Below are 115,343 nucleotides of genomic sequence, written 5' to 3'. Positions count from 1 at the left end.
GCTGGCAATGGTGGCCACGGCGTGCACGCCTCCGGAGCCGGAGCAACGGTCTCAGGGGAAGTACCCCTGGCACACGAACATTGTGGCCACCACCTTCTGGGTGGGAGAAGTCTTTGACCCCAACGCCGCGGACGGCAGCCAGGTCTTCTCCACCTATGACTCGAAGTGGATGGACAGTTACGGCGGTTGTGACGGCCGGCTCACGTCTGACGGCTGTGAGACCGAGCCACGGTCAGGTTCCAACGGCTATGCGCCGGCCAACATGAAGCCGAAAGAGAACCCTTTCTACCTCGACCTGCCGTATGACGACATCAACAATGCTGCCGCCTTCCGGGAGCGGGCAACAGTCATCCCCTGGGCCAACGACGAAGGCTACAAAGGCCAGGCGACAAACCGCTCCTTCAGCTATATGAAGAACCGCTGGGTCAAGATCCGCAAGGACGGCAAGGAGTGCTACGGCCAGATCCAGGATGCCGGCCCGGGGGAGTACCAGGACAAGGAGTACGTCTTTGGTGCCAACGATGCGCGGCCGGCCAACAAGAAGTTCAACGGCGCCGGAATGGATGTTTCGCCTGCACTCAACGGCTGCCTCGGTTTCAGCACCCTCAACGGGGAAGCGGACAAAGTGGATTGGCAATTCGTGGATCAGAAGGACGTTCCGCCGGGCCCGTGGCTGGACGTGGTCACAACCAGCCAGGTGAAGTAGGGGCCCTTGCTCAATCCATCCGGCCAGGGAGTCCGGATCCCAGGAGATCGGAGAACCTGCTGGTTCCCTGGTCCACGCCGCTGCAGGTAAAGCTGGCGTTTTCCCCCTGCTCACTGGTGGGGCAGGTCGCGTCGCGGTTCAGCGACCACATCGACAGGCGCTGGATCTCCAAGCCCACGGCGTAGTCCTTCAAGTCGCGGGCGGCGTCCAGCCCGAAGATCTCGCCTGGCAGGTCGTTGCGGCCGATCATGGGGGTCAGCCCGATCTTCTTCCAAAGCTGTTCGCGGCTGAGGTTGATCCCGGCCCGCTGGTACACGATGCTCAGCTGGTCATGCGTGGCCTCCGCCGCAGCCTTGGCGGCGTCGAGCATGCCTTGCGAACTGCTCCGGCTGGCGCCGTAGTTCATGGTCATGATGTTGACGCCTGCCACTTGTACGCCGGCCTGGAGCATCTGTTCGACGGCGGCTATGCCGGCGTCGGTGAGTCCCCGCGGCGACGCCGGGAGAGTCAGCCAGACAGGGAGCTCCTTGCCGGACGAATTGCGGTCCCCCTGCAGCGCGGCCACCGCACGGGCCCTGCGTTCGCCGCCGGCCTGGTCCAGCAGGTCCGCGCCTTCCAGGTCGAAGTCGATGAAGGCAGGCTCGTAGCGCTCGATGACGTCCCGGTATGCGGTGCGGAGTTTTCCTTCGTCCCGGCATGTCGTGGCCAGTTCACTGTTCCGGGCCCCGCCAAAGGACACGGCCGCCGATCCGCCTCGGGAGCGAAGATCGGAAATCCGCTTCTCCAGGCCCAGGGCGGTGTTTGCCTCTTCGAGGCCGTAGGCGGGGCCCCAGCTGGCCACGCAAAGGTCCTGTGGGGAAGCGACCAGAAACGCCAGCACAACGTCCCTGGTGCCCGGCGTGGCACCCTCCTCGAAGGCGTAGGGCGGCGAGACCGTGACGTCGACGTACCCCGCGAACCAGGTGGGTTGCGCGGCGCCTGTGGCGAGGCCGGAACGCCAGGCCCAAAAAAAGATGACGCTGGCGAGGATGGTGGCTATGGCCAGTCCTGCCATAAGCGGTGACGAGGGCTGACGCAGCTGCAACCGCGGGCGGGCGCGGGATCCACCGGCAAGCGGCGTCTCAACCGGCTGCGGCGCCGGCTCCTTTTCGGCCTTGGCGGCCGGACCCGAGCCTCGGCTGATGGCTGACATCCGGTTCCCACGCCCCCCTCTGGTTTACTTAGTCACCATTTCACCACGCCACCCCTGCCGGTGGCTCCTATGCGCCTGCAGCTTCGGGTGTCTTCGGGTACGCAACGAGTACCGCACCGGGTAGAGGGCGAGTGGCGCCGGGCCCACCCGGCCCCTGACAAAGGTAAAGACGGGTAGGCACCACTCGTGCCGCAGGCCTCGCGGCTTAATAGGCTTTGGGTGTCGGATAGATACAGAGTTCCGGGGGAGAATCGGGTCTCAAAATGGGAATGGACGCACCTTTGCGGGCGAACGCACGCAACCATACCCCTGAACGGCAGTCCGTGACGGGCATGGGGGCACGAATGCCCGGGCCAGCGGAAACCGCCGGTGAAACCTCTCCCAATTCTGCCGACGCAGCTGCCGCGAGGCAGCCAGCCCTGGCGCGCAGGCCCGGGGCCCATGAACGGGGGTCGGTGGCGAACAAGCCTTTGAGACCAAGGCTTCCCCCCAGTCGTCACCGACCCCTTCAAGGTGTCAATTCATGAAACATTGCGGCCTGGGGGGATCCTCTTGCGGCCGGGCGATACGGATGTAAAAGGGGATATCTGTCATGAGCGAAAGATATGAACTGCCGGGGGAGCAGGGCGGTCCGCCCGGTTCCGGATTGACCAGGCAGCGGAAACGGACAACGCTCTGGGCAGTGTCGTGGCTGGCCGGGCTGGCACTGCTGACCGGGTCCGCCGCCCTGGCGCCAAAGGGCGGTCCGGTACCGGCCAAGGACGCGCAGGGGCCCCTGAAGAATTTTGCGGCGCCGGTGGATTCCAGCCTGGCGCTGACCACGGTCACACTGACGTTCGACGGCGGCAGGGCCAGCCAGTTGGCCGCCGCCCGGACCCTTCGAAGCCAGGGATTGCGGGGGACATTCTTCGTCAACTCCGGGTTCATGGGGGCGAAGGACTACATGACAGTGGAGGACCTGCACGCACTGGCCGCCGATGGAAACGAGATCGGGGGCCACACCGCAACCCTCGCCGACTTGACGGCGCTTGAACCTGATGAAGCCACCCGACAGGTCTGCAACGACCGCTCCAACCTCACTGACTGGGGCTTCAAGGTCACCTCCTTTTCCTACCCGTTTGCCGCGAAGTCGCCGGAGGCGAAGGCGATGGTTGCCGGCTGCGGGTACAACAGCGCACGCAGCCAGGGCGACCTCCGCAGCCGGCTGGGGTGCGCCGACTGCGCCGTGTCTGAAACGGTGAGGCCGGCCGACCCGTTCAGCACGAGATCGACGCCGGAGGTCGGTTCCGCGTGGACAATTGCGGATCTGCAGCAGTCGGTGATGGACGCTGAGACCACGGGAGGGTGGCTGCAGCTGGCCTTCTACGACATCGACGACAGCGGCAGCCCGCGGTCCGTCAGCCCGGCCCTCTTCAATGACTTCGTCTCGTGGCTGGTGACCCGCACGGACGAGGGCACCACGGCCATCCGCACGGTGCACGACGTCATTGGGGGAGGGGCCAAGCCCGCTGTTCCGGGACCTTCTGCTCCGCCTGCGCCGCCCGGCACCAACGCGCTGCGCAACCCGGGGCTGGAAACAGCCGGAAAGTACGGACTGCCGGAGTGCTGGCAGGTCTCCTCCTACGGCGAGAATTCACACGTGCTGAGCGTGATGGCTCCCGGCCGCACCGGCAGTATCGCGCGGCGGCTGGACGTTACCGGATACACGTCCGGGGACGCAAAGCTACTGCCTGTCATGGACCTGGGGGCATGCGCGCCAAGCGTCATCCCCGGCCACAGCTACACGCTGCGGGCCTGGTACAGCTCCACGGCATCCACGCAGTTCGAATTGTACTACCGCAACAAGGTTGGCACCTGGACCTATTGGACAGCCAGCCCTTGGTTTCCCGCCAGCGCCGCCTACCGGCAGGCTGAGTGGACTGCACCACCGGTGCCGGCAGACGCCGTCGGCATCAGTTTTGGCCTGAATCTGTTCAGCGACGGGGAGCTGGCTACAGATGACTACGAGATGTACGACACGGGGGCGCCGGCCGCCCCCTAGGCCCCGCCCGTTGCCAGTGCTGAGGCTCCACGGGCTCGAAAACAAGAATCGAGTCGATTCCCATGAGGTTCAATACTCCGGGGCAAATGCCAAGGAAGGTTGACGTGGGCCCTGCACCCCGCAGGATTGGAAAGTTGGCACAGGCCGCCGTGACGGTCCTGGGCATCGTGGCCCTTGCAGTTTCCGGTGTGGCTGCGCTGGCCTTTCCCGCCCAGGCCGCCGGCCCCACCGTGGTGTCATTGACGTTCGACGACGGCAATGCGGACCAGATGGCCGCTGCCCAGATCCTGAACAATTATGGGCTGGACGGGACGTTCTACATCACCTCGGGAGTCATCGGCACCCCCAACTACCTGACCGTTGCCAACCTCCAGAGCCTGGCTGCCAACGGCCACGAAATCGCCGGGCACACGGTGACGCACCCGGACCTCGTCACACTCCCCGCGGACGAGGCGACCCGGCAGGTCTGCAACGACAGGGTGAACCTGACCAACTGGGGCTTCGCCGTCACAAGTTTTGCCTATCCGTTCGCATCCTCCAACGCAACGACGGAAGGCATCGTGAGAAATTGCGGCTACAACAGCGCGCGCGGCCTGGGTGATATCCAGACCAGGTTCAGCTGTGCCGGCTGCGCCCTGGCCGAAACCATTCCACCGGCCAATGCCTACAACACCGCCGCGCCGGACCAGGTGGACAACAACTGGTCACTCGCCGATCTGCAGCGCTCGGTCACCCAGGCAGAATCGGTGGGCGGCTGGATCCAGCTGACGTTCCATCACATCGCAGCCTCCAGCGCGGATCCCCTGAACGTCACCCCGACCGTCTTCCAACAGTTTGCGGCCTGGCTGAAGGCCCGGCCCGCCACCACCACCGTGAAGACGGTCAATCAGGTCATCGGCGGAACAGTCAAGCCCGCCGTATCCGGCCCGGCCGTTCCCCCGCAGCCCACGACCGGCAACCTGGTCAAGAACCCAAGCCTCGAAACCCTGGTGGGCGGTGTGCCCCAATGCTGGCAGGAAGGCGGCTACGGCACTAATTCGCGAACGTTCACCACGGTGAGCCCCGGACGGACCGGGTCAAGGGCCGAGCGGTTGGTCGTGACCGGCTACGTCAACGGCGATGCCAAGTTCCTGCCGTCCCTGGACCTCGGCGGGTGCTCTCCGACGGCCACGCCCGGGCACACGTACACCCTGGGCGCCTGGTACAAGTCCACGGCAAACACCCAGTTTGCGCTCTATTACCGGACCGGCATCGGGTCCTGGGTGTACTGGACCTCAAGCCCGTGGTTCGCGCCCGCCACTACCTTCCAAAAGGCCAGCTGGACAACGCCGGCCCTGCCTTCGGGAGCCAGCGGCATCAGTTTCGGGCTCAACCTCTTCAGCAACGGCACATTGACCACAGACGACTACGAAATGATCGACACAGCGTCCTCGCCTCCGCCTCCGCCGCCACCGCCTGCGGGTACCAACCTGGTTCAGAATGCCAGCCTTGAAACAGCGGGCGCGGGTTCGACGCCGCAGTGCTGGCAAACTGCGGGATTCGGTACCAACACCGCAACCTTCAGCACCGTCTCGACCGCCAGGACCGGGACCAAGGCAGAGCGCCTCGTGGTGAGCAACTATTCCAGCGGTGATGCCAAGCTCCTGCAAACGCTCGACGCCGGATCGTGCGCACCGGCCGCCGTCGCCGGCCGCACCTACTCACTTCGCGCCTGGTACACCTCGACGACGGTGACGCAGTTCGCCGTGTATTACCGGAACTCGGCAGGCACCTGGGTTTACTGGACGTCCAGTCCCTGGTTCGCTGCGGCAGGTTCCTACACGCAGGCCGCCTTCACCACGCCCGCGTTGCCCGCCGGCGCAACCGCAATCAGCTTCGGGCTGAACCTCTTCAGGAATGGCACGCTCGTCACGGATGACTATGCCATGTACGACACGATTGGAGCACCGTCGCTGTGATAGCCGTATATATAGTCCTCGTTCTTGGAATCAGCACCATCTTCTGGTCGCTCGTGGGCTTGCTGCGCCTGGCCAATGAGCAGTACGTCCGGCATGTGGCGCTGGGCCCTCCGCTGGGCGGACGCATCCTACGGCTCCTGCAGCGCTGGCCGCTGGCCAACCGGCTGGGCTCCGGTGTCCACGGCGTCCACACGTTGCCAGCACCGCGGGCACACCGCGGGCAGATCCAGCGGGAGCATGGCCGGCACCGTGCCAGGGACCCAAGGATCCTGCCGGCAAATGTTGCAGTGCTCATTGCTGCGCATAACGAGGCGCTGGTCATTCGGGAAACCATCCGGGCCGCGGCGGCCCTGGTGCCGCTCCGGAACATCCACGTGATCTCGGACATGTCCACGGACGACACGTCAGCGATCGCCCGCTCCGCCGGTGTCAAAGTACTGGATCTGGAACCGAACAGGGGGAAGGCCGGGGCGCTTGCCGCCGGAATTGCCTATTTCGAGCTGTGCCGGAGATTCAAAGTGGTGATGTTGCTGGACGCGGACACCCGCCCGACCCCCGACTACCTGGACACCGGCCTGCCGCTTTTCCTTGATCCCTCCGTGGTTGCCGTGGCCGGCCGTGCCAGGTCCATCATGACGCCGCCGGCGCCCACGGTGCTGGGACGCTTCCTGGTGGCCTACCGGGAGCGGCTGTACATTGTGGTGCAGCTGCTCCTGAAATACGGTCAGGCGGCCAGGGGCGCCAACGTCGTCTCAATCGTGCCGGGCTTTGCCAGCATGTACCGGACCAGCGCCCTTGCCAAAATAAAGGTGCTGGCACCGGGCCTGGTCATCGAGGACTTCAACATGACCTTTGAGATCCACGCCAAGAAACTGGGACGGATCGCCTTCCACCCGTCGGCCGCCGTTGCCTACACCCAGGATCCGGACAATCTGCAGGACTACACCAGGCAGGTGCGGCGCTGGATCCTCGGCTTCTGGCAGACAGTCCGGCGGCACCGGCTGCAGGCCGGAAAATTCTGGTTCGTGCTGGTGTTCTACTGCATCGAACTGGTCATCAGCTGCATCTTCTTCGTCTTATTGATTCCGGTCTTCCTGCTCTCGCTGGTGGCATCGATGCAACTGCAGGCGTTCGGGGACAACGGCGAATCGTTCCTGTACCTGTCCGGCCTCATGCGTCCGCAGGACGTCCTGCTGGGTGTCCTGATACCGGACCTCACACTCACCGTCATCGCGGCCATTGCCCTCCGCCGACCGGCCATCCTGCTGATGGCGCCGTTCTTTCCGTTCATGCGGATCCTGGACTCGGTGATCTGCCTTATGGTCCTGCCACGGGCCTATACAGCTGCCTCATCGGGCGTGTGGGTCAGCCCGATGCGGCGTGTCCAGGGTGAAGTACTCGAGCTGGAAGAGGCCACTGCGGGCGCCGGCGTCACGCGTTAGGCGCCACCTATTAGCCGTCACGCGCTAACGAAAAGCGGCGCCCCTCCCGCGGGACATTGTGTCCAGGGGAGGGGCGCCGCTGCGTTCAGCCACGTGCTGCTGTTACCAGCTCACACCGGAGGTGGTGACGACATTCAGCCACGGGCCGGCGGGGACGTCTGCGCGGTCAACGAACCGCCACGAAACGTGATCACCGCTGCCGTCCAGTTCGGCGAAGCCGAGGCAGCCGTTCAGTGCAGGGGAAACATCCATTCCCGCGCCCTGCGTGCCATCGGCGGAGAAATCGGTGTTTGCCGGACGTGCGTCTGCGGCACCGAAGACGTAGTTTGCATCATGGTATTCGGAACCGCTTGAAGGACCGGCGTCCTCGATTTGGCCGTAGCAGACGTTGCCGTTCGGTCCCGTCATCTGCACCCAGCGGTTCTTCATGTAGGAGTAGCTGCCGTCCGCGCAGTGGTCAACACCGGTGGCGGCGTTGTCCGCGGCTGCCCAGGGGATGACCTGGCACCGCTGCTGGAAGACGACGCTGTCATTGATGTCGTCGTAGGGCAGGTCGAGGTAGAACGGGTTCTCCAGCGGGGCGGGCTGGTTCTTGGGGAAGTAGCCGTTGGAGGCGTCGCGTGCTTCGGTAGCGCAGGTGAACGATGCGCCGGTACCGGAGCTCACGCCGTCGCAGCCGCCGTAGATGCTGCCGGGGCAGCCTGAGGCTGAGGCGGGGGTGGTGCCGGCGTTGATGCCGGTGTGCTGGAAAGCCCACTGCCCGTTATACGTGGAGCAGACCTGGGATCCGTCGGCAAGGCTGGCGTTGAAGATTTCGCCGACCCAGAAAGTGGTGCTTACGACGTTGGTGTGCAAGGGGTACTTGCTGGTTGCCGGAGCGGCCGCGGGCACTGCTGCGGCCACTGCTACCGGCGCGGGAGCCGCGGCAGCAGGTTCGGGAGCGGAAACCGCAGCCGGTGCAGGTTCCTCGACGGGGGCCGCGGCCGGCGTCGTACTGGGTGAGGGTGATGCCTTCGGCTTTGCCGGCAACGCTTGTGCGCTGGCTGACGAAGGACTGGCGGAGGCCGACGGGCTGGGCGCCGATTGGGCGGCACAGCCGGCGGTCAATACTCCGATGAGGAGGATCAACACAGCCATGATTGGGGTGGTCATGTGTTTCATTTTTTTGGGATACATATTCTGTTGGGGACATTAACAGGGATGGCAGGGGCCCCATGAGGGCACGCCAAGTACGGGTCATGACCGCCAGATTGGCGCAGCGATGGCCGCGCCCAGAATCAATGCTGATAGTGAAACCAGCTAAGCCGCATACTCCCCAGAAGCAGCTAGCGGGACCGTCAAGAGACCCGAAGAGACCGTTAACACCCGCTCCACTTTACACGGATGCCTGTGAGTAGCCTGAGCGGGGCTGAGAGCGAGGGGCGGTCATATTCGAGTAGTCACCACTCACGCCAGCGCAGGCAGTGGATAGGTAGCGTGGAAGTTGCTAATGCCGGCAGGTGGGTTGGGGGCGGTCCGGATCTTCGCGCTCCACGGCTAAGGAATCGGCGCAACCATGGACGTTAGGGCAGGAAATCCCCCTTTCCCCCCGGTCATTCGGGTGGCTGAACTGCGGGCCGCAGTCACTGCCCTCACAGGATCCGAAATTTCAGGCGTCATCGTTACCGGTGCAGCCGGATCGGGCCGGAGCCGGCTCCTTGCCGCTGCGGCCGAGGCACTCTCAGGCCGGCTGACGGTCATTGTGCACAGCATTCCCGAGTCCTGCCGCCGGATGAAGTTCGGCATCGGCAGTGTATTGGCACCTTCGTTGCCTGCGGGTGCCAAAGTGTCGCCGCTGAACATTGTCCGCGCTTGCCGTAATGCGCTCCGGAGCCAGGACCCGGGGGCCAACGGAATCCTGGTGGTCCTGGACAACGTGGACCACCTCGACGGGACATCCCTGTGGGTCCTCAACCAGCTCCTCGCAGAACCGGACATCAGAATGCTGGCAAGCCACCGTTCCGACCGGCAGCTGCCGATGGAGCTGATGGAATCGGTGGTGGCCCGGCAACTGTCCATCGTGGCACTGGATGACCTCACGCTGGACCAGCTCCGGACGTTGCTCGAGTCCCGGCTCCCGGCCCCGCCCGTGCCCACCCTGGTGCGCGACATCCTTGCGGCATCGGGGGCCAATGCGCTAACGGCCAGCTGGCTCGTCGAGGAAGCCCTGGCGGGCGGCCGGATTGTGGAGCGCGGGGGCAGCTGCGCCATCGTCCATCCGCTGGACCCGTCGGAGTCACGCCAATTCGACCTGGCGCGTCGGCGGATCGAGGCACTTCCGCCGGAGCAGCGCCAGGTGGTCGACTTCCTGGCATCCGGTGATCCGGCGCCTCTGTCCAGCCTGGCCAGGGCGGTGCCGCCGGACGCCCTGGCCGCCCTGGAACGAGGCCATGTCATCCGGCTCCAGATCAGGAGCGACGGCGGGGCCGACGTCACCCTGAACCATGAAGCCGAGGCCAGTGCAGCCCGGCTCTTTCCGGGTGGGGCGGGGCCATTGGACCTGCGCAGCGAAACGGACCTGCAGGGCAGAGGTCACCGCTTTTCCGGCCGGCCGGGGGAGGAGCCGCTGTGGGATCTCTTTCGCCGGGTGGAAGCGGCGCTGGACGCCGGGGCAGCTGTTGCGGACCTGGACCTGCTGGCCGCGGCCACCGCAGCAAACAATCTCTACGACAGCGGCCGTGCCTTGAAAGCAGCAGAATCCGTCAAAGCACCCGAGCTCCGGTTGATGGCACAGACGGAGGCCGCCCGGGCCCTGTTCCACGCCCACAGGTACGGCCAGAGTGCCGACGTTCTCCGCAGCCTCGTGGAAACCACTCCCGCAGTGCTGAGCATGGAGTTTGCCCGGGCTGTCGCCCTGCTCCTGCAGGCACTGCTGCCGATGAATCCCGGCCGCGACGCCCTCCAATCCGTACTGGACAGTGCGAGGCGGCGGCTGACACTGGCGGCGGCTGCGTCCATTGGGGATATGGCCGCCGACACCTACCAAAACGCCGTCCAGGACGAGCTGGACGTCCTGCAGCTCTACCTGGAGTCGAGGGAGGGCAACTGGCCCAGCACGGAAGGGGAGCTGTTCCACCGGCTTTGCCCGGCCGGGTTCTGCGACGGCGGCAGTCCCGGTACGAGCGAGGCGCCGGGCACCCACGCCGGGATCCTGCTTCTGGCGCTGGCCTCGCAGGGGCTGTCCGCGCGGGGCAAGTCCGCTGACGCCGTCGAGCTTTCCACCCGGGCGCTCAACGCGGTGGAGCGCCTGCCGCGGTGCAGCGTCGACTTCCACTCCATGGTGCTTACGATCCATGCGTCCAACCTGGCCAGGTTCGGGCAGGGGGCCGACGCAGGGAGCGCCGAAAAGCGTGCCGGCCGCAACAGATGGATGAGCTACCCGGGCGGACCCCTGCAGCTTTTCCGGGCCATGATGTTTTGCCGGCATGCCGCCGCCGGCCGCACGCCCGTGCGTGTATCAGGTGCTGACGGCGGAACGTCCGGCGAACCGGACGACCTGCTGGCGCTCACCCTGGGCGCGCAGGCCACTGCGGAGTGGCTGACGTGGGACCTGGCGCAGCTGCCGGGGGTTGGACTGACTGGTGCACCCGCGCCGGCCGACGTCCGGGCAGAAGACGATCGGGCGGGGGAAGCCCTGGCAGTGGGAGTCCGGGCCGGGGACGACCGGTCTGCTGACGGCGACGTCGCGGCCAGGCTGGCTGACACGTACGCGGCGGTGGCCCGTCCGGCCGTTACCGGAACCGCCGGACCGCCCCAGAGGACGCTCCGGAAGCCGGCCAAGGCGTCCGGCGGCGCCAGGGGCCGCCGGGCACGGGAGCTGTTGAATCTCGGTGTCGCTGGACGGCCTGAAGGTACGGCGTTTGACCCCGCCGACGGGCTGCCGGATTGGCGGTGGTCGAGCGACGGGAACAGCGGTCCGGTGCCTGGCGAGTCCCTTGACCTGCTGAACGTTCCCGGCAGCCGGGGGCCAGCCGAAATGAAGCGGCCGGCCGCGGACCCCGCCAAGCTCTCGCAACGGGAACGGGAAGTGGCAGTGCTTGTCGTCACCGGGATGGGCAGTGCACGCGTGGCGGAAGAACTCGGGATCGCAGTGAACACAGTGAACGCGCATCTGCAGAGGATCTACGGCAAGCTGGGTGTTTCCCGCCGCCAGGAGCTCGCCGAACTCTGGCACAGCCTGGACGGCACACGGCAGTGACGCCGCGCGCATAAACGGCCCCGGGCCAATAGTGGGACAATTGAGGAGTAGCACCGCGGACGCAAGCGGTGTGCCTGCCCGTGGCGGCGAGCCGTCGGCAGGTCTTGCCTATCAAGGAGCTCCAGTTTGGTCATGGTATCCACTTCCGCCACCGCAGCCACCCAGGTCGCGCTGAGTGATGTCGAGGTCCTGCGAATTCGCAACGACTTCCCCGTCCTGGACCAGGAAGTCAATGGCCGGCCCCTTGTGTACCTGGATTCCGGCGCCACGTCACAGAACCCCCGAAGCGTGCTCGAAGCCGAGCAGGAGTTCTATGAACTGCGGAACGCGGCCGTGCACCGGGGTGCCCACCACCTTGCTGTCCAGGCCACCGACGCGTTCGAAGACGCCCGGGCCACCGTGGCCGGCTTTGTGGGTGCGGCAGAGGACGAACTGGTCTGGACCGCGAACGCCACCGCGGGGCTGAACCTCCTGGCGTATTCCTTCTCAAATGCCAGCGTCGGCACTGTCCGCGGCGACGCGGCCCGTTTCGCCCTCGGCCCGGGGGACGAGGTTGTGGTGACGGAGATGGAACACCACGCGAACCTGATTCCGTGGCAGGAACTCTGCCGGCGCACCGGTGCCACCTTGAAGTTCATCCCCATCGACGACGACGGCGCGTTGCGGCTTGAGGAGGCAGCGCGGCTTATCACGGAGCGAACCAGGATCCTGGCGTTCACGCACGCCTCAAACGTCCTGGGAACCATCAACCCGGTTGCCGAGCTTGTGGCGCTGGCCCGAGCGGCGGGCGCCCTCGTAGTACTGGACGCCTGCCAGTCGGTGCCGCATCTGCCGCTGGACTTCAAAGCCCTGGACGTCGATTTTGCCGTTTTCTCCGGCCACAAAATGCTGGCGCCCACGGGCATCGGCGGAGTCTACGGGCGGCGGGAACTGCTGAACGCCATGCCGCCGTTCCTCACCGGGGGCTCCATGATCACGACCGTCACGATGGAGAAAGCCGAATACCTTCCTGCGCCCCAGCGCTTCGAAGCCGGCACCCAGCCCATCTCGCAGGCCGTGGCGCTCGCCGCCGCCGCCAATTACCTCCACGAAACCGGCATGGAACGCGTCGCCGGCTGGGAGGCCTCCCTGGGCCAGCGCCTGGTCACCGGGCTGAGCGCCATTGACGGAATCCGCGTCGTGGGGCCGGCGGCAGGTGTGGAACGGCTCGGACTGGCGGCTTTCGACGTCGCCGGAGTGCACGCCCACGACGTCGGGCAGTACCTGGACAGTGTGGGGATCGCCGTCCGCGTCGGTCACCACTGCGCGCAGCCGCTGCACCGGCGGCTGGGTCTGACGGCCACCACCCGGGCGAGCACCTACCTGTACAACACCACCGAAGAAGTGGACCTCCTGCTGGAGGCTGTGGCCCAGGTCCGGCCCTACTTCGGCGTAGCTGGCTCGGGGGCCTCCAAATGAGCGCACTTGATGCCATGTACCAGCAGTTGATCCTCGAGCACGCGAAGTCGCGCAGCGGGGCCGACCTGACGGCTGACGAGGCCACGTCCATGCCTGACCAGCCGGGCGTGGGACAGTGCCATCAGCTGAACCCGGTCTGTGGTGACGAAATTACGCTTCGCCTGGAGCTGGAAGCGGCAGGAAGCCAGTCAACGGTGAAAGGCATCCACTGGCATGGCGACGGTTGCGCCATCTCAATGGCCTCGGCCTCCATCTTGAGCGAATTGTCCGAAGGTGCGTCGCCGGATGAACTGGGGGAGATGATCGGCCATTTCAGGGAGCTCATGCGCTCTCGCGGCCGGCTGGAGCCGGACGACGAGATTCTGGGAGATGCGGCTGCCCTGGCGGGAGTGGCGAAGTATCCGGCCAGGGTCAAATGCGCCATGCTGGCGTGGGTGGCTGCCGAGGACGCGCTGCGGCAGGCCGTAGCCACCGGCCGCTAGGTCTTGCCGGCTTCCGGGTGCTCGTCATCCGCAAGCGTTGAGTGGTGCTGCACATAGTCTTCGATCGCGTGCTCCGGGACCCTGTAGGACCGGCCGAAACGGACGGCCGGGAGGTCGTGCGCTTTGACGAGCCGGTACACGGTCATCCGGGACAGCCGCATGACTTCTGCGACCTCGGAAACTGTGAGGAAACGGGTATTTGAAAATCCTTCAGCGGCCACTGTTCTCAGCTCTCCTGGGACGTAGTTCAATCCTGAGGACGTACTTCAATCCTGAGACAAACGTCGCTGAGCCGATCGCCGATCTTACTGCCACTTTATGGCATGGTGAGCTTGATGTGAAGAGCGCACGGCAATGGGGATAAAGACGAGTAGTGACTACTCTAGTGGCGTGCCGGAGGGGCCAGTAGCCTCTAAATATGGTTGATAGCCAGGACGACATTGAAGTGCGGCAAACGCAGCACAGGATTCACAGGGCAGAAATTGTCTGCGTGTTGGCCCTCGTGGTGCTCACGGTGCTGACCATCATGGCCGGTTTCTCCGATTTTGTCCGGTAAATCCGCTCCGGTGATCATGCGGCGCGGCAAGATCAACCGGCTTAAAGTAAAGCTCCGGTAGGTGGGGACCCGCCGGAGCTTCGATTGAAGTGTCGAAAATTGAAGATTAGTGGGGAAATACAACAATTACCCACGAGATAAGCCCCAATAGGGTCAGTGCGAAATACAACGACCAATTTCTGCGGTCGATTTTACGGTGGCTACCGTGCCAAACCCGTTCCATATCTTGCGCGTCCATAGCAGAAATTTACGGCTTATCACGTTCAGATAACAGCGTGTTGTCCACTTCATCTACGCCCCCTCCTACTCCATTTGCCGGCCCGAGTACTCGGGTGGCCTGTTGCTGCCCGGTTGTGTCCGGATGAGACCACTTTCCGGCGGGCGGTTCCGCAAAAGACGGTAGTCTGGTTGCGCGCCAACGGCCCCGCGACGGGTCCGTCTCCGGCTGCGTTATGAGACAAGTAGTGGAAGAGGACCGTCAAGTGAAGTTCGTGGTGCAGGGCGATCTGGGCCAAGGTGCGTATCACGTCGGCGATGAGGCCATGGCGCTGGCCGCAGTGGACGAACTCCTGCAGCGGACCGGGGCAGCAGTTGTGCTGTTGTCCCGTGACCCGGCGCAGACGGCAGCGCTTTACGGCACCCGTTCCATAGCAACCATTGAATTTCCGTGGCCGCCCGAGGAACGGAGCGTTTACCTGGAGCGCGTCCGCCGGGCCGCGACGGGCGACCGCGGCGCGCTCCCGCCCGCCGACCCGGTGTGGGGCGTCATCGAGGAAGTGTCGACGTCCGACGGAGTGTTGATCGCAGGCGGCGGCAATATGAACTCCCTCTACGGCTGGCTGCTTTACGAACGGGCCGCCGTCGGCCTTATCGCCAGGGAACTTGGCAAGCCGCTGGTGGTGAGCGGACAGACGTTCGGTCCCACCCTGCTGCCCCAGGACCGGAAGGTGCTGCACGAGCTCCTCGACAGCGCGGCGCTGATCGGTGCCCGCGAACCTGCTTCCTACGCACTAGGTGTTGAATTGGGCCTCGGCTCGGAAAAGCTTGTCCGCGTCCTTGATGACGGCAGCTTCCTGCAGACCCGGCAGGACAGCCAATCGCAGAACGGCGAACCGCAGGACGGCGGACCGCAGGCTGCGGACGGCGGGCTTCTGGAGGGTGACCTTCCGGACCTTCCGGACCTTCCGGCGGACGGCTACATTGCTGCCACAGTGGGCCCGGATGCGTGGCGCGAAGGAACCCGCACTCTGGCGGCGTTCGCGGCAGTGCTGGACCGTGCGGCACAGCTCACGGGCCTTCCGGTGTACCTGCTGCCGCACATGGGGACGCTGGGGTCTTTGGATGCCGGGGCAGACCACGAATCCCACCGTACGGTGCTGGCGCACTCGCGCTCGGGACGGCTGGCAATGATGCCAGTGCTGCCGGTCCGCGAGGCCGCAGCGGTGACCGCGGCCGCCGCCCTGGTGATCACGAACCGCTACCACCCGGCCGTCTTCGGCCTGGCGGCCGGCGTGCCGGTGGTCGCCCTGGCCAACGACGCCTACTCCGATATCCGCCTCGCCGGTGCACTCGGGAACTGGGGGCTGGGCGACTGGGCACTCCCGCAGCCAAGCCTTACCCCTGGCGGCGTGGACGAAGCGGTGCTGGAGGCCTGGAACCGCCGCGACGAGATCCGCCGCCACCTGGACGGGCTCAGGCCCGGATTCGAGCGCTCCCAGGGGACATGGTGGGATGCCGTGGCAGCTGTACTGCGTGGCGGCGTGGGCAGCTACGCCGGGCTTGAAGACGCGCCAGCCCTTCGCGCGGTGGAATCCTGGTCCCGCCAGGCCGCGGAACAAAGGGAATTGTTCCGCACCCTGAGCCTGGGGATCGGACGGCAATGGACGGAGTGGGACGATGTACGGTCCCAACGCGATGTGCTCATCCACGAACGGGATGAAGCAATACGGGAAAGGGACAGAATCCTGCAGTCACGGACTTTCAAAGCAGCGAAATTGTTGGGCCGCGGCGCGGACGTTGCGCGCCGGCTGACCGGAAGGAAGCACTGATGGCCAGCGGCCGAGTGACGGTGGTGGTCCGGACCAAGAACCGGCCCATCCTGCTGAACCGTGCCCTGGAGAACATCCTGGGGCAGTCGTACCAGGATTTCTCCATCGTGGTGGTTAACGACGGCGGGGACCCGGCGCCGGTTGACGCGCTGGCGGACGGGTACCGCCACCTTCCCGCGGGGAAACTGAACGTCATCCACCACCCGCAGAGCAAAGGCATGGAAGCAGCCAGCAACGCGGGCATTGCGGCCGCAACGTCTGAGTACATCGCCGTGCATGACGACGACGACCGGTGGCATCCGGATTTCCTGCTCAAGACCGTGCGGCTGCTGGACGGAAAAGCCGCCGCGCAGGGTGTCGCCGTCAGGACGAATGTGGTGTACGAGGAAGTCCGTGACGGTGCGATCGTGGAGACGGGCTCCTTCGCGTACTGGCCGGATCTTCAGGCCATCACGCTGACAGACATGCTGCGGATCAACCGGATCGTCCCCATTTCCTTCCTGTACCGCCGCTCCGTCCATGACCACATCGGGTTCTACAACGAGGAACTCGACGTTGTGGGGGACTGGGAGTTCTACCTGCGGTTCCTCCAGGCGTACCCGATGGAACTGCTCGACGACGAGCCGCTGGCCTTCTGGTGCCAGCGCCCCGAAGCCAGCGGAGACATGGGGAACAGCGTCATTGCCGCCGCCGCCGAACACGCGAAGTTCGACAGCCTGGTGCGGGATGCCTTCCTGCGGCGCGAAGCCGGGAAGACGGGGGTGGGGTACCTGCTGTACCTGGCCCAGCTGAGCGGGCAGCAGGAGGAAGCCGCAGCCGAAGCACGGGTTCTGGCTGACCGGGTGGTCTCCACCCTGGAGGACCTCAACCGGCGTATTACGGCACTGGAAGAGACGCTGGTCCGCCGGACCAGCGTTTTCGAGTTCGTCGGCCGGCCGGTGCGCGTCGCAGCGCGGCTTTGGAAGTCGCGCAGGCAGGTTTAGGCCGTTCCTTCCGGCCGGCAGGGCGCCGGCCGGAAGGAACGAAACTGACGTTTCGCTAGCTGACGAGGCCGGCGATGCCGATCGCCGCTGTGGCTGCGCCCAGCACCATCGAAACGGACACCAGGACCACGTGCACCGTGAGGAACCTGGTCGCCTTGCCGGCTGCGTCACGGGCCCGCGGATCCTTCATTACCCTCTTGAGGAACTGGGGCCAGACCACCAGTGACCAGACGCCGGCAACAATCAGGACCCAGGCGAGGGCAACGGGAAGCTGCACGGGATTAGTGGCTTTCCAGCCAGGCCTGCGCCTGCTGGGACTGGATGTTCAGGGCCTTGCCCACCATGGGCTCGGCTGCATCTGCAATCTTGCTGCCCAGGAACGGAACAGAAGACGTCACGTTGCCTTCGAGCTCGACGCGGGTGCTGCCGCCGTCGGCGACAAGCCGCTGCACGGCGCTAACGTCCAGGGGGGCACCGGCGATCTTCAGGCTGATGCTGCTCTGCCGGGAGCCGCCGGCGGCGGGGGCTTCCCACGTCTCCAGCTGGGTTACCTTCAGGCTGTCGCCCACGAACTTGCGGGCAATCTCCGGCAGGCGGGTGGTGGGCAGGGTGCGCACCGAGGTGGTGCTGAACGCGCCGGCAAGATCGCCGTCGACCTTGAACGATTCAAGGGTTCCGCCCACCAGTTCACTGGTGTGGCGCTGGAAGTCTTCGTTGGCGAACACAGCGGTCACGCGGTCGACGCTGTGGGGCAGGGTGGTGGAAGCACTCAGTGCCATTGTTCCTCCATTGGGTTGGGGGTATGGGGCATCGGTTTTTTGCCTCCCACATCCTATGTGCTGGACGCCGCGGACTCCGATTCGGCCTCTGCCAGTTTTTGCGCAGCGGCCGTGATGTTGTGCGACATGGCGGGAAAAATGACGCTGTGGAACGGCAGGACGGCCAGCCAGTACAGCTTGCCGCTGAGGCCCTTCGGGAAGAAGATGGCGCGCTGCCGGTAGCGGCTGCCCGTCCCGTCAGGCTCCACCGATAGCTCCAGCCACGCACGGCCGGGGGCGCGCATCTCCGCCCGCAGCCGCAGCAGCCGGCCGCGCTCGATCCGCTCGGCCCGCCACCAGTCCACCACTTCGCCCTCGGCGAGCAGGTGCGGGTGGCGGCGGCCCCGGAGCAGTCCTGCCCCTCCGGTGAGCTTGTCCAGCCAGCCGCGGACCCGCCACGCCAGCGGCAGGGAATACCAGCCGTTGCGGCCGCCGATCCCCTCAATGATCGTCCAGACGAACTTGGGATCCACCGGGCTGGAATAGCTTCGCTCGTCCACGTACACGCGGTGTCCGGCCCATTCCGGGTCGCTCGGGAGCGGGTCCGCGTCCGCTCCGGCGCTGGCCCACGTCGTTTCCACCTGGGCGTCGCGTTCCTTGCCCAGGGCGAGGGACACGGCACGCCGATACGGTGTCAGTCCGCCCTCGGGCAGCGGTATGTAGCCGTCGATGTCATGTTCCCTGGACACGGCGTCGTGCTGGAGCGATTCGACGAGGGGCAGGGACATGGACAGCGGAATGGGTGTGGTCAGGGCAACCCACATGCCGGCGAGTTTCGGTGCGGGGATGGGCAGCGCGAGGACCACGCGGTACGGCAGGCCGGCCTCGGCGGCGTACTCCTTCATCATGGCCGCATACGTGAGGACCTGGCGGCACCCGATGTCGAAGGTGCGGTTGATGTGCCCTTCCAGGGACGCCGCCGCGACGAGGTAGTACAGGACGTCCCTGACGGCGATCGCTTCGATGCGGTTCCGGACCCAGCTCGGGGCCGGCATGAGGGGGAGGGTCTCTGAAAGGTGCCGGATCATCTCGAACGATGCCGACCCGGAGCCGATCACGACGCCCGCCTGGAAGACGACAGCGTCCACCGGACTCGCGAGGAAGACTTTGCCGACGGCTTCCCGGGAACGCATATGCGTTGACAGCTTCGCGCCCTCGGGGTGAAGGCCGCCGAGGTAGACGATCCTTTCCACTCCGGCGTCGGCCGCCGCCTTGGCAGCGGTCTCCGCCATCGCCTTTTCCTTGGCCTCGAAGCCGGCGCCGGCCGCCATTGAATGGACCAGGTAGTAGAGCACGTCGACGCCATCCAGCGCTGCCCGGAGCATGCCGCCGTCGTCAAGGCTGCCTTGGATGACCTCCACCTGTTCCAGCCATGGCACACCGGCAATCTTGGCGGGAGTCCGGACGACCACTTTCACCGTGTGCCCCGCCTCAAGGAGCCGGGGGACCAGGCGCCCGCCGATATAGCCGGTGGCGCCGGTGACGAGCACGGTTTTGGGGGTGCCGTTCATGTGGATCTCCTTGGAACGAAAGCGGAGTGCGTCGATGCACAGCCAGCTTAGCAATCCAAGTTTTTCTAAAGGCCGCTGAACAAGGCTGGTCCTTCCAATGAACCGAGCGACCACGTTGAGGGGGGAGCCGGGATGAACTCGATGGAGGAAAAGGTCATGGCTAAACATCGCAAGTCCCGAAAGGGGGACGGCATGCCCCATCCACAGGGCTCAGCGGCCGGCATGACTCGCAAAGTCACGGCCGGCGCGCTGGCCCTTTTGATCGGGGCGGGGGTTGTCCCTTCCGTTCTGGCACCAGCTGTCTCCGCGGCCCCGACGGGCCAGGGATTCACACTCAATGCCGGCGATATGCGGTTCATTCTCAAGCAGATCAAAATCGCCGAAAACCATGCGACCAAAGAGGACGCGCAGGGAAATGATGTTGCCGGCCAGCCGCTCCTGGGCGACGGTCCAAACCAGATCGCCAGCCCGCTGCTGCCGTACGGCCTGCGGACTGTGGACGGCACCGACAACAACCTCGTAGCCGGCCAGGAAGACTTCGGCTCGGCCAGCCGTGAGTTTCCCCGGCTGTCGGACCCCGAATGGCGTACCTCATCCGGCGGGCAGAACTACGAGTCCGTCAATACGACTGTCACGGACAACGGTCCGCGCTTCGTCAGCAACGTGATCGTGGACCAGACCGTCACCAACCCGGCGGCCGTCGCCGCGGCAGGCAAGGCCCACCGCACGGTGAATGACAGCCCCACCGCCGTCCCGTGTGTCAGCGACGGCGTTCCGGAGAACTGCGTGCCCGCGGGAGAGACCCTCGACATCCCCAACGTCACCACCGACTTTGGCCTTTCCCCGCCGTACAACGGCATGTTCGCGCTCTTCGGCCAGTTCTTCGACCACGGCGTGGACTTCACCAAGAAGACCAAGAACTACGTCATGATGCCGCTGGCACCGGACGATCCGTTGTATGTCCCCGGCGGACGCACCAACTTCATGCTGCTCAACCGTGCCGAGAACCAGCCAGGCCCTGACGGTGTCCTGGGAACTGCCGACGACGAGCAGAATGGCACCAACACCGACTCGCCGTGGGTGGACCAGAGCCAGACCTACGCTTCGCACTCATCCCACCAGGTGTTCCTACGCGAATACACCCTCAACGAAAACGGGGACCCCCTCGCCACGGGAGAACTCATCGAGGGCGAACCGGGCGGCATGGCAACCTGGGCCCACATCAAGGAGCAGGCCCGGACGATGCTCGGGCTCGAACTTTCGGACGTGGACGTCGCCGACATCCCGAAGCTGGCCACCGACCAGTACGGCCGGTTCCTGCGCGGACCGAACGGGCTTCCGCAGTACCAGACCGCAACCGGACGCGTTGAAGGGAACCTGGCCGCCCCGGTGGCGCCGCCGTCGAACGTTGAACGGATCGGAATCGCCTTCCTGGACGACATCGGGCACAACGCGGCACCGTTCAACTCACAGACCGGCGCCCCGCTGCAGCCGGACGACGACGCCGACGTCAACGGCGTCAACGAGCCGCGGCCGGCCGGCCGCTACGACGACGAGATGCTGGACAAGCACTTCATCGCCGGCGACGGCAGGGTCAACGAGAACATCGGCCTGACGGCGATCCACCAGGTGTTCCACGCGGAGCACAACCGCCTGGTGGGGTACATGGAGGAGCTCCTCACGTCGCAGAACCTCGACCTCAACGAGTGGAAGCTTCCCAACGGGCAGTGGAACGGTGAGCGGCTGTTCCAGGCGGCGCGCTACGTGACGGAGATGGAGTACCAGCACATCGTCTTCGAGGACTTCGCCCGGAAAATCCAGCCCGGCATCAACGGCTTCAACGTCTTCACGCAGTCCGACACCGGCATTGATCCCGCGATCAAGGCGGAATTTGCCCACGCCACCTACCGGTTCGGCCACTCGATGCTCACCGAAACCGTCGACCGCAAGCTGAACGACGGCACCGACATCGGGATGCCGCTGCTGGACGCTTTCCTGAACCCGCCGGCCTACTACCAGAGCACTGCCGGCACGCTGAATCCCAGGCAGGCCGCCGGCGCAATCGCCATGGGAATGACGGACCAGGTGGGCGCCGAACTCGATGAGTTCGTCACCGACACACTGCGGAACAACGTCCTGGGGCTGCCCCTGGACCTTGCCTCGCTGAACCTGGCCCGGGGCCGGGATACAGGTGTCCCGTCCTTGAACAACTTCCGCACCCAGTTGTACGCGCAGACAGGCGAGTCTTCGCTGAAGCCATACACCAGCTGGGTGGATTTCGGCCAGAACCTGAAGCACCCGGACTCCGTGGTCAACTTCATGGCCGCCTACGGAACGCATCCGACGATCACCGCGGCGGTGTCCATCACGGACAAGCGGGCAGCTGCCCAGCGGCTGTTCGACATGGACACGGCCGACCCGGCCACCCCCGCGGACTCCTTCGATTTCGTCAACAGCGCCGGAACCTGGGCCGCACAGCCCACCGGCCTGGACAGCGTCGATCTCTGGGTGGGCGGCCTGGCCGAATACCAGAACCTCTTCGGCGGCCTGCTGGGATCAACGTTCAACTACATCTTTGAACGCCAGATGACGGACCTGCAGGACGGGGACCGGATGTACTACCTGTCCCGCACGTCCGGGCTGAACCTTCGCACGCAGCTGGAAGGCAACTCGCTCGCGGAACTCATCATGCGCAACACGGATGCGGAGGCCCTCAAAGCCGATGTCTTCGGCGTGGCGGACTGCGAGTTCGAGCTCAGCCGCATCACGGCCGGCACCGGTAACTCCGTAGCCGACGACCTCGCCTCCGTCTGCGACGAGTCCGCGCTCCTGATGCGGATGTCGGACGGCACCATCCGGTACCGCGTCAGCAACACCGTGGACCGTCCGGGCCTCAACGCCCAGTCCACGTTCAACGGCACCTCCCTCGGGGACCGGATCTGGGGCGGCATCGACAACGATACGTTCTGGGGCAATGACGGCAACGACGTCATCGAAGGCAACGACGGCGCCGACAGTGTTCTTGGCGGTGACGGAAACGACCGGATCACGGACTCGCACGGCGACGACGTGCTCAAGGGCGGCAACGGAAACGACGCCATCGACGCCGGACCAGGCCTGGACATCATCATGTCCGGTGAAGGCCACGACTTCTCCAACGGCGGCCTCAACGGCAACGAAACCTTTGCCGGTGAAGGGAACGACCTTGTCCTCTCCGGCGACGGACCCGACGCCGTGTTCGGCGGCGGCGGCGATGACTGGCAGGAAGGCGGCAATGCCAACGACCTGCTGCAGGGCGACAGCGGCGCACCGTTCTTCGACGACATCAACGCTCCGGGCCACGACGTCCTGATCGGCGATTCCGGCGAAGACGACTACGACGCTGAAGGCGGCGACGACGTCATGGTGGCCGGTCCCGGCATCGAACGCAACCACGGTGTCTTCGGCTTCGACTGGGTCACGCACGCACGGTCGGTCGAACCCGCCGATTCGGACATGCGCCAGATCATCGTCGACGGGCCGAACGCCCTCAAGGACCGCTTCCTCCTGGTCGAGGCCCTCTCCGGCTGGGACAAGGATGACGTGCTCCGCGGCGATGACGAAGTGCCGTCCGTTCCCAACACCGAGGTCAACGTCGAAGGCCTGACCAACGAACTCGATGCTGCCGGCATTGCCCGGATCACCGGCCTGGCAGAGCTGCTGCCCGCGGGTGCCACCACCTTCGGCGCCGGCAACATCATCATCGGCGGTTCAGGCAGCGACCAGATCTGGGGCAACGGGGCCGATGACATCATCGACGGCGACAAGTGGCTCAACGTCCGGCTCAGCGTCCTCGACGCACCGGATGGCGCCGAGATCAGGACGGTCACTTCACTGACCGAACTCCAGGCCGGCATCATGGCCGGGACCATCAATCCGGGCAATGTGCGGATCGTCCGGGAAATCCTGTCCAGCCCTGGCGATGCGGACATCGACACGGCCGTGTTCTCCGGAGCCCGGAATGAATACGCCATCACCACCGCCGGGGGAGTCACCACCGTGGCCCACACCGGCGGCACCGGCGACGACGGCACGGACCGGATCACCAACGTTGAACGGCTGCGGTTTACCGACCAGACCGTAAACCTGGTTCCGGCCGTAGTCCAGGCACCGGCGGCGCCCCTGATCGGGACGGCTGTTGCGGGCAACACCACGGCAACAGTGGCGTTCACGGCTCCCGCCGGTGAGTTCCCGGCTGACTCGTTCAGCGTCGTCGTCCGCACCGGCAGCACCGTGGTCCGGACCATCGACGGGGTACCCGGCAGCGCCACCAGCCACCAGGTCACCGGGCTGAGCAACGGCACGGCGTACAACTTCCAGGTCCGGGCGGTCAACGCAGGCGGCAACAGCCCCCTGTCGGCGGCATCGAACGAGGTGACCCCACGGGTACCGGCCTTCGTTCCGCCGACGGTCTCACCGTTCGCGGATGTTTCCACCACCCAGCTCTACTACCTGGAGATGGCGTGGCTGGCGGACCAGGGCATTTCCACCGGCTGGGTGGAGGCCAACGGCACGGTGACGTACCGTCCGCTGCAGTCCATCAGCCGTGATGCGATGGCAGCCTTCCTCTACCGGGCGGCCGGCTCGCCGGCGTTCACTGCTCCGGCGGTGTCACCGTTCGCTGATGTGTCCACCGGCCAGCAGTTCTACAAGGAGATGGCGTGGCTGGCGGACCAGGGCATTTCCACCGGCTGGGTGGAGGCCAACGGCACGGTGACGTACCGTCCGCTGCAGTCCATCAGCCGTGATGCGATGGCAGCCTTCCTCTACCGGGCGGCCGGCTCGCCGGCGTTCACTGCTCCGGCGGTGTCACCGTTCGCTGATGTGTCCACCGGCCAGCAGTTCTACAAGGAGATGGCGTGGCTGGCGGACCAGGGCATTTCCACCGGCTGGGTGGAGGCCAACGGCACGGTGACGTACCGTCCGCTGCAGTCCATCAGCCGTGATGCGATGGCAGCCTTCCTCTACCGGATGAGCACCAGGACGGCCGGCTAGCACCGACGTTCGCACAGCAAACAAAAGCAGGCCCCGGTCCAACCGGGGCCTGCTTTTTGCATCCAATTCGTCACTCCTTTCCCACTCCGGGTACTACTCGCTCAGGGGTAACTCCATTAACTCCAATTACTTGGCAAAACTGCCGGGTACTCCTGTGGACCTCATCCCTACTACGTGGATTCCGTAACGGTCTTACCTGTCTTTATGCGCCATGAAAAAACAGGTATATCGATCCCTTGGACGTCCCCATTTGCCGTGTCACGGTGGTTTGGAAAGCCGGAGCAAGCAGCATCGCACTTTCTGCCTGCTCCCACCGGAAGACGCGCGCTAACTGCTTGGCCTGACAAATGGAGAACATCGTGGGGACAACTCCTGAATTATCAAAGTCAATATCTGTTCGTCTGTTCGGAATGTTCGACGTGCGGCGCAATGGAGTTCCACTGGCGACCTCCGACATTGGCGGATGCAAACCGAGGCATATTTTGGAATTACTGCTGCTGAACTTAGGCAGCCCCGTATCGAAGAGCCGGATCATTGAAATTCTTTGGGGTGCCAGGGCCGGCACCGGAACAATCGCGACGCTGGAGAGCTACATCTGCGGCATCCGCCGCGCCATCCAGCCGGGCGACACGCGGAACGGTCCGCTCCGCACCGCCAACAGCGGCTATGTCCTGGACCCGGAGCTCGTTGACCTGGACCTCTCGGCGTTCCGCCGGCTGGTACAGGACGCCGGTCAGGCGGCTCCCCGGGAAGCCTATGCGATGCTGACGGAGGCCCTGGAGCTATCCGCCGATCCGCTGCTCGGTTCAGAGCTGGCGTCCGACTGGGCCGATGAAGCCCGCATTCGGCTCGGCGCCGAACGAGTGGCGGCACAGGTCCGGACCGCAGAAACAGCTGTCCTGCTCAACAGGCCCGCGGAATCCGTCCGCTGGGCCCAGGCGGCCGTGGCGTCCGAACCCCTCAACGAACGGGCCTGGACCGTCCTGGTAACAGGCTATGAACTGTCCGGACTTCCGGTTGAAGGCCTGTCCGCCTACGCGCGGTGCCGAAGGATCTTCGACCGGGACCTGGGCTGCGCACCGGGACCCGCGCTGCAGGCCGCACACCTGAGGCTCCTGCGCCAGCGCGCCGAGGCGGACGTGGAGTTGTCCGAAGTCCTGGCCGCCCTCCTGTACCTGGGGGAGTCAATGAAAGGACACCGGCACGCACCGGAGGCCGGACCGGACGCCCTGCTCACCCGTGAGAATGCCGGACGGATCCTTGACTCCTTCCTTCAGCGCGCCAGGGCGGCCGTCTGACACCGGCCCGTCCATGGTCGAGGGCAACTAGGCCCACGCAGGCTCCGCCGTCGCGGTAGGCTGGGAAGACCCGGGATTCTTGCGAATTTCGGGTTTTCGTGTTGCCTGCTTTCCCGTGATCATTTCAGGAGCTTCTGCCATGAGCCTCAACGGCCCGTCACTCACAGGCCTTCGCCGCGCGCTCGCCGGAGACACAACGTTTGCCCGCGTGCAGGCTGAAGCGTCCCGGGGTTTCGGAACCCGCAGCGAGGATTACCAGATCAGCGCCCCGGCAGGCCTCCGCGCTGCCCTGCTGGCCGAGATGTCTGACGGCCTCGCGGCCCTGCATGCCGCCGAAGGCACTGCCGCAGTTGGAAACCACGACGGCGGCACGCCCCTGGTGCTGGCCGTCACCGCCACCGGCCGTGAAGCGGAGGACCTCACTGCCGCGCTGCGGGCCTTCCTGCCGGCCGATTCCGTGGCCGAGTTCCCTAGCTGGGAGACCCTCCCGCACGAACGGTTGTCCCCGCGCTCGGACACCGTGGGCCGCCGCTTGTCCGTATTGCGCCGGCTGGCCCACCCTGAATCTGTTGCCGGAGGACCGCTCCGCGTGGTGGTGGCTCCGGTCCGCGCCGTGGTGCAGCCGATCGTGGCCGGCCTGGGCGACCTGGTGCCCGTGACCCTGAAGGTCGGTCAGGAGGCCCCCTTCAGCAGCGTCGTCAAGAGCCTGGCCGACGCCGCCTACGCCCGGGTGGACATGGTGTCCCGCCGCGGCGAATTCGCCGTCCGCGGCGGCATGCTGGACGTTTTCCCGCCCACCGAGGACCATCCCATCCGGGTGGAGTTCTTCGGCGACGAGGTGGACCAGATGCGGTGGTTCGCCGTTGCCGACCAGCGCTCGCTTTCCTCGCCCGGCCTGCACCACCCCACGGAACTGCACGCCCCGCCGTGTCGCGAAATCCTGATCACCCCGTCCGTGATGTCCCGGGCCGCGACACTGAAGACACAGCTGCCGGCCGCCGCGGACATGCTGGAAAAGATCGCCGGCGGCATCGCGGTGGAAGGCATGGAATCGCTGGCTCCCGTCCTGGTGGATGCCATGGTGCCCTTCGTCGAACAGCTGCCCGCCGGGTCCATCTCCGTGGTGATCGAGCCTGAAAAGGTCCGCACCCGCGCCCACGACCTGGCCGCGACCAATGAGGAATTCCTCGAAGCTGCATGGTCCACGGCGTCCGACGGCGGCACGGCTCCGCTGGATCTGACGTCCGCGGCCTCGGCTGCCCTGCATTCGGCCAGCTTCCGCTCCCTGACGGAGACCCGCACCGCGGCCCTGGGGCAGGAGGTTTCGTGGTGGTCGATCACCTCGCTGGCCACCGACGAAGAGCTGACCCCGGACATCAACGTCCTCAACCTGCACGCCCGGGAACCCCGCGGCTACCAGGGCGACGTGGCGGAGATGATGGAGTTCATCGGCTCGAACGTCCGGGACCAGTGGCGCATTGTGGTTGTCACGGAAGGTCCCGGCCCGGCCCAGCGGCTGGCTGAACTGTTCCATGACGCAGACATCCCGTGCGCCCGGGTGGACTCGCTGGATGACGAGCCGCAGGCGGGCATCATCGAGGTGACCACCGCCGCCGTCGGACGCGGCTTTGTGCTGGACGGCCTCAAGCTTGGCCTGCTGACGGAAGCGGACCTGCTGGGACGCACGTCCGCCGGTTCCACCAAGGACATGCGCCGGATGCCGTCCAAGCGCAGGAATGCCGTGGATCCGCTCCAGCTCGTGGCCGGGGACTCCGTGGTGCACGAACAGCACGGCATCGGCCGGTTCGTGGAGCTGATCCAGCGCCGGGTGGCCGGTGGCGGCGACGGCGTGCGCGAGTACCTTGTCCTGGAATACGCCCCGTCCAAGCGCGGGGCGCCGGGCGACCGGCTTTTTGTGCCCACCGACCAGCTGGACCAGGTCACCCGCTACGTCGGCGGGGACACCCCGGCGCTGAGCAAGATGGGCGGCGCGGACTGGGCCAGCACCAAGTCCAAGGCCCGCAAGGCCGTCAAGGAGATCGCCGGCGAGCTGATCCGGCTGTACTCGGCCCGGATGGCCTCCCGCGGTTACGCCTTCGGCCCGGACACCCCGTGGCAGCGCGAGCTGGAAGAGGCTTTCCCGTATGTGGAGACGCCGGACCAGCTGACCACCATCAATGAGGTCAAGGCCGACATGGAGCGCGAGATCCCGATGGACCGGCTGATCTCTGGTGACGTGGGCTACGGCAAGACCGAGATTGCCGTCCGGGCCGCGTTCAAGGCCGTTCAGGACGGCAAGCAGGTCGCTGTGCTGGTCCCCACGACGCTGCTGGCCCAGCAGCACTACGAGACGTTCACCGAACGGTTCTCCGGCTTCCCGCTGGTGGTCAAGCCGCTGTCCCGTTTCCAGAGCGGCAAGGAGGCAAAGGAAACCGCCGACGGCGTTAAGGCAGGTTCCGTGGACGTCGTCATCGGCACGCACCGGCTGCTGTCCAAGGACTTCGGCTTCAAGGACCTTGGCCTGGTGATCGTGGACGAGGAGCAGCGCTTTGGCGTCGAACACAAGGAAGCGCTGAAGAAGATGCGCACCAACGTGGACGTCCTGGCCATGAGTGCCACGCCGATTCCCCGCACCCTGGAAATGTCCCTGACCGGGATCCGCGAGACCTCCACCCTGGCAACGCCACCGGAAGAGCGCCACCCGGTGCTGACCTATGTGGGCCCGTACACGGACAAGCAGACCTCCGCTGCGGTCCGGCGGGAACTGATGCGCGAGGGCCAGGTCTTCTTCGTCCACAACCGGGTGTCGACGATTGAGCGGACCGCCGCCAAGATCCGCGAGCTGGTGCCCGAAGCCCGCGTGGAGGTGGCCCACGGCCAGATGTCCGAAAGCCGGCTCGAGCAGATCATCGTGGACTTCTGGGAGAAGCGCTTCGACGTCCTGGTGTGCACCACCATCATCGAAACCGGCCTGGACATTTCCAACGCCAACACCCTGATCGTGGACGGCGCGGACAAGTACGGCCTCTCCCAGCTCCACCAGTTGCGCGGACGCGTGGGCCGCGGCCGCGAACGCGCCTACGCGTATTTCCTGTACCCCTCCGAGAAGCCCCTGGGCGAGGTGGCGCTGGAACGGCTCAAGGCCGTGGCCACGCACAACGAACTCGGCGCAGGCATGCAGCTGGCCATGAAGGACCTCGAAATCCGCGGCGCCGGCAACCTGCTGGGCGGCGAACAGTCCGGCCACATCCAGGGCGTGGGTTTCGACCTCTACATCCGCCTGGTGGGCGAAGCCGTGGCGGACTTCCGCGGCGAGGCCGAGGAGAAGGCCGCCGAAATGAAGATCGAACTGCCCGTCAACGCCCACCTGCCGCACGACTATGTGCCGGGCGAACGGCTGCGCCTCGAGGCCTACCGCAAGCTCGCGTCCGCGCTCACGAACGAAGCGATCGACGAGGTCCAGGCCGAACTCGTGGACCGCTACGGCGAACCGCCGCTGCCGGCGCAGAACCTGATCGCCGTCGCGCGGTTCCGGGTGGGGGCCCGCGAAGCCGGGCTGTCCGACGTCGCCCTGCAGGGGAACTTCATCAAGTTCTCCCCGGCTCAACTGCCCGAGTCCAAGACCATGCGCCTCAACCGCATGTACCCCGGTGCGCAGTCCAAGCCCGCCCTCGACGCGGTGCTCATTCCCAAGCCGAAGACCGCCAAGATCGGCGGCCGGGACCTGCAGGACGCCGAGATCCTGGAGTGGGCCAACGGGGTCATCCGGAACATCTTCTCTGACGCGCCGTTGGCGGTGAAATAAAAGAATGATGGGAGGACATCACGCCGCGTCGGGAGCCGCGGCGTGGGTAGCCATTGCCTCAACGGGGCCGTACACCCTGGGCTGGTACCCGCTGGACGCCACCGGAATCCTGATCGGCGGCATGGCGACGGCCGGAACCGCGCTGGTGTGCGACTGGGACCACCGGCACAGCACCGTCGCCAATTCGCTGCCGCCGCTCTCGAACGTGATTGCCGTCGGGATCGAAAACGCCAGCGGCGGCCACCGGCAGGGAACGCACTCGGTACTGGGGGCGGCCTTCTTTGTGCTGCTGGCCACCATTGCCGGGCAGATCCAGCTGCACACGGACTGGGGCCTGCTGTCCGTGGGCGCCGGCCTGCTCTGCATGTTCATGATCAATATCGCCGCCAAGGCCCTCAAACTCTTCCCCAAGTCAGGCTTTATCAGCAACTGGCTCTTTGCCCTGACCATGGCCGGCCTCGTCACCTGGTTCGCGCCGGATCAATGGACCTGGCTGCCGGTCTCGATGCTCACCGGGGTGGTGGTCCACATCGTCGGAGACATGATCACCACCGGGGGAGTCCCCCTGCTCTGGCCGATCGTGATCAAGCCGCCCAAGTTCCTGCGGAAGCTGCCGGTGCTGAACGACGTCTGGAAGGCCAACGGGGCGTTTTCCATCCCCCTGCTGGGGCGGGCCGGCTCCCGCCGCGAGTGGCTTGTGCTGATTCCGGTGAGCGCCTACGCCATGGTGGGGATGTGCGTGGCCGCGTGGGCGCTGGCCAAGGCGCATTACCCGGCCGCGCTTGCCCTCGGAAGCACCCTGGTCAACAGCCTGTTCGGCGCCGGCTAGCCGCACCATGCAGCCAGCGGCGCAGCCGGACGCTTAAACGGCCGGCTGCTAAGCGGCTGGCTGCTAAGCCGCCGCCCCGTTTAAAGAGCTGAAGCCCCCGGAAGATCCGGGGGCTTCAGTCGCTTAATTTCGAAGGCTTAGTGCTCGCCGGCCGAATCCGAACGGCCCAGGATGGTCTGCGGGATCCAGAACGCTGCCGCAAACAGGCCCAGGCAGACGGCCATCGGCCACGGGTTGCCGAGCGTGAGGAAGGACAGCGAGTAGATGGAGCCGAGGAACAGGACCATCATGACCGCGAAAACGGCAATGCTCCCGGCAAGGCTGTTCTCGTTCTGAGGGGTCTTGGGGCTATCAACGGTCTTGGACATTCATTCCTCCTCGGCCCCGCAGGGCTCAAAACGCCCCGAAGGGCTCAAAAACTGTGGCGTTTCCGGATCTGGTCAGTACGCGGACGAACCCTGTTCACCCTTGACGATCGCAATGCCGGAACTGGCGCCAATACGTGTTGCACCTGCTGCAATCATAGCCTGCGCGTCAGCCAGTGAACGCACGCCGCCCGAGGCCTTGACGCCGACATCCGGGCCCACCGTGCGGCGCATCAGGGCCACGTCGTCAACAGTGGCCCCGCCGCCGTTGAAGCCCGTGGATGTCTTGACGAAGTCAGCCCCGGCCTCCACCGCCGCCTCGCAGGCAAGGACTTTCTGGGAATCGCTGAGCAGCGCTGTTTCGATGATCACCTTCAGGATCGCGTCGCTGCCGTGCACAGCTTCGGCGACGGCCCTGATGTCATCAACCAGCGCGCCTTTGTCATCGGCGCGGGCGGCTGCGATGTTGATGACCATGTCCACCTCGTCGGCCCCGTCCAGCACAGCGCCGCGGGCCTCGAAGGCCTTGACGTCGGTGGGCGTGGCTCCCAGCGGGAAGCCGACCACCGAGCAGGTCAGGACGCCGGAGCCCTTGAGCGCGGTGCTGACGGTCTTGACCCACACCGGGTTCACGCAGACGGACTTGAAGTGGTATTCGGCGGCTTCGGAGCAGACTTTGAGGATCTCCGCCTCACTGGCCTCCGGCTTCAGCAGCGTGTGGTCGATGAAGGAGGCGATTTCTCCGTGTCCGGTGGCCCCGGGTGCGGTGACTCCCGCAGCGGTGGCGTCAGGTGTGCCGGCCGCGCTGGCTTCGTTGCTCATGGTGGTCCTTCCTGGTGGGCCTGCCGGGCCTCGTGGGCAGCAGGCGCCGTTTTCTTCGTGGCTTCTCAGGTGACCATCTTGCCACAACGACGCTAGGCGGCAGCCTGCACAGGCGCCTGCAGAGTTGCCTGCATGAGCTGGTCTGCGCACGCCCCCGCCGCGGAGCCTGAGGCCACCAGGAGGCCCAGCCGGACGCCGTCGTACGAGGCGGCGTCGCCGATGGCCCAGATTCCCGGGACGGAGGTCCGGAAGTCCTGGCCGATCACGATTCCGCCGTTCGCAGCCGTCTCCAGGCCGGCACTGGCCGCCAGGCCGTCCCGAGCCACCCGCTCCTCGGCCAGGACCACCAGGTCGCCGTTCATGCTGCTGCCGTCGTCGAACACAATCCCGGCGGCCGGGAGCACGGAACCGGCGAGCGTCGGAACCACGGCGGCCGGCCGGAGCGTGGTGCGGACGGGCCTCACCCCGCGGGCGCGCAGCACCGCTTCGGCCTGGCCCGCCTCCGGGCCGGTTCCCACCAGGATCCCCAGCGGCCGCCGGCCCAGGACGCGGGTGACTTCCTTGACGGCGTCGCCGATGCGGGCGGCGTCGTCGATGGTGGAGTAGCTGAGGCAGCGGCCGGCGCCGTCCACGGGAGACAATGCCGGGGCGGAGCCGGTGGCAATCACCAGCTGGTCGTAGCTGAATTCCATGCCGTCAGAGGTGGTCACCACACGGTTGGCCGCATCGATGAAGCTGGCCGGCTGGCCGAAGCGGATCGAGACCTGGGGGAGCGCCGCCAGTTCCAGGAGCTCGGACGGGGCGTCGTCGCGGTTGCTGAGTACGGTGATGCTGCCTGCGAAGCGGGACCCGTCCAGCTTGCCCACCAGGGCACGGGCAGCAGGTCCGGCTCCGGCGATGACCACGCGCTGAACAGGCGGTGACGCCTGGAACGAGGCGGAGGAGGGAATGGACGGTGCCGAGGCGGACATGTGAAGGCCCTTTCGCTGGTGAGGCCTTCGTTTGGCCCCGGTTGGTGATGAAACCCAGCGTAGGCTTCAGGTTTTTCGAGGGTGTTTCCCGGTTGTTGCCGGAATGTCCCTGCCCGTTCCACGATGTTTACCAGCCGGCAACAAACGTGTACTTTCGATGTGTCCTGCCTCACAGTCAGCTCGCGTCCGGCCCTGCCTCCCGGCGTTGCCACCAGTCTGCCTCCCGGACCCTTGCCGCCTGCGGGGAGCGCTTAGCCATACCGGCGGAAAGCCTCGCGAAGCCCCCGGGCTGCAATGGTTGCGAGGACGCCGGCCCTGCCTCCGGGGCCGTGGACGCCGGCCGGTTCCACGGAGGCGATCAGGGCCGCGGCATCGGCCAGCCCCATGGTGACCGGCACATCCAGCAGTGAACCCACTGTCAGGCGGGCCTGCCTGGTGTCGTCCCAGGCGTCCGGGCCGGGATCGTCGTGGAAAACCCGGGCAAGGGACAGGCGGTGCCAGGCGCCGCCCGCACGAACGGAAGCCCGGTAGATCACTGAGTCGCCGCGGACGTCCACCCGTCCGCCGGCGAGGAAGATCCGTGGACCGAACGGTGCGTAGTCGAGGAACCCTGTGAGCCGGGCCGCTGCGCCTGAACCGTCGAGCGGCAGCGCCACCGTGATCGTCAGGCGCACTTCCTCATCGGGTGGGCCGTCGCCGTCGCCTGCCCAACCGCCGTCCCCGCCGTCGCCGTCCCCGCCGTCCTGGCCGACAAACCGCTCGGTGAAGCGGATGCCTGCCGGAGGTTCCACCATCGCAGTGCAGGATGCATCCTTGGGCAGGCCCTCGGCAGTCATGTCCTTGAGGTAGCTGCGGGCATCCCGGTACCCCATGCCGATCAAGGTGTCCGCGTCGATCCGGTTCAGGTAGAACTCCGGATCCAGCGGCAGGGGATTCTCTGGCCTGACAACGTGGAGGATGAAGTCCCTGCCGGCAGCCTTCGCGGCCTCGAAGTCGGCCAGGAGGGCGCCCATGGCGCTCATTTCGATCATGTGGACGTACTGTTCCAGCGGGCCGTCGCCCCAGTAGCCGGTGTTGCCGATGCACCAGACAAGCCACACCTCGTCCGCCCCGCGACGGAGGGCTTCGGCCACGTTGGCGTCGCGGACCCAGACCGCGTCAGTCCAGATCTTCCCGTCGCGTCGCAGCGGCGTGAGGAAAATGGGCAAGGACATTCCGGCTGCCATCAGTCCGGCATCGATGTCCCGCGCGTCGATGGCATGGCAGAGCTTTCCGGTAAATTCAACCACGTTGAAGGTGCCTTCGACGGCGCCCGGCAGGGCTGCCCGGCGCCGGATCTCGCCGTCGTCGATCCCGAGGGCCGGAAACACCTTGCCGAGCAGGCCGTCCGCGTCGCCGATGGCGGGCAGCGACCACGGCCCCTTCGCGTAGTCGCCGAGCGGAAGTGCCGAGCCGAAGTCCTTGACGTTCACGCCGGACCAGTTCCGGCACATGTCCTCGGCAGGCACCCCGGACAGCAGCATGCCGGCTGTCAGGATGCCGCCGGACGTCCCGTCAATGTGGTCGAAGTGCAGGCCTTCTTCAGCGAGCGCGCGGACCACGCCGGCCTGCCAGGCCACCCGCATCCCGCCGCCGGCCAGTACCAGCGAGCGTTTCACGGTCGTGTCCCCGGTCCGGTTCCCAAGCCGCTTCCAGGGCCCGTTCCGGACACACGGGGACCGCTTTCCCAGTAAATCCGGCGAAGGTAGATCAGGCAGATCGCCGCCGTCGCAAGGTCGAAGACCGCCACCGCCAGCGCCACCGGCGCAAAAACACCGTTGATGACCCCGATCGCGACGGCGGCGCAGGCCCCCGCCTTCTGCACGCCGGACCACAGCAGCACCTCGGCCGCGGGCCGGGGGCGCAGCAGCGTGTGCAGCAGGAGTCCGCCCACCACCACCATGAACATGCCCACGGTGCCGAACAACTGGCGCGCCGCCGTCGTCGGCTCCGCCCCCAGCAGCTCAAGGACGGCGCCGCCGAACGGTATCTGGACAGCACCGGAAAAGACGGTGACGACGGCGATTGCTGCCAGGACGGCGCGCAGCGGATCCGCCGCGATCCAGGCGCCGACGCCGGGAACAGCCGCCCCGGACGGGCGGGCAATGCCGCTCATGCGAACGCCTCCCACAGCCGGCCCCGGTCCACCAGCAGCCAGACGATGGCCAGCCAGGTGAGTGTGGAGACGTAGAAGCGGATGTCGTTGAGCAGCATCCACCGGCGCAGCAGGGAACGGAGTTCGGCGTCGTCGGCGAAGTCCCCGCCCCGGATCCTGATGTTGACGGGAATGATCATGGCCTGGCCCACCACCGTGAGGACGATGATGCCCAGCAGGCAAAGGACCGCGGGGACAATCCGGACCGTGCCCCACCCCGTCCAGACCAGAATGATGCCGGCGATGAACATCGGCGGCACCACCACGGTGAAGAACTTGGTGGCCTGGCGGGTGGGGATGCCGAAGTGCATGTCCACGTTGCCGCGGTCCAGGGACTCCCACGTGGGGTAGAGGAAGAACTTCAGGACCCACATGGTGCCCACGTACATGGTGGCGCCGAACAGGAAGTACAACGCGTTCAGCAGCAGCAGCCAGTTCACGGCGCATCTCCGGTGCCGGAACCGGTGCCGGCACCGCCGGACGTGCCCTGGGACGTGCGTCCCCGGTCCGGCGCGGGCAGCCATTCCTGGCCCTGGCCCAGGCCGACGACGGACTCCAGCGGGTCGCCGCCGGGGATCCGGGCGGCCTCCTCCGCGGTTGGTGCGGTCAGGAACCACGCCTCGTAGTGGTCGTCCAGCACTCCGCGGGCTTCGGGAAGATAGGCGGTGAACACGGGTTTTTCCGCCGGCTGGAGGGTTTTGAGGACGGCAACGCCCGGCGCGTCACCCAGCACCAGCCGGGCCTTGGCATTGCCTCCCAGTGCGATGTCCCCGGTGGCTTCGAAGTAGATGTCGGACTTCATCAGCATTCCGCGGAAGGCGCAGTAGTTGGAGGCGGCCAGCTTCAGCGGGATGCCCATTGGCCCGGGGCGTTCAATTTCGACGAAGCACCCCAGCCTGCCGGCGTCGTCGTACTGCGCGGAAACGGTTGAATCGGTGACCACGAAGTCCAGGCTGGCCCGGTGCTTGGGCATGCCCCAGATGCCTTTGCCGCCCTTGACCGAGATTTCGGTGCTGACAGGTAGGTCCACCACGTACTGGCCGAGCCCGAACGTCTTCTGGAATACCAGCGGCAGGAGCGGGGGCGCCGGCCGGGAACCGTGCGTGACGGCGATCGCCAAGGAGTATTCAATGTATTGGCCGATGTCCGTCGATTTGTAGTTCACCACGGTGACCACCAGCAGCCCCTTCCCGCTGAGGCTGAACGGCCGGAGCTCCGTGCCGGGCAGGACGGCCGCGGCGGCGCGCTTGTTGATGGGGAACGCCGCCATCAGCACCGGGGAATCGTCCGAATTGACGGGCATGGAGTATTTGATGCCGTCCACCGTGGCATGGTGTCCGCGCAGGCGCTCCTGGCGGTGCGGCACCGGGGAAGGCGCCAGCCGCAGCAGGGATGCAGCCAGTCCGATGAGTCTGTTCATCTGTTCAGCTCCTTGAGGATGACGGGATAGGTGTCCGCCCAGGCGCGGACTCCAAAGAAGACGTCCAGGTGCCCGTAGCCGGACAGCAGGTGCAGTGAGTCCTTGCCGGGACGGTGGCCCTGAAAGAAGCTGAAAGTCCGCTCCTGGCTTTCGGGCAGGAAGCAGCGGTTGTTGCGCCCGGCCAGGAAGGAGAACCTGGCGTCCGTCTGCGGCGCGTCGGCCAGGAAATTCGCGGGCAGTTCCGGGTGGTTTCCGGCGGCCACCATGCGCCTGGCCAGTACGCTGCGGCCCATCTCGGACAGGAAGGTGAACGGCACTTCCGCGAACTCGCCGCTGATCCAGTTGTGGGTGGCCTCATCCAGGTTCTCGTGTGACCAGAGCGCTGGCCGGCCGCTGCCGTACGTGAAGCTGACCAGCCGGCACACCAGGTTGTTGCATTCATGGTGGGTGGCCTTGACCATGGACCGGAGGATCCGGGAGAGGTACCCGTTGGACTTGTAGCCCCATGCCGGCGACAAGTACGGAGTGAACGGTTTCAGCAGCTCGGCCAGGTACGTGATCTTGACGATCGACCACAGCGGGATCACCGGGTGCAGGGATACGGCGTTGGAGACCACCGTGTCCACCCGGGGGAGGAGCCCGGCCACGGCCGCCATGGTGAAGGACACCGAGCCCTGGCAGTGGATGACCGCCTTCAGCGTTTCGGCACCGGTCGCGCCCAGGACATAGTCGACGGCGGCAGGGTGGTCGTACACCGCTGCGTCGCCCAGGGTCCACGAGAGGGGTTCAAAGTCGATCGAGGCCCGCCAGTTCAGCAGCCAGACGTCCCAGCCGTCTTCCAGCAGGGCATCCACCAGGGTACGCGGCAGCGGCGGCCGGAAGAGCTCGGCCCGGACTCCGGCCCCGTGGACCAGCAGCACCGGCCCCTTCTCGGGCGCTCCGGCGTCAGGAGGCACGGCGGAGGTGATGTGCACCAGGGTCAGCGGCGTTCCGTCGCCGGCCGGAAAGGGGATGACTTCCGTGACGTGGTCCGCCCGGGTGATGGTGCGCGGGTTGTTCATGGCGGGAATCCCTCCCTGGCGATGGTGATCGGCGGTTCGAAAAGCCGCAGCGGCGGCAGCCCGCCGGCCGGGACCGGGCGGAGGCCGCCGTCGTCGTTCCTTTCCACATCCCAGTCCCGGCAGATCCGGTCCACTGCCACCGGATAGACCGTCAGGTTGCCGTCCGGGGCGATCCGGATCCGCAGGAAGCCCTTGTGGTCTTCGATGGCCTGCCCGGACATGGCCCACGAGGCCACTTCGCCGCTTCCCGTGCCCAGGATGAAGAAGGCGAACGCTTCGCTGCCGGCCGCGTAGCCGGTGGCAAACGTGAAAGTGAGCACCAGTCCAAGGGTCAGGAACGGCGGCAACCCGGCCGGCCAGGGAAGGAGGAGGACGACGGCGATCCCCGCCCCGAGCGCCGACAGTTGCCAGAGCGCGCCCCGGGCAACAGTGAACCCGGCGCCGTTTTCCCGCGGATCGCGGTTGAGTCCGAGCGCGGTGCCGAGGGTGGCCAGCAGCAGAAGCAACAGCAAAGGCACGCCGAGGAACGTCAGTGCCAGCAGCATGGTGTTGCCTGTTTTCAGGGTGGCGAGGCTGTCCGGGAAAGAGAGTCCGCGGAACGCGCTGAACACGGTCCAGAGGGTCAGTGCCGCCAGCATGTGGGCGACACCAAGCGCCGAGCCGAACCCCGGATTACGCACCGGAAGCCAGAACGGTGAGAGCGGATTGGCGAGGCGTCCGCGGAACTGACGGGACTCCGCCCGTCCCGGGAATGTCCCCGGAGCCAGGACGAAACGGCGGCCCCGGGCAGGCTGGTGGTCCGCCGTATTGTGGGCAGGCTGGTGGTCCGCCGGTGTGTGGTCCGCCGGTGCGGGTGCCGGCCGGTGTCCGGGAAGCGTGAGCTCCGGCGGCAGCCACCCGGCGTCCGCCAGGAAGGCGCCGCCCAGGCCGCAGGTGATGAGCTGGGTCCGGCCCGGGTCGGCCCCGGTCCGGTTGTCGGCGGTTGAGCCAGCGTCCCCCGGCAGTTCCCCTGGCAGTTCCTCGTAGCGCGAATAGTGGTGCAGGTCCCCGGTGAGCCACAGCCGGACGGAGGCGCCGGTTTCCTCGAAGATCCCGGCGCGGCGGTTGAATCGCCGCCGAAGGTAGTCCTGCTCGAAGAAATGCACCTGCCGGAAGGCGTTGGCGTTTTGCGTTTCCCGCACCCAGTAGGGGGCCGCAACGCAGAGGATGACGGCGTCGCCCGGCAGAAGCCTGGTGGTCACCGTGTTGTAGAAGTAGTCGAGCTGCGGTTCGTCGATGTATTGGCCCAGCTGGCTGTCCAGCCCCACGAGCCACCAGCCGGGAGCGTCGTCCCCGCCGGTGAGGCGGAGGGCAAAGTAGCTTCGCGTCTGGATGGTCCGCCAGCCGCCGATGTTCCGTTGCCGGGTGAACAGCCGGATGAAGGAGGTCAGGCCGTCGTACCAGTCGTGGTTGCCGGGGAGGGCCAGCAGCACGCCGGCGCGGCCGGGGGAGCGGCCGCCGGGAAGCGCCGTCCGGTAGGGACCCACCATGCGGTCCTCGTACGCGGCGGGCGATGCCACCGGATACACCTCGTCGCCGCCCAGCACCAGCACCTTCCCGCGGCGAAGCTCCTGCCCGTCCACCTGCAGCGACGCTTCCGCCAGCAGCGAGGCCACCGTGTAGGTGGGGTCGAAGCCGTCACCCAGGTCAGCCGTGAAATCCAGCCACAGGTCTTCGGCCCCGGAAGACCGTTCCGTCCCAGCGGCGCCAGCCTCCGCGGTGTTAGCCTCCGCCGGGCTAGCCGCCGCACGGGCATTACCAGCACCGGCATTACCAGCACCGGGCAGGCCAAGGCCGCGGACCACCGGCTGCGCGGGCTGGCCCGCGACAGGCAGGCGTTCCAGGTCCAGCTCGTAACGGGGAAAGCCGCCCTCCAGTTCGCGTTTGTCACCGAAATCGGCGAAGACGGACGCGAGGACAACCCGCACGGCGGTCCTGCCCAGCTGGGCCGGTGCCAGCCAGCGCACAGCGTCCCGCGGAGTGAAGCCAAGTCCGTTGCTGTGCTGCGCCAGCTCAGCCCGCTTCATGCCGCGCCGCCCTTCATTGCCGGCCGGTGACCTTGCCGGTGACTCTGCCGGAGTACACCTGCCACAGCTCACCCAGGAACACCTTTCCGAACGCCGCAAGGGCGCTCGCAGGCGACGGGCCCACCGCCCGGAAAGTGGTCAGTTGCCGGGTGAAGTCCCACGGCCGGATGTAAAGCACTCCGGCCCCCGCCACGGCGGCAGCGGACGCGGCGGCGTCAGCAGTGGCCGCTGTGGCAGTGGCAGCGGCGGTGGCTGTGTCCGGCGGCGGAAGGTGCCCGCGGAGGACGGTGACGTACAGCGTGGTGGTGTCAGCCCAGACGTCGAAGCCTGCGTCGTTGCGGACGTCCTTGTGGCCCACGAAGGTGAGCGGGGTGCCGCCGGGATCCCGCAGCCAGAGACGGTAGAGCATCTTCCGTCCGGCCGCATCAGGACCGCCGTCCTTGACGAAGAGATTGAACCAGCCGCGTTCCACCGGAAGGCGGCCGCCGAACTGGTCCGCCAGGACGTAGCCTTCCGCGGTGGCCGGATGGAGCGGATCACGGACAAACGCGTCAATATCCGGGGCCGTGATGGTGAGCTCGAACATCATCCGGCGGCTCCGGTCACGGCCCAGGCCGCGGCCCTTCTCGGGGTCCGACACGCCGGCGCTGAACCACCCGTGCATCTGTTCGGTGAAGCTGACCGACGTCGGCCCTGTTTCGGCCAGCTCCGTTTCCTCTTCGATTTCGGCCTCCTGCAACGCCTCGCTTTCGGAAAGCACTCCGGCATCTTCGCCTCCGGCATCTGCGCCTCCAGCATCGCCGGGCCCGGGCCCGGGGCCGGGGCCGGCGCCGGGCAGCCCCAGCGAACGGCTGCGGGTGCGCGGGACCAGCGTCCTTTCCTCCCGGGGTGCCTTCGCACCTTTGGTGGCGTCCGGCACCAGGGCGCGCGGCGGCCCGCCGTCGTAACGCCCGCCCTCGAACGGCTCGTTGGAAGCGCCAGGCCGGACACCGGCGTCATCCAGGCCGCCCCGCTGCCGGGCGCTGCCGGTTCCCTGCAGGATCCGGCGGCAGGCCCGTTCGGCAAAGGCGGCGATGGTCAGGGCGGGGTTGGCTCCCACCGGCCCTGGCATCGCGGCGCCGTCCACCACATGGAGCCCGGGGTAGCCAAACACCTCACCGTACGCGTCGCACACGCCATCGCTGCTGTTCCGGCCGGCCGGGGCACCGCCGAGCGGATGCACGGTGATGACGCGTTTGCTCCACCACAGCGGGTTCTGCTTGAAGCTGCCGCCCAGTTCCCTGGCGATCGCCTGCATGGTGGCCTGCATCCGGCCGAAGTACGCGGCTGAGGTGGCCAGGGTCCAGTTGATGGCCAGCCGGCCGCCCTGCAGGGTCATGACGCCGTCCGGGATGTCCCGCCCCATGCCGAGCAGGGGAACCGACGACGCCGAGAGCCGGCCGTCTCCCAGGGCGGCGGCCAGATCGGCGGAGATGTTGGATCGCTGGGCCTGGAAGAGCCGGTCCTTGAGGAGCTGCACCATCACTTTGCCGGCGCGCTTGGCCACCTGGCGGAACTGTCCCGTTTCCAGGAGCCAGTTCATGAACGAGGGGTACCCGGCGTCTTCGATGTAATAGCCGCGGCCGTCACCGCCGTCGGTGGAATCGGGCGTGCGGATGGCCGTGGTGATTACCGGCCCGATGCTGCCCGAAAGGGTGCGTGTGACGCCGTCGGGGTCCTGGGCATCCAGGACGAAGCCCAGCAGGTCGCCGTTTCCGCTGAACCGTGTACCCAGTGCCGGGCTCAGCGCAGGCAGCGACGCGCGGTTGCGCAGCAGCAGGAACGTGGTGCCGAAGGTGCCGGCGGCCAGGATGAGCCGGCGGCAGAGGATCACCTGTTCCTCCAGGAGCCCGGGCCGGGCGTCGGCAGGATCGTGGACGACGTAGCGGACCTCATAGCCGCCGGCCGGGAGGGGGCGGATGCCGCGGACGTCGTGGTGGGTCCGGATGTCCGCTCCGGCAGCCTTGGCCGCGGACAGGTAGTTGTGGTCCAGGGTGTTCTTGGCGCCGGTGTTGCAGCCGATGTCGCATTCCCCGGACAGGGTGCAGGTGGTGCGCACGGTCCCGTCGCCGTGGACGCTTCCGTACGGTGCGGGCGCCAGCACCCGGTTCCTGGCGGGAGCCTCTCCGGGGGACGCGGCAAACGTGACGGCGATGGGCGGCCGGGTGATGCTGAGTCCGAGCGCGCGGGCGGCCGTTTCCATGGCCAGGGTCTTCGGCGTGTCCTGATAGGGGTAGGGCACGGGCCGGAGCATGGCTTCGGCTGCCTCGTAATAGGGGTCGAGGTCCTGCCTGCTGAACGGCCAGCTTTCGTAGCCTCCGCCGGGCACGGGGGATTCCTGGACGAACCACTTTTCGTCCTTGCGCAGCAGCACGTTCGCATAGATGAGTGAGCCGCCGCCCAGTCCGCTGGAGACGATTCCTTCGAGGCCGCGGAAAGTCCAGGCGTCAAAAAGCCCGTAGAGGCCCTTGTCCGGATCCCAGAAATTCCGGCCCATCTCGGACGGCGTCCTGGCGAAACTCCCGGGCGGATAGGCCTTGCCCCGTTCCATCAGGACCACCGACTGGCCGCCGGCCGCCAAACGGTAGGCCGCTACCGATCCGCCAAAGCCGGAACCCACCACCACAGCGTCCACAGACTCCGCGGGATCGTCGTCGCCCTGCACCACCGGTTCCACGCAATTCCCCTCGGAAGAGCTGAATCGCCGAACGCCCCGGCAGCCGGGCACCCAAGGAGTGCCCAAGCGGCCACGGGGCGGTCAGACGCAAACCATAGCGACATGTTCCCACCGCGGACCGGGTCTGTCCACGGACGGGAAAGTGCGGAGCCTTGCGGGGACGTCCGGCAGGAACCGCTAGACCCGGATCCGGTACCCGCGCTTAACCACGGTTTCCACCATCCGGCCGTCCGGCAGGGAGGAACGCAGCCGGCTGACAGTCATGTCCAGGGCGTGCACGGAGCCACGCAGTTCGAGCAGGTCGGAGAGCGATTCGCGGGACAGGACCGCGCCCTCGGCACCGAGCAGCGCCCGCAGGAGCAGGAGCGGTGCCGGTGCCATTTCAACAGCCTCCCCGTCGATCCGGAGCGACCGTCCGCGGAGCTCCACGTTGCCGGACCGGGTGTCCAGGCGGCGCACATGGTTCAGGGCAAGGTGTTCGCAGACCAACCGGATCAGGGCACCCATCCGGAAGCGTTCCGGAACCAGCGGCGTGATCCCGGCGTCGATCAGCGGCTGCGCGGTGATGGGGCCCACCACCGCGGTGGTGACCGTGGTTTTCAGGGCGTCGACGAGCTGCTTGTAGAGGCCCATCTCGTGGGCTGTGCTCCACATGGCATCGACGGCGGGCGCACTGGTGAACGTCAGCACGTCCAGGTTGCCGCTGCAGACGGCCTCGATCAGGCGCGGAAGTTTGTCCTCGCCGTCGGGCTTGACCCAGCGGTAGGGGGTGACGGTCAGGACGGTGGCGCCGGACATCCTGAGGCGCTCAAGCTGGCGGACGTCCGTGTAGCCGTGCAGCTGGACGGCCACCGTCTTGCCGCGGACGCCTTCCTTCAGCAGCATGTCCACCAGGGTGGCCGTGGTTTCGTCGCTGCTGATCCCGACGTCGGCAAGCCCCGCCGCCCGGACGGCGCCGCGGGCTTTGGGCCCGCGGACGAACATCCGGCAGGCCGCGAGGGTCTCCAGCAGTTCGTCGCCGATGCCGGACGCGTCCGCCGCCTCGCACCAGCGGCGCATGCCGTAGGCGGTGGTGGCGATGCAGAGGTCGGGTTTGGCGGCAATGATGGCCCGGGTGTCGTCGATAAGCCGCATGTCCTCCTGCACCGGTGCGATCTTGAGCGCAGGTGCGTGCAGCACCTCGGCTCCGCGCCGCTCCAGGGCCTCGATCAGGTCCTGGGAACGCCGGTGCGACGTCACGCCGATCCGGAATCCCTCCAGGGGCGAATCGGGGCCGTCGGCAGCAGGGGAGTCCTGCGGGCCGGGGCCGGAAGCGGGGGCAATAGAGTTCATGGCGCTCATGGGTTTTCTTTCACGATTCCATCAGTGACGCTGCGAGGCGGTCGAGATCAGCCGCCGCCTCGGCGTGCCCGCGGTTGGCTTCAGCCACCCGCACCACCTCGCCGATGACCAGCACAGCCGGGTTGGTGCAATCGGCGGCCGCTTTAACAATCGTACCGAGCTGGGCGATCGTGGTGCGCTGGCCGGGGCGGTAGCCGCGTTCGACGACGGCCATCGGCATGTCTGCCTTCATGCCGGCGCGGCGGAGGCCGGCGGCCAGCTGGTGCAGCGTTCCGATGCCCATGAGGACCACAATGGTCCCGCCCAGGCCGGCAAGGTGCGTGAGCTCCTTCTCAGTCAGCGGTGCGTGGCCGGACACCACGGTGAACATGTGGCTGACCTCGCGGTGGGTGACCGGGATGCCGGCCGCCGCCGGAACGGAGATGGCGCTGGTGACGCCGGAAACGACCTTCACCGGAACGCCGGCCGCCACACAGGCGGCAACTTCCTCGCCGCCGCGGCCGAAGACGTAGGGGTCCCCGCCCTTGAGGCGGACCACGTTGTTTCCGGCCAGGGCGCTCTGCACCATGAGCTTTTCAATGTCGCCCTGGCTCACTTTGTGGTGGCCGGGCTGCTTTCCCACATCCACCAGCTCGGCCGAGGTCAGGAAGGGCAGCTCCTGGTAGGGGGCCAGCCGGTCGTAGAACACGACGTCGGCATCGCGCAGCGCCTTGACAGCAGCAACGGTCAGCAGCTCGCCGACGCCGGGGCCGCCGCCCACCAGGGTCACGTGCCCTACTGCTCCCGCAACCGGTTCCACGGCCACGGGGATGCCGGTGGCGCGGCAACGGTCCAGCAGCGCGTCCCAGCCGGGCTGGCCGTCGTCGACGGCAGCCACAAGGAACGGACGTTCGGGCAACGGCCCGTCGTGGCTCGCACCCTGCGGTGTGCTGAGGCGGGAGACGACGGCGCCGGCAGCCTGGTAGCGGCGGACTGCCTGCCGGGCGGCGTGGTCGGATCCGGTGACCAGGACTTCACGGCCCGTGAGATCAATGCTGAGCTGCATGCCTATACCTCGTTCTTGTCGAGTTTCGGAGTGGAGGGACGCATCGGGATGGTGGCCCCGATGAGGACTTTCCCCTTCTCTTCTGCCGTTGCCGGGCGCATCTGGCCGCGCTCGTCGGAGACAAAGGTGATGGAGTCGTCCTTCTGGTCCGGGGCGTTGACGAAGGAACGGAACCGGCGCAGGCGCTCGGGATCCTTCAGGGTGTCAGCCCATTCGTCGATGTAGGTGTCGACATGCTTTTCCATGGCGGCTTCGAGGTCTGCGGCGATTCCCAGGGTGTCCTTGACCACCACATCCTCGACGTGCTTGATGCCGCCGTCGAGCTCTTCCTGCCAGCGCGCGGTGCGCTGCAGACGGTCGGCGGTGCGGATGTAGTACATGAAGTACCGGTCGATGTACTTGATCAGGGTTTCGTCGTCGAGGTCCTTGGCCAGCAGCTGGGCGTGGGCGGGGGTGGCACCGCCGTTGCCGCCGACGTACAGGTTCCAGCCGTCGGCCGTGGCGATCACGCCGACGTCCTTGCCGCGGGCCTCGGCGCATTCGCGGGCACAGCCGGAGACGCCCATCTTGAGCTTGTGCGGGCTGCGGAGGCCGCGGTACCGGAGCTCGAGCTGGATGGCCATGGCCACCGAGTCCTGGACGCCGAAGCGGCACCAGGTGGAACCGACGCAGGACTTCACGGTCCGCAGGCTCTTGCCGTAAGCCTGGCCGGATTCGAAGCCGGCGTCCACCAGTTCCTTCCAGATTTCCGGCAGCTCCTCCAGCCGGGCGCCGAACATGTCGATGCGCTGGCCGCCGGTGATCTTCGTGTACAGGTTGTACTTCTCGGCCACGGCGGCGATCACGCCGAGCTTCTTCGGGGTGATCTCGCCGCCGGCGATGCGGGGGACCACCGAGTAGGTGCCGTCCTTCTGCATGTTGGCGAGGGCGCGGTCGTTGGTGTCCTGCAGCGTTCCGCGGCCGGCGTCCAGGACGTAGGCGCTGTTCTGGCTGGCCAGGATGTTGGCGATGGTCGGCTTGCAGATGTCGCAGCCGGCGCCGGTGCCGTACTTGGCCATGATCTCTTCGAAGGAGGTCAGTTCCAGGACCCGGATGGCGTCGAACAGTTCCTGCCGGGAGAGCTCGATGTGCTCGCAGAGTGCCTTGGAGACCTCGACGCCGGACTTGGTGAGTTCGGTTTCCAGCAGTTTCTTGAGCATCGGCACGCAGGAACCGCAACTGGTTCCGGCGCGGGTGCAGCCCTTCAGCTCGCCGAGTTCCTGGACGGGTGCATTCCCGTCGCAGGCGCCGCAGCCGTTGACAGTGTCGCGGATGGTCCCGGCAGTCACGTTGTTGCAGGAACACAGGATGGCGTCGTCCGGCAGTTCCGTCTCCGGGGCCTCGCCGCCGCCGGCAGCGCTGAGGAACGCGCCCGGCTCGGCGGGAAGTTCGCGGCCCAGGAGCGGGCGAAGGCTCATGTACGGTGAGGCGTCGCCCACGAAGATGCCGCCCAGGAGGGTCTTGGCATCGTCCGTGGTGACGATCTTCTGGTAGACGCCGCGGGCAGGGTCGGCGTAGACGATCTCCAGGGCGTGTTCCGTGCGGGCGAAGGCGTCGCCGAAGCTGGCAACGTCAACGCCGGAGAGCTTGAGCTTGGTGGCGGTGTCGAAGCCGGGGAAAGTTGCGTCGCCGCCGTGCAGCCGGTCCGCGACGATTTCGGCCATGGTGTTGGCCGGGGCCACCAGGCCCAGGCACATGCCGCCGAAGTTGGCGACCTCGCCTATGGCCCAGATGCCGGGAACCTGGGTTTCGCAGCCGTCGGTGATGACGACGCCGCCGCGCTGGCCGAGATCGAACAGCTGCTCCTCGCCTTCAGCGGCGCGGAAGAGTTCATCGCGCGGCTTGACGCCGATGGCCACGACGACGATATCGGCGGGGATGATGCGGCCGTCCGCCATCAGCACTCCGGTAACCTGGCCGTCTTCGGAAAGTACTTCTGAGGGGAACACGCCGCCGTGGACGGTGAAACCCTTGGCTTCGATCAGGCGGCCGAGCGCCTGGCCCGCGCCTTCGTCGAGCTGGGTGTTCATGAGCCACGGGGCGCCGTTGATCACAACGGGGGTTGCGCCGAGCTGTTCAGTGCCTGCAGCCGATTCGAGGCCGAGGAGGCCGCCGCCGATGGTGACTGCGTTGATCTTGCGGCCGAGCTTCTCGGTGAGTTCGGAGATCGCCTTGTTGATGGCCCACACGTCCTCGAGGGTGCGGTAGACGTGCACGTGCTCCGCGCCGGGGATCGGCAGGCGGGCGGCGTCCGAACCGGTAGCCACCACCAGTTCGTCGAATTCGTAGGTGTTGCCGGCTGCCGTCTCAACGGACTTGGCAGCGTGGTTGATCTTGATGACGCGTTCGCCGGTCTTCAGGGCCAGGGCATCGTGGTCCCACATGGAAGCGGCGCCGAGGGTGAGGTCCACGTCGCTGTCGGTGAGCGCCTTGCTGAGGGCCACCCGGTCGTAGGGGAGGTGGGCTTCCTCGGTGAGGACCGTGACATGCCAGCCTTCGAGGCCGCGGGCATGCATTGCGTCCGCAAAACGGTGGGCCGCGGGGCCGCCGCCGGCGACGACGATGCGGCGCGGAGTCTCGGTGCTTGAAGTCTGTTCGGTCACTGTGGGCCTTTCGCATGGGGCGCAGCGGTGATCTGCGACCATCTCAATCGAGGTGTCCATCCAGACTAGGTACGCGCAGTTTCGCTTCAGTTTCCCTTATGTTTCGTGAACTTAACTTCTGCATCACGAATGGATTTCCGGGCAGGTGAGTTGCCTTTTACGTGCCGGACACATTGACTGCACGCCGCCGAAACACCGCAGCCCTAGCTTTGAGATGTGGCCGCGTTGGCGGTCCGGGCCCGGCTGCCGTTCCAAGGAGCGCCGGGCGGCACGCGATGCGAGAGGGGTCGGAAATGACCGCAGTACTTGAACTTGAAGACCAGAGCACCGGCGTTGCGACGGGCTGGAACCGCGTCTGCGCCGTGGAGGAACTGGAACTGGCCTGGGGCGAGGCTGCATTGATCGCCGGCCGCCAGGTGGCATTGTTCCGCACGGCGCCCGCAGAGGTGTTCGCCGTGGCCCAGGAGGACCCCGCTACTGGCGCCCATGTGATGGCACGCGGCATCGTGGGCTCACGCGGAACCCGCCAGACCATTGCGTCACCGCTGCACAAGGAGGTCTATGACCTGGAGACCGGCGAGTGCTTCGGCACCGCAGAGCTCCGCCTCCCCACGTTCCGCACCCGTGTGGTGGACGGCTACGTCGAGGTTGAGCTCTAACTAGGGCCCAACCCGAGCACCAGGGCCCTGACTAGAGCCCCAGGGCTTCCCGAACGTCTCCCAGAACGCCGTCCAGGGCTGCCCGCGCCGCCTGCCGCGCCTCGGGCAGTTCCGCAGCTGAACCCACGCTGCGGACAACTTCGAGGTAGCACTTCAGTTTCGGCTCAGTGCCGCTGGGCCGGATGATCACCCGGCTGAGGTCCTTGGTGAGATAGAGCAGGCCGTCCGTCGGCGGCAGGTTTTCGCTGCCTTCGGCCAGGTCCTTGAACGTTTCGACGGCGGATCCGCCGAAGGATTCCGGCGGGCTCACCCGGAGCCGGTTCATCATGGCGTCCAGCAGGCCCAGGTCCGCGACTCGGATGCTGAGCTGGTCGCTGGCGTGCAGCCCGTGCACCAGGTACAGCTCGTCGAGGGTATCGAAAATCGTCTTGCCGTCGGCCTTGGCCGCGGCCGCAAGTTCCGCGATGAGCACTGCGGCGGAGATGCCGTCCTTGTCCCGGACCAGTTCCGGGGCCACACAGTAACCCAGCGCTTCCTCGTAGCCGTAGAGCAGGCCCGGAACGCGGGAGATCCACTTGAAGCCGGTCAGTGTCTCTTCGTGGGCGTACCCGGCCGCGGCGGCAATCTGCGCCAGCAGGCGTGAGGAAACGATCGAATTAGCGAAGACGCCGCGTGCCGCAGTTTCGCGGCCGGCGAGCCTGGCCGCAATGTGTGCCCCCAGCAGCGCGCCCACTTCGTCACCCCGAAGCATGCGCCACGCACCCGTGTCCGGATCCTTGGCGGCGACGGCTGCCCGGTCGGCGTCGGGGTCGTTGGCCAGCACGATGTCGGCGTCCACGCGGGCTGCCGTTTCCAGGGCCAGGTCAAGGGCACCGGGTTCCTCCGGGTTGGGGAAGTTCACGGTGGGGAAGTCCGGATCCGGCAGGGCCTGTTCCGACACCAGCGTGACGTCGCCGAATCCTGCCGCCTGCAGAACGGCAACGGCCGTCTCGCCGCCCACGCCGTGCATGGGGGTCAGGACGATCTTCAGGTCCCTGGCCGGGAACTGCGCGGGCAGGGCCAGGGCGGCCACCGCTGCCTCGTAGTCGGCGGTGATGGATGGGTCCAGCACAGTCCAGCCCGCCGGGGCGAGCGTGATGGAGTCCAGGGTGCCCACGCGGTCGATTTCCGCGGCGATCAGGGCGTCGTAGGGTGCCACGATCTGCGCCCCGCGCCCGCTTTCCTCCACGGCGTGCCGGCCGAGGTACACCTTGTAGCCGTTGTCCTGCGGCGGGTTGTGGCTGGCTGTCACCATCACGCCGCCATCGCAATCCAGGGCCCGGACGGCGTAGGCCAGCAGCGGCGTCGGCAGCGCCTGCGGCATCAGGAAGGTCTCGATTCCCGCAGCCGTGAACACCGCGGCGGTCTCCTCCGCGAAAATGTCGGAGTTGTAGCGGGCGTCATAGCCGACGACGGCGCGGGGCCGGGTGCCCGGCGAGGCTTCCGCGACGGCGGCGGTCAGGAACGCAGCGAAGCCTGCGGCCGCGCGCCGGACGACGACGCGGTTCATGCGGTTGGGACCGGGGCCAAGCTCAGCGCGGAGGCCTGCGGTGCCGAACTGCAGCGTTCCGCTGAAGCTGTCTTCAAGCTCCTGGCGGGCTGCAGGAACCCCGTCCGAGGAAAGCTGGACGAGTTCTGTCAAAGCGGCGGCAGTTGCGGGATCCGGGTCGTGGGCGGCCCAGTCACGGGCGGCGCTCAAGAGCTGCGGAAATTCGGCATCGGAAGACGTCATAGGAACAAAGCTATCGCCTAACGACCCGGATGCGATGCCCGGCATGCGCAACCCGGAACCTTGACAGTAAATTTTCCGGACACGTAATGTCTGAAAAATGAAGATGGGGCAGGGGGTTGAGTGGTCGCTGCACTGCTGCGTCAACATGTCCTGGGCCCCCGCCGGGGAAGCCGTAAACAGTGCCAGGCTGGCGGAGCTGTATCAGTTGCCCGCGGCGTACCTGAACAAGCAGCTTCAGGCACTGGTCCGCGCCGGTATCCTGTCCTCCGTATCCGGACCCCGCGGCGGGTTCCACCTGGCGCAGCCTGCGGAAAAGATCACCGTGCTGGACGTTGTCCTTGCCATTGAAGGTCCGGAACCGGCGTTTCGCTGCGAATCCATCCTCGCGAACACGCCCGGCGCAGAGCCCGGCGAGGACTACCTGCGCAGCTGCCTCGTGTCGCAGACCATGCGGCAGGCCGAGCTTGTCTGGCGCCAGACGCTGTCCCGGCAGACCATCGCCGGCATTGCCGCCTCGGTTGAGCGGAAGTTTCCCGGCTCCCGGAAGGACGTACTCCGCCGGCTGATGCCCGCCAGGAAGCAGTAGTCAGAGCTTGGCGATGATTTCGGCGAGCAGCTTGGAGATGCGCGGGCCGGCAGCCTGCCCGGCTTCCAGCACTTCCTGGTGGCTCAGCGGCACCGGGCTGATTCCGGCGGCGAGGTTGGTCACCAGCGAGATGCCGAAGACCTCCATGCCTGCATGACGGGCGGCGATGGCTTCGAGCGCTGTGGACATGCCCACCAGGTCGGCACCGATCCGCTTGGCATGCTGCACTTCCGCCGGAGTCTCGTAGTGCGGTCCGGTGAACTGCGCATAAATGCCCTCGTCGAGGGAAGGGTCCACTTCGCGGGCCAGTCCGCGGATCCGTGCAGAGTAGAGATCTGTCAGGTCAACGAAGGTTGCGCCTTCCAGCGGGGACGTGGCGGTGAGGTTTATGTGATCTTTGATGAGCACGGGTGTGCCGGGAGCCCAGTCCTCGTTGAGGCCGCCGCAGCCGTTCGTCACCACCAGGACCTTGCAGCCGGCCGCGGCGGCGGTCCGTACTCCGTGAACCACGGCGCGGACGCCCTTGCCTTCGTAGTAGTGCGTCCGGGCGCCGAGCACCAGGGCGCGCTTGCCTTCCCGGGTCAGGACGGAGCGGATGGTGCCTACATGGCCCTCCACCGCCGGCGCATGGAAGCCGGGCACTTCGTCCGCGGACAGCGTGGCTGTGGTCTCGCCGATCAGGTCCGCGGCGTCGCCCCAGCCGGAGCCGAGCACCAGCGCGACGTCGTGGCTGTCCACGCCCGTCTCCTCGGCGATGTAGTCGGCGGCCGCGCGGGCGGCGTCAAAAGGGTCCGTGTTCAGGAATTCTGTATTACTCACTGGTACAAGTTATCGTGCCCGCGGCGCCCTGCCCAGCAGTGGCGCAGGTCCCTTTTATTGGTGTGCGGCGCCGCATGGGTAGAGAATGGATCTTTGTGACTACGCATCCGGATTTCAGCTCACCTCGCATCGCAATACTCGGCGGAGGGCCCGGCGGCTATGAAGCCGCCATGGTGGCCGCCTCACTGGGGGCGCAAGTCACCATCGTTGAGCGGGCGGGCCTCGGCGGCTCGGCGGTGCTTACCGACGTCGTGCCTTCCAAAACCCTGATCGCGACGGCGGACCTGATGACCCGCGTCGGTGAGGCGGGGGAGCTGGGAGTGAAGTTCGACGTCGACGGCGGCGATTTCGCCCCGGTGATGAGGGCGGACCTGAAGCACATCAACGACCGGCTGCTCAACCTTGCGCGGAAGCAGTCCGAGGACATCAGGGCAGGGCTGGAACACCAGGGCGTGCGCATCCTCATCGGGTCCGGCCGGCTGCTGGACAGCCACACCATCGAGGTCCTCACTGCTGAAGGCACCGAGACGGTGGAAGCGGACACCATCCTGCTCGCGGTGGGCGCCCACCCGCGCGAACTTCCCACCGCCCGGCCGGACGGCGAGCGGATCCTGAACTGGGCGCAGATCTATGACATGGACGAGCTCCCCGAGGAACTCATCGTGGTGGGCTCCGGCGTTACCGGCGCGGAGTTCGCGTCCGCCTACAACGGCCTGGGCTCCAAGGTCACCCTGATTTCCAGCCGCGACCGGGTGCTGCCGGGCTCGGACACCGACGCCGCAGAGGTCCTGGAAGGCGTTTTTGAACGCCGCGGCGTAAAGGTGCTCTCCCGCTCCCGCGCGGAAACGGTCGAGCGGACGGACGACGGCGTGGTGGTCACCCTGGGTGACGGCTCCAAGGTCACCGGCAGCCACTGCCTGGTCTGCGTGGGCTCCATCCCGAACACGGCAGGCATCGGCCTTGAGGAAGCCGGCGTGGCCCTCACCGAAGCCGGACACATCAAAGTGGACGGCGTCTCCCGCACCACGGCACCGAACATCTACGCGGCAGGCGACTGCACCGGCGTCCTGGCCCTCGCCTCCGTCGCGGCCATGCAGGGACGCATCGCAGTGGCCCACTTCATGGGCGACAGCGTCACCCCGCTGAAGCTGCACCAGGTGGCCTCCAACATCTTCACCTCACCGGAGATCGCGTCGGTCGGCGTGTCCGAGGCGGAGATCGACTCCGGCAAATACCAGGGCGACGTGATCAAGCTGTCGCTGCGCAGCAACGCCCGAGCCAAGATGCGCAACCACCGCGACGGCTTCATCAAGATCTTCGCCCGCAAAGGCTCCGGAACCGTGATCGGCGGCGTGGTGGTCGGCCCGAACGCGTCCGAGCTGATCTTCGCGATTTCCATCGCGGTGACGCAGAAACTGCACGTCGACGACGTCGCCAGCACCTTTACGGTGTACCCGTCACTCAGCGGTTCCATCTCGGAAGCGGCACGCCGCCTGCACGTGCACATGTAGCGTCCGGTGGTTGAGCCTGCCTAGGCAGGTGCGGCCCGGATGGTTTCCGCGGACTCTGCGGAACGGGACATCCGGGCTGCCGCCAGGTACACCAGCCCGGTAATCAGCGGGATCACGCTGATGGCGGAGAGTGACACTATTCCAGCGAGGCTCCCCAGGGCTGAGAAGGCTATCGGGCCGAGGCCGAGGGCCACGAGCAGCCAGCCCGCAGCGCCCGTCCGTTTCAGGCCCAGGACTGCTGTGGGTAGGGCGAGCACCAGGATTGCGACGGCGCGGACGGGGCCATTGGCGTTCTCGAAGGCGCGCCACGATGCGGAATCCACGGCGAACCACATCCCTGCCACCACCAGCAACGCGGTCAGCACGGCCAGCGCCGGTGCAGCCCACCCGGGACGAAGCCAGGCAAGCACGGCCAGCGCGGCCAGCGGAACAGCCCACGAGAGGACTATCGTGAGGCCTTCGGTGCCGCCTGGATCAGTCAGGGCGTAACCGCTGATGAACAGGCCGGCGAGGACCGTAAACGCGGCCATGATCGCTGTTGCCGTCCACATCAGTGCTCTTGCCTGGGCGGATCGGTCCAGCTTCCGCAGGGAGACGATGCCCATCACGGCGGCAACCACGATGAGTGCGGCCGCGGCCAGGAAGATCGTGACGGCGAACATGGCAACCCTCCCTTGGACCCACGGACTCTAGCTTCCATGACACCCCTTGCCCCTTGTGCAGGGCAAGGGGTCCAAGGTCCCTCTAAAACCTCGTGCGGGCGTCCCTAGCGGATGACAGCGAGAATGATCTTGAGGGCGTCCTCCGGCATGGTGCCCGGAACGTTGCCCAAAGAAGCGTTGTACATATGGCTGCCGGTGCAGACCTGGGCTTCATAGACACCAGCCTTTTCCGTGGCGGTCCAAGCGGACCACCCCCGTTCGCGGGCGAGGGCCTCGACGTGTGTCACCCCGGGAGCCAACGCACTGTACGTACAGCTGGCGGTCAGCAACGCCTGGATCTCGTCGGCCTCTGATAGTTCCGCAAAAGTCAGCACGGCAAACGGTCTGGTTTCGTCACCGGCTGCTTCAGAATAGGCGCAGCCGCTTGAGTCCTGGGGCTCCGGGGCTTCGCTTTCGGGCTCATAGCGTGACAGCCCCGGAAAACGCGCCAAATATATCTCTCCGGCCGCGCAGAAGTCCGGCACCGGAAGGCCGGACGAGGGAAGGCCGGAGGGAGGACCCGCAAGGGGGCCGGACGTTTCCGGCGACGCGGCAACGGTGGCAGTAGCCTGCTGGACACCTGGTTCTGTACCGGACGCAGCCGGCCCCGCCACTGGGGCGGCGCACCCCGAAGCCAACAGTGTCCCTGCAGCCAGAACGCCCCACGCAGCCTGGTTCACTGCACCCCCAACCCTCGATGATGGTTCAGGCTAGCAGGCGGGGACACAGGAGCGGCAGGGACCCCCGCGGGCCCCTGTCGCTTCACGTCACGTCAGGCGGCTGTTGCCGCCTGGAAGTGTTTTTCGATGATGTCCTTGATGTCGGAGTGGCAGCCGCCGCAGCCGGTGCCCGCGCGGGTGGCTCCGGAAACCTCGGCCACGGTGGAGCACCCGTCAGTAACGGCGTCCTGGATCTTGGTTCCGCTGACGCCGGCGCACCGGCACACGGTGCGCGCCGGGTCGGTGTTGGCAGCGGCAGCCAGCTGGTCCGGGCCGTCCAGCCGCAGCAGCAGCGACCTGTCGGCCGGGAGTTCGTCGCCGCGCTCAAACAGCGACACCAGCTCCGCCGCAGTGCGCGGCATCCCCACGGCCACGAGGCCTTCCAGGACTCCGCCGCGCGTGGTCATTTTGACGTAGCGGCCGTGTTCCGGATCCGCCCACTGCGCAATCTGCAGACGCGGGCGGCCGTCGACGGCGCCGGCCGTGAGTACTTCCTCGTCCCACGGTTCGGCGGCGTTGTCGCCGGCCACGGCCATGTTCAGGCCGCGTGCCTTGAGGACAACGACGCCCGGCTTCTCCATCGGGAGTTCCGGCAGGGCATTGGCAACCTCCGCCGACGCGGCCTCACTGCCGCCTTCAGCCGATGCCTCGGCTGATCCCTCGGCAAGAAGTGTCAGGTACTCGGCGAGCCACTCGGCCTGCCGCCAGCCGGGTCCCACCAGGCCGGACGGGCCGGGGGCGGTGCGGCAGTCGCCGCAGGACGGATCCGGGCAGCGGACTTCGGCGCAGTCGCCGATCGCGAAAATGTGCGGCTCGTGGTGTGCCCGCAGCTTGTGGTCCACCAGGATGCCCGTGGCCGTGGACAGCCCGCAGCCTTCGGCCAGTTCCACGCGGGGCCGCACGCCGCAGGACAGCACCAGCAGGTCGCCGTCGATCGCTGAACCGTCATCGAGCAGCAGGGCGGAGAATCCGCCGTCGGGAGCGTTGTGCTCAAGGCCGGTGGAGCGCGCGTTGCCGGCCATCCGGACGCCGCAGTTGCGCAGGTTCGCGGCCAGCACCGCACCGCCGCCGCGGTCGATGTTGCGGCCGAGCGGGTGCGGTCCGTTGTGGACCACGGTCACGGTAGCGCCTTCCTCGGCGGCAGCCAGCGCCGTCTCGAGTCCGAGGACGCCGCCGCCCAGGACAACCACGCGCTTGCCGCCGGAAACGGCCGAACGAAGCACCTCGGCGTCGCGCAGGTCGCGCAGGGCGGTCACGCCGGCGGGCAGCACGGGGTGGGCCGGGTCCGGGTTGAGGCCGGTCAGGTTGGGAATAACCGGACGGGAGCCGGTGGCGAACACCAGGCGGTCATAGTGCGGCGTGGTGCCATCGGTGAGGATCACCTGCTGCCGGGCGCGGTCCACGCGGCGGACGCGGACGCCGAGCCGGACATCCACGCCGTCGGCGATCAGCGCAGCGGCGTCGGACAGCGCCAGCGCCGCGGCCGTGGTGCGCCCGACGCCGAGGTCGGCCACGAGCACGCGGTTGTATGCGGCGTCTGCTTCCTCGCCGATCACCGTCAGGCGGGCGAGCCCGCTGCGAACTGCCGGCAGCAGTTCGTCGATCAGCCGTGCGGCAACCGGACCAAAGCCAACAACTACAATCTGCTCACTCATGAGGCCTCCGATGCTTGAAGAACGCTGTGCTGAAGTCCGTTTGCGGCCGCCCGGACCCATACTTTGTTGAATTTGAACTCGGGCATCCCGGAGATGGGATCCGTGGCGGCCTCCGTCAGGCGGTTGGCGCTCTCGAGCTCCGGGAAGTGGAACGGCAGGAAGACCGTCTCGGGCCGGATGGCCGTGCTGAGTTCGGCCCGGCAGAGCACCTCGCCGCGCTCGTTGGCCACGGACACGAATGCCCCGTCGGTGATGCCCATGGACGCGGCCGCGGCAGGGTGGATCTGCATCTTGGCCTCCGGCTGGGATTCCAGCAGCTCGGACACGCGGCGGGTCTGCGACCCGGACTGGTAGTGCTCTAGCAGGCGGCCGGTGATGAGCGTCATGGTTTTGGCACCTGTGAGGTCCCGGCTGATATCCCTGGCGGGATCTGCAGCAGGAGCACGACGGCGGCGGGGCGCCACCGGGGTCATGACCGCCTTGCCGTCGGCGTGGGCGAAGCCGTCCAGGAACAGCCGAGGCGTGCCGGTGCTTCCCGCAGGGTAGGGCCAGTACGCGGCCTCGCCGCGGTCCAGCATGGCGTAGTCGATCCCGGAGTAGTCGGCGAGCCCGCCGGCCGAGGCCAGGCGAAGTTCCTCAAAGACCGTCTCGGGGTCCTCGCTGTAGGTGGACGGGGCGTCGAGCGCTTCGGCGAGCCGCGCCATGATCCAGAGTTCGCTGCGGGCCCCGGCGGGCGGCTGCAGGGCACGGCGGCGGCGCAGGACGCGTCCTTCGAGGTTGGTTAGCGTGCCTTCCTCCTCGGCCCATTGAAGGACCGGCAGGATGAGGTCGGCTTCGGCGGCCGTCTCGGAGACGAAGAAATCGCAGACCACCAGGAAGTCCAGGCTGCGCAGGCCGGCAATGACCGCATTGGCATCGGGGGAGGCCACCGCGATGTTCGAGGCGTGCACGAAGAGGCAGCGGACGCCGTCGGGCTGTCCGAGGGACTTCAGGAGCTGGACGGCGGGGAGGCCGGGGCCGGGAATCAGCGCTTCCGGTACGCCCCACACCCCGGCCACGTGTGCACGTGCGGCGGGGTCGGTGATCTTGCGGTAACCGGGGAGCTGATCGGCCTTCTGGCCGTGCTCGCGGCCGCCCTGGCCGTTGCCCTGGCCGGTGAGGGTGCCGTAGCCGCTGCGGGCGGAACCCGGCAGGCCGAGCAGCAGGCTGAGGTTGATGGCAGCTGTGGCGGTGTCCGTGCCGTCCACGTGCTGCTCCACACCGCGGCCGGTCAGGATGTAGCTGCCGCCCTTGGTGGCACCGTGGGCCAGCCTGCGGGCCGTCTCGCGGATCAGGTCCGCGGGCACGCCGGTCAGGGACTGGACGCGCTCTGGCCAGAAGGCGTTGACGCTGCGGGAGAGGGCTTCGAAGCCGCTGGTGCGCGCCTGGATGAAGTCGGTGTCCGCCAGGCCTTCGTGGATCACCACGTGGGAGAGGCCCAGGAGGAGGGTGAGGTCGGTGCCGGGCAGGGGCTGGAGGTGCAGGCCGCCGCCGTCGGACGTGAACGCCGCCGTGGCGGAACGGCGGGGGTCCACCACAATCAGCCCGCCGGCGTCGCGTGCGCCCTGGAGGTGCTGGACGAAGGGCGGCATGGTCTCGGCAACGTTGGAGCCGAGCATCAGGATGGTGCTGGCACCGTCGAGGTCTGTCAGCGGGAACGGCAGGCCGCGGTCGACGCCGAAGGCGCGCATGCCGGCGGCGGCGGCGGAGGACATGCAGAACCGGCCGTTGTAGTCGATCCGGGACGTGCCCAGGGCGAGCCGGGCAAATTTGCCCAGCATGTAGGCCTTCTCATTGGTCAGGCCGCCGCCGCCGAACACGCCGACAGCGTCCGCGCCGTAGCGGGCACGGGTGTCATTCACGGCTGCGGTGATGAGCTTCAGTGCGTCATCCCAGCTGACGGGGCGGTGCACGCCGTCGGAGCCCTTCAGCATGGGCTCGGTGACACGTCCGGGGTGGCTCAGAAGGGACGCTGACGTCCACCCCTTGCGGCAGAGTCCGCCGCGGTTGGTGGGGAAGTCGCGGCCGGAAACTTCGAGGACGGGTCCAGCCGGGGCGGCCACGCTCTGGGCGGATGGAGCCGGCACGGGGTCTGACCCCGGCTGGACAGCCGGGGTCAGAGCCGCTGGGGACTTCAGCGTCATGGCGCACTGCAAAGCGCAGTAGGGGCAGTGCGTGTCGGCGCTTGTGGTCATGTTAGACGTGTCCCATCGCATTTCGGTTGGCATTGCGGATGTAGCAGCCCCAGCAGACCACCAGCATCAGGACGTAAGCCCCGACGAAGCCGTAGAAAGCGGGGGTGTAGGAACCGCTGGCCGTGTTGGAGGCGTTCAGCACCTGCGGGATGACGAACCCGCCGTATGCGCCGATTGCCGAGATCAGGCCCAGGGCGGAGGAAGCCAGTCGCTGGGTCTGCACCGTGCTGGCGCCCTTGCGTGCTGCCCGGCTGTTGGTGGCAAAGATGATGGGGATCATCCGGTAGGTGGCGCCGTTTCCGAAGCCGCTGGCGGTGAAGAGCATCAGGAAGAGGACCAGGAAGAGCCAGAAGTTCTTCAGCGGCAGCGTCCAGATCATCGTGAGGGTGATGACGGCCATGGAAGCAAAGGCTGCGACGGTCATGCGGGCGCCGCCCATGCGGTCCGCCATGCGGCCGCCGTAGGGGCGGGCCAGGGAACCGACCAGCGGGCCGAGGAAGGCCAGTGAGAGAGCCACTGTGCCCACGCCGATGGAGGAGAAGGCGGGGAAGTAGTCCTTGATGAGCTTGGGGAATACACCGGCGAAGCCGATGAACGATCCGAAGGTGCCGATGTACAGCAACGCCATGATCCACAGGTGCGGTTCCTTCAGCGCGGCGATGGAGCCTGCCACGTCACCCTTGGCGCTGGTGAGGTTGTCCATGTACTTGTAGGCGCCGAACGCTGCGAGCAGGATCAGCGGGACCCACATGAGGCCTGCGACCGGAAGGTTGACGGTTCCGGCGGCCAGGAGCGTGATGGCGATCGGCACAGCAAGCTGTGCGACGGCGGCACCCATGTTGCCGCCGGCGGCGTTCAGGCCCAGGGCCCAGCCCTTTTCACGGGCCGGGTAGAAGAACGTGATGTTGGCCATGGAGCTGGCGAAGTTGCCGCCGCCGAAGCCTGCAAGTGCTGCCACCAGGAGCATGACACCGAACGGAGTCTCCGGGTTGGAGACGCACATTGCCAGTCCAATGGAGGGGATCAGGAGCAGCAGGGCCGAGACGATGGTCCAGTTGCGGCCGCCGAACTTCGGAACCATGAACGTGTAGGGGATGCGGAGGGTGGCACCCACCAGGCTGGGCATGGAGATCAGCCAGAAGATTTCAGAGGTGGAGAATGTGAAGCCTGCCGCGGGGAGCTGGACCACCACGATGGACCAGAGCTGCCAGACGACAAAGCCGAGGAATTCGGCGAAGATGGACCAGTTCAGGTTGCGCCGGGCGATGGAGCGGCCCTGGGTTTCCCACTGCTCCTTGTTCTCGGCATCCCAGTTGGCGATCCAGCGACCGGGGCGGACTTCAAGGGCGGGGGCGTGAACGGTGCGGGTAGTGCCGGGCTGTGCGCCGGCCTCTGCCGTGCGGTCAACAGTCACGGTGTACCTCCTTCGGGGGTTTGTTGTTCTTCAAAGGTAGGGAGCCCGCGTTTCGTGAAGCGTCGCCGTTTGTTAACGTGCTGTGAAGTTTGCCTATCGGGGCATTTGTGACGGCGTGAGGCGCAATTAGTGAGACGAATCGAAAAGTCCGCATAGTGGACTGTTTGTCCAGTCGCTGGACAGCGGGAACTATTATTGAGAGATACGTATCCCTTAGCCGGGCAGTCTTTTGGGGCACCCGTCCGGTTTCTCACGAAAGCGTTACTACATGTCATCCACTGCCACCTCACCGCAGCCGGGGTCAGCCAAGCAGGTTAACTCGCGCGGGCGCGTGATCGTCGCCAGCCTCATCGGCACCACCGTTGAGTTCTACGACTTCTACGTCTACGCCACGGCCGCCGTGCTCGTATTCCCCAAGCTGTTCTTTCCCGGACAGAACGAGACCACCCAGCTGCTGAGCTCCTTCGCCGTGTTCGGCGTCGCGTTCATTGCCCGCCCGCTCGGATCGATTGTCTTCGGCCACTTCGGCGACAAGTTCGGCCGCAAGGGCACCCTGGTGGCATCGCTGCTGACCATGGGTATCGCCACGTTCCTGATCGGCTGCCTCCCCACCGCACTGGTTCCGGGCTGGGGCTTCTGGGCTCCGGCGCTGCTGGTGGTCATGCGCTTCGCCCAGGGCCTGGCCCTCGGCGGGGAGTGGAGCGGCGCAGCCCTCCTGGCCACCGAGAACGCCCCCGCCAACAAGCGCGCCATCTACGGCACGTTCCCGCAGCTGGGTGCACCCATCGGGTTCATCATTGCCAACGTCATCTTCCTGGTGGCCAGCTACACACTGTCACCGCAGGCGTTTGAAGCCTGGGGCTGGCGCGTTCCGTTCCTGCTCAGCGCCGTCATGGTGATCATCGGACTCTACGTCCGCCTGAAGCTGATCGAGACCCCCGCCTTCACCAAAGTGCTGGAATCCAACGAGGTTGCCAAGCTCCCGCTGGCCCGCGTCTTCAAGACCAGCTGGCGCCCGCTCATCCTGGGCACGTTCATCATGCTGGCCACGTACGTGCTGTTCTACCTGATGACCACGTTCACGCTCACCTACGGAACACGCCCCGCCACGCTGGATGCCGCCAAGGCGGCCGCGGAAAAGGCAGGGAAGCCGATGAGCGAGGCCGCAGCGGCCGCGTTCGTCCCCGGCCTGGGCTTCACGCGCAACGACTTCCTGTGGATGCTGATTGCCGGCGTCGTGTTCTTCGGCATTTTCACCCTGGTCTCCGGCCCGCTGGCTGAAAAGTACGGCCGCCGCAAGATGCTCATCGGCGTCACCGCCGGGATCTTCGTCTTCGGCATGCTGTTCGTGCCGCTGTTCAGCGGCGGCTTCGTGGGCACCATGGCCCTGCTGATCCTCGGCTTCACCCTGATGGGCCTGACCTTCGGTCCCATGGGCGCGCTGCTTCCGGAACTCTTCCCCACCAACGTCCGCTACACGGGATCAGCCGTCAGCTACAACGTCTCCAGCATCCTGGGTGCTGCCGTGGCCCCGTTCATTGCGGTATGGCTTTGGGAGATGGCGAAGGGCAGCCCCGTGCTGGTGGGTGTCTACCTCAGCGCCATGGCCGTGCTGACCCTCATCGCCCTGTTCCTGAGCAAGGAAACACGGGACCTGGATTACGAGAACAACGTAGCCTGAGCCGTTTCGCCCGCAACAAATGCCCGGTGCCCCTTGGGGGTACCGGGCATTTTGTCGTTTCCGGCGCTACTTTGCGTAGCGCTCCACGAAGTTGCGGAGGATCTTCATCGGTTCCGTGGCGGTGAACTGCCGGGCGTCATTCATCAGCGTTTCGGCCGATTCGGGCGGGAAGTAGCCGGCATGGCGGTAGATGTCGATCCTGGTGACCAGCCCTTCCGCATCCAGTTCGGGGTGGAACTGGGTGGCGTACAGGTTGGCCTTGATCCGGAACATGTGCACCGGGCAGGCCGCTGAACTGGCCAGCAGTACCGCGTGGGAGGGGAGGACGGTGCAGCCTTCCTTGTGGCCGGTGAAGGCCGTGAAGCTTTCCGGGAGTCCGCGCAGGAGGGGATCCTGCAGTCCTTCCGCCGTCAGTTTGATGGTGGTGCCGCCCAGCCCCTCGCCGTACGTCCTGTCGATGACTGCTCCCTGGTGCAGGCCGAGTGTGCCGACACCGTAGCAGGCCCCCAGGAACGGGAAATCGGCCGGCACAATACGGTCCAGCAGCAGGCGCAGTTCTCGCTCCACCCGGTGCTGGGCTGCGCTTTTGTGGTCCGCGGGGTCGCTGGATGTAAAGGGGCTGCCGCCCACAATGACGCCGGAGTAGGCGGAGAGGTCCAGCTCCGGCAGGGGCCCGGCTTCCATCCGGATGCGCCGGAGTTGGGCGGGCTCAAGGCCGCCGTAGCGCAGGTAGGCTTCGTATTCTTCCTCGGCCGCCCTGTCCTCGGCGCGTGATGCAAGAAGGAGAAATGGCTTCACACGCTAAGTCTGCATGCAGCCGCCCCCGGGCGCCATGGGCGCGCCGGGGGCGGCTGGTAATGCTGTGGTACGAGCTGAAAGGTGAGCAGGCGGGTTCAGTCCTCGATCGTGGCGATCACGGCACCGGCGGACACCGTCTCGCCCGCGATGGCGGCCAGGCCGGTGATGGTGCCGCCCCGGTGCGCCGTGAGCGGCTGCTCCATCTTCATCGCTTCGAGCACGACGACGAGATCACCTTCGGCAACAACGTCGCCTTCGGCGACGGCCACCTTGACGATGGTCCCCTGCATGGGGGAGGTCAAGGCGTTGCCGCCGGCGGCTGCAGCCGGCCCGCCGGAGCGGGAGCGCTTCTTGGCCTTGGCCGGCTTGGCCGGGCCGCCGCCGCTGCTGAACGAACCGAGCGAAGCTGGCAGCACCACCTCAAGGCGCTTGCCGCCCACCTCGACGACGACGCGCTGGCGATCGCCGGCGTCGGGCGCTTCACCCTCGGCGCCGTTCGGCGTCCACGCCGGAATGTCGTTGACGAAAGCCGTCTCAATCCAGCGGGTGTGGACCTTGAACGGTCCTTCCGCAGGCGCAAAGTCGGGGTTGGTGACCACAGCGAGGTCGAACGGAATGACGGTGGGAATGCCCTCCACCACCATCTCCTCCAGGGCCCGGCGGGAGCGCTGCAGTGCCTGCTCGCGGGTGGCGCCTGTGACGATCAGCTTGGAGAGCATCGAGTCGAAGTTGCCGCTGATGACATCGCCCTGCTCCACGCCGGAGTCAATCCTGATGCCGGGTCCTGTGGGGTTTTTCAGCGTGGTGATGGTGCCGGGGGCGGGCATGAAGTTGCGGCCCGGGTCTTCGCCGGTGATGCGGAATTCAATGGAGTGTCCCCGCACCTCCGGATCGTCGTAGCCCAGCTTTTCGCCGCGGGCCAGCCGGAACTGTTCGCGGACAAGGTCGATTCCGGTGACTTCCTCGGAAACGCAGTGCTCCACCTGGAGACGGGTATTGACCTCCAGGAAGGAGATGGTGCCGTCCTGGCCCACCAGGAATTCGCAGGTTCCGGCACCGAGGTAGCCGGCTTCCTTGAGGATGGCCTTGGAGGACTCGTACAGGCGGCGGTTCTGCTCTTCGGTGAGGAAGGGTGCCGGGGCTTCTTCCACAAGCTTCTGGTTGCGCCGCTGTAGGGAGCAGTCGCGGGTGGAAACCACCACGACGTTGCCGTAGGCGTCCGCGAGGCACTGGGTTTCGACGTGGCGCGGGGCGTCCAGGAAGCGCTCGATGAAGCACTCTCCGCGGCCGAAAGCAGCGACGGCCTCGCGGACGGCGGATTCAAAAAGTTCGGGGATCTCTTCGCGGGTGCGGGCCACCTTGATGCCGCGCCCGCCGCCGCCGAAGGCAGCCTTGATGGCCACGGGCAGTCCGAACTTGTCCACGAACTCGAGGATTTCCTCGGCTGATTCCACGGGGTCGGCCGTGCCGGGGACCTGCGGAGCGCCGACCTTTTCGGCGATGTGCCGGGCCTGGACCTTGTCGCCGAGGGCGGAGATCGCCTCCGGGGACGGGCCGATCCAGGTGATGCCGGCGCCGATGACCATGGCCGCGAACTGGGCATTTTCGGCCAGGAAACCGTAGCCAGGGTGGATGGCGTCAGCGCCGCACTCGTGGGCGACCTCGATGAGCTTTTCCATCACCAGGTAGGACTCGGCGGCAGTGTTGCCGCCCAGCGCGTAGGCTTCGTCCGCCAGGCGCACGTGCAGGGCGTCACGGTCCGGGTCGGCGTAGACGGCCACCGATGAGATGCCTTCGTCGCGGGCGGCGCGGATGATGCGCACTGCGATTTCGCCGCGGTTGGCGATCAGGACTTTACTCAGCCGCTTGGAGCTCGTCAGGGCGGCACCTGCGTGGCTGGGGGCGGTGGACTGCTCTGGACTTGCGGACTGCTCCGTATTTGCTGACAAGGCGTCTCCTTCTTTCCTTCAGGGAGCCTAGCGCGATTTTGAGGGTTCCGCCGATATTACTTGCGGATTCCGCGTGTAAAGCTCCGGTCCTTTGTAGGGAAGCTACAAAGAGTTGCGAATTGGCTCACTCAGCGCGGACTTCTGCGGGGTCAATGGCGCCGCCGGTCCACAGCTCGGTAATGCCCACCTGCGCCTGCCCCAGCAGGGCGCGGAGGGTGGAAATGGAAAGCCCGACGACGGTGTGCGGGTCGCCGTCGACCTTGCGGATGAAGGCCCCGCCGTAGCCGTCGATCGTGAACGAACCGGCGCACTGGAGCGGCTCGCCGGTGGCGATGTAGGCATCGATTTCGTCGACGCCCATATCCATGAAGTGGACCTCCGCGGAGGTGACGGAGCCCAGGGTGGCGCCCGTGCCGGTGCCGGTGCTGGTGTCGGAACCGGATTCGGCGTCGGCGTCGTCGTCCGGCTCGGTGTCGCGGCAGTCCACCAGCCAGTGGCCCGTGTGCAGCACGCCCATGGCGCCGCTCATGCGCAGCATCCGCTCTTTGGCGACGTCGGCCGTGTACGGCTTGCCGTGTGCCTCTCCGTCGAACTCGAAGACGGAATCGCAGCCGAGCACCAGTGCACCCTCCGCCTCGGGCAGCGAGGCCACGGCCTCCGCCTTGGCGCGGGCCAGCAGCAGGGCGGTGTCGTGCGGGTCCGTCACGCCGTAGCGGGCCTGGACCGCGTCTTCATCCACATCGGAAACCAGGATCTCGTGCCGGATGCCGGCGTGGCTCAGCAGTTTGGTGCGTGCGGGGGACTGGGAAGCAAGAATAAGGCGGGTCACCGGTCCAGCCTAGTTCCCTCTGAGTCGCATTGTCGCTCGGTCTTTTCGCTTAGGTCTTTATCGCTCGTCTTATTGTCGGAGGTCGGCGGGATAGTGGGTTCATGGACGGGAAACACGGACCGAAGAGGGCGCCAGAGATGGCCGAACGGAAAGAAGTCAACCTTCCGCGCGTGGTGGAGGTGTGCAGTCTCGCGCTTCGACAGATTACTTTGCCTGGGGCAGTGGAGAGCTATTCGAATTCGTTCGGCGGCTGGACGAGGTGGGCTCCGCCTTGGCTACTATCGGGACGCGCGCCCAAGTGGCGGTTGTCCTGAGCCGACCCCGCATAGGCCCATGCGGGGTCGGGACCTCACCGGCTATTAATGTCAGAGCCCAGAGAGACACTTGAGCCATGGACGGTCTTGGGGGAACTGAAGAGACGCCGGCACTGGCGGCGGGGTGCGGTTGCGCTTGCAGCTGTGGTCAGGGGCCGGCATCGCAGGACCCGGCCTGGGGGCCGGACGGTGTTCCGTCCGGGGACGGTGGTGCAGGCTTGATCGATGAGATCCGGGCGTTGGAGGATCGGAAGTCTGCGTTGGCTGCCCGTCAGGCCCGGTTGACGGTGGCCTTTGATCTGCTGCAGCGCCGGGCGCAGTCGATTGCCGGGGTCCCTGCAGACCAGCTCGGGGCGGGTGTCGGGGCGCAGGTGGCGCTGGCCCGGCGGGAGTCTCCGGCGAAGGGGAGCCGGTTGCTGGGTCTGGCGAAGGCTTTGGTGACGGAGATGCCGCACACGCTTGCTGCCTTGGAAGCGGGGCAGTTGAGTGAGTGGCGGGCCACGTTGCTGGTGCGTGAGACGGCGTGCCTGTCGGCGGACGACCGGTGTGCGGTCGATGAGGAACTCGCGCCGGATTCCGGGGCGCTGGCCGGGTCCGGTGACCGGGCCCTTGTTGGCGCGGCCCGGGCCGCGGCGTACCGGCTGGATCCGCGCTCTGTCGCGAAACGTGCTGCGCATGCTGTGACGGAGCGGCATGTGAGTCTCCGTCCCGCCCCTGACACGATGTGCTATCTGACGGCCCTGTTGCCGGTTTCGGCCGGTGTTGCGGTCCATGCTGCGCTGACCCGGCAGGCTGATACTTTGCGTTCGTCCGGGGACATCCGCTCCCGCGGGCAGATTATGGCGGACGACCTGGTTGAACGCGTCACTGGCACACCGGGCGGGATCAGCGGCATCGAAATCCAGCTCGTGATGACCGACCGCACCCTCTTCCAAGGCGACAGCGAACCTGCCCGCCTGCCCGGCTACGGTGTAGTTCCCGGCGGCTGGGCCAGGAGCCTTGTTGGCCCGGCCGGAGCGGCGCCTGCAAATTCCGAGCCCGACGCCTCCGTGTCCAAGGCTTCTGTGCCCGCCGGATCCGTGCCAGGCGCTGTGCCCTCAGAAGCGGCAGCTGACCAGGCGTTCACCACCTGGATCCGCCGCCTGTACACAGCCCCGGGCTCGGGTGAGTTGGTGTCGATGGACTCCCGGGCGAGGCTTTTCCCTGCGGGGCTCCGGCGGTTCATCGAGGCCCGCGACGACACGTGCCGTACCCCGTACTGTGATGCTCCCATCCGGCACCTGGACCATATCGTTCCCTGGCACGGCGGTGGCGCTACAACGGCGGGCAACGGTGCCGGGCTCTGCGAGGCCTGCAACCACACGAAGGAATCGCCGGGCTGGAGAGCACACCCGGCCAACGCACCAAACGCACCCGCCGGAACGAGTGTTCCCGGCGGGACGAGTGGTCCCGGCAGGGCCAGGCATGGCATCCAACTGACAACTCCCAACGGCCACACCTATCACTCCACTGCGCCGCCGCTGCCGGGGAGTCAACGAGGCAGCCCGGCCACAGACCCCGGCCATCCGGAAGAAATCCGCTACCGAGAAGATTCCAGTCGCCGGAAAGAGCTCCGCCACCACGCCAAGGTTCACCGACGTGCCCTCCGGTCACGGCGTGTTGCTCCACTCGCGGCCTAACCCTGGCACGGTCCCACAGAACGCGGCACGGAGAACAAGGCCCACAGAACATGGCCCACAGAACATGGCCCACAGAACATGGCCCACAGAACATGGCCCACAGAACATGGCCCGCACAAACAGGCCGCCCGCCGATCAGTTGATCAGCGGGCGGCCTGTGGCGGACTAGGGGAGCCCGGTCAGCGTGCGCCGACTTCTTCCGGTTCCACCTCGGCGGCCGGCGCAGGTTTGCGGAGCTTCGCACCCTCCACATCCACGTCCGGCAGGATGCGGTCCAGCCAGCGCGGCAGCCACCATGCCTTTTCGCCGAGCAGGTACATCACGGCCGGGACGATCGTCATGCGGACCACGAAGGCATCAATCAGCACGCCGAAGGCCATGGCGAACCCAAGCGGCCGGACCATGTTCAGGTGCGAGAAGATGAAGCCGGAGAACACGCTGACCATGATGATCGCGGCCGCTGTGACCACCGCGGCCGCGTGACTAAAGCCCGACCGGACGGCGTGCTTGGCTGATTCCCCGTGCATGAACGATTCCCGCATGCCGGAGGTGATGAACACCTGGTAGTCCATGGCCAGCCCGAACAGCACGCCGATCAGGATGATCGGCAGGAAGCTCAGCACGGCACCGGGATTTTCGACGCCGAACACCGCTCCGAGCCAGCCCCACTGGTACACAGCCACGACCGCGCCGAACGCTGCGGCGAGCGAGAGCAGGAAGCCTCCGGTGGCCAGCAGCGGCACCCAGATGGAGCGGAACACCAGCAGCAGCAGGATCAAGGAGAGACCAACTACGATCGCCAAGTACGGCGGCAGTGCGTCACCGAGTTTGGTGGAGACGTCGACGTTGCCGGCGGTCTGTCCTGTGAGCCCGATGCTGACGCCCGTGGAGTCCTTGATCTGGCCCTTTTCGGCACGGAGTTCGGAGACCACCTGCACGGTGCTCGCGCTGGCCGGCCCTTCATTCGGAATGACTTGGAACACCGCGGTGCGGCGGTCCTCGCTCAGTGCCAGCGGCACGGCGGCGGTGACATTTCCGGTTTCGCGCAGAATGTCCGCGACATCGAACTGCTTGGCCTGCGCCTCGGCGTCGCTGAGTCCTTCGGGGAGGTCGCCCACCACAATGATCGGGCCGGTCATGCCCTCGCCGAAGCTCCGCTTGGTGACGTCATAGGCCTTGAAAGCCTGCGAGGCGACCGGCTCGGAACTGGCATCCGGCAATGCAAGCCGGAGCTGGCTGGCGGGCAGCGCCACCACACCGAGCAGGACGACTCCGGCCAGCAGGGCCAGCCACGGGTGATTGGTGACCATGCCGCCCCAGCCGTGGCTGCTGCGGTATTCGTCCCGGGTGCGGTCCTCGGTTTCGTGCCCCGGGGCGGCGTTGTGCTTCTCCGCCTTGGCCCAAGCACGCTTGGAGATCAGCTTCCGGCCCACCAGGGAGAGAACAGCGGGGGTCAGGGTCAAGGCAACGACGACGGCGACGGCCACTGTGGCGGCCGCGGAGAGACCCATAACTGCCAGGAACGGAAGGCCGGGGACCACCAGAGCAGCCAGCGCGATGATGACGGTCAGTCCGGCGAACATCACCGCGTTGCCCGAAGTACCGGTGGCCAGGGCCACGGATTCCTCGGCATCCATGCCGGTCAGCAACTGGCTGCGGTGCCGGTTGACGATGAAGAGCGAGTAGTCGATTCCCACTGCCAGGCCGAGCATCAGCGCCAGCATGGGCGAGATGGAACTCATTTCCGTGGCACCGCTCAGGGCGATCGTTCCGCCCACACCGACGGCCACGCCGACGACGGCCATCAGCAGCGGAAGCCCGGCGGCGATCAGGGTCCCGAGCATGACCACCAGGACCAGGGCCGCAACGGCGATGCCGATGATCTCGGCGGTGCCAAAGAGTTCGGAGATGTCCTCGCTGATTTCCTTGCTGGGCAGGGCAGTGACGTTGGCGGCCGAGACCTCCTTGACGATGTCCTGGACTTGCTGGCGGACGTCGGGCGTCAGGCCGTTGATGGAGGTCCTGAACTGGACCTGTGCGATTGCGGCCTTGCCGTCCTCGGAGACGAAGCAGAGGCCCTTCGAGGCTTCCAGCTGGCGGGCGCCAAGCGCAAGCTTGGCTTCGCCCGCTTCCAGTTCCTTAGTACCGGCGTCGAGCTTTGCCTGGCCTTCGGCGAGGGCTGCTTTCTGCTGGCCGAGCTGTGCCTCGATCGCGGCAGCCGGCAAACCGGCGGCCGCCATCTGCTGTTCTGCTGCTCCCAGCTGTGCCTTTCCGGCGGCAAGCTCGGCAGTGGCCTGGTCCAGCCGCGCCTTGCCGGCCGCGGACTGCTCCCTGCCGGCGTCGAGATCTGCGACAGCCTTGTCCAGCTGCGCCTGGGTGGCGAACGGATCGACTGTTCCCTGGACATCGGGAAGGGTCTTGAGTTTCGTCAGCGCAGCAGTGACCGCATCCCTTCCGGCCCGGCTGAACCGGGCGTCGTTGGCTTCGAACACCACGCTTGCCGAGCCGCCGGAGGAGGAGGGGAGCTCCTTCTTGAGCTTGTCCGCCATCTGCTGCGTTTCGGTGCCGGGGATCTGGAAGTTGTTGGACAGTGTGCCGTGGAAGGCGGCGGCAGACCCGCCCACGGCCACCAGCGCTGCCAGCCAGAGCGAAATGACCAGCCAGCGGCGGCGATACGAGAACTTGCCGAGGCGGTAGAGTAAGAGGGCCATGTCAGTGCCGATCTGTGGAGAGGTTGGCGGTGGGCGTAAAGCCTGAGCCAAGGAGGCCCATGGCGTCGATCAGGAGCTGGCGGAGCCTTGCAAGCGACGTGGCGGAGAGGTCTGCGCCGCGCTCGGCGAACCAGACGTCCATGGCGGCTTTTCCGCAGGAGATGATGGACCCCGCAAGCGCGCGCAGGTAAAGCTCGTCGAGCTCCTCGCCCGTGGTCCGGGCGAAACGTTCGCGGGCCGCATCGATGATTTCCGCGGTGCAGTGGTCCCACGCCTCAAGTTCGGAACGGTTGAGCTGCGGATTGGACTGCGCCAGGCTGTACAGCTCGGCCATGGGGGCCACCGTCATGGGGTCGGCCAACTGAACCAGGGCAGCCCTCGCCGACTCAAGGATGGGCTCGTCGGCGGGCCGCAACCGGAACTGCGCCAACGCGTTGTCCAGGAAGCCGTGGGTCACGGAGGCCAGTGCCGCCTCGGTGCTGCTGAAGTAATTAAAGAAGGTGCGCCGCGATATCGCTGCGGCGTCAGCGATGTCCTCCACCGTGAAGTTTCCGGGCCCCTTGCTGCGCAGAAGCTGCAGGGCGGCATCGGTAATGGCCTGGCGTGTTGCGGCTTTGTTGAGTTCCCGGCGCGAGGGCGGCGGCGGTTCGGCGGTTTCACTGCGCGGCGGGATGGCTGGCGCATTCTGGGTGGGTGGCACGGCATTACACTACGTGCATTTTTACACTCTGTGCAAGTTTCTCAGAATGTCCGATTCACAGCTTCCTAACAGCTTCATGACAGGTCTTCCATAAGTGGATGCCGCAGCCTTGAGGAAGGTAGGCGTTCTGTACCTGCCACCAGAAGTAGCCGCGCTGCTGCGGCAGATCGAGGAGACGTGCCATGACAAGCAGAAAGAAGTTGGGCCTCGGCCTGGGCGCCGCTGCCCTGGTTGTCGGGGCCGGGATCGGCGTCAGCGGAATTGCGTCCGCAGCCACCACTCCGACGCCCACTCCGTCAGCCAGCGCATCGGCCGGTGCCAACACCGACGGCCACGACCGCGGCCACAAGGGAGGCCGCCACGGGCACGAAGGGGGCGTGCAGGCATCGGAGCTGGCGGCCAAGCTCGGTGTTGACGAGGCAAAGGTCACGGAGGCGCTGAAGGCGTTCCGCGATGCCAACAAGCCGGCCACACGGCCCGCCGAGGGAGAGAAGCCGGACCGTGCGGCCAGGGAAGCCGCCTTGGCCAAGTCCCTCGCGGAGTCGCTCGGGATAGAAGAATCCAAGGTCACCTCCGCACTTGAGGAGCTGCACGCCGCGGAACGGTCCGAGCGCGCAGCGGCCCTGAAGTCCCGGCTGGACAAGGCTGTCGCGGACGGCAAGCTCACCCAGGCGGAAGCCGACGCCGTCACCAAGGCCGTGGAAAACGGCGTGATCGGCGGCGGCGGCCGCTAGGACGTCCCACCACATCAGCGCGAACGTACAGTTGAGGCCCCAAACCCGTGTGGATTTGAGGCCTCAACTGTACGTTCGCGCTTCGGCGACGAAGCGGGTTACGCCTTGGCGTCCGCCAGCTCGCGTTCGTCCCGTTCAGTTGCCGGAGCGGCCGCCGTCGGATCTGCACTGGCGGAGTCGTCCGCGAACGGGTCGCCGTTGCGCGGTGCGTTGTACAGCGCCTCGTCCAGGATGCCCTGGCGCTTGGCCACGATCGTGGGGACCAGCGCCTGCCCGGCGACATTGACCGCAGTGCGGCCCATGTCCAGGATCGGGTCGATCGCCAGCAGGAGGCCGACGCCGGCCAGCGGCAGTCCCAGCGTGGAGAGCGTCAGGGTCAGCATCACGACGGCGCCGGTGGTGCCGGCCGTCGCGGCGGAGCCCAGCACGGAGACGAGGGCGATCAGCAGGTACTGGCTGAAGTCGAGCTGGATGCCGAAGAACTGGGCTACGAAGATCGCGGAGATGGCCGGGTAGATCGCGGCGCAGCCGTCCATCTTGGTGGTGGCGCCCAGCGGTACGGCGAAGGAGGCGTAGGCGCGGGGTACGCCCAGGCTCCGCTCCGTCACGCGCTGGGTCAGCGGCAGGGTGCCCACGGACGAGCGGGACACGAAGGCCAGCTGGACAGCGGGCCAGACGCCGGAGAAGTACTGCTTGACGGACAGCCCATGGGTGCGGACCAGGACCGGGTAGACCACAAACAGGACGAGGGCCAGGCCGACGTAGATGGCAAAGGTGAACTTGCCCAGCGACCCGATGGTGTCCCAGCCGTAAACCGCCACGGCGTTGCCGATGAGGCCCACAGTGCCCAGCGGGGCGATGCGGATGATCCACCACAGCACCTTCTGGATGACGGCGAGGGCTGAGGCGTTGAGGTTCAGGAAGGGCTCGGCGGCCTTGCCCACCTTCAGTGCCGCCACGCCGACGGCGATCGCGATCACCAGGATCTGCAGGACGTTGAAGCTGACGGACGTGCTCACTGTCGTTGCAGCGTTCGCGCTTTCCGTCACAGTGGAACTGGCGCCGAGGCCGAGGAAGTTCTTGGGGAACAGGCCGGTGAGGAAGGCCCACCAGTCACCGGACTTGCCGCTGTACTTGGCTTCCTGGGTAATGCCGGTGCTGGCGCCGGGCTGCAGCAGCACACCCAGGCCGATGCCGATCAGCACCGCGATCAGCGATGTGATGGCGAACCACAGCAGCGTGTTCCAGGCCAGCTTCGCAGCGTTGGAGACCTGCCGGAGGTTCGAGATGGAGCTGACGACGGCGGTGAAGATAAGGGGCACCACGGCGGTCTGCAGCAGCGAGACGTAGCTCGAGCCGATCGTCTGCAGGGTGGCGCCGAGGGCATTGGGGCTTGCCTTGGTGCTGCCCGTGTACTTGGCCAGGAGGCCAAGGCCCAGGCCCACGATCAGGGCGGCAATGATCTGGAAGCCGAACGAACCGGCCCATTTGGGCAGCCGGAAGCCGGTGTTTCCTGCGGGGGAGGGAGTGCTGGTTTGAGTGGTCACCCGAACACGCTAGGCCGCACAAAATACAGCTTCCACTCGACATTGAGAAATATTACGCGGCCCCATTCGGCCATCACGCTCACATGCAAGCAATTTCGGCGCCAGGCCAGCGTTTTATGAAGTTATTCCCAGGTCCGGTGTGGCAAACGTCTCGTGAACGGACCGGAGGGACGGGCATCCGGCAGCGTGCGTCCAAACGAGGAACGAGCGAGCACGCCGAGGATGTCCGTCCCTCCGGGACGTTGCAGCTGTCCCTCCGGGACGCAGCGTCGAGACCGGCCTTACCCCAGCAGCGCGCGCTTCAGCGTGTCGAGCCCCACGGAGCCGACGTTGAGTGCCTTGGTGTGGAAGGCCTTCAGGTTGAAGCCGGGGCGGGCTTCGAGCTCGGCGCGGATCTGCTCCCAGAGGCGCTGGCCCACCTTGTAGGACGGAGCCTGGCCCGGCCATCCGAGGTAGCGGGCGAATTCGAAGTTGAGCTGGCCTTCGCTGATCGCGAGGTTCTGCTTCAGGAAGTCGTAGCCCTTGTCCGGCGTCCAGGTGCCGCTGCCCCAGCGTTCCGGCACGTCGAGCTCCAGGTGCACGCCGATGTCGAACACCACCCTCGCGGCCCGCATGCGCTGCATGTCGAGCATGCCCATGTGGTCGCCCGGGTCCTTGAGGTACCCCAGTTCCAGCATCAGCTGCTCTGCGTACAGCGCCCAGCCTTCGCCGTGGCCCGAAGTCCAGCAGACGTTGCGCCGCCACTTGTTGAGCAGCTCCCGCCGGTAGATGGCCGTGGCGATCTGGAGGTGGTGCCCGGGCACGCCTTCGTGGAACACCGTGGTGGTTTCGGCCCAGGTGGTGAAGGTGTCCTCGCCCGCGGGCACCGACCACCACATCCGGCCCGGCCTGCTGAAGTCGTCCGAAGGTCCGGTGTAGTAGATGCCGCCTTCGTCGGTGGGGGCGATCAGGCATTCGAGCGTCTTCATGATGTCCGGGATCTCGAAGTGCACGTCGGCCAGATCCGCCACAGCCTTGTCCGAGAGGCCCTGCATCCAGGCTTTGAGGGCGTCGGTGCCTTTGAGCTGGCGCGCGGGATCGCTGTTCAGGATTTCCTTGGCTTCCGCCACCGAAGCGCCGGGCCGGATCTCGTTGGCCACGCGCTCCTGTTCGGCGATGAGCCGTTCCAGTTCCTGGACGCCCCAGGCGTAGGTTTCGTCGAGGTCCACCGTCGCGCCGAGGAAGGCCCGGGATGCCAGCGCGTACCGGTCCCGGCCCACAGCGTCCTTGGCCGGTGCCGCGGGCAGCAGTTCGGCGGACAGGAAATCCGCCAGCTTGAGGTACGCGGCGCGGGCCGCGGCGGCGCCGTCGTCGAGCCTTGCCTGCAGTTCCGCGGAAAGCGGACCGTCCGCGGTCTTGGCGCCGGCGGCCATCTTCGCGAAGAAGCCGTCCTCGGCCGCGTATCTGATGGCCTGCTCGACGACGATGGACACCTGCCGGGAGGCGGAGACCTTGCCCTGTTCCCTGGCGTAGCGCAGCGACTCGATGTAGCCGTCGATCGCGCCGGGGACGCTGTGGGCGCGCCCGGCGATGTGCTCCCAGTGCTCCGTGGAATCGGTGGGCATCAGGTCAAAGATGGCACGGATGTCCTGCGCCGGCGAGGCGATGTTGTTCAGGTCCGCGGCATCCCAGCCGGATTCGTGGATTTCCAGCTGCAGCCCCAGCCGTTCCCGCATGGCGTCGAGCGTGACGGCGTCAACGTCGTCTACAGGCTCCAGCCCGTCCAGTTCGCCGAGGGCCTTCCGCGCCGCAACCATGAATTCTTCGATTCCCGCAGGCGAGAAGTCCTGGAATTCCGTTTCGTGGCCGGGCACGCCGAGCGTGGTGGCGAAGCTCGGGTTGAGCCTGATCAGGGTGTCCGTGTAGGCGTCTGCGACGGCGTCGATGGCTGTGTGGGGGCGCGCTGAGGCTGCGGTTTCGGTAGTCACCCCACGAGACTAACGGGGCGATCCCAGTTATGAAAGACTCACTGAACTTTTCGGTGTGTCAGTTCCCGGGCGCTGCGGTGATGCTGCGGCCAGACGGCAGCTGCCGGCCTTAGCCGCGGCTTCGCTTCCACGCGCCCGGCCCCGGGGTGGGGGCCAGCCGCAGCTGCTGCCGCCGCACCCAGTGGCGGACGCTGGGCTTCGCATCGCCTTCGGGCGCGGCATTGCCGAGGGAAAGGACGACGGCGGTGAGCGCCGCGAGTTCCACGTCGGTCGGTTCGCCCTTGACCACCGAGAACAACGGTTCCCCGGCTGCTGTTTCAGGTGATGGTTCGTTCCCGGCCGGTGAAACGGCCGGGTGCGCGGCGGGCTCCACTTCCGGGGTCACAGCGGAATGTTCCCGTGCTTCTTGGCGGGAAGGCTGGCGCGCTTGTCCCGCAGGGCACGCAGGCCCTTGATGATCTGCACCCGCGTCTCGGACGGCGCGATGACGGCGTCCACGTACCCGAGCTGGGCGGCCTGGTACGGGTTGAGGAGCTCCTCCTCGTACTGCCGGATCACCTCGGCGCGCTTGGCCTCGACGTCACCGCCGGCCTCCGCCACCGCAGCAAGCTCGCGGCGGTACAGGATGTTGACGGCGCCCTGCGCGCCCATGACGCCGATCTGGGCCGTGGGCCAGGCCAGGTTCAGGTCGGCGCCGAGCTTCTTGGAACCCATCACGATGTACGCCCCGCCGTATGCCTTGCGGGTGATGACCGTGAGCTTGGGGACGGTGGCCTCGGCGTAGGCGTACAGGAGCTTGGCGCCGCGGCGGATGATGCCCTGGAACTCCTGGTCCTTGCCCGGCAGGAATCCCGGCACGTCCACCAGCGTGATGATGGGGATGTTGAAGGCGTCGCAGTGCCGGACGAAGCGCGCGGCTTTTTCCGACGCGGAGATGTCCAGGGTGCCGGCGAACTGCATGGGCTGGTTGGCCACGATGCCGACGGTGTGCCCCTCGATGCGGCCGTAGCCGATCATCACGTTGGGTGCGTAGAGGGCCTGCATCTCCAGGAAGTGCCCGTCATCCACGATCTGCTCAACGACCTTGCGCATGTCGTAGGGCTGGTTGGCCGAATCCGGAATGAGCGTGTCCAGGGCGAGGTCGTCGTCGTCGACTTCCAGGTCCTGCTGGTGCTCCAGGACCGGAGCTTCGGCCAGGTTGTTGGAGGGGAGGAAGTCCAGGAGTTCACGGACGAACTCGATGGCGTCCGCCTCGTCCGAGGCCAGGTACGTGGACGTGCCGGTGGTGGCGTTGTGCTGCCGCGCTCCGCCCAGGGTCTCCATGTCAACGTCCTCGCCGGTGACGGTCTTGATCACGTCCGGTCCGGTGATGAACATGTGCGAGGTCTTGTCCACCATGACCACGTAGTCGGTCAAGGCAGGGGAGTAGGCCGCGCCGCCGGCGGAGGGGCCCATGATGAGCGAGATCTGGGGGACCACTCCGGACGCGTGGACGTTGTTGCGGAAGATGTCCGCGAACATGGCCAGGGAGGCCACGCCTTCCTGGATGCGGGCGCCGCCGCCGTCGAGGATGCCCACCACAGGGCAGCCGTTGCGCAGCGCGAATTCCTGCACCTTGACGATCTTCTCGCCGTTGACCTGGCTGAGCGAGCCGCCATAGACGGAGAAATCCTGGCTGTAGACGGCCACGGGGCGGCCGTCCACCGTGCCGTAACCGGACACCAGTCCGTCACCCAGGGGCTTCTTCTTCTCCATGCCGAAGGCTGTGGAGCGGTGGACGGCCAAGGCGTCGAACTCGACGAACGATCCTTCATCCAGGAGGAGGTCGATGCGCTCGCGTGCCGTGTTCTTCCCGCGGGCGTGCTGCTTTTCGATGGCTTCGGGGCCGGATGGCTGCTCGGCACGCGCCTGGCGGTCGCGGAAGTCTGCAATCTTTCCCGCAGTCGTTGTCAGATCGTGGCTCATCAAGTGTCTCCGGCTCTGTAGCTGATTGTTCGCTGTAGCTGATGGTCGCTGGCCCTGTGTCGCGACGGCGCTTAAGTAGCTTCCGCACAAAAACAGGACCCTGTTGGCTAGTCTAGTGACGCTATTGGCCGGGACCGCTGTAGAAAACCTACAATTTTCTGCCGTCGGGTGACGCCGACCGTTATGTTACTCACCGGTAACATACTTCGGCTAGAGTGTCCTTATGACTTCAAGCAACGATGCTTCGGGCACCGCCGCAGGGCCGTACCAGGCCGCCGGTTCCCTTCAGGGACGCACCATTTTGATGTCGGGCGGCAGCCGCGGCATCGGCCTCGCCATTGCGCTCCGCGCCGCGCGCGATGGCGCCAATATCGTGATGATGGCCAAGACCGGCCAGCCGCACGCAAAACTCGAAGGCACGGTCTTCAGCGCCGCGGAACAACTGGAAGCAGCAGGCGGCCGGGCGCTCCCGATCGTCGGCGACGTCCGCAATGACGACGACGTCGCCGGGGCGGTTGCCGCCGCCGTCGAACGGTTTGGCGGGATCGACATCGTGATCAACAACGCCTCCGCGATCGATCTGTCCAAAACCGACGCCGTGGACATGAAGCGCTACGACCTGATGCAGGACATCAATGTCCGGGGAACCTTCCTGCTCTCCAAGCTCGCACTGCCGGCACTTCGCCGCTCAGTAGATGCCAATATCCTGACGCTGTCACCGCCGCTGAACCTGGATCCCAAGTGGGCAGGCATGCACCTTGCCTACACCATGGCCAAATACGGTATGAGCCTCACCACCCTCGGCCTGGCCGAGGAACTCAAGGAAGACGGCATCAACGTCAACTCGCTCTGGCCCTGCACGCTGATCGACACGGCTGCCATCCGGAACATGCCCGGAGGCGAGAACATGGTCAAGGCAGCCCGCGGACCGGAGATCATGGCGGATGCGGCACATGCAGTGTTGACGGGAAGCAACCTGGCGGGCGGGGCGGGCCGGCGGAGCGGCAACTTCTACACGGACGAACAGGTTCTCACCGCGGCCGGCGTCACCGACTTTTCGCCGTACAGCCTCGGGGCGCCGGAGGGCCGGCTGGTCCCTGACATTTTCCTCTGAGAACCCGTCCGCCCGCCGCCGGAGCCGCGCCAACTCGGTAGGATTCAACTATGGACGCCCCACAGCCCGCCGACGGCCAGGACCCGATCACCCCGCAGTCTCCCGCTGCCCGCGTTGGACTCAACAGGAACGAACTGGGCAGTGAGGATTTCCTGGCTGCCAACGGCATAGCGCAGCTCACCGTGGTGGATTCAACAGGTTCCACGAATGCGGACCTCCTGCAGGGAGTGACCGTGGATCCCCGTGCCTGGCCGGACCTGTCCGTCCTTACCGCCGAGCACCAGACCGCCGCCCGCGGCCGCCTGGACCGGCACTGGGAGGCGCCGCCGCTGAGCTCCGTGTCCGTGTCAATCGTCCTCCGGCCGGTGAACGCCGAAGGACGGCCGCTGCCCACGCACAGCTACTCCTGGTTCTCGCTGCTCGCCGCCCTTGCCCTCCGGGAGGCCCTCCTGGAAACGGCAGGGATCCCGGCCGAGATCAAGTGGCCCAACGACGTCATGGTGCGCGGCCGGAAAATTGCGGGCATCCTGGCCCAGCTCGGACCGATGGGGGACGGCACTGTGCCGCCTGTGATCCTGGGCACCGGGCTTAATGTGACCCTGACTGCCGAGGAGCTTCCCGTCCCGACGGCCACATCCGTGCTGCTGGAAAACGCCCGGACAGTCGACCGGACCGCGCTGCTCAAGAGCTACCTGTCGCGCTTTGCCGCGCTGTACCGCAATTTCTGCAATGCCGACGGCGACCCCGCCGCCGGGATGGCCGGCGGACCGTCGCTGCACAAGCGCGTGGAATCGGTCATGTCCACCCTCGGCAAGCAGGTGCGCGCACAGCTGCCCGGCGACCACGAGATCATCGGCCATGCCTCCCGTCTGGACGAGTACGGCTCCCTCCTGGTGGTGGACGCCGGCAAGCACGAGCATGTGGTGACGGCCGGCGACGTCGTTCATCTCCGCCCCTGGACCCCGCCCGGTACCGGAACCGATACGGGAACCGGCACCGCGGAAAGCGGATATGCGTAAAGAGCTCCTGCCGGGTGAACAGGTCATCACTGTTACCCGGCCGCAGCCCCGGAAGCTCTTTTTTCCGGGGCTGCTGTTCATCGCCGGACCCGCTGTGGGCGCCTTCGCCAGCGCTTGGATCGTGAGGGGCGAGCCGGCCAGGCTGGTTCCGCTGATCTCCGAGGAATGGACTATTTGGCTTGTCGCAGTGTGCGTCGGCGGTGTTGCGTGGATACTGTTGGGATACTGCCTGCCGCGGCTGCTCAGATGGCACGCCACCCAGTACGTGCTGACGAGCCGACGGATAATTGCCCGTTACGGTATGTTGCGCAGGCGGGACATGCAGATCCCGCTCGCGGCGGTTCATCATGTCGGTGTCAGTCAGTCACTGTGGCAACGCATATTGCGTTCCGGGAATATATCGTTGGATACCGGACACGGTGCCGAGTCGGTCATCCCGGATGTTCCGGAAGCTGTGAAGTTCCGGAACTTCGTTCTCGATGCCATCGATGAACTGCCGGCCGGAGTGATCTACGAGGCGGACCGGTCGCAGGACATTGCCGGGGACATGCCGCGGTACCGGCCGTGGGATAGGGGAGAGACGTGGGATACGAGAGAAGGTGGAAGAGATGAGCGCTGAGAATGCCGGACCCGTGGACAACACCGGAACCGTCGACCAGGCGGAGCCGTCTGAGCTGCCCTCTCCGCCGGACGCCGTAGTGGAGACCGCCACCCTCGAAGCCGCTGTCCTGGAAACGGCCACCCTGGATCCGGTTTCATTGGAGGCACCGGTATCCGTGGAGCCGCCCGTTTCCTTGGAGGCGCCGGTGCTTGAGGTATCCCCGCTTGGAACATCCGTGCTCGAGTCGTCGGTGCCAGGCGACCCTGCAGCCACCCCGGCATCCGCCCACCAGCCGATACCCCACGACCCTGCCCAGTATGACCCGTCTTCGCCGGGATCGTCCTCGAGTGAAGCTGCTCCCACGGGAACCCTTTCTGCCGAACGGCTCGCCGCGAAGGCGCTGGAGGCCCGGCTCCTGGGCGGTGAGCGCAAGCTGCGCCGCCGTGAGGTGGCGGCCGGTGCCGGGCTGTCGCTGCTGTCCGCCCGCAAGCTGTGGCGCGCCCTGGGCTTTCCCAACCTTGGCGACGAGGATGTTGCCTTCACCGAACGCGACCAGGCGGCACTGTCCACCGTGGTGGACCTGGTCCGGGCGGGAAAGCTCACCGAGGAGGCGGCTATTTCCGTCACCCGGGCCATCGGGCAAATGACCGACCGCATGGTGGTCTGGCAAATTGAGGCGCTTGTGGAGGACATGGTGCACCGGCAGGGTGTGCCGGACGCCGTCGCCCGCAAGAGGCTGGTCAACCAGTTGCCGTCCCTGGTGGATGCACTCGAGGAAATGCTGGTTTACTCCTGGCGCAGGCAGCTCAACGCCGGGGTCCAGCGCCTTGCCGTACGGGCCGAGGCCGGACTGCAGGCCAGTGAAGAGGGCCGCGAGGGCGACGAGGATGACGCACCGCTGCCGCTGGCGCGGGCCGTAGGATTTGCCGACCTGGTTTCGTACACCAGCCTTTCGCGTCGCATGAACGAGAAGACCCTGGCGCAGCTGGTGCAGCGCTTTGAGAACAAATGCGCCGAGATCATTTCGGTCGGCGGCGGACGGCTGGTGAAAACCGTGGGGGATGAAGTCCTCTATATTGCCGAGACACCGGCGGCGGGTGCGGAAATTTCCCTCGCCCTGTGCCAGGCCTTCACCGAGGATGAAATCCTGCCCCAGGCCAGGGTGGCCATGGTGTGGGGGAGGATCCTGTCGCGGTTGGGCGACATTTACGGTCCCACCGTTAACCTCGCCGCGCGGCTGACTGCGCTGGCGGATCCGGGCACCGTGCTGGTCGATTCGATGACGGCCGCTGCGCTCGAACACGACGAACGTTTTGTGCTGGTCCCGCAGGCGGCCGAAGAGGTTCGTGGCTTCGGTGAAATACACCCCGTCCTGTTGCAGCGCGGCAGTGGCCGGGGACTCGTCCTGGACTGATATCCACCCGTATTGCTCCACCTGCGTTCCCCGGACTCCCGCATCAGCGGACGGAGGAGCGGGTTTCTAAAATTGATGGTCTTATGACATAGTCGGATTGACCCGGTATGTCGCTTTATGGGGCCTTAGCGTGCCCGGAATGCATTTTTGTGGGGGAAAACTGGCAATGAAACGGCTACTTCGATCCGTGACGCCCAAATCGGAACGGACGCCGAGTTATCGGCGTGCCGGGATCCTCCGCGGCACGGTTTTTGCGGTGGCCGGTGCTGCGTTGGTGGCGGGTGCGGTGATTTATCCGGGGTTTAAGACCACTGAGGTGGAGTTGAACGACGGCGGTGTGTGGGTGGTGAGTAAGGCCAGGAATGCTGTTGGGCGGTTGAATTATCCGTCGCGTGTGCTGGATGGTGCGGTGACTCCGGCGAGTACTACGTTCGATATCCTGCAGAATTCCGGTGATGTGTTTGTCGATGATGAGACCGGTTCGACGTTGAATCAGGTGTCGCCGGCGAATATGCAGTTGGGCGGGGATAAGCAGTTGCCGGGTGCGGCTGAGGTGAGTTTTGGTTCCGGGGTTATTTCGGTGACGGATCCGGCCAAGGGCAAGGTGTGGGCGTTGTCGCCCTCGACGGTTAATGGTTTTTATGAGGAGTCCACGGAGCCGGTGCTGGCCGGTTCGGAGGGCCTGGTGTCTGCTGTGGGTGCGGATGACCGGATTTACAGTGCTGATCCGAAGACCGGTGCGGTGACGGTGACGGTGGTTGATGCCAATGGTGTGGTGACTTCCACCGAGTCCTCCACGTGGGACGGGTTGAAGGGTGCGGGGGATCTGCAGTTGGCTGTGGTGGGGGATCGGCCGGTGGTGCTGGATGCCGGGCGGGGGAAGTTGTTCCTGCCGGGCGGGCGTGCGCTGGATGTGGCGGATGCGCAGGAGGCGAAGCTGCAGCTGTCGGGTCCGGAGTCGGATGTGGTGGCGGTGGCGACGCGGAAGGCGTTGTTGAAGCAGCCGTTGGATGGGTCGACGGCGAAGACGGTGTCGTTTGGTGGTGAGGGTGTTCCGGCGGCTCCGGTGCAGCTGGGCGGGTGTGTGCATGCGGCGTGGTCGGGGGCGAATAAGTATGTCCGGGACTGTGTGAATGATGCTGATGATAAGAATGTTGAGGTGCCGAAGGCGAGTGCGTCGCCGTCGTATGTGTTCCGGGTGAACCGGGACCTGGTGGTGCTGAACGATGTGAATTCGGGCAATGTGTGGCTGGTGAACCAGAACATGCAGCTGGTCAACAACTGGGACGACGTCATCCCGCCGCAGCAGACCTCTGGTGATGCCGACAAGGACTCCGCGGATGAAGTCCAGCAGACCGTGCTGCCTGACCGGACCAAGCCCAACAGCGCGCCGGTCGCCAAACCGGACACCTTCGGCGTCCGCGCGGGCAAGACCGCCATCCTCCCCGTCCTGGACAACGATACGGACCCCGACGGCGACATCCTCACCGTCCGCGCCCCGGACGCCATCAGTTCCGGCGTCCTCGCGCCGATCTACGGCTCCACCGGTTTCCAGGTCAGCGTGCCGGCCGACAAGACGGGCTCCGAGACGTTCAAATACTCGGTGGACGACGGCCGCGGTCTGAGCGCCTCCTCCGACGTCACCCTCAACATCATCCCGCCGGGGGAGAACTCCGCCCCGCGCCAGAAGCCCAACCGGAACACCACCCTCGTGGTGCAGTCCGGCAAGACCGTCAGCCAGAACCTCCTCACGGACTGGACCGACCCGGACGGCGACGACCTCTATGTGGTGAGCGCCAGCGGCAGCGACCCCCGCGACCAGGTCAGGGCACGGCCGGACGGCCTGCTCAGCTTCCAGGACGCCGGCTCGGAACCCGGCCGCAAAGTGGTCACCGTGACGGTGTCCGACGGCCAATCCACCGCCGAGGGCAAAATCACCGTGGACGTCCGTGCACCCGGTGCGCTTCCGCCCATAGCCAACGCGGACCACATCGTCGCCGTCGCCGGCGTGGACACCGTCATCGCACCCCTGAAGAACGACTCGGATCCGCAGGGCGGAGCCCTCCGGCTTGCCCAGGTCGCTCCGGACGGAAACTCCACCGCCACCATGGGCGCGGACCAGCAGACCTTCACCTTCAACTCCGCGGCCCAGGGGGCCCACTATGTGTCCTACCTCGTGACCAACGGTCCGGCCAGTGCCCAGCAACTGGTCCGCGTGGATGTGGTTCCCGGCAACGGAGACGGCGCCCCCGTTGCCGTCCGCGACACCGCCCTGCTGCCCAGCGGCGGCAGCGTACTGGTGGACGTCCTCGGCAACGACTCGGACCCCTCCGGCGGCGTGCTGGTGGTCCAGTCCGTCACGGCCGCCGACGGCCAACCTGTCAGCGCGTCAGTCCTGGACCACTCCGTCGTCAGGATCACCGACATCCGGGCGGAGGGCCAGCTCAACGTCAAGTACACGATTTCCAACGGCAAGGCCTCGGCCGGGGGAGACATCGCGGTGCTGGTGGTACCGGCCCCGGCCAAGCTCCAGGCTCCGCAGGCCAAGCCGGACGAGGCCTCGGTCCGGACCGGCGACGTGGTCACCATCCCGGTACTGGAGAACGACACCGACCCCAACGGCGGCAAGCTCACCCTGGAACCCGAACTGGCGCAGAAGCCGGACGACGCCGACGGCCGCATGTTCCGCTCCGGCGGCACCCTGCGCTTCATCGCCGGGGACGTGCCCAAAACGGTCTATGCCATCTACAAGGTCACCAATGAATCCGGGCAATCGGACTCCCAGCAGGTCACCATCCGCATCCGTGCCCGCGACGACGAACGGAATACCCGTCCCGAGCCGAAAAACCTGACCGCCCGCGTCGTCGCCGGAATGGTGGTGCGGATCCCCGTGCCCCTGGACGGCATCGATTCCGACGGCGACTCCGTGCAGCTGATCGGCGTGGATAAAGCACCCGCGATGGGAACGGCCGTGGTCAAGGACGGCTACCTCACGTTCACCGCCACGGGAACGGCTGCCGGCACAGACACCTTTACCTATCGTGTCCGGGACCGGATCGGCGCGGAAAACACCGGCACGGTGATTGTGGGCATTGCCCCGCCGGAAGCCACCAACCAGAAGCCCATTGCAGTGGACGACGCCGTCGACGTCCGGCCCGGCCGCCAGATCGCCGTGGACGCCCTCAGCAACGACTCCGACCCCGACGGGGATCCGATCAGCCTGGTCACCAACGCTTTTGAGGCCCGCCCGGAGCTCCGCGTCGAGTCCGCCGACGGCGGCAAGGTGCTGCTCACGGCGCCCGGCGCTGCCGCGAACGAGAGCGTCAGCTACAAGGTCCAGGACGACAAGAAGGCCCAGGGGAGCGCAGTGATCCGGGTCCGCGTCAGCCCTGACGCCGCCCTCAAAGCCCCGGTCGCCCAGGACGACGTGATCACCCAGGCCGAGACGCTGGGGAAGTCCGCCGTCGACGTCCCTGTCCTGAAAAACGACTCCGACCCCGATGGCGTCGCCGCCGACCTCAAGATCAGCCTGCCGGACGGCAACCCCAACGCGCGCGTCGGAGGTGACGGCAACGTAGTGGTCAGCCTTGCTCCCGCAGACCAGCTGGTCCCGTACACCGTCACCGACGTCGACGGCCAAAGCTCGACGGCGGTCATCTGGGTTCCCGGACAGGGCGAACAGCACCCCTCACTGGCACGGACCGACGTCGTGGAAGTCATGGCAGGCAAGGAAGCCACCATCGACCTGAACGAGTACGTCCGGGTCCGGGACGGACGCAGCCCGCGGATCACCCAGGCGGACAAAGTAAGCGTGCAGGGGGCGGATGCCGGGAACGTGATTGGCGGCAACGGAAACGTCCTGCGCTACGCGGCGCTCAAGGACTATGTGGGGCCCGGCTCCCTCACCTTCGAAGTCACGGACGGTTCCGGTCCGGACGACCCGCAGGGCCTGAAGTCCACCCTGACCATCATCACCCGGGTGGTCCCGGACCCCAACGCCAACCACGAGCCAACCTTCAGCGGCACCGACCTCGACGTGCCCCTGGCCGAAACCGCAAGCCTGGAACTGGGCAACCTGGCCAAGGACGTGGATGACGGGGACCAGGAGAAGCTCAAATTTGAGCTCGACGGGACCCTGCCGGAAGGCTTCAACGCAACCATCGAAGGGCAGACGCTCAAGGTCGGTGCCGAGTCCAGCCTGACGGCAGGCCGCAAGGGGACCATCCCGCTCAAGGTGACAGACGGCCGCTCCGGTTCCGTAAGGGCCGCGGTAACTGCCACCGTCGTCGCCTCCAACAGGCCCCTTCCTGCCGCCAACGACGACCTGATCGACAAGGCCAATGCCGGCCGGACCGAGACCATCAACGTCCTCGCCAACGATTTCAACCCGTTTGGCGAAACCCCGCTCAAGATCATCTCGGCCACAGTCGAAACCGGCTCCGCTGCCGGTACTCCCGCCGTAGCCGGGGACTCCATCACGGTCACGCCCGCCGAAGGATCCAAGGGTGTCATGGTGATCCGCTACACCGTGCTGGACAAGACCGGGGACCCCTCGCGGCAGGCCAGCGGCCGCGTGCGCATCACCGTCCGGGACAAACCGGACGCCCCCTCGGCGCCGTCCGCCACCGACGTCCGCAGCCGAACCGCCGTACTCAAGTGGGCTCCGCCGTCGGACAACGGCGCGGCCATCAGCAAATACACCGTCACGTCCAGTGGCTTCAGCCAGGACTGCCCCACCACCACCTGCACGCTCAGCGGCCTGACCAATGACGTCAAATACGTTTTCACCGTCACGGCCACCAACGAAGTCGGCGTTTCAGCAGCATCGGCGGCATCCAACGAAATCCGGCCGGACGAGAAACCGTCCCCGCCGGAGGCACCCACGGTCAAAGCAGGGGACAAGGACATGGTGATCGCATGGCCCGCGGCGAAGACTGAAGGCTCAGCCGTCAAAAGCTACAACCTGGAGATCTCCCCGCCGCCGGCCAGCGGTATCGCGGTGAAGAACGGGGTAACCGGCTTGACCTACACGTGGCCCGGCCTGACCAACGGCGTGCGCTACAAGGTCCGCGCCCAGGCTGTCAACGACCTTGGCCCGTCCGAGTGGGGGATCTACTCTTCGGAGGACAACCCGGCCGGCGTGCCCGCGGCTCCGGCGGCACCGACGTCGGCCGTGGCGTCGGCGGTGGGAAGCACCAACCAGCTGCGCGTGAACTGGTCCGAACCCGACACCAACGGGGACGCCATCAAGAACTACTACGTCACCATGAGCGGAGGCGGCGGCGCACCGCAAACGCAGGCCATCGCGGGAACAGTGCGCACCGCCAACTTCACGGCGAACAACTCCGAAGCTGACTACACCTTTACGGTCCAGGCCGAAAACAAAGCGGGGAAAGGCGCCGTCAGTCCGCCGTCGGCGCCCCGGCGCGCCACCGGCAAGCTCGGCCAAGTCTCCGGGGTGAGCGCCACCGCGGCGGACACCGGGGGAGCAGGGCGGCAGGTGACCATCAATTTCAAGGAGCTGACCGCCGCCGAACGCAACGGCTCGGCCTACGGCGAGGTGAGCTACAGCTACAACGCCAGCACCGGCCAGAACGGTCCGATCAAGCCCGGGCAGACCGTGGGCGGCTTCACCAACGGCGCCCAGACCGCCATTACGGTGATCGCGCATTCCACTGTGGCGCCCAGCTCGGACGCCAGCGCCGCAGCCGGCGCCACACCGCACGGTGCGCCCGGTACGCCCTCTGCTTCAGGGCAGAACGGCGGGCAGAACCAGAAGTCGCTGAGCTTCAGCTGGACTTCACCGTCGACGGCGACGAACGACGTCGCCTCCACCCGGATCAACATTGACGGCCGGGGCTGGGAAACCGTCGCGGCATCGGGAAGCCGGACGGTGAACACCGGCGGCTTTGACGAACCGCACTCAATTCAGGTGCAGACCGTGAATTCCGTGGGGACCGGCGGAGCCGTCGCCCAGGCGACGGCTCGTTCCGGTCCGGCGAAGACGAACTGGGACACTGCGGTCAACGGTTACCGGACGTGCACAGACGCGCCTGCCTCGGGGCAAACCTCCTGGCGGTCGCCGACGAATGCGGAGCATACCTGCGATGGTGTCATCCGCAACTATCCCTGGATCTACGGCTCCGGTCCGTCCTTTACCGTCAACTGCTTCATGTGGCGCACCGTGCCGGACGCCCGCGGCACCTACAAGTGGTACCGCATCAATTCCCATTCCGACGGCCGCTTTGTGGGCCGCACCATCCAGGTGGGCAACACCACCCTGGGTGAGCCCGAGAGTCACGGCATCCCGCAATGTTGATGACGGGCGTATCCGCAGGTCAGGCCGCCGGGGAGAGCTCCCCATCGCGGTCCGCCGGAGGGTTGGGTAGGCTGTCGCGGGAAACAGAGAGCCCGGTACCGGGTCTTTGGAAACGCTGCCCTGGGGGCGGCTGCGATTTTGAGGGATTTGAAGACTGGTGACAACTCTGTTCGGCAAGCTGGGTCTCAGGGAACGCCGCAGGAAGTTGGTTTCGGGCACGGTTTTTGCGGTGGCCGGTGCTGCGTTGGTGGCGGGTGCGGTGATTTATCCGGGGTTTAAGACCACTGAGGTGGAATTGAACGACGGCGGTGTGTGGGTGGTGAGTAAGGCCAGGAATGCTGTTGGGCGGTTGAATTATCCGTCGCGGGTGCTGGATGGTGCGGTGACTCCGGCGAGTACTACGTTCGATATTCTGCAGAATTCCGGTGATGTGTTTGTCGATGATGAGACCGGTTCGACGTTGAATCAGGTGTCGCCGGCGAATATGCAGTTGGGCGGGGATAAGCAGTTGCCGGGTGCGGCTGAGGTGAGTTTTGGTTCCGGGGTTATTTCGGTGACGGATCCGGCCAAGGGCAAGGTGTGGGCGTTGTCGCCCTCGACGGTTAATGGTTTTGATGAGGAGTCCACGGAGCCGGTGCTGGCCGGTTCGGAGGGCCTGGTGTCTGCTGTGGGTGCGGATGACCGGATTTACAGTGCTGATCCGAAGACCGGTGCGGTGACGGTGACGGTGGTTGATGCCAATGGTGTGGTGACTTCCACCGAGTCCTCCACGTGGGACGGGTTGAAGGGTGCGGGGGATCTGCAGTTGGCTGTGGTGGGGGATCGGCCGGTGGTGCTGGATGCCGGGCGGGGGAAGTTGTTCCTGCCGGGCGGGCGTGCGCTGGATGTGGCGGATGCGCAGGAGGCGAAGCTGCAGCTGTCGGGTCCGGAGTCGGATGTGGTGGCGGTGGCGACGCGGAAGGCGTTGTTGAAGCAGCCGTTGGATGGGTCGACGGCGAAGACGGTGTCGTTTGGTGGTGAGGGTGTTCCGGCGGCTCCGGTGCAGCTGGGCGGGTGTGTGCATGCGGCGTGGTCGGGGGCGAATAAGTATGTCCGGGACTGTGTGAATGATGCTGATGATAAGAATGTTGAGGTGCCGAAGGCGAGTGCGTCGCCGTCGTATGTGTTCCGGGTGAACCGGGACCTGGTGGTGCTGAACGATGTGAATTCGGGCAATGTGTGGCTGGTGAACCAGAACATGCAGCTGGTCAACAACTGGGACGACGTCATCCCGCCCAAGAACCAGTCCGATGACCAGGACCAGGAATCGGCGGACAACAACACCATCAACATCCTGCCGGACCGGACCAAGCCCAACCGGCCGCCGGAAACCAAGGCTGACACCGTCGGCGTCCGGCCGGGGCGAACCACCATCCTCCCCGTCCTGGACAACGACTCCGACCCCGACGGTGACGTCCTGACGGCGTCCGTCGGGGGCTCCGGGCCCGCTTCAGGCACGCTCCAGAACATCTACGGCGGAACGGCCTTCCAGATCACGGTTCCGGCCGACGCCAAGCCCGGCTCCGAAACTTTCAGCTACAACGCGGCCGACGGCCGGGGCCTGTCCGCCGGCGGGCAGGTCTCCCTGAACGTCGTGGGTCCGGACGAAAACAAGCCCCCCGTCTTCAAACGCGGCGAGCCCACCACCATGCTGGTGGAGCAGGGGAAGACCGTCAGCCAGAACATCCTCACCGACTGGGCGGACCCCGACGGCGACGACCTCGTGCTGCTGGACGCCAAGGCAGACAACGAGCAGGACCAGGTCAAGGTCCGCCGTGACGGGCTGCTCACCTACCAGGATTCGGGGGCCGCACCCGGCAAGAAGACGGTCACGGTGTCCGTGTGGGACGGCCGCGACACCACCACCGGACAGGTAGTGGTGAACGTCCAGCCGCCGGGCGCCCTCGCGCCGGTGGTCAACGCGGACCATGTCACGGCCGTCGTCGGCCAGGACCTGGTGATCGCGCCGCTGAAGAACGACGTCGACCCCAACGGCGGCGCCTTGCGGCTCGCCCAGGTGGAAGCCTCCGGACCGGCCGAACTCGGCCCCGTCACCGACGGCGGAACCTTCACGTTCCGCAGCGAGACTGCCGGCCCCGTGTACCTGACCTACATCGCCAGCAACGGCCCACAAAGCAGCCAGGGACTCATCCGCGTGGATGTGGAGTCCGGCAAGGACACCGGCGATCCCGTGGCTGTCCACGACGTGGCGCTGATGCCTACCGGCGGAAGCGTGCTCCTGGACCCGCTCGCCAACGACTCCGACCCCTCCGGCGGCGTGCTGGTGCTGCAGTCGGTCCAGCTTCCGGAGAACACCACGGCATCGGTGAGCGTGATCGACCACAGCGTTCTTCGTATTACTGACGTGCTGGGCACCAAGGAACCGTTCACTTTCCAGTACACGATGTCCAACGGACGGAAGTCCGCCACCGGCAGTGTCTCCGTGGTGCCGGTGCCGGCGCCCGCCGTCGTCGAAGCGCCCCAACCGAAACCGGACGAAGTAAACGTCCGCGTGAACGACGTCGTGACCATTCCAGTGCTGGCCAACGACACCCATCCGCAGGGCCAGAAACTGACTGTGGACCCGGTGCTGCCGCAGGCAGTACCGGCGGAGGACGGCAAGAGCTTCGTCTCGGAAAACACGCTGCGCTTCATCGCCGGGTCCCAGCCCAGGACGGTCCGTGCGATCTACAACGCGGTCGACCCGCAGGGCCAGAAGAGCGCCGCGGCCGTCACCATCCACATCCTGCCGCTGGAAGGCGCCGAGAACTCCCGTCCGCAGCCGAAGAACCTGACGGCAAGGGTGGTGGCGGCTGGCTCGGTCCGCATCCCGGTGGAACTGGACGGGATCGATCCCGACGGCGACTCGGTGCAGCTGACCGGAATCGACAGCACCCCCAACATGGGCACCGCGACCGTCGGCAGCAACTTCATCGACTTCACCGCAGCCGGCGACGGCGCCGGCACGGACACCTTCCGCTACAAGGTGGTGGACCGGCAGGGGGCCGTCAATACCGGCACAGTGACCGTGGGCATTGCCCCGCGGGGCGACGCGAACCAGAAACCCACCCCCGTTGACGACGACGTCCAGGTCCGTCCGGGGCGCCAGATCGCGGTGGACGCGGCGGGCAACGACACAGACCCCGACGGCGACCCCATCGGCATTGTGGCCGACGGCATCGAGGCGCCCGCGGAACTCCAGGCAACCGTGAGCAAGGCCAGCGGACGAATCCTCCTGCAGGCTCCGGCGAGCGAGGGCACCGTCAACGTCCGCTACACGATCGTCGACGACCGCGGAGCGTCGGCCCAGGCCACCATCCGGGTGAACGTCCGCGGTGACGTTCCGCTCCAGGCACCCATCGCACGGGACGACCGCGTGACCTCCGCGCAGACCCTGGGCAAGACCGCCGTTGATGTGCCCGTACTGAAGAACGACGAGGATCCGGACGGCGTGGGCGAGAACCTGAAGATCGCCACGGAGGCCACCACCGCCCGGCCCGGCACCGACGGAAACATGGTGGTGGAGCTGACCGAGCAGCCACAGCTGATTCCGTACACGGTGGAGGACGTGGACGGCCAGAAATCCACCGCCATCATCTGGGTGCCGGGCATCGGCCAGCAAGTGCCGACGCTTGCCAAGGACGAGGTGCTCGAGGTCGTTGCCGGCCAGTCGGTAACGGTCGACCTGAAGGAATGGGTGAAGGTCCGCGACGGAAAGTCCCCGCGACTGACCCAGACAGACCGGATCAAGCTCATCGGATCCGACGGCGGCGACCCTGTTGCCGGCAACGGCACTGCGATCAGCTACACCGCTGGCCAGGACTATGTGGGGCCCGGCTCCATCAGCTTTGAAGTCACGGACGGCACCGGCCCGGATGATCCGCAGGGCCTGAAATCGACCCTCAGCATCCGGACCAAGGTCCTGCCGGACCCGAACCGGAACAACCCGCCCACCCTGCTGGGAAGCTCGGTGGACGTGCCGAAGGGGGAGTCCGCGGAGCTGGACCTTGGCCGGCTGACCTCGGACCCCGACCGGGACGACGTGGACAACATGAAGTATGAGCTGGTGGGCGACGGCCCCGCCGGCTTCAACGCCCGCATTGACGGCAAGGTCCTCAAAGCGTCAGTCGACGGTGCCATGGCCACAGGCACTGGGGGTACCGTGCAGGTCAGGGCAAAGGATCCCCGGGGACTCGAGACCACTGCCGCGTTCCAGCTGGCCGTTATCTCTTCCAACCGGCCCAAGCCCGTGGCCAGTGACGACGTTGAACCCAACGCGGCGGCGGGCAAGACCGTGTCCATCAACGTGCTGGCAAACGACTCCAACCCGTTCCCGGAGACGCCGCTGAAAATCGTGGAGGCCGGCGTCGAAACCGGACTCGGCAACGTCGAGGTGGCTGGCGGTGACGTGAACGTGACGCCTGCTTCCGGTTTCACCGGAACACTCGTGGTGGCCTACACCGTGGAGGACAAGACGGGGGAGACCTCCCGGCATGCCACGGCGCGCATCCGCCTGACGGTCAAGGACAAGCCGCTGGCCCCGGCCACGCCGCAGGCGCAGAGCGTCGGCGATCAGACGGCCTTGCTGAACTGGACCGCGCCGGCGGACCGAGGCTCACCCATTACCAGGTACACGGTCTACGGCGAGGGCGGCTACAAGCAGGATTGCCCGGCCAACTCGTGCACGCTCACGGGTTTGACCAACAACACCAAGTACCACTTCCAGGTGACTGCCACGAATGAGTTCGGCGACTCCGACCGGTCCCCGGCTTCGGCCGAAGTCCGCCCGGACGTCAAGCCCGACACCCCCGTTGCCCCTGTGCTGAAGTTCGGGGACAAGCAGCTCAGCGTGACGTGGACGGCGCCGGCCAGCAAGGGCTCGCCCGTCAAGTCCTACGACCTGGAAATCTCACCTGCTCCGGCCGGGCAGAACGCCCAGATCCAGAACCTGACTTCGCTCAGCTATGTGTGGAAGGGGCTGCAGAACGGCGTTTCCTACAAGGTGCGTGTCCTCGCGCGGAACGATGCCAAGGAACCCTCCGAGTGGAGTGCCTACTCCGCCGCGGAAATCCCTGCCGGCGTCCCGGTTACTCCGGCCGCTCCCAGCGCGGCAGCGGCGCAGTCCGTCGGTACGCAGAGCCAGCTCAGGGTGACCTGGACGGCGCCGAACAACAACGGCGATGCCATCTCGGCGTACACACTGACCACGCTGAGGGGCGGGGCCGTCGTCGCCACCCAGCAGGTCGCCGGGACGTCGCAGAACGTCACGGTGGACAACTCCGAGTCGGGTTACACCTTCACCGTGTCGGCCACCAACAAGGCGGGCACCTCCGGCACGAGCGCGCAATCCGCGGCCGTCCGGGCGGTGGGCAAGCCGGACATGGTGGGCAAACCCACCGCGGCCCTCGTCGACACCGGCGGAGACGGCGGGAGGATCGATGTGAGGTTCCCGGTGTTGACCGATGCCCAGCGCAACGGATCGACTCCTGGTGAAATCACCTACAAGTACCGTCTGACGTCGGGCGGCGGCAGCGGAAACATTGCTGCCGGCGGAGCAGTCGTCCCGGCTGCCAACGGCACGGATACCGCCGTCGTTGTGTGGGCCGTTTCGTCCCGCAGTTCCACGGCCGGTGACGCAAGCCCTGCGTCCAACACCGTCAACCCTTACGGGCTCGCCTTCGCGCCGACCGTGACGGGCAGCAACAGCAGCGGCGTCGGGGACAGGACCGTTTCCTGGAACTGGAACCAGCCCAGCGGCAACGGCAGGGCCGTAACCGGCTACCAGTACAGCTTGGACGGCGGAGGCTGGCAGGACACCGGGCAGCGGTCGTTCTCGAAGACCGTCGGCTTCAGCGAGACGCACACACTGCGGGTCCGTGCCATCAGCGCGGGCCAGGCGGGGCGCATCGGCAGCGATACCTCGCGCAGCGGGGCGGAGCCGCCACCGCCGGCACCGACGTCGTGGGACATCAGGGCGACCCCGGTCAGGACCTGCACGGAGGCGAATAGCAGCACGAACAGCTACCGGAACACTAACCCGGACCAGTGCCTCAGCCCCGGACGGTGGTTCGACACCGGCTATACGGCGCAGGCCGACTACTACGTGCAGTGGGGCACCAGGATCTGGTACCACCTCACCTCAGGAGCCGCCAGCGGCAACTTCGCCCGCGGCGACACCACGTCCCTGGGCACAAACCCGCCGGCCGGCATGCCCAAGCGGTAATGCCGGGGTAATCAGGGCCCAAGCAAACAATTAGACTAATCGCTGGACGAAGCGGGCATCGGCCCGCCGCGTCAGCCGACACCCGGAAGAGGATTGACCCATGACCATGACAACTGAGCAGGCCGACTGGTTTGCAGGAACGTTCGAGAAGCTCGTTGCCAACGTAGGACAGGCCGTGCTGGGCAAGTCGCACGTCATCCGCCTGACCTTCACCGCCATGCTGGCCGAAGGGCACGTGCTCTTCGAAGACGCGCCGGGTACCGGCAAGACCTCACTGGCCCGTGCCCTGGCCGCCACCGTGCAGGGGTCCAATAACCGGATCCAGTTCACCCCGGACCTGCTGCCCTCGGATGTCACGGGTGTCACCATCTACGACCAGAAGACCCAGAAGTTCGAGTTCCACAAGGGACCCATCTTCAACAACATCGTGCTGGCGGACGAGATCAACCGGGCCTCGCCCAAGACGCAGTCCGCCCTCCTGGAAGTCATGGAGGAGTCACGGGTCACGGTGGACGGCACAACCTATGAAGCCGGCCGTCCGTTTATGGTCATGGCCACGCAGAACCCGATCGAGCAGGCGGGTACCTACCGGCTGCCCGAAGCCCAACTGGACCGGTTCCTGATCAAAACGTCCATCGGGTACCCGGACCACGCGTCCACGGTGCAACTGCTGGGAGGCGCCAACCTCAAGGACCGGTCCAAGGAGCTCTCCGCGGTCATCACCACACAGGCGGTGGCTGACATGGCCGACCTCGCTGCCACCACGCACGTGGACACCGCCGTGCTGGAATACATTTCACGGCTGTGCGAGGAAACCCGTAACGCCCCCGAGACCCGGCTCGGAGTCTCGGTCCGTGGAGCACTGGCCATGGTCCGGGCGGCAAAGGTCTGGGCTGCGAGCCAGGGACGGAACTTCGTCCTGCCCGACGACGTGAAGGACCTCGCCAGCGTCGTCTGGACGCACCGTTTCGTGATGGACCCGGAAGCGGAATTCTCCGGTGCCACCGCCGAAGCCGTATTGGCCCGCGTGCTGTCCGACGTCGCTGCCCCGCAGCAGCGCGCCGCCGTCTAGCGGTGCCCGCCCACCATTCCGGCACATCCACCGCGCGAACAAAGGCACAGATATGTCCAGCAGCACTCCGTTGACCCGGCTTGCTGACCGCCTGAAAAGGCCGTTTTCCGGTGACGGGAAGGCCTCACGCCTGCACCCGGCCGCCATGTGGTCCGAAGCCGTCAGCACGGCGGGCCTGGTGCTCGCGCCCGCCTGGTCGAAAGTCCGGGAACTCTGGCTGACGTATGCCTGGCCCGTCCTCTCGGTGGTCAGCGTCCTCGGCTGGTCCGTCCTTGCCGCCTCCATCCTGCTGTGGAGCGTCGGCCAGGCCTACGGCTGGCAGGAAGCAAAGGCCGCCGCGGTGGCCGCCTTCGTGCTGTTCGTCCTTGCCGTCGGATTCATCCTGGGGCGCTCCTCCTACGGCGTGGTGCTGGACCTCGCCAGGACCCGGGTGGCCGTCGGCGACAGTGCTGTCGGCAGCATCGCCGTCTCCAATACCTCCGCGCGTCCCCTCCTGCCGGCCGCGCTGGAGCTTCCCGTGGGAGCAGCCACCGCCGTCTTCCACCTGCCGCGGATGAAACCCCAGCAGGTCCATGAGGACCTCTTCACCATCCCCACCGCCCGGCGGGCCGTCATTGTAGTTGGTCCGGTGCGCTCCGTCCGGGCCGACCCCCTGCACCTGCTGCGGCGCCAGGTGCTGTGGACTGAGCCGGAGGACCTCTACGTGCATCCGCGAACCGTAGCCCTGGCCGGTTCCGCCGCCGGCTTCATCCGCGACCTCGAAGGCATGCCCACCACGGACCTGTCCAGCGCCGACGTGTCGTTCCACGCCCTCCGTGACTATGTGCCGGGCGACGACCGCCGCCACATCCACTGGAAGACCACCGCGCGGACCAACAAACTCATGGTGCGCCAGTTCGAGGAGACGCGCCGCGCCCACCTCGCCATTTCGCTTTCCATCAACACGGACGAGTATGACTCCGAGCACGAATTCGAGCTCGCTGTTTCCGCCGCCGCGTCCATCGGCCGCCAGGCCATCCGGGAGCAGCGCGAACTCGACGTCCTCACCCAGAAGGGTCCGCTCCGCTGTGAGACCGGCCGGAACATGCTCGACGACATGACCAGGATCGTGGGTTCGCCGATGCGGAAGACCGCCGTCGACCTTGCCCGGACGCTGGCGGACACCGTCCCGAACGCTTCGGTGGTTTTCTTTGTCGTGGGCAGCCGGGTCACCCCGGCCCAGCTCCGTTCGGCAGCGGCTTCGGTGCCGCCGGGAGTGCGCAGCCTCGCCGTCCGCCTCGAGACCGGCGCCGCGCCGGCCCGCGCGAACATCGCGGACCTGACCGTCCTGACGCTGGGGGACTTGTCCGACCTCGCCATCATCCTGAGAAAGGCGGCTGCATGAGCTCCGCGCCCGCATTCCGCCCGCGCCGGCAGCCCGCGCAGTCGCGGACGTCCGCCTTCAGCGACGGCCAGCCGGCCTGGCATTTCGCGCTCGACGCCGGTGCCCTGGTGGTCCTGCTGGGGCTTGGAGTCCTCGGCTTCAGCCTCAGCTTTGGCGGCGACCCCTATTATCTGATCGCCGGATTCGGCGGCATCCTGCTGGGCCTGGGCATTGCCGCGGCCAACGCCCACTTCAGGCTCGGAGCCCTCATCACAGCCGCGGCAACGCTGGGCGCCTACCTGGTTCTCGGAACGCTGTTTGCCGTGCCCGATGCCGCCGTCGCCGGCTTTGTTCCCACTCTCGAGTCACTGCGCACCCTCCTGCTGGGCGTCGTCTTTGCCTGGAAGGACATGCTGACCGTGGGTGTGCCGGTGGGAACAGCCGGCGGAATGCTCATTGTCCCGTTCCTCAGCGCCCTCATCACCGCGCTGGCCGCAGGACTGATGACCTGGCGGCTGAAGAGCCCGTACTGGCCGCTCCTGCCGGTGCTGGTGCTCTTCGTGACCGGTATTGCCTTCAGCACCAACGCCGGCTTCCTGAACGTGGAGCGCGGAGTCTCCCTGACGGTGGTGGCGGTGGCCTGGGCAACCTTCCGCCGCGACGCACACCGGCGCAACGACACTCGCAAGGTGTCCGTCAACCGCCCGGACGCCGATGCCGCCACCGCACGCCGCGCCAAGGTCCGCCGGCTGGGATCCGCCGCGGGCGTTATCGCGGCCTGCGTGGCCATCACGGCGGTGGCGTCGCCGCTCGTTACGGCCAGCGATGACAGGACGGTTCTCCGTAACACGATCGTTCCGCCGTTCGACCCGAAGGACTACATCACCCCGCTGGCGAGCTTCCGTAATTTCGTCAAGGACAAGAAAGACGACAACCTGTTTGTGGTGAGCGGCCTGCCCCGGGACGGGCGCGTCCGCCTGGCGGCCCTGGATGCCTTCAACGGCACCAACTACAACATGGACCCGGATAGCTCCGGCAATTTCAGCAAGGTGGGGGATGCCAAGTCCCTGAACACCCTGGCCGACTCCGACGGCGTCGTCCCCAGCAACGATTACACGCTGGATATCACCATCGAGGACTACCAGGGGTACTTCCTGCCCGGCGGCCGCCGCACTACCGGAATCAGCTTCACCGGGGAGTCTTCGGGAGCCGCCTCCGGACTCTACTTCAACTCCGGAACGGACACCGCTGTGACCACGAAGGGCCTCACGAAGGGCGATGCCTACAGCGTGCAGGTATCCGACCCCGCGAAGCTGGAACACGGCCAGCTCACTCAGTACGACTTCGCCAAGGTGGCGCTCCCGGACGCCCAGGAAGTTCCGCCGGTGGTCGGTTCGCAGGCCAACGATCTGTCCGCCGACGCCCCCACGGCGATCGACCGCGTCCGGCAGATCGAGGCGCATTTCCAAAAGAAGGGCGCCTTCAGCAACGGCCTGATCGACGAAGGCCAGCTGCCCAGCGTCTCAGGGCACGGCTCGGCACGCATCCGGAGCCTCCTGACCGCCAAGCAGATGCTGGGCGACGACGAACAATACGCCGTGGCGATGTCCCTGATGCTACGGCACCTGGGCATCCCGTCGCGGGTGGTGATGGGCTTCTACCCGGATCCGAAGAGCCCGGAAAACGGCGCCGGCGAAGTGAAAATCACCGGCAAGGATGTACACGCCTGGGTGGAGGTGGCGTTCGACCGTGTCGGGTGGGTCTCCTTCGACCCCACCCCGCCCAAGGACAACGTGCCCATTCCGCCGGATCCCGAGAACAAGTCCAAGCCCAAACCCCAGGTCTTGCAGCCCCCGCCGCCGCCGCAGGAACCCGCCGACCTGCCGCCGGACTCTTCCCCGGACGCCCTGGACGCCGACGAGAAGAAGAACAACCCGTGGCTGTTCTGGGGACCGATCCTCACCGCAATCGGCATTGCCTTGATCCCCGTCGCCATCCTGGCGCTGCCGCTGCTGCTCATCGCACTGCTCAAGAGCCGTCGCCGCAAGGCCCGGTTCTCCGACGGGCACCCGGCCCAGCGGGTGGGCGGCGGCTGGAATGAAGTGGTCAGCCTCGCCACGGACATGGGTGCTGCGCTGGACACCCGCGCAACCCGCCGGGAATCCGCCGTCGTCCTCGGTGAAGCTTTTCCTGCGACTGCCGGAACCACCACCTTGCTGGCGCGGCGCGCCGACGCCTCCATTTTCGGCGCCGGCCAGCCAAGCGAGGCGGAGGTCCAGGAGTACTGGACCATTGTGGACGGCTCGCTGAAGGAAATGACCGCCACCGTGGGATTCTGGCGGCGCCAGGCTGCGCGGTTCTCGCCGCGGTCACTCCTGGCTGACGGCCGGACAGCGCTCAAGCTCAAGGGACCCCGGCTGGTCCGGACGGCCAAAGCAGAGCCCGCGGGTAGGGTGGACGGTGGCTCCGGGCCGGACACATCCGGTCCGGCCACTGAACAGACCGTGCTGAGGCGCACCCTACGAGAGAACCGCAACGAACCATGACGCATGACGCCGAGCGCTGCCAGCGCTGCCAGCAGTTAATACGTCCCGGAGCGGCGTTCTGCCCGTCCTGCGGCGCGCCGCTCAGCAACCGGGCCGCCCGCAATGACCGGAACATCGACCACTCGCAGCGGGAGCTGATGGAGCGGGCCGCCGCGCACGGCGGCCAGATTCCCGGTAGTATCCCCGTAGCGCACGCCGGGGCGGAAGCCGCCGGGCCGGGCCTCCGGGGACAAACTGTGCCTGGACTAGCGGTGCAAGGACAATCGGTGCCCGGGCAAGCGAGCCAGGGGCAGGCGGTCCGCGGACAAGGTTCCGATGGGCAGGGTGCCCCCGGACGGGGGGTATTTGTGCAGGACGGCCGCTTGGCCGGCGTGCAGACGCACGGCTCGCACGTACAAGGGGGAGGTACCGGAATGGGCGGCAAACTGGACATCGTTCCCGCAGCGGCAGGACGACGGCTCGGCGCCGCGGTGCTCGACTGGGTGGGGCCCGCAGCGGTTCTGGTGGTGATGCTGACCATCGGGTTTGCCAGCATCACCCGCACCCAGAGCGGCGGCTTCATCATTTACGACACGGCCATGCTGGTGCTGCTGGGCAGCATTGCGGCGGGCATCGCCGTGGTTTACACACTGGTTCTCCTCGGAATCGAGGGCCGCTCCGGCAACACCATCGGCAACCAGCTCATGGGTATCCGCAGCACGGACCAGGACGGCTATGCCCCCGGCGCCGGAGCCCTGTTCCTGCGGGGCCTCATCACCGGGGCCGGCCTCCTCCTGCTGGTTCTTGCCACGGTGCTCGTGGTGGTTTTCAAATGGTTCGGGGCCGCGCTGTGGATCATCGCGCCGCTGGCCGTGCTCGCTATCGCCTGGGCCTTCCTCGTGGTGGTGTCCAACTCCTGGGACAAGAACGCCAAGCTCAGGGGCTGGCACGACAAAGCGGCCAAGACGCTCATGTTCGATGTCAACGCCGGCCGGAACCCCGTAGCCACCGGAGGCATCCAGGGCCCGTACAGTTTCGCGCCGCTGGACCTCCCGCCCGTGCAGCAGGTGTCATCACCGATTGCGGGCGCAGCCGTCAGGCCGGGCCAGACGGTCACCGCGCGGGCCGCGGAACCGCGCCAGGGTTTCAGCCAGCCTGCCGCCATCCCGCAGCCACCCCTTAACCCGAACCAGTGGCAGCCCCCGGTGGCCCCCGCGCCCGTCTCCGTCCCGGCACAGGTACAGGCCCAGCCCCAGGCCGCGCCCGTCCCGACACACTTCCAGCCGGCACCCGCGCCGGCGCAGACCAAGCCCCTGCAGGACCCGGCGCCCCAGGCCCCGTCCCAGGCCCAGGCCCCGTCCCAGGCCCCGGCCCCGGCCCAGGCCTGGGCCCTCCACCCCGACGACGACCACGACCGCACCCAAATGCGCGGACAAACCGTTCCGGTACCGGTGGCCGTGCTGCGCATCAGGCTCGATGACGGCCGCGAATTCCAGCTTGACCGGACCGCGCTCATCGGCAGGAACCCCAGCGGTTTTCCGGGCGAAGACGTCGCACAGCTGCTGGCAGTGGCGGACCCCGGCCGTTCCATCTCCAAGACCCACCTGCACCTGCGTGAGGACAACGGGGGAGTCTGGGTCACGGACCGCAACTCCACCAACGGCAGCGCCGTCACCACGCCGGACGGCATCCGCACCGCCTTGCAGGCCGGAGAGCCCGCCTTTGTACGACCAGGGTCCACCGTCCACTTCGGTGACCGCACCTTCCACCTAGGACAGGCATGAATTCCCAGCAGGCAGCCGCCACCTCCGAAGCGGGCCGGGAGCCCGGACTCCAACTGAGCTGCGGCTACGGCACTGACCGCGGCCTGCGCCGGGAGCTCAACGAGGATTCCTTCATCGCCTCCGATCCCGTGTTCGCCGTCGCTGACGGCATGGGCGGCCATGAAGGGGGCGAGATCGCCAGCGGAATCTGCGTCCGGACCCTTGCCGGAATGCCGCAGCTGGCTACGGGAGAGCGGACGGCCACGGCCGCCCTCGTCCAGCAGTACCTGGTCAGCGCCGATGAGCGGATCCGCACCGCCACCGGGTCCCGGGCAGGCACTACGCTCGCCGGCGTGGTGCTGGTGGAACAGATGGGTGTCCCGTACTGGCTGGTGGTGAACATCGGAGACTCGCGGACCTACCGGCTGAGCCAGGGTGAGTTCGCGCAGGTCAGCGTGGACCACTCGGAGGTCCAGGAGCTCGTGGACTCCGGTGAAATCACCAGGGAGCAGGCTGCCGTGCACCCGCGCCGGCACGTGGTGACCCGCGCCCTGGGAACCGGTGACGAAACCGAGGCCGACTACTGGCTGCTGCCCGTCGAGGAAGGCGACCGCATCATGATCTGCTCGGACGGGCTGAATGCGGAGCTCACCGACGATCACATGTTCCGCATCCTGAGCACGGTGGGCCACCCCCAGGATGCCGTGGACGCCCTCATCCAGGCGGCGCTGCGCAGCGGCGGACGCGACAACGTCACCGTGATCGTTGTGGATGCCAAGAACGTGATGAACGACGCCGGAACAGACACCGCGCCCCGGCCCGCCGCGGGCGTCGAGGACGAGGATACGCTTCCCCGCACCCAGATCCTGGACAGTGCCGAAGTGCAGGACAGCACTGAAGTGGATACCGAGGAACTTCCCGAGGCCTCCGTTGCCGTGCAGCCCGCGGATTCGCCGGAATCCGCTGGGCTGGCCACTGAGCCGGACGCAGTTCAGGGTCAGGAATCCGTGAATGACGCTGGCACCGACGATGAGGGCCGCCGCGATGGTCTCAAGTAGCTACACCCCGGGGACCTGGCTCGGGGTAGTCCGGGCCGGGACCGCCGTGCTGCTGGCGCCCGCGACTCCGCCCGCGCTCGTGGACTCCCTGTGGGAGCTGCTGGGCGGCGAACCTGAGGTCCACGACGTGCTTCACGCGGTGACCAGCGCCTCCGCGGGCTCCCTGGCGCAACTTCCGTGGTTCGGCATTGTGGACATGCGGGATTCGCTGCGGGTGTTCCTCCGCGGCGACATCGAGCTGACAGCGCACCTTGCGGCAGGACCGGTGGAGTTGAACGGCAGTGACGTCACCACGTGGACCGAGCGCAGGCTCAGCGAACCGGAATGGTACACAGTCACGGTTCCGGGGGACGCTGCCGGCGCTGCCGAACTCCCGCTGGGGGAGGGGGTCGTCCTGCTGCAGAGCCTCACGGTGGGCCGCGTTGCGGGCGCACTGCCTGCCCCGGCCGCGGTCGCGGTGCTCAATCAGGTACCGGTACCCCAACAGGTGCCCGTGCACCACGAAGAACCGGCACCCGAACCGGCACCCGAGCCGGTCCCCGTACCGGCACCCGAGCCGGTCCTCGAACCCGTCCACGACGTGCCTGCTGAACACGGTGCGTCGGCCGAGACGGTGATGGGCCTTCCCGACGACGACCTCGAGTACACGGCCGCCGCCGCGCCCGGCACGGAAGAGGCCGGCACGGAAGAGGCCGGCACGTCCGCGCCCGGGGCCTCCCCGGAGGCGGACGGACAGGAACCCGTTGCTGCGAACGAGCTGACCGGAAGCTACGACCACCTGTGGGAAAAGACCGTCATGCGCCGCATCGAGGATGCCGCCGTCCGGGACGAGCCTGAAGAAGAGCCCGCAGTGGAAACGGAAAACCCGGAAGGCGCCCCCGACGGGCAAGGCGAATCCCCTGCAGCAGCCGCGCCCGAGCAGCTTCCTGCCGCTGAGCCGGCCGTTCCTGCGCAGCCCTTCGCCCCTGCGCAACCGCTCATACCCGCCGGGCACGGCGGGCTGATCGACTCCGTCCCCTGGAACACCGGCGGTGAGCAGCCCGCGCGGCCGTCCGGGCCGCCGTCGTTCGCTCCCGCATCCGCTTCACCCCTGTCCGGTGACATGCCGGACTGGGGCAGCCCGTCGGCAGTGCCTCCGGTGCCGGAAGGCGACCACGACGGCGAAACGATCATGAAGAGCGACCTCGCCGGACTCGGGACCACCCCCCAACTGCAGGGCGCGCCGGGCGGAAGCGACCCGGCCACCGGCCCCATGGTCCTGGCCCGCGTCTGCCCGCAGGGCCACGCCAACCCGCCGACGCATTCGCAGTGCGCCGGCTGCGGCATGGCACTGGCGTCCGACGCCGTGCAGGTCCGGCGGCCGCGGCTGGGCCGCGTCCGGGTGTCCACCGGCGAACTGATCGACCTGGACCAGTCACTCGTGATCGGCCGGCAGCCCTCGGTGTCCCGCGTCCAGGGCGGCGGCATGCCCCGGCTCGTCCAGGTGGCAAGCCCCAGCGGCGACATTTCCCGGTCGCATATTGAGGTCCGGCTGGAAGGCTGGCATGTGATGCTGTGCGACCTCAAGGCCACCAACGGAACAGTCCTGGTCCGGGAAGGCCAGCCGCCAAGGCGGCTTGCCCAGAACGAGATGGCCATCCTTCTTGACGGTGATATTGCAGAACTCGGCGATGATGTGTCGCTGCGGTTCGAGGAGATTCTATGAGTTCCAAGCGGCCCGTAGCCCCGCCGCCGCCGATTCCCGGCTTCACGTATGTCAGCCTGCTCGGTTCGGGCGGGTTCTCCGACGTCTACCTCTATGAGCAGGACAGGCCGCGGCGAAAGGTGGCCGTCAAGGTACTCCTGTCGGACCTGAAGACCGAAGGTGCCCGGCGACGCTTTGAATCCGAAGCGAACCTCATGGCCCAACTGTCCTCGCACCCGTACATTGTGACCATTTTCGAAGCGGAGGTCACCGAGGACGGACACTCCTACCTGGCCATGGAGTACTGCTCCCGGCCCAGCCTGGACGTCCGCTACCGCCGGCAGCGGTTCAGCGTGGACGAAGTCCTGGCCGTCGGGATCCAGGTGGCGTCCGCCGTCGAGACCGCCCACCGTGCCGGCATTGCCCACCGGGACATCAAGCCGGCCAACATCCTGGTGACCGATTACAACCGTCCGGCGCTGACCGACTTCGGCATTTCCGGCACCCTCGGCAGCGACACCGACGAAGACGCCGGGATGTCGATTCCGTGGTCCCCGCCCGAACAGTTCCGGGACGGCCCGGTGGACGGCGTGATGGTGGACGTCTGGGCCCTAGGTGCGACGCTCTACACCTTGCTGGCCGGACGGTCGCCGTTCGTGCTGCCGGGGGCCGACAACTCCCAGCGTGAACTGATCTCCCGGATTACCAACTCGCCCGTGCCGCGGCTGGGGCGGGCGGATGTTCCCGAATCGCTGGAGCTGGCGCTGTCCACGTCGATGGCCAAGTCGGCCGCGTCCAGATACTCCTCGGCCCATGCCTTCGCGTTGGCGTTGCAGCGGATCCAGGCGGAACTGAACCTGTCCGTCACCCCCTTCGAGGTCCTGGAGGACGCCCACGCCGAGGACAGCCACCCGGACGACGGCTTCGAAGAGACCCGTGTCCGGAGCATCGCCTCCGTGGACCCCGACCAGACAGGACACGCCCCGACGTTCCCGGCGCGGGTGCGTCCGGCGGCTCCTTCCGCGTTTACGCCCGTCGTGCCTGCGGCACCGGTCGCTGGTCCCGCCCGCGGTCCGGCACCCGGCCCTGTCCCCGGACAGGGGGCCCGCCCGGAGCAGCACGATGACTGGTCGCAGGGCACCATGCTGCGGGGGAGCGTCGCGGCGGAGTCGCGGCCCGGCGGACCTGGCGACGCCGACATCGCCGCCACGGTCAACAGGCCGCAGGCCGTGCAGGAAGCGTCCGCGGAAGCTCCGGTTGACCACAGCAAGCGCAACCTCTGGCTGGCGGTGGCCGGCGGCGCGGTCCTCGTCGTCGCCGTGATCCTGGGGCTGGTGCTGGGGGCGTCCCGTCCGGAGCCGGTTGTTAAACCCACGGAGAAGGTTTCTGCGCCACCGCCGGACGCCTTGGGTGACGGCTCTGTTCCGAACGTGACCAACCTTGTCGGTAAGTTCACGGAATCGGGGAAAGCCCGGTTCACGTGGACCAACCCGGACCCCAGGCCCGGGGACAGCTACAAGTGGCAAATGTCGACCTCTGCGCCGGGGGAGGGTTTCCAGGCCACCAAAACACCGGAGGCGGAGGTTACTCCCGGCCCGGGGAAATTTGCCTGCATCTGGGTGATGATCGTGCGCAGCGATGGGTCGGCATCTCCCATGGGAGACGACGCGTCGTATGAGTGTGCCCAGTGATAGTAAGCATTGCCCTTTGAGGAGGCACGGAATATGGGGGATCTAGCAGTAGATTTCTGTGGCGAATGGTACGAGCCGTCGGACGAGGACGTCTTCAGCATCGGACGCGAGGGCGACCTGGAAGTCGATGATAACCCGTACCTGCACCGGCGGTTCCTCCAGATCGCCCGCTACGACGGCATCTGGTGGCTCAGCAATGTGGGCAGCATGCTCTCGGCGACGGTGGCGGACGGAACCGGCGGGATGCAGGCCTGGCTCTCGCCCGGCGCCCGCATCCCCCTCGTCTTCAGCCACACCAACGTAATTTTCACCGCAGGCCCCACCACCTACGAGTTTGCCGTCCACCTCAAGACGCCCTCGTTCCGGCAGGAGGCCCCCGAAGACGAGAGCGGCGGGGATACAACCATCGGACCGGTCGTCTTCACCGACTCCCAAAAGGCGCTGATCGTTGCCCTGGCCGAGCCCATGCTGCGGCGGGACGGCACAGGGTTCAGTGCCATCCCGTCATCGGCGTCTGCCGCCAAGACCCTGGGCTGGGCACTGACCCGGTTCAACAGAAAGCTGGATAACGTGTGCGACAAACTGGACCGCGTCGGCGTCGCCGGCCTCCGCGGCGGCGGCGGCAAGCTGGCCACCAACCGGCGCGCGCGGCTGGTCGAACACGCCGTGACGTCGCACCTTGTGACCGCTGACGACCTGTACCTGATCGAAAAAATGAGGGGGGTCGACGAAGGGTGAAAATCCGCCTGACACTGCGCCGGGACCCGGCCGACGCCAAAGACCTCGCCGTAACCGTGGACGGCCTGGCAACTGTGGCGGACATCGCCACCCAGCTGTGGGCCGCCGATCCTGAACGCCGGGGCACCCGGCCGCCGGAGAACCTGTCGCTCTGCATCGATGAAGCCTTCGTGGCCGGCGGGATGCGCGGCAACATCCTCAACCGCACGGACAACCTGCTGGAATCGGGGCTCCGGCCCGGGTCCATAGTTTCGCTGACCCAGGTCAGCGAGCAGTTTGCGGCACCGGGCGCCAACCGCGGACCCGCCGCTGCGACGCTCCGGGTGTTGTTCGGGCCCGACGTCGGGCAGGAATTTTCGCTGCCCACCGGCACCAGTTACATCGGCCGGGACCGGGACGTCGACATCCGGCTCTCGGACCCCATGACCTCCAAGCGGCATGCCCGCGTCACGGTGGGGGAGACCGTGGAAATCGTGGACACGAATTCCGCCAACGGCCTGATCATGGACGGGCTGCCGGTCACCCGGGCAACACTGAACTCCTCAGACACGGTTACCCTGGGCGACACGACCGTCTCCGTGGTGGGCCTTGGCCACCACGGCGGCGCGCCGACGTCGCCCTTGGTGGACTTCAACCGCTCGCCCCGCGTGGTGCCGCGCTTCGCCCCGCCCAAGCGGGTGCTGCCGGCCGGGCCCAAGCGCCAGGAGCACCACCCGTTCCCCTACATCATGCTGATCGCGCCGCTTATGATGGGCGCCGTCCTGTTCGCCGTCACGAGCAACATTTTGTCCGTGCTCTTCATGATGATGATGCCGCTGTTCATCATCGGCCACTACGTGGACCAAAAGATGCAAAGCAAGCGGGAACGCAAGGAACAGCTCAAGCAGTTCCGCGAAGCCATGGCGGCTTTCCGCAAGGACATCACCGAGCTCCAGCACATCGAACGGTCCGTGCGCCTCCAGGAAGCACCCTCCGTCAGCGACACCGTGGATTCCATCTACAAGCTCGGACCGCTGCTCTGGACGCACCGGCCGGAGCACAACGGGTTCCTGGGCCTGCGCTTCGGGCTGGGGACCGCGCCGTCCCGCATCCCGTTCGAAGAGCCCGGCAACAACGAAACCGAAGCCGAGTACATGCAGGAAATCCAGGCCTGCCTCAAACAGTTCCGGGACATTGAAGGCGTTCCCGTCGTCTCCCAGCTCCGCTCCGCCGGCGCCTTCGGGCTCGCAGGTTCACGCGGCCTCGTGGACGACGTTGCCCGCGGCATGGTCCTGCAGACCGTGGGGCTTCATTCCCCCGCCGAAGTGGTGGTCACAGCCATCACGTCGGCCAAATCGAGGGAACGCTGGAACTGGCTTCAGTGGCTGCCGCACGTCGGCTCCGGCCACAGCCCGCTCAGCGGCGACCACCTCGCGGCCGGACCGGCCGGCGGCTCCTCGCTGCTGGCCCGGCTCGAGGACCTCATCGACCAGCGCGAAGCAGGCGCCCGGACACCGCGCCCCGTGCCGCGGCCCGGCATCAAGGGAGAGGACGGCGACATCCCCGGACCCGTGCTGCCCTCCGTCCTGGTTATCGTCGAAGACGACGCTCCCGTTGACCGCGGACGGCTGACCAGGCTGGTGGAACGCGGCCCGGATTCGGGTGTCCACGTCATGTGGGTGGCCACCAGCGTCCAGTCCCTCCCGGCCGCGTGCCGCGACTTCATGGTGGTGGACGGCGACCACGGAACCACCACCGGCCAGGTCCGGCTTGGCCGGCACACGTACCCGGTGAGCTGCGAAAGCCTCGACGCCGAACTGGCCGCCCAGCTGGCCCGGATGCTGTCTCCCGTGATCGACGTGGGCAAACCCGTGGACGACGACTCCGACCTTCCCCGCGCGGTGTCCTACGTGAGCCTGATCGGCAAGGACTTCATGGACAACCCCCAGGCGGTGGCGGACCGCTGGAAAGAGAACAACTCCGTCCACGCCACCGCTGTCGCAAACCGCAAGGACAACGGCACGCTCCGTGCCCTGGTGGGATCCAAAGGCATCGAAGCGCTGTACCTGGACCTGAAGAACGAGGGGCCGCACGCGCTGGTGGGAGGCACCACCGGCGCCGGAAAGTCCGAATTCCTGCAGTCCTGGGTGATGGGCATGGCCGCCGCCTACAGCCCGGACCGCGTGAGCTTCCTGTTCGTCGACTACAAGGGCGGTGCCGCCTTCGCCGACTGCCTGCACCTGCCCCACACCGTGGGGCTGGTGACGGACCTCTCCCAGCACCTGGTGCGCCGTGCGCTGACGTCCCTGCGGGCGGAGCTGCACTACCGGGAGCACCTGCTCAACCGGAAGAAGGCCAAGGACCTGCTGGGCCTCCAGCGGGAGGCGGACCCCGAAGCTCCGCCCTACCTCATCATCATCGTGGACGAATTTGCCGCCCTGGCCACCGAAGTCCCGGAGTTCGTGGACGGCGTGGTGGATGTTGCCGCCCGCGGCCGGTCGCTTGGCCTGCACCTGATCCTTGCCACCCAGCGGCCCGCCGGCGTGATCAAGGAAAGCCTGCGCGCCAACACCAACCTCCGGGTTGCCCTGCGCATGGCCGACGAGGACGACGCCACGGACATCCTCGGCGTACCCACCGCGGCCTACTTCGACCCGTCGATCCCGGGCCGCGGCGCCGCCAAGACCGGGCCCGGCCGGATCCAGGGCTTCCAGACCGGCTACGCGGGCGGCTGGACCACGGACAAGCCGCAGACCCCGCAGATCGACATTGTGGAGATGGCCTTCGGCTCGGGACCCAGCTGGGCCGCACCGGCGCCTGAGAAGCCGGTGCGGGAGGAGCCTGCCGGGCCCAACGACATCGCCCGCATGACGGCGAACATCATCAAGGCAGCGGAGGTGCTGTCCATTGCTCCGCCGCGGAAACCGTGGCTCAACGAGCTGGCCAAGACCTACGATTTCTCCAAGCTCCCCAATCCGAGGACGGACGAGCGCCTCCTCCTGGGCGTGGCGGACGACCCCGCCCGCCAGGACCAGCCCACCGTCTTCTACGAGCCGGACAAAGACGGCAACATGGCCATCTACGGAACGGGCGGCTCGGGCAAGTCAGCCGCCCTGCGGGGCATCGCCATCGCTGCTGCGGTCACCCCGCGCGGAGGCCCGGTCCACGTCTACGGCATCGACTGTGGTTCCTCCGGACTGAAGATGCTCGACGGACTCCCGCATGTGGGCGAGATCATCAACGGAGACGACGTCGAACGCGTGGGCAGGCTGCTGCGGTGGCTGCGCGACGTGGCAGACGACCGCGCCGCCCGCTACGCCGACGTCCGGGCCTCCACCATCGTGGAATACCGGAAGCTGGCCAACGATCCGGACGAGAAACGGATCTTCATCCTGGTGGACGGCATGTCCAGCTTCCGCGAGGCCTACGAATACAGCCGCCTGTCCGCCCTGTGGGACATTTTCCTGCAGCTGGCAACGGATGGACGGCCGCTGGGCATCCACCTGGTTGTCACCGGTGACCGCCCCAACTCCGTCCCGGCGTCGTTGCTGGCTTCCATCCAGCGGCGCCTGGTCCTGCGGCTCTCCTCCGAAGACGACTACATTTCGCTGGACGTGCCCAAGGACGTCCTGAACCAGGCTTCGCCCCCGGGCCGCGGCCTGCTGGGAACGCACGAGGTCCAGCTTGCCGTGCTCGGCGGCGACTCGAACCTGGCCCTCCAGGCCCGCGAAGTCCACAAGCTCAGCGAAGCCATGCTGCGCCAGGGGGTGGAGAAGGCGCCCCAGATCGAACGCCTGCCCGAGCAGGTGGACCTGGACATCCTTCCCGCCGGAAGCCCGGACCTGCCGGTCATCGGTGTGGACGACGAGACCCTCCAGCCGGCCGAAATCATGGCCAAGGGACCGCTGCTCGTGGCGGGTCCGCCGGGTGCCGGCCGCACGGTGGCACTGGTCACCATGGCCTATGCGCTGCGCCGGTCCAACCCCGGTACCGAGCTGATCTATATCGGCTCCCGCAGGTCCGCCGTCGCATCGCTGAAGGTCTGGAACCGGACGCTTGTCGGCGCTGACGACGTCGAAGAGGCTATCGACGCGCTGGTGGACCACTCCTCGGAGAACCCGGGCCGGCTTGCCATCTTCATCGAAGGCCTGACCGAGTTCACTGACACGGGCGCCGAGTCCGGCATCGAGCAGCTGGTCACCACGTCCATCAAGGCCGACCAGTGGGTGGTGGGCGAGTCCGAGACCTCCACCTGGTCCTCGGCGTGGTCACTGTCGCAGCCGTTCAAATCCGGCCGGCGCGGACTGCTGATCAACCCGGGAGACATCGAGGGCGACAGCCTGCTCAGCACATCGCTGGGCAAGATCAGTTCCGACTTCATCCCGGGCCGCGGCTACATCGTGGGCCGCGGCAAGGTCCGCAAGCTGCAGATTGCGCTGCCGCCGGAAAACCGCAGCCAGGCCGATCCGGACCTGAGCCGGGCCGGAGCGGCGAGGTGAGCGGCACGGGAAGTGCCGTATGGGGAGCGGTGCATGGGGAGCGGTGCCCATCGACGGAACCTCGGGCCGCGGGATAGTTTCTAGGTAATGGATCTTCCGGATGAGCCGGAGGCCGCTGGGGATGCCGATCGGATCGGATCCGTTGACTGAAGGAGAAAACTAATGGCTATTTGGGGTGCAGACATTGTTCAGCTCAAGGCGCTCGGAACCAAGCTTCAGGCTGGTTCGTCGGAGCTTGAGAAGCAGAAGTCGCTGCTGACGAAGGCTCTCAACGGCACGGACTGGAAGGGCCCGGACGCGGAGAAGTTCCGCAGCGAATGGTCCGGTTCGCACGTGACGGCGCTGGCCAAGGTGGCGCAGGCGCTGGAGGAAGCCGGCAAGCAGGCAACCAAGAACGCCGCCCAGCAGGAAGAGGCTTCGCGCTAGGAACGCCCGGCCCTTGTAACGCCGGAAGAGAGGCCCCGGACGCACCATTGCGTCCGGGGCTTCTGCGCGCCGGGAGCCAGACATTGTCGGCGATCTAAGGCAGGATAGGTCTGTGAGCACAGGGAACACGGCAGCAGACACGGAAACGCAGGACACCACCGCGGCAGGTACAGGGCAGGAAAAAGTCCCCTCCGGCGCAGTGCGCGAGGAATACGAAAACCTGGTCGAAGAGGTCCGCAAGCACCGCTTCGCGTACTACCAGGAGGACGCGCCTATCATTTCGGACGCTGACTTCGACGAACTCTTCCGGCGCCTCGAAACCCTGGAAGCCATGCACCCGGAGCTGGTGGCCAACGATTCGCCCACCCAGGAGGTGGGCGGCGAAGTGTCCGCCGCCTTTACCGCCGTCGAACACCTGCAGCGGATGTACAGCCTCGAGGACGTCTTTTCCCTCGAGGAACTCGAAGCCTGGATCGCCAAGGCGGAAGCATCCGTCGCCAAACTCGGAAACGGCACGGCCGGACCCGCCTGGCTCACCGAACTCAAGATCGACGGACTGGCAGTGAACCTGCTCTACCGCGACGGCAAGCTGGTCCGCGCAGCCACGCGGGGAGACGGCTACACCGGCGAGGACATCACCCACAATGTGCTGACCATCAAGGAGATCCCGCAGCAGCTGACCGGCGGGAACTACCCGGCTGAGATGGAGGTTCGTGGCGAGGTGTTCATCCCCTCCAAGGCCTTTGCCGAATTCAACGAAGCGCTGATCGAGGCGGGCAAGGCGCCGCTGGCCAACCCGCGCAACGCCGCCGCCGGTTCGCTCCGGCAGAAGGACCCGGCAGAAACCGCCAAGCGCCCGCTGCGCATGTACGTGCACGGCATCGGCGCCCGCGAGGGGCTGGATACCGTCAGCCAGTCGGACACCTACCGCCAGCTCGCCGAGTGGGGCCTCCCCACCAGCCCGTACTTCGAGGTTCTCGGCAGCCTCAAGGAAGTGCTCGACTTCATCAAACGCTACGGCGACAAGCGGCACAGCCTCACGCATGAGATCGACGGCATCGTGGTCAAGGTGGACGACTTCGCCACGCAGCGCGCGCTCGGGTACACCTCGAGGGTGCCGCGCTGGGCTGTGGCCTACAAGTACCCGCCGGAGGAAGTGCACACCAAGCTCCTGGACATCGCAGTCAACGTGGGCCGCACCGGCCGGGTCACCCCCTTCGGCATCATGGAACCGGTCAAGGTGGCCGGATCCACCGTGGGAATGGCAACCCTGCACAACCAGGACGTCGTCAAAGCCAAGGGCGTGAAAATCGGCGACATCGTGGTCCTCCGGAAGGCCGGGGACGTCATCCCGGAGATCGTGGGCCCGGTGCTTGCGCTCAGGGACCAGCAGGACCCGCCGGTGCGGGACTTTGTCATGCCCACTGAGTGCCCGTCCTGCGGGACTCCGCTCGCCCCCGGGAAAGAGGGCGACGTGGACATCCGCTGCCCCAACTCGCGGTCCTGCCCCGCCCAGCTGCGCGAACGCGTCTTCCACGTTGCCAGCCGCGGTGCCTTCGACATCGAGGCCCTGGGCTGGGAAGCCGCGATAGCCCTGACCCAGCCGGCCGAACCCGAAACGCCGCCGCTGACGAGCGAAGCCACGCTCTTCCGGCTCACCCGAGAAGACCTGGCCGACGTCCGGATCCGCCGCGAGAAGCGGTCCAAGGGCGTGGCCACCGGGGAATTCGAACTCGTGCCGTACTTCTACAGCAAGGGCACGGCCAAGTCGCCGTCCAAGCCCACAGCCACTACGGAAAAACTCTTCAGCGAACTGGAGAAGGCCAAGACCCAGCCGCTGTGGCGCGTCCTTGTGGCGCTGTCCATACGGCACGTCGGGCCCCGGGCGTCACGGGCGCTCGCCACGGCCTTCGGCTCGATGGACGCCATCCGCCAGGCCTCGGAGGAGGACCTCGCCCACGTCGACGGTGTGGGCCCGGTGATCGCCGCTGCCCTGAAGGAGTGGTTCGCCGAGGACTGGCACCGTGAAATTGTGGACAGCTGGGCCGAAGACGGTGTGCGGATGGCGGATGAGCAGGACGAATCCACTCCGCGAACCTTGGAAGGCCTCACCATCGTGGTGACCGGAAGCCTCGAAGGCTTCAGCCGGGACGAGGCCAAGGAAGCTATCCTCATCCGTGGCGGCAAGGCCGCCGGATCCGTCTCCAAGAACACCAGCTACGTCGTGGCGGGCGAGAACGCCGGCACAAAACTGGACAAGGCCGAGCAGCTCGGTGTGCCGGTGCTGGACGAGGACGGCTTCCGCGCGCTCCTGGCGAACGGCCCCGCAGGCCCGGAAGGTGCCAACGACGCGTCGGATGAGGCCCACAACACCGGCGCAGCGGAAGACCACCAGGAAGCGCCGTCGGAATGAGCATCACCCCCGCCGACCTGCTGGAGGTGGCAAAGACGGCTGCCGCCGCCGGGGCCGCCGTGCTCGCCACCCGCAACGCCGAAGCCCTGGACGTCAGCAACAAGGGAGCCTCCGGGGACTGGGTCACGGCCTTCGACGTCGCCGCCGAGAACGCCGTGCGCGAGGTGATCAACCGCGTCAGGCCGCAGGACACAGTCACCGGCGAGGAACACGGCACCCTCAGCCGGGCCAATCCCAGCGGATACCGCTGGTCCATCGACCCGCTGGACGGCACCACCAACTTCATCCGAAACATCGTCTACTACGGCACCTCAGTGGCGGTGGCCGATCCCGACGGCACCTGGCTGGCCGGCGTCGTGAATGCCCCGGCACTGGGCCGCGTCTACTACGCCTCGCGCGGCGGAGGGGCGTGGCTGGAGGAGCGAGGGCAGCGGACCCAACTCACGGGTCCCGTTCCGGGCCGTGCGGGTCAAATCCTGGCGACCGGTTTCAGCTACGATCCCGGCATCCGTGCCGAACAGGCCGAGGCCCTCGGCGGGTTCATGGAGGGTTTCGCCGACATCCGCCGGCTGGGCTCGGCTGCGCTGGACCTGTGCCTTGTGGCCGACGGAACCCACGATGCCTTCGGCGAACGCGGGCTCAACGAGCACGACTTTTCGGCCGGTGCGCTCATCGCCGAGGAGGCCGGATGCTGGGTCCGCCGGCCGCGCCTCACGAGTCCCCTGGACGGCGGACCGTCGGACGATGAACGCCTCGCGGCGTGGACGTGCGCCGGGACCCTTGAGCTGTCGGGCAAGTTCCCGCTCTGAGCCACCCGCCGTGAGGGGCCCGTTCCGCGCATACTGATAGTTCAGTCACGGAAAGGGCCTTTTCGGGCGGCCCGGGTGTTGCCGGCGACTACCATGGATAAGTGCATTCGCAGATCCTCATTCGCCCGGCCGTCCCGGCAGATTTCGACGCCGTGGCCCGCATTACGCGGGACGCCTACCTCGCCGCGGGCTACTTCGCGAGTGCCGACCACCCGTACATGCAGCAGATCCAGGATGTCGCCACACGGGCACGGCAGGCCACCATCTGGGTAGCCGAGCGGGCGGGGCGCATCGTCGGTTCGGTGACTCTCGCCGTCGCCGGTGAACCGTTTGCGGACATCGCCCGGCCGGACGAACTCGAATTCCGCATGCTGGTGGTGGATCCGTCGGTGCAGCGCAGCGGCGCCGGCAAGGCCATGGTCGAGGCGATCATTGCGCATGCGAAGTCACTGGAAGGGGTCAAGGCCGTGGCGCTGACCACCGGCCGCACCTGGGAAAGCGCCCACGGGCTGTACCGGAAAACAGGCTTCCAGCGCGTTCCCGAACGCGACTGGTTCGTGTCGGACACCGACATAAAGCTGCTGGTTTACCGGCTCGACGTGTAGCCGCCCTAAAGTGGTGCCGACTCCAGGCACCATCGAAAGGCACACCCATGCGCAAGACATTCGGCTCCGGCTCCTCATGGGAGCAGACCCTCGGCTATTCCCGGGCCGTCCAGGTGGACCACACCCTGTACATTTCTGCCACTGCGGCGAGCGGTGACAACGGCATTGTGGGCGAGGACTTCTACACCCAGACAAAGTTCATCCTGGAAAAGCTTGGCGCCGTCCTGGCAGAAGCCGGGTTTGCCTACGAGGACGTCGTGCAGTCCAAGCTGTACCTGACGGACATCAGCAAGTGGGAAGACGCCGGCCGCGCGCACGGTGAAGTGTTCGGCGAGATCCGCCCCACGCTGTCCCTGGTCCATGTGCTGCCGTTCCTCGACCCCGAAATGCTCGTCGAAATCGAACTCGTGGCCCAGAAGAGCGCCAGCTAGCCAGCTCCCCGCAAGGCGGAACCGACATCCTCTGCGTGCTCGCTGGTCCCTCGCTTAGACGCACGCTTCCGGATGCCTGTTCCGCCTTGCGGCATTCGGCGGTTAACGTGCCGCGTCGGGGAATTATTTGGCCGGCAGTCCGTAGCGGTGTTCCGGGCGGCCGGTGGTTCCGTAGCGCAGCTGGATGTCGACGGCGCCGTCGTCGGCCAGCGAGGACAGGTACCGCTGGGCGGTGGCCCGGGACACCCCGACGCGTCCGGCCACTTCGGCCGCCGAGTACTGCTCACCGGGTTCCAGCGATTCGAGCACTGCCGCCTCGGTGGCGGAGCGCGGCTTGGCGGACGGGGTGACGTCCCCCGGGATCAGCGAGCGTTTGGCGCGTTCCACCGTGTCCTGGTCCAGCGCACCCGGCTGGGCCAGGATCCGCCGGTACCGGGCATAGGAGCGGAGCTGCTGCGACAGGGACTCGGCCGTGAACGGCTTCAGCAGGTAGCCCAGGGCGCCGCGGCGGAACGCCACCCGAAGTGACGCCGCGTCCGACGCCGCACTCAGGATCATGGTGTCCACGTCCAGCTGCCCGAGCAGGTCAAGGCCGGACGCGTCCGGCAGGTACACATCCAGCAGCACCAGGTCGGGGCGCAGGCTGTGGATGGCCTGCAGCGCCAGCGACGCCGACCCCGCGGGCGGGAGTGCCATGAAACCCGCCACCGAATCCACGTAGGCAGCGTGCAGCTTGGCGACGTGGAAATCGTCATCCACAATCAGCACCCTGAGATCTTCAGGCATGGTTGTCCTCTCCAACTGTGTTCTTGGTCGCGGTTCCTGCCCCTGGCCCTGTCCCCGGCCCGGACGTGTCGGCGGTGGTCCGCGGCAGCGTCGCCATAAACACGGCGCCCGGGCCGCCGGGGGAGCCGGTTTCCAGGACCCGAACGTCCCCGCCGCGCCGCCGCGCGAGCTGCCGGGCGAGGGCCAGCCCCAGTCCCTGCCCGCCGCCGGCACGGGCCGGCCGTGCCGCCGTCGTGAATCCCTCGGCGAACACCGCGTCCGCCACGGCGGCGCCCGCCCCGGTTCCGCTTGGCGAGCCCGCGCCGCCCGGCGGGACAGCGGCCAGGCCGTCGCCGGAGTCCGCGACGACGATGTGCAGCGTGCCGCCGTCGGGCCCCGGTTCGTCCAGCAGTTCCACTTCCACCCAGCGCTCCGCCGCGGAGCCGGCGACGGCGGCGTTCACGGCGTTGTCGATCAGGTTCCCGAGCACCGTGGTCACGTCCTGCGGCTCGGTGACCTGGCCGCGCACCAGCGTTTCGGGGCCGATGCGCAGCGTCACGCCGCGTTCGTCCGCCTCGACGCCCTTGGCACCGACGAAGGCCTGCAGGTACGGGTCCTGTAGCAGTTCGGCCTGGTCCACCGGGAACTTCAGCGGACCGGTGGCGGCCAGGCGCGCCAGGTAGTCGCGGGCCTGCTGGTGCTGCCCGATGCTCATGAACCCGGCAATGGTGTGCAGCTGGTTGGCGAATTCATGGCGCTGCGCCCGCAGCGCCGTGGACATGGTTCCCACGGCATCCAGCTGGCGCGTC

At 66.9% G+C, this 115,343-nt stretch carries 77 protein-coding genes and 1 pseudogene (2 of these 78 cut by a window edge); 41 read left to right on the top strand and 37 right to left on the bottom strand.

What is annotated here, in order from left to right:
- Window positions 1–706, top strand: partial view of a hypothetical protein gene (locus AC6JAC_RS15690; RefSeq protein ID WP_497965356.1) — the 3' portion only. Its footprint begins 65 nt before the window's first position; only the last 706 of its 771 coding nucleotides appear in the window; the start codon falls outside the window, past its left edge; it ends in the stop codon at window positions 704–706.
- A 10-nt stretch (window positions 707–716) separates the two neighbouring features.
- On the opposite strand, the gene AC6JAC_RS15685 is transcribed toward AC6JAC_RS15690, so the two are convergent.
- Window positions 717–1,898, bottom strand: a complete 1,182-nt coding sequence (locus AC6JAC_RS15685) for a chitinase (protein WP_028272866.1) — start codon at window positions 1,896–1,898, stop codon at window positions 717–719.
- A gap of 592 nt (window positions 1,899–2,490) precedes the next feature.
- On the opposite strand from AC6JAC_RS15685, the gene AC6JAC_RS15680 reads away from it, so the two are divergent.
- The 3 genes from AC6JAC_RS15680 to AC6JAC_RS15670 all read left to right on the top strand — a co-directional run bounded on the left by AC6JAC_RS15680 (window position 2,491) and on the right by AC6JAC_RS15670 (window position 7,339).
- Window positions 2,491–3,939, top strand: coding sequence for a polysaccharide deacetylase family protein (locus tag AC6JAC_RS15680; protein WP_028272867.1), 1,449 nt, complete (start codon window positions 2,491–2,493; stop codon window positions 3,937–3,939).
- 104 nt (window positions 3,940–4,043) lie between these two features.
- Window positions 4,044–5,897 carry a polysaccharide deacetylase family protein gene (locus AC6JAC_RS15675; protein ID WP_231511424.1) on the top strand — a complete coding sequence of 618 codons (1,854 nt, stop codon included), beginning with the start codon at window positions 4,044–4,046 and terminating at the stop codon, window positions 5,895–5,897.
- Window positions 5,894–7,339, top strand: a complete 1,446-nt coding sequence (locus tag AC6JAC_RS15670; RefSeq protein WP_043439832.1) for a glycosyltransferase family 2 protein — start codon at window positions 5,894–5,896, stop codon at window positions 7,337–7,339. Before AC6JAC_RS15675 ends, AC6JAC_RS15670 begins: the two co-directional genes overlap by 4 nt.
- Window positions 7,340–7,441: 102 nt before the next feature.
- Here the strand turns inward: AC6JAC_RS15670 and AC6JAC_RS15665 are convergent, their stop codons facing one another.
- Window positions 7,442–8,491, bottom strand: coding sequence for a hypothetical protein (locus AC6JAC_RS15665; RefSeq protein ID WP_497965353.1), 1,050 nt, complete (start codon window positions 8,489–8,491; stop codon window positions 7,442–7,444).
- A 448-nt stretch (window positions 8,492–8,939) separates the two neighbouring features.
- Between AC6JAC_RS15665 and AC6JAC_RS15660 the strand changes: the two genes are divergently transcribed.
- From AC6JAC_RS15660 to sufU, 3 genes are all read left to right on the top strand, one after another.
- Window positions 8,940–11,576, top strand: coding sequence for a helix-turn-helix transcriptional regulator (locus AC6JAC_RS15660; RefSeq protein WP_497965351.1), 2,637 nt, complete (start codon window positions 8,940–8,942; stop codon window positions 11,574–11,576).
- A gap of 126 nt (window positions 11,577–11,702) precedes the next feature.
- Window positions 11,703–13,034 (top strand): aminotransferase class V-fold PLP-dependent enzyme, encoded by a 1,332-nt coding sequence (locus AC6JAC_RS15655; protein WP_028272870.1) that lies wholly within the window; start codon window positions 11,703–11,705, stop codon window positions 13,032–13,034.
- Window positions 13,031–13,516, top strand: coding sequence for a Fe-S cluster assembly sulfur transfer protein SufU (sufU, locus tag AC6JAC_RS15650; protein WP_028272871.1), 486 nt, complete (start codon window positions 13,031–13,033; stop codon window positions 13,514–13,516). The genes AC6JAC_RS15655 and sufU overlap by 4 nt, the downstream gene beginning before the upstream one ends.
- On the opposite strand, the gene AC6JAC_RS15645 is transcribed toward sufU, so the two are convergent.
- Complete coding sequence (locus AC6JAC_RS15645; RefSeq protein ID WP_011691098.1) at window positions 13,513–13,737, bottom strand: helix-turn-helix domain-containing protein; 225 nt, start codon at window positions 13,735–13,737, stop codon at window positions 13,513–13,515. The two genes, sufU and AC6JAC_RS15645, sit on opposite strands and share 4 nt — an antisense overlap.
- A 197-nt stretch (window positions 13,738–13,934) precedes the next feature.
- Here AC6JAC_RS15645 and AC6JAC_RS15640 point away from each other — a divergent pair, with 197 nt between their 5' ends.
- The 3 genes from AC6JAC_RS15640 to AC6JAC_RS15630 all read left to right on the top strand — a co-directional run bounded on the left by AC6JAC_RS15640 (window position 13,935) and on the right by AC6JAC_RS15630 (window position 17,103).
- Entirely contained in the window at window positions 13,935–14,072 is a 138-nt protein-coding gene (locus AC6JAC_RS15640) for a hypothetical protein (RefSeq protein ID WP_156037236.1), read from the top strand.
- A gap of 482 nt (window positions 14,073–14,554) precedes the next feature.
- On the top strand, window positions 14,555–16,120 hold the full coding sequence (locus AC6JAC_RS15635) for a polysaccharide pyruvyl transferase family protein (protein ID WP_497965347.1): 1,566 nt from the start codon (window positions 14,555–14,557) through the stop codon (window positions 16,118–16,120).
- On the top strand, window positions 16,120–17,103 hold the full coding sequence (locus AC6JAC_RS15630) for a glycosyltransferase family 2 protein (RefSeq protein WP_028272872.1): 984 nt from the start codon (window positions 16,120–16,122) through the stop codon (window positions 17,101–17,103). Before AC6JAC_RS15635 ends, AC6JAC_RS15630 begins: the two co-directional genes overlap by 1 nt.
- Before the next feature lie 55 nt (window positions 17,104–17,158).
- Here the strand turns inward: AC6JAC_RS15630 and AC6JAC_RS15625 are convergent, their stop codons facing one another.
- The 3 genes from AC6JAC_RS15625 to AC6JAC_RS15615 are packed head-to-tail and all read right to left on the bottom strand — an operon-like array spanning window position 17,159 to window position 19,432.
- Complete coding sequence (locus AC6JAC_RS15625) at window positions 17,159–17,380, bottom strand: SCO4848 family membrane protein (RefSeq protein ID WP_497965345.1); 222 nt, start codon at window positions 17,378–17,380, stop codon at window positions 17,159–17,161.
- Window positions 17,381–17,384: 4 nt separating this feature from the next.
- Complete coding sequence (locus AC6JAC_RS15620) at window positions 17,385–17,882, bottom strand: DUF2505 domain-containing protein (protein WP_497965343.1); 498 nt, start codon at window positions 17,880–17,882, stop codon at window positions 17,385–17,387.
- Between the two features lie 53 nt (window positions 17,883–17,935).
- A complete protein-coding gene (locus AC6JAC_RS15615) occupies window positions 17,936–19,432 on the bottom strand; it encodes an SDR family oxidoreductase (RefSeq protein WP_454697991.1) in 1,497 nt (498 codons plus the stop codon).
- A 192-nt stretch (window positions 19,433–19,624) separates the two neighbouring features.
- Between AC6JAC_RS15615 and AC6JAC_RS15610 the strand changes: the two genes are divergently transcribed.
- From AC6JAC_RS15610 to AC6JAC_RS15595, 4 genes are all read left to right on the top strand, one after another.
- Window positions 19,625–24,466, top strand: coding sequence for a peroxidase family protein (locus AC6JAC_RS15610; protein ID WP_497965341.1), 4,842 nt, complete (start codon window positions 19,625–19,627; stop codon window positions 24,464–24,466).
- Window positions 24,467–24,948: 482 nt separating this feature from the next.
- Window positions 24,949–25,764 (top strand): AfsR/SARP family transcriptional regulator, encoded by an 816-nt coding sequence (locus tag AC6JAC_RS15605; protein WP_231511373.1) that lies wholly within the window; start codon window positions 24,949–24,951, stop codon window positions 25,762–25,764.
- 139 nt (window positions 25,765–25,903) lie between these two features.
- Window positions 25,904–29,569 (top strand): transcription-repair coupling factor, encoded by a 3,666-nt coding sequence (gene mfd, locus AC6JAC_RS15600; RefSeq protein WP_028272491.1) that lies wholly within the window; start codon window positions 25,904–25,906, stop codon window positions 29,567–29,569.
- A 4-nt stretch (window positions 29,570–29,573) separates the two neighbouring features.
- Complete coding sequence (locus AC6JAC_RS15595; protein ID WP_028272492.1) at window positions 29,574–30,398, top strand: metal-dependent hydrolase; 825 nt, start codon at window positions 29,574–29,576, stop codon at window positions 30,396–30,398.
- A gap of 137 nt (window positions 30,399–30,535) precedes the next feature.
- Here AC6JAC_RS15595 and AC6JAC_RS15590 read toward each other — a convergent pair whose 3' ends face one another.
- The 13 genes from AC6JAC_RS15590 to nirB all read right to left on the bottom strand — a co-directional run bounded on the left by AC6JAC_RS15590 (window position 30,536) and on the right by nirB (window position 47,041).
- A complete protein-coding gene (locus AC6JAC_RS15590) occupies window positions 30,536–30,766 on the bottom strand; it encodes a hypothetical protein (RefSeq protein WP_028272493.1) in 231 nt (76 codons plus the stop codon).
- A gap of 72 nt (window positions 30,767–30,838) precedes the next feature.
- Window positions 30,839–31,585 (bottom strand): deoxyribose-phosphate aldolase, encoded by a 747-nt coding sequence (gene deoC / locus AC6JAC_RS15585; RefSeq protein WP_028272494.1) that lies wholly within the window; start codon window positions 31,583–31,585, stop codon window positions 30,839–30,841.
- A 92-nt stretch (window positions 31,586–31,677) separates the two neighbouring features.
- Window positions 31,678–32,556 carry an FAD-dependent oxidoreductase gene (locus AC6JAC_RS15580; RefSeq protein ID WP_028272495.1) on the bottom strand — a complete coding sequence of 293 codons (879 nt, stop codon included), beginning with the start codon at window positions 32,554–32,556 and terminating at the stop codon, window positions 31,678–31,680.
- A gap of 251 nt (window positions 32,557–32,807) precedes the next feature.
- Window positions 32,808–34,214, bottom strand: a complete 1,407-nt coding sequence (locus tag AC6JAC_RS15575; RefSeq protein ID WP_028272496.1) for a patatin-like phospholipase family protein — start codon at window positions 34,212–34,214, stop codon at window positions 32,808–32,810.
- A complete protein-coding gene (locus AC6JAC_RS15570) occupies window positions 34,211–34,711 on the bottom strand; it encodes a hypothetical protein (RefSeq protein WP_231511374.1) in 501 nt (166 codons plus the stop codon). The genes AC6JAC_RS15575 and AC6JAC_RS15570 overlap by 4 nt, the downstream gene beginning before the upstream one ends.
- Window positions 34,708–35,190: a DUF1772 domain-containing protein gene (locus AC6JAC_RS15565; RefSeq protein ID WP_028272497.1), complete on the bottom strand. Its 483-nt coding sequence runs from the start codon at window positions 35,188–35,190 to the stop codon at window positions 34,708–34,710. Before AC6JAC_RS15565 ends, AC6JAC_RS15570 begins: the two co-directional genes overlap by 4 nt.
- Window positions 35,187–36,170, bottom strand: a complete 984-nt coding sequence (locus tag AC6JAC_RS15560) for an acetoacetate decarboxylase family protein (protein ID WP_051629064.1) — start codon at window positions 36,168–36,170, stop codon at window positions 35,187–35,189. The genes AC6JAC_RS15565 and AC6JAC_RS15560 overlap by 4 nt, the downstream gene beginning before the upstream one ends.
- Complete coding sequence (locus AC6JAC_RS15555) at window positions 36,167–37,231, bottom strand: alpha/beta fold hydrolase (protein WP_051629065.1); 1,065 nt, start codon at window positions 37,229–37,231, stop codon at window positions 36,167–36,169. The genes AC6JAC_RS15560 and AC6JAC_RS15555 overlap by 4 nt, the downstream gene beginning before the upstream one ends.
- A complete protein-coding gene (locus AC6JAC_RS15550; RefSeq protein ID WP_497965336.1) occupies window positions 37,228–39,297 on the bottom strand; it encodes a hypothetical protein in 2,070 nt (689 codons plus the stop codon). Before AC6JAC_RS15550 ends, AC6JAC_RS15555 begins: the two co-directional genes overlap by 4 nt.
- Window positions 39,298–39,310: 13 nt before the next feature.
- The gene (locus AC6JAC_RS15545) at window positions 39,311–42,013 is read right to left on the bottom strand and encodes a GMC oxidoreductase (protein WP_497965334.1); all 2,703 of its coding nucleotides are present in this window, start codon (window positions 42,011–42,013) and stop codon (window positions 39,311–39,313) included.
- Window positions 42,014–42,190: 177 nt separating this feature from the next.
- Window positions 42,191–43,345 carry a uroporphyrinogen-III synthase gene (locus tag AC6JAC_RS15540; protein WP_028272502.1) on the bottom strand — a complete coding sequence of 385 codons (1,155 nt, stop codon included), beginning with the start codon at window positions 43,343–43,345 and terminating at the stop codon, window positions 42,191–42,193.
- A 19-nt stretch (window positions 43,346–43,364) separates the two neighbouring features.
- On the bottom strand, window positions 43,365–44,399 hold the full coding sequence (gene cobA / locus AC6JAC_RS15535; protein ID WP_028272503.1) for a uroporphyrinogen-III C-methyltransferase: 1,035 nt from the start codon (window positions 44,397–44,399) through the stop codon (window positions 43,365–43,367).
- Between the two features lie 2 nt (window positions 44,400–44,401).
- The gene (gene nirB / locus AC6JAC_RS15530) at window positions 44,402–47,041 is read right to left on the bottom strand and encodes a nitrite reductase large subunit NirB (RefSeq protein ID WP_497965332.1); all 2,640 of its coding nucleotides are present in this window, start codon (window positions 47,039–47,041) and stop codon (window positions 44,402–44,404) included.
- Window positions 47,042–47,334: 293 nt separating this feature from the next.
- Between nirB and nirD the strand changes: the two genes are divergently transcribed.
- Entirely contained in the window at window positions 47,335–47,700 is a 366-nt protein-coding gene (gene nirD / locus AC6JAC_RS15525) for a nitrite reductase small subunit NirD (protein WP_028272505.1), read from the top strand.
- A 31-nt stretch (window positions 47,701–47,731) separates the two neighbouring features.
- Here nirD and AC6JAC_RS15520 read toward each other — a convergent pair whose 3' ends face one another.
- Entirely contained in the window at window positions 47,732–49,471 is a 1,740-nt protein-coding gene (locus AC6JAC_RS15520) for a phospho-sugar mutase (protein WP_497965330.1), read from the bottom strand.
- A 97-nt stretch (window positions 49,472–49,568) separates the two neighbouring features.
- Between AC6JAC_RS15520 and AC6JAC_RS15515 the strand changes: the two genes are divergently transcribed.
- Window positions 49,569–50,057, top strand: a complete 489-nt coding sequence (locus tag AC6JAC_RS15515; protein WP_028272507.1) for an RrF2 family transcriptional regulator — start codon at window positions 49,569–49,571, stop codon at window positions 50,055–50,057.
- Here the strand turns inward: AC6JAC_RS15515 and AC6JAC_RS15510 are convergent, their stop codons facing one another.
- A complete protein-coding gene (locus AC6JAC_RS15510) occupies window positions 50,058–50,876 on the bottom strand; it encodes a purine-nucleoside phosphorylase (protein WP_497965328.1) in 819 nt (272 codons plus the stop codon). It abuts the gene before it with no gap.
- Between the two features lie 95 nt (window positions 50,877–50,971).
- On the opposite strand from AC6JAC_RS15510, the gene AC6JAC_RS15505 reads away from it, so the two are divergent.
- Window positions 50,972–52,387: an NAD(P)H-quinone dehydrogenase gene (locus AC6JAC_RS15505; RefSeq protein WP_497965326.1), complete on the top strand. Its 1,416-nt coding sequence runs from the start codon at window positions 50,972–50,974 to the stop codon at window positions 52,385–52,387.
- A 20-nt stretch (window positions 52,388–52,407) separates the two neighbouring features.
- On the opposite strand, the gene AC6JAC_RS15500 is transcribed toward AC6JAC_RS15505, so the two are convergent.
- The 5 genes from AC6JAC_RS15500 to AC6JAC_RS15480 all read right to left on the bottom strand — a co-directional run bounded on the left by AC6JAC_RS15500 (window position 52,408) and on the right by AC6JAC_RS15480 (window position 59,110).
- Window positions 52,408–53,049 (bottom strand): hypothetical protein, encoded by a 642-nt coding sequence (locus AC6JAC_RS15500; RefSeq protein WP_497965324.1) that lies wholly within the window; start codon window positions 53,047–53,049, stop codon window positions 52,408–52,410.
- A gap of 104 nt (window positions 53,050–53,153) precedes the next feature.
- On the bottom strand, window positions 53,154–53,423 hold the full coding sequence (locus tag AC6JAC_RS15495) for a hypothetical protein (RefSeq protein ID WP_454698006.1): 270 nt from the start codon (window positions 53,421–53,423) through the stop codon (window positions 53,154–53,156).
- Window positions 53,424–53,860: 437 nt separating this feature from the next.
- The gene (locus tag AC6JAC_RS15490) at window positions 53,861–55,462 is read right to left on the bottom strand and encodes an FAD-dependent oxidoreductase (RefSeq protein ID WP_497965322.1); all 1,602 of its coding nucleotides are present in this window, start codon (window positions 55,460–55,462) and stop codon (window positions 53,861–53,863) included.
- Entirely contained in the window at window positions 55,459–57,696 is a 2,238-nt protein-coding gene (locus AC6JAC_RS15485; RefSeq protein WP_497965320.1) for a molybdopterin oxidoreductase family protein, read from the bottom strand. Before AC6JAC_RS15485 ends, AC6JAC_RS15490 begins: the two co-directional genes overlap by 4 nt.
- Window position 57,697: 1 nt before the next feature.
- Window positions 57,698–59,110 (bottom strand): MFS transporter, encoded by a 1,413-nt coding sequence (locus AC6JAC_RS15480; protein WP_028272514.1) that lies wholly within the window; start codon window positions 59,108–59,110, stop codon window positions 57,698–57,700.
- Window positions 59,111–59,378: 268 nt separating this feature from the next.
- Between AC6JAC_RS15480 and AC6JAC_RS15475 the strand changes: the two genes are divergently transcribed.
- Entirely contained in the window at window positions 59,379–60,791 is a 1,413-nt protein-coding gene (locus AC6JAC_RS15475) for an MFS transporter (RefSeq protein ID WP_028272515.1), read from the top strand.
- A gap of 66 nt (window positions 60,792–60,857) precedes the next feature.
- Here AC6JAC_RS15475 and AC6JAC_RS15470 read toward each other — a convergent pair whose 3' ends face one another.
- The 3 genes from AC6JAC_RS15470 to AC6JAC_RS15460 all read right to left on the bottom strand — a co-directional run bounded on the left by AC6JAC_RS15470 (window position 60,858) and on the right by AC6JAC_RS15460 (window position 64,367).
- Window positions 60,858–61,589 carry a glutamine amidotransferase gene (locus AC6JAC_RS15470; protein WP_497965317.1) on the bottom strand — a complete coding sequence of 244 codons (732 nt, stop codon included), beginning with the start codon at window positions 61,587–61,589 and terminating at the stop codon, window positions 60,858–60,860.
- Between the two features lie 95 nt (window positions 61,590–61,684).
- On the bottom strand, window positions 61,685–63,538 hold the full coding sequence (locus AC6JAC_RS15465) for an acetyl/propionyl/methylcrotonyl-CoA carboxylase subunit alpha (RefSeq protein ID WP_454698010.1): 1,854 nt from the start codon (window positions 63,536–63,538) through the stop codon (window positions 61,685–61,687).
- 124 nt (window positions 63,539–63,662) lie between these two features.
- Complete coding sequence (locus AC6JAC_RS15460; protein WP_497965315.1) at window positions 63,663–64,367, bottom strand: Maf family protein; 705 nt, start codon at window positions 64,365–64,367, stop codon at window positions 63,663–63,665.
- Window positions 64,368–64,758: 391 nt separating this feature from the next.
- Here AC6JAC_RS15460 and AC6JAC_RS15455 point away from each other — a divergent pair, with 391 nt between their 5' ends.
- Window positions 64,759–66,360 (top strand): HNH endonuclease, encoded by a 1,602-nt coding sequence (locus AC6JAC_RS15455; protein WP_497965313.1) that lies wholly within the window; start codon window positions 64,759–64,761, stop codon window positions 66,358–66,360.
- A 179-nt stretch (window positions 66,361–66,539) separates the two neighbouring features.
- On the opposite strand, the gene AC6JAC_RS15450 is transcribed toward AC6JAC_RS15455, so the two are convergent.
- Together AC6JAC_RS15450 and AC6JAC_RS15445 are read right to left on the bottom strand one after the other, a co-directional pair.
- Window positions 66,540–69,071 (bottom strand): MMPL family transporter, encoded by a 2,532-nt coding sequence (locus AC6JAC_RS15450; RefSeq protein ID WP_497965311.1) that lies wholly within the window; start codon window positions 69,069–69,071, stop codon window positions 66,540–66,542.
- A 1-nt stretch (window position 69,072) separates the two neighbouring features.
- Window positions 69,073–69,771 (bottom strand): TetR/AcrR family transcriptional regulator, encoded by a 699-nt coding sequence (locus tag AC6JAC_RS15445; protein WP_081818998.1) that lies wholly within the window; start codon window positions 69,769–69,771, stop codon window positions 69,073–69,075.
- Window positions 69,772–69,953: 182 nt separating this feature from the next.
- On the opposite strand from AC6JAC_RS15445, the gene AC6JAC_RS15440 reads away from it, so the two are divergent.
- Entirely contained in the window at window positions 69,954–70,505 is a 552-nt protein-coding gene (locus tag AC6JAC_RS15440; RefSeq protein WP_497965309.1) for a hypothetical protein, read from the top strand.
- Between the two features lie 98 nt (window positions 70,506–70,603).
- On the opposite strand, the gene AC6JAC_RS15435 is transcribed toward AC6JAC_RS15440, so the two are convergent.
- The 4 genes from AC6JAC_RS15435 to AC6JAC_RS15420 form a co-directional block, all read right to left on the bottom strand.
- Window positions 70,604–72,052 carry a dicarboxylate/amino acid:cation symporter gene (locus AC6JAC_RS15435; protein WP_028272524.1) on the bottom strand — a complete coding sequence of 483 codons (1,449 nt, stop codon included), beginning with the start codon at window positions 72,050–72,052 and terminating at the stop codon, window positions 70,604–70,606.
- A 281-nt stretch (window positions 72,053–72,333) separates the two neighbouring features.
- Window positions 72,334–74,019 (bottom strand): DUF885 domain-containing protein, encoded by a 1,686-nt coding sequence (locus AC6JAC_RS15430; protein ID WP_497965307.1) that lies wholly within the window; start codon window positions 74,017–74,019, stop codon window positions 72,334–72,336.
- 109 nt (window positions 74,020–74,128) lie between these two features.
- Complete coding sequence (locus AC6JAC_RS15425; protein WP_497966838.1) at window positions 74,129–74,317, bottom strand: acyl-CoA carboxylase subunit epsilon; 189 nt, start codon at window positions 74,315–74,317, stop codon at window positions 74,129–74,131.
- A gap of 83 nt (window positions 74,318–74,400) precedes the next feature.
- Window positions 74,401–75,984, bottom strand: coding sequence for an acyl-CoA carboxylase subunit beta (locus AC6JAC_RS15420; protein WP_028272527.1), 1,584 nt, complete (start codon window positions 75,982–75,984; stop codon window positions 74,401–74,403).
- Between the two features lie 223 nt (window positions 75,985–76,207).
- On the opposite strand from AC6JAC_RS15420, the gene AC6JAC_RS15415 reads away from it, so the two are divergent.
- From AC6JAC_RS15415 to AC6JAC_RS15315, 21 genes and pseudogenes are all read left to right on the top strand, one after another.
- Window positions 76,208–77,098 carry an SDR family oxidoreductase gene (locus AC6JAC_RS15415; RefSeq protein ID WP_497965305.1) on the top strand — a complete coding sequence of 297 codons (891 nt, stop codon included), beginning with the start codon at window positions 76,208–76,210 and terminating at the stop codon, window positions 77,096–77,098.
- 50 nt (window positions 77,099–77,148) lie between these two features.
- Window positions 77,149–78,117: a biotin--[acetyl-CoA-carboxylase] ligase gene (locus tag AC6JAC_RS15410; RefSeq protein WP_028272529.1), complete on the top strand. Its 969-nt coding sequence runs from the start codon at window positions 77,149–77,151 to the stop codon at window positions 78,115–78,117.
- Window positions 78,110–78,736, top strand: coding sequence for a PH domain-containing protein (locus tag AC6JAC_RS15405; protein ID WP_497965303.1), 627 nt, complete (start codon window positions 78,110–78,112; stop codon window positions 78,734–78,736). The genes AC6JAC_RS15410 and AC6JAC_RS15405 overlap by 8 nt, the downstream gene beginning before the upstream one ends.
- 55 nt (window positions 78,737–78,791) lie before the next feature.
- On the top strand, window positions 78,792–80,132 hold the full coding sequence (locus AC6JAC_RS15400) for an adenylate/guanylate cyclase domain-containing protein (RefSeq protein WP_028272531.1): 1,341 nt from the start codon (window positions 78,792–78,794) through the stop codon (window positions 80,130–80,132).
- 166 nt (window positions 80,133–80,298) lie between these two features.
- Window positions 80,299–86,451, top strand: coding sequence for an Ig-like domain-containing protein (locus tag AC6JAC_RS15395; RefSeq protein ID WP_497965301.1), 6,153 nt, complete (start codon window positions 80,299–80,301; stop codon window positions 86,449–86,451).
- 157 nt (window positions 86,452–86,608) lie between these two features.
- Window positions 86,609–92,713 carry an Ig-like domain-containing protein gene (locus tag AC6JAC_RS15390; RefSeq protein ID WP_497965299.1) on the top strand — a complete coding sequence of 2,035 codons (6,105 nt, stop codon included), beginning with the start codon at window positions 86,609–86,611 and terminating at the stop codon, window positions 92,711–92,713.
- Window positions 92,714–92,813: 100 nt separating this feature from the next.
- Complete coding sequence (locus tag AC6JAC_RS15385; RefSeq protein ID WP_028272888.1) at window positions 92,814–93,785, top strand: AAA family ATPase; 972 nt, start codon at window positions 92,814–92,816, stop codon at window positions 93,783–93,785.
- Between the two features lie 52 nt (window positions 93,786–93,837).
- Window positions 93,838–95,169: a DUF58 domain-containing protein gene (locus tag AC6JAC_RS15380; RefSeq protein ID WP_028272889.1), complete on the top strand. Its 1,332-nt coding sequence runs from the start codon at window positions 93,838–93,840 to the stop codon at window positions 95,167–95,169.
- Window positions 95,166–97,694 carry a transglutaminase TgpA family protein gene (locus AC6JAC_RS15375; protein ID WP_028272890.1) on the top strand — a complete coding sequence of 843 codons (2,529 nt, stop codon included), beginning with the start codon at window positions 95,166–95,168 and terminating at the stop codon, window positions 97,692–97,694. Before AC6JAC_RS15380 ends, AC6JAC_RS15375 begins: the two co-directional genes overlap by 4 nt.
- A pseudogene (locus AC6JAC_RS15370) lies at window positions 97,691–97,771 on the top strand (zinc-ribbon domain-containing protein); the annotation flags it as partial. The gene AC6JAC_RS15375 and the pseudogene AC6JAC_RS15370, both read left to right, overlap by 4 nt.
- 336 nt (window positions 97,772–98,107) lie before the next feature.
- A complete protein-coding gene (locus AC6JAC_RS15365; protein WP_497966836.1) occupies window positions 98,108–99,457 on the top strand; it encodes an RDD family protein in 1,350 nt (449 codons plus the stop codon).
- Window positions 99,454–100,494, top strand: a complete 1,041-nt coding sequence (locus AC6JAC_RS15360) for a PP2C family protein-serine/threonine phosphatase (RefSeq protein ID WP_497965296.1) — start codon at window positions 99,454–99,456, stop codon at window positions 100,492–100,494. The genes AC6JAC_RS15365 and AC6JAC_RS15360 overlap by 4 nt, the downstream gene beginning before the upstream one ends.
- Window positions 100,448–102,199 carry an FHA domain-containing protein gene (locus AC6JAC_RS15355; RefSeq protein ID WP_497965294.1) on the top strand — a complete coding sequence of 584 codons (1,752 nt, stop codon included), beginning with the start codon at window positions 100,448–100,450 and terminating at the stop codon, window positions 102,197–102,199. Before AC6JAC_RS15360 ends, AC6JAC_RS15355 begins: the two co-directional genes overlap by 47 nt.
- A complete protein-coding gene (locus AC6JAC_RS15350; RefSeq protein ID WP_497965292.1) occupies window positions 102,196–103,869 on the top strand; it encodes a serine/threonine-protein kinase in 1,674 nt (557 codons plus the stop codon). Before AC6JAC_RS15355 ends, AC6JAC_RS15350 begins: the two co-directional genes overlap by 4 nt.
- A gap of 33 nt (window positions 103,870–103,902) precedes the next feature.
- Window positions 103,903–104,607 (top strand): hypothetical protein, encoded by a 705-nt coding sequence (locus tag AC6JAC_RS15345; protein ID WP_028272895.1) that lies wholly within the window; start codon window positions 103,903–103,905, stop codon window positions 104,605–104,607.
- On the top strand, window positions 104,604–109,085 hold the full coding sequence (locus AC6JAC_RS15340; RefSeq protein WP_497965290.1) for a type VII secretion EssC family protein: 4,482 nt from the start codon (window positions 104,604–104,606) through the stop codon (window positions 109,083–109,085). The genes AC6JAC_RS15345 and AC6JAC_RS15340 overlap by 4 nt, the downstream gene beginning before the upstream one ends.
- A gap of 162 nt (window positions 109,086–109,247) precedes the next feature.
- Complete coding sequence (locus AC6JAC_RS15335) at window positions 109,248–109,511, top strand: hypothetical protein (protein WP_028271394.1); 264 nt, start codon at window positions 109,248–109,250, stop codon at window positions 109,509–109,511.
- 112 nt (window positions 109,512–109,623) lie between these two features.
- The gene (ligA, locus tag AC6JAC_RS15330) at window positions 109,624–111,924 is read left to right on the top strand and encodes an NAD-dependent DNA ligase LigA (protein ID WP_497965288.1); all 2,301 of its coding nucleotides are present in this window, start codon (window positions 109,624–109,626) and stop codon (window positions 111,922–111,924) included.
- Window positions 111,921–112,733, top strand: a complete 813-nt coding sequence (locus AC6JAC_RS15325; protein ID WP_454698027.1) for an inositol monophosphatase family protein — start codon at window positions 111,921–111,923, stop codon at window positions 112,731–112,733. Before ligA ends, AC6JAC_RS15325 begins: the two co-directional genes overlap by 4 nt.
- A gap of 101 nt (window positions 112,734–112,834) precedes the next feature.
- Window positions 112,835–113,338, top strand: a complete 504-nt coding sequence (locus AC6JAC_RS15320; RefSeq protein WP_497965286.1) for a GNAT family N-acetyltransferase — start codon at window positions 112,835–112,837, stop codon at window positions 113,336–113,338.
- Between the two features lie 47 nt (window positions 113,339–113,385).
- Window positions 113,386–113,769 (top strand): RidA family protein, encoded by a 384-nt coding sequence (locus AC6JAC_RS15315; protein ID WP_497965284.1) that lies wholly within the window; start codon window positions 113,386–113,388, stop codon window positions 113,767–113,769.
- Window positions 113,770–113,892: 123 nt separating this feature from the next.
- Here the strand turns inward: AC6JAC_RS15315 and AC6JAC_RS15310 are convergent, their stop codons facing one another.
- Both AC6JAC_RS15310 and AC6JAC_RS15305 read right to left on the bottom strand, forming a co-directional pair.
- A complete protein-coding gene (locus AC6JAC_RS15310) occupies window positions 113,893–114,555 on the bottom strand; it encodes a response regulator (RefSeq protein ID WP_028272570.1) in 663 nt (220 codons plus the stop codon).
- On the bottom strand, window positions 114,548–115,343 hold the final stretch of the coding sequence (locus tag AC6JAC_RS15305; protein WP_028272569.1) for a sensor histidine kinase. Its footprint extends 995 nt past the window's final position; 796 of the gene's 1,791 nt are visible here — the last part of the coding sequence; its start codon lies beyond the right edge, outside the window; its stop codon occupies window positions 114,548–114,550. The genes AC6JAC_RS15310 and AC6JAC_RS15305 overlap by 8 nt, the downstream gene beginning before the upstream one ends.

It is taken from the genome of Arthrobacter sp. KUASC02 (genome assembly GCF_059739395.1).
Note: the sequence above shows the minus strand (reverse complement) of the source record. Positions and strands in the feature narration are given on the sequence as shown.

What these genes read in the sequence shown, in the direction of transcription:
- AC6JAC_RS15520 (WP_497965330.1), bottom strand. Translation starts at nt 49,471, where the DNA reads ATGACGTCTTCCGATGCCGAATTTCCGCAGCTCTTGAGCGCCGCCCGT.
- AC6JAC_RS15410 (WP_028272529.1), top strand. Translation starts at nt 77,149, where the DNA reads ATGGACGCCCCACAGCCCGCCGACGGCCAGGACCCGATCACCCCGCAG.
- AC6JAC_RS15335 (WP_028271394.1), top strand. Translation starts at nt 109,248, where the DNA reads ATGGCTATTTGGGGTGCAGACATTGTTCAGCTCAAGGCGCTCGGAACC.
- AC6JAC_RS15450 (WP_497965311.1), bottom strand. Translation starts at nt 69,071, where the DNA reads ATGGCCCTCTTACTCTACCGCCTCGGCAAGTTCTCGTATCGCCGCCGC.
- AC6JAC_RS15345 (WP_028272895.1), top strand. Translation starts at nt 103,903, where the DNA reads ATGGGGGATCTAGCAGTAGATTTCTGTGGCGAATGGTACGAGCCGTCG.
- AC6JAC_RS15355 (WP_497965294.1), top strand. Translation starts at nt 100,448, where the DNA reads ATGACGCTGGCACCGACGATGAGGGCCGCCGCGATGGTCTCAAGTAGC.
- AC6JAC_RS15475 (WP_028272515.1), top strand. Translation starts at nt 59,379, where the DNA reads ATGTCATCCACTGCCACCTCACCGCAGCCGGGGTCAGCCAAGCAGGTT.
- AC6JAC_RS15310 (WP_028272570.1), bottom strand. Translation starts at nt 114,555, where the DNA reads ATGCCTGAAGATCTCAGGGTGCTGATTGTGGATGACGATTTCCACGTC.
- AC6JAC_RS15325 (WP_454698027.1), top strand. Translation starts at nt 111,921, where the DNA reads ATGAGCATCACCCCCGCCGACCTGCTGGAGGTGGCAAAGACGGCTGCC.
- AC6JAC_RS15365 (WP_497966836.1), top strand. Translation starts at nt 98,108, where the DNA reads ATGGGCGGCAAACTGGACATCGTTCCCGCAGCGGCAGGACGACGGCTC.
- AC6JAC_RS15315 (WP_497965284.1), top strand. Translation starts at nt 113,386, where the DNA reads ATGCGCAAGACATTCGGCTCCGGCTCCTCATGGGAGCAGACCCTCGGC.
- AC6JAC_RS15550 (WP_497965336.1), bottom strand. Translation starts at nt 39,297, where the DNA reads ATGAAGCGGGCTGAGCTGGCGCAGCACAGCAACGGACTTGGCTTCACT.
- AC6JAC_RS15375 (WP_028272890.1), top strand. Translation starts at nt 95,166, where the DNA reads ATGAGCTCCGCGCCCGCATTCCGCCCGCGCCGGCAGCCCGCGCAGTCG.
- AC6JAC_RS15540 (WP_028272502.1), bottom strand. Translation starts at nt 43,345, where the DNA reads ATGAACTCTATTGCCCCCGCTTCCGGCCCCGGCCCGCAGGACTCCCCT.
- sufU (WP_028272871.1), top strand. Translation starts at nt 13,031, where the DNA reads ATGAGCGCACTTGATGCCATGTACCAGCAGTTGATCCTCGAGCACGCG.
- AC6JAC_RS15360 (WP_497965296.1), top strand. Translation starts at nt 99,454, where the DNA reads ATGAATTCCCAGCAGGCAGCCGCCACCTCCGAAGCGGGCCGGGAGCCC.
- AC6JAC_RS15395 (WP_497965301.1), top strand. Translation starts at nt 80,299, where the DNA reads ATGAAACGGCTACTTCGATCCGTGACGCCCAAATCGGAACGGACGCCG.
- AC6JAC_RS15680 (WP_028272867.1), top strand. Translation starts at nt 2,491, where the DNA reads ATGAGCGAAAGATATGAACTGCCGGGGGAGCAGGGCGGTCCGCCCGGT.
- AC6JAC_RS15485 (WP_497965320.1), bottom strand. Translation starts at nt 57,696, where the DNA reads ATGACCACAAGCGCCGACACGCACTGCCCCTACTGCGCTTTGCAGTGC.
- AC6JAC_RS15555 (WP_051629065.1), bottom strand. Translation starts at nt 37,231, where the DNA reads ATGAACAACCCGCGCACCATCACCCGGGCGGACCACGTCACGGAAGTC.
- AC6JAC_RS15385 (WP_028272888.1), top strand. Translation starts at nt 92,814, where the DNA reads ATGACCATGACAACTGAGCAGGCCGACTGGTTTGCAGGAACGTTCGAG.
- AC6JAC_RS15610 (WP_497965341.1), top strand. Translation starts at nt 19,625, where the DNA reads ATGCCCCATCCACAGGGCTCAGCGGCCGGCATGACTCGCAAAGTCACG.
- AC6JAC_RS15630 (WP_028272872.1), top strand. Translation starts at nt 16,120, where the DNA reads ATGGCCAGCGGCCGAGTGACGGTGGTGGTCCGGACCAAGAACCGGCCC.
- AC6JAC_RS15665 (WP_497965353.1), bottom strand. Translation starts at nt 8,491, where the DNA reads ATGACCACCCCAATCATGGCTGTGTTGATCCTCCTCATCGGAGTATTG.
- mfd (WP_028272491.1), top strand. Translation starts at nt 25,904, where the DNA reads ATGAGCCTCAACGGCCCGTCACTCACAGGCCTTCGCCGCGCGCTCGCC.
- AC6JAC_RS15415 (WP_497965305.1), top strand. Translation starts at nt 76,208, where the DNA reads ATGACTTCAAGCAACGATGCTTCGGGCACCGCCGCAGGGCCGTACCAG.
- AC6JAC_RS15590 (WP_028272493.1), bottom strand. Translation starts at nt 30,766, where the DNA reads ATGTCCAAGACCGTTGATAGCCCCAAGACCCCTCAGAACGAGAACAGC.
- AC6JAC_RS15560 (WP_051629064.1), bottom strand. Translation starts at nt 36,170, where the DNA reads ATGAACAGACTCATCGGACTGGCTGCATCCCTGCTGCGGCTGGCGCCT.
- deoC (WP_028272494.1), bottom strand. Translation starts at nt 31,585, where the DNA reads ATGAGCAACGAAGCCAGCGCGGCCGGCACACCTGACGCCACCGCTGCG.
- AC6JAC_RS15640 (WP_156037236.1), top strand. Translation starts at nt 13,935, where the DNA reads ATGGTTGATAGCCAGGACGACATTGAAGTGCGGCAAACGCAGCACAGG.
- nirD (WP_028272505.1), top strand. Translation starts at nt 47,335, where the DNA reads ATGACCGCAGTACTTGAACTTGAAGACCAGAGCACCGGCGTTGCGACG.
- AC6JAC_RS15490 (WP_497965322.1), bottom strand. Translation starts at nt 55,462, where the DNA reads ATGAGTGAGCAGATTGTAGTTGTTGGCTTTGGTCCGGTTGCCGCACGG.
- AC6JAC_RS15380 (WP_028272889.1), top strand. Translation starts at nt 93,838, where the DNA reads ATGTCCAGCAGCACTCCGTTGACCCGGCTTGCTGACCGCCTGAAAAGG.
- AC6JAC_RS15405 (WP_497965303.1), top strand. Translation starts at nt 78,110, where the DNA reads ATGCGTAAAGAGCTCCTGCCGGGTGAACAGGTCATCACTGTTACCCGG.
- AC6JAC_RS15350 (WP_497965292.1), top strand. Translation starts at nt 102,196, where the DNA reads ATGAGTTCCAAGCGGCCCGTAGCCCCGCCGCCGCCGATTCCCGGCTTC.
- AC6JAC_RS15440 (WP_497965309.1), top strand. Translation starts at nt 69,954, where the DNA reads ATGACAAGCAGAAAGAAGTTGGGCCTCGGCCTGGGCGCCGCTGCCCTG.
- AC6JAC_RS15685 (WP_028272866.1), bottom strand. Translation starts at nt 1,898, where the DNA reads ATGTCAGCCATCAGCCGAGGCTCGGGTCCGGCCGCCAAGGCCGAAAAG.
- AC6JAC_RS15420 (WP_028272527.1), bottom strand. Translation starts at nt 75,984, where the DNA reads ATGAGCCACGATCTGACAACGACTGCGGGAAAGATTGCAGACTTCCGC.
- AC6JAC_RS15580 (WP_028272495.1), bottom strand. Translation starts at nt 32,556, where the DNA reads ATGTCCGCCTCGGCACCGTCCATTCCCTCCTCCGCCTCGTTCCAGGCG.
- AC6JAC_RS15615 (WP_454697991.1), bottom strand. Translation starts at nt 19,432, where the DNA reads ATGAACGGCACCCCCAAAACCGTGCTCGTCACCGGCGCCACCGGCTAT.
- AC6JAC_RS15455 (WP_497965313.1), top strand. Translation starts at nt 64,759, where the DNA reads ATGGACGGTCTTGGGGGAACTGAAGAGACGCCGGCACTGGCGGCGGGG.
- AC6JAC_RS15620 (WP_497965343.1), bottom strand. Translation starts at nt 17,882, where the DNA reads ATGGCACTGAGTGCTTCCACCACCCTGCCCCACAGCGTCGACCGCGTG.
- cobA (WP_028272503.1), bottom strand. Translation starts at nt 44,399, where the DNA reads ATGCAGCTCAGCATTGATCTCACGGGCCGTGAAGTCCTGGTCACCGGA.
- AC6JAC_RS15570 (WP_231511374.1), bottom strand. Translation starts at nt 34,711, where the DNA reads ATGAGCGGCATTGCCCGCCCGTCCGGGGCGGCTGTTCCCGGCGTCGGC.
- AC6JAC_RS15515 (WP_028272507.1), top strand. Translation starts at nt 49,569, where the DNA reads ATGAAGATGGGGCAGGGGGTTGAGTGGTCGCTGCACTGCTGCGTCAAC.
- AC6JAC_RS15595 (WP_028272492.1), top strand. Translation starts at nt 29,574, where the DNA reads ATGATGGGAGGACATCACGCCGCGTCGGGAGCCGCGGCGTGGGTAGCC.
- AC6JAC_RS15500 (WP_497965324.1), bottom strand. Translation starts at nt 53,049, where the DNA reads ATGTTCGCCGTCACGATCTTCCTGGCCGCGGCCGCACTCATCGTGGTT.